Genomic DNA, 115,343 nt, shown 5'->3' on the forward strand with positions numbered 1-115,343 from the left:
AATTGGTAGAAAGAACTGGCTGTTTGCCAATACGCCTCGCGGCGCAAAAGCAAGTAGTATCATCTATAGCATGATGGAAACGGCGAAAGAAAATGGGCTGAATCCGTTCAAATATCTGATGTATTTGTTTGAGCAACTCCCGCAGCTCCCAGATCCGAAAAATCCGGAAACGCTAGACAAGCTGTTGCCTTGGTCAACATCGCTACCGCTGACTTGCCACGTGTTTAAATCTTAATCCAGCTTATCTTAGCTCTCATCTGATGACAAGGTGGGGGCTATTTGACGCTTACTCTTTTATCATATTTTTGGGGGAGAAATTATGAGCGTATTACAAAGTACACTTACTGGCTTGAAAAGTAGAATGGTCAACAATGAAATAACGGTTCAAAATTCCTCAGGTGATTCTGTTTACGTAAAGTTTTTGTTTAATCCTTCAGCCATTGAGGAGGACATTCAAAGCTTCATTGATTCTTATCATGTTATTTTACCGCCAGATTACAGGGAGTTTTTAATAATCCATAATGGAGCAACATTGTTTAGTATGTACGGTGGAGGATTTCTTCTTTTAAGCCTGACTGAAATAAAAGAAATAATGGACAGGCTAGAAGAGGCTTTACCACAAGGATGGTATCCAGTTGGTTATTTAGATGGAGAAATGCTTTTCATTAATTCTAAAGAGGCTGATGTGAATGACCGTAAGACTAATTATCTTTATTGGTCACTCAATGAAAAACAAAAATTGAATTTAAATTTTGAAATTTGGTTCTTACGGTTTATTCAAGCTTCAGGTGAACATTTTTGGGAATGGCACTATTACTCCGCTGAGAATTTTTATAGATTGTGTTTATGACTTACTCTTTATTACAGCTACACATTCTAATTTCTTACCAGTCCAGCCTATCCAACCCCTATAATTGTGGTACTATATTTCGTTCTATAACCCATTCATACTTCCTCTCCAGATGCTCTCCACAGCTCCACCAACTGACTGCCGTTAATCAAATCGATATTCAATCCCTGCGCATATACTTCCAACTTGTACGTGAAAAATGGCTGTTTAGTCCCATTCCACAGGTTTCGACAAGTCGGATAGAATAGGAATATGTTGAGGTAAAGGGAGAAGATTACGAATTGGAAAACAAAACTACACGAAGCAACAAACGTTCAAAGGGAAGCTTGGCATCATTTAAGAAAGCAACGTTATCACTTTATCTAGCAGTCGTCATCATTCTCGTAGCCATCTGCGGAATACTGTACAGCAAATATACGAATATAGTCGATACCAATCTTCAAACAGCGACTGCTGAGCAAACTGAAACCAATAATCAGTCTGGGAATAGCGATGCCCCTAGCTCTGATTCGTCAAATTACGGACAAAACGGAAATGAATCAATAGCCGATGAGCCAGTACCTGCCGGTACAGTCGACACTGAAGTAACGCAAGAGCCTAAAGAGGTTACTGAGGAGAACACGAAAATCCCAGAGCCTACAGCAACCGAAACACCGGTGAAAAACAAAGACGAAGCGGAAACAACCGTACCGAAGCAGTCGGATGAGCCGAGCCAAGGCCAGAAGGAGAGCAACAACGAGCCAAAAGATAGAAGCCAGGCCGTAAAACTGCCTACAACCTATGTGGTCCAAAAAGGCGATACCTTGAGATCGATATCAGAAAAATTTTATCAAACCAAGGACCAGTACGCGCTGCTTGCAGAGCATAACCACATTTTTTTTATTAACGATATGAAAGCTGGCGACACGCTTACGATTCCTGCGTTGACCTCAGGGACCGATTCATCAAGCGGCAAGCCTCAGAACACCAAAGACTATTCTAAGATTACACTGCCGGCAACCTATTTAATTCAAGCTGGTGATACCCTCTCCGGTATTTCCAGAATGTTTTATAAATCAGCAGAGTATGTGGATTACATTGCGAGTGAAAATAAACTGGACAAAAACGAAGGACTGAAGGCCGGCACTAACCTTGTCATCCCTTCTCTTAAAAACTACACGCCAAGCAAAAACATCGGCTCCGGGGACAACTCGACAGAATTTGAAGCTACGGAGCATACCGTGCAGAAAGGCGAGACGCTCTACAGCATCTCCAAAACCTACTACGGCACGACCAAACACGCCATGTTCATTGCGGACTACAATCATATCGTCGATATTGATCAGGTAAAAGCTGGTACCGTACTGAAAATTCCTAAGTCATAATCAATAGACTATGAGGTGGGGAATATTGCAAACGCTCAATCGATTCTCCCAGTGCATTTCGCCGCCTGAAAAACTCGGGTCAGCAGCAGTCATCGGAGATGTTTTCTTAGAATTTGACTTTGAGAAATGAAAATCGCCCATTCTCCGGTATAGCCGACGAATGGGCGATTTTTTTTTATTCGGAGCAAAATACAATATACGACGATTCATAGCAGTCCGCGAAAGACCGAAACTCATCGTTGTAGTTCGCTATAATTTGTGTCGCGCTTTGATCGCCTTGGCCCCAAGTACTATGACAGTCTTGGACCACTGTCACATGATAGCCTAATTCGCTGGCTCTTTGGCATGTTGCATCGATACACATATCGGTTTGAAGTCCCGCCATAACAACTTTACTAATTCCTTGCTTCACCAGCTCCGTATGGAGATTCGTTTCGTTGAACGAGTCTGGCGTATGCTTTTGAATAATAGTGTCACCCTTAGCAGGAGCTATCATGGGGTGTATGTTCCAGCCTGGACTATTGGTCTCCAAAGGCTCGCCTTCACCTTCATTATGTTGGACATAAATAATGGGAGTATCATATGCTCTAGCTTTTTTGATAAGTCCGCGTATGCGCTCAAGCAATCCATTACCGTCGTATACTGGGTCTGTTTCCTGAAACATGCCGTTTTGAACATCAATGATTAGCAAAGCAGTATCATTCATTATGTAGACCTCACCCCATGATTATAATAGAATCCTCTTCATTATATGCGAACACACGTTCTTTAACAACGTTTGATCAGCTTCTGGTGTTTTCATATACGATACTGTTTATCCACGCGTACACCCTCAATCTGAGCACATGTCATTCAAACTTACTGTAGACAAAAAGCATCAATCGTCTACCCATCCAATGAATCGAATAAAGTTATTTTCCAAAAAGAAGTGACCATAGTCGCTCCCAAAGACCAAGCGGTGATATTCAAGAGCATTATGAATGCTTTTGAAGGCAAGCTGTTTATCATACAAAGTAAGCTTAACGCAGCGACAACGCACAAAGAGCAAACGCAGCTGCTTCTGGACTTGATGAATGCGGGGAAAGAGTCGATCAAGCAAATAAATTCGTTAAACCTATCTGATGGAGTCAAAACGGATGCCTTTGACACCATCACAAACAAGATTGTACAAGCTGCGAGCAGTTTGCAGTTCGTCTACTAAGGTGCTGCGCCTGCTAATAGATAGATAGGTTTCCAATCTCGCCGGCTATCAAACCTAATATTTCTGTGATCTCGTTCTCAATTAGCTTATAAAAAGAAAAGGAGCAGCTGCCGCAGCAACTGCTCCTCACTCCACACTCCTCCTGCTTTTACGATTCTAAAATATGTTCGATCCGCTCGATTACATCCGCGCTCAGCACGATACCGGACGCCTTCGCGTTCTCCTCTATCTGCTCGGGGCGGCTCGCACCGACCAGTGCGCTCGACACATTCGGCTGCCGCAAAATCCAGGAAAGCGCCAATTGGCCAACCGTCAGCTCAAGCTCGGATGCCACTTTGCCCAGCTCGCGCACTTTATTAATTTTCTCCTCGGTCACATTTTTCCGCATGCCATCGAGCTTCGCGGCGCGGCTATCCGCAGGAACCTCGTTCACCGAGCTGTACTTCCCAGTCAGCAAACCTTGAGCAAGCGGCGAAAACACGACTTGTCCGATGCCGCCTCGCTCCCCGTACGGAATGACTTCCTTCTCGATATAACGGTTAAACATATTATAGATTGGTTGGTTTACTACGATGCGGTCCAATAAATAACGATCCGCGATCGCATGCGCCTCCACCATTTGGGCGGTTGTCCATTCGCTGACGCCTACATACAGCACCTTGCCTTGACGCACCAGATCATCGAGCGCCCGCAGCGTCTCTTCCATCGGCGTGCCCTTGTCATGACGGTGACAATAATACAGATCCACATAATCTGCGCCAAGCCGCTTCAGGCTGGCATGGCACTGCTCCATAATATGCTTGCGGGACAAGCCGCGGTCATTGGGACCGTCGCCCATCTGGCCGAACACCTTGGTCGCAAGCACGTAGGATTCACGCGGAAAGGCCCGAAGCGCCTCACCCATCAGCTTCTCAGCCTCGCCTCTCTCGTACACATTCGCCGTATCGTAAAAGTTAATGCCCAGCCCATAGGCTGTCTGTATCGCTTTCACCGCGTTTTCGCGTTCTACGTATCCTCCGTATGTCAACCAGCTTCCAAGACTGATCTCGCTAACCTTCAATCCGCTTTTTCCTAAATGACGAAATTGCATCTCAACTCATCTCCTTAAGAATAGTGTAATCGCAATGGAAAGTAACGCTTGCAATTCTATTCTAGAGAAGTTTGTTTGAACATGTAAGTAGTGAAAAAAAAGTCACTAAATTATATAACCTATACATACTATACATGAAGTAACTACTCTATTAGGCTATTTTTATCGTTGGCTTCGATAGACAATAAAGCATGCAGCGGCTGCTTAATAGCAACACTGCATGCTTCTCGTTACGTTTTAATATATTATCCCATATACATCGTCTTGCTCTCTATTGGATCCCTATTTTAGAATACTAGAAGAAAATGAAGCGATACAACAGCAACAGAAGCATGAAGAAAAACATTCATCCACATCTTTCGGGATACCTTTAAATCTTGAACCAACATGATGATCGACCATACAAAAATAATTAAAAAAGCGATTTGAACTAGAATACTAGGCATTTTATAGTACCTCCCAACGCTATTCTTAGTTCAATATATTATGAACATGCAGGATTTGTGCTTCTTTCTCTCTACTATTTTAGATAACTTATCATTTGGTCATCTCGTTTGTATCCCAAAAACATATATATTTAAGAAAAGCCACCTTTTGCATTCCGTCGAACTTCATTAAGGCGTCCAAACCCAGCGCACTAAAAAACGCCGAACATTTCTCCCGGCGTCTTAATCGTAATCGTATTTAATTCACGCGGATAAATCCTTATCCTCTTTCACCAGCAGCTTGTCATGCTCCCGCTTCTCGATCCAGCCGCCGACACGGATAAACAAAAAGGCCGTAATGATCGTGAATATGACAATGCCATAGAAGCCGGCTCCTATTCCGATGCCTACGCCTCCCGCGAATAATATCATCGCCGCTGAAGTCAATCCTTTTACTTCGAAGCCGGTTTTCATAATGAGCCCGGCTCCAAGAAAGCCTAGCCCGGACACAATCTGCGCAGCCAGACGCATCGGATCCATCATCGTTCTCTCATGCATATGCCCGTAGACCACAACGCTTTCAATGGAAACAATGGTAATCAGCGCTGATGCAACCGTAACGAATGTATAGGTTTTCACGCCTGCCGGTTTATTCTTATGGGTTCTGTCAAATCCGATAAGCAGCCCTAAGAATGCGCTAATAAAAATACGGAAATAAATTTCATATTCCGTGAAAAAAGAAGAAAAAAATGCAATTAGATCTGTCATAGCTTGCCTCACTTAGTTTTTTAATTATGGCATCTTGTTTCATATCAATGAACAAGAGCTTCTTTCTACGATCGTGCTGTTCACGATCCAATGATCGTCATACTCGCCGTCCAGTACGCCCAGCTTGTGCATCAGCAGCCTAAGGAATTGTACACCAAGCTCCGCAGGCTGCAAATCCATGCCCGTCAACGATGGCGTAACTTGATGCATCATCGAGAGATCTCCGCAGATTACGAACAATGAAATATCCTCCGGAACGCTATAGCCTAGATCCTTGATCGCATCATCGCGCTAAATGCGGTTCGATCATCATCTAATGAATCATATGCGGACGAAACGCAATTTGATGCTCATTTTATGCTTTTATATAAGCCTCCGTTCTTTCGATGGAGACGGTCATCTGCTGTCCTGCATTAAGAAACATGATGTCGCGACGGCCGAGACCAACTAAATAATTGCATATGTCGCGAATAATTTTGTCATTGTCGTTATTTACGGTTGAAACTTCATGAAGGTCCTCGTTTAAAATTGGGTTACTCCAGCAATCATTATTTTTCGAAGCAATTTTCAGCATATTTCGGTATCCCTCCATCCGATCTGCGGAAGCAAACCAACGTGGAATAGCGTAGGCCTAGCGGCAATTTCAGTTTCTGTTCTAATAATTCCCTAAAGCTTATCCCAGTTGCTCGAGTATAGTTGTAAGCCTCATTGCAGAATATAAACCAGTACTATAAAAAACAAATGAGGTGGGATAAGCAAATGAAGAAGTTTTTATTAATGATTGGATTTATCGGCTGTTTAATGATGTTCTCCGCAATTCCGGCTTCTGCTGAAACCATGAGTGCTAACAACAATACGCCTGGTACGGAGATGCGTCATGATGTCAACCGTGGCATTAACGATACCAATCGTGCATTAGGAACCGATTTTGACCGGATCGGACAAACCAATTATAACGGAACACCAATGAACGCAAACAACTATAGAACAAATGCTGCTACAGACGATGATGGCTTTGATTGGGGTTGGCTTGGTCTTCTAGGTTTATTGGGGCTGGCTGGCATGAGAAACCGCGCAAACGATCGTGAACGTGACCGCGCTTAAATACGGTAATTAAATTGCACCCCCTCCGCTTAATTGCAGAGGGGGTGCTAATGCATCTTAATGCGATGTATAGTTCGAAAAACCAGTTGATTGATTGTTCGTATTCATAAACGCCATTGGAGCTTGCTGGAACGAAGCATTTGCAATCTGTTTGCAAATGCTTGAAATTTGATTAAGCTGTTGGATAGCCGTTTGGTGACCTTGCAAAGCGGTTTGAATAATATGTGCGGCTTGCTGCTCGCGTTGAGCAATTTGCTCAAGCAGTACGGCATTGTTTTGCTCCTGCTTTAATAATTGCTGGTACTGAGCTGACGCCTGGTTAGTCTGCTGGATCAATTGTTGTATCATCTGTTCTGCATGCGCTAGCTGCTCGGAAATTTGATTGTTAGGTTGAAGCTGATTCATGGTATTTCCTCCTGTACGTTTATTTGGCAACTACCGTATTATGTTTAATTCTGGCGAATATTATGCGTTGCATATGCTTCATTTTCATTATTTTTTTCCGTGCACAGTCATACTTCAATAATAACCGGAAGAATCATTGGTCTTCTCTTCGTCTGAGCGTATACATACCTGCTAATGGACTCCTTCAAATTGTGCTTCAAGATGGACCACTTACCGTCATTTCCATTTTCCTGTAGATCTTTTACGGTCTTTATAACTAATTGGCTGACCTCCTTCAGCAATGCCTCGGACTCCCTTACATAAACAAAACCGCGTGAAATGATATCTGGCCCAGATAATAAGGAGCCCTCCATGCGGCTAAGGGTAATAACCACAACGAGAATGCCATCTTCTGCAAGGTGCTTGCGGTCACGCAGGACTACGTTTCCAACATCACCAATTCCCAATCCGTCAACAAGGGTGTTGCCTGCTGCAACTTTACGTGTTTGGCGAGCCGTTTGATCTTTAATATCGAGCACATCACCGATATTCATAATGAAAATATTTTCTCTCTCTACACCAACGGACTCCGCCAGAAGCCGGTGCTGGTACAGCATCCGATATTCCCCATGAATCGGAATAAAATATTTCGGCTTCATAAGGGTTAGCATAAGCTTCAGCTCTTCTTGGCTGCCGTGTCCTGAAACATGCATGCCGGTTGAAGTGCCCGATCCATGAATGACATGCGCGCCCAGCATATAGAGATGGTTCAATGTGCTTGATACGTTTCTTTCATTTCCGGGGATCGGCGAAGAGGCAAAAATAACCGTATCCCCCGCTAATATTTCGATATGCGGATAGGTTGAGCTTGCCAGCCTTGATAAAGCGGCCATAGGCTCCCCTTGGCTGCCCGTACATAACACAGCCAGCCTTTCTCTAGGCAGCTCATTCGCTTCTTTTGCTTCAATTAACATACCTTCCGGCACCCGTAAATAATCAAGCTCCAATGCAACCGATACGACGTTTACCATGCTTCGACCAAGCAATAGAAGCTTTCGATTTGTTTTTTTGGCAGCATCAACGACCTGCTGCACACGGTTCACATTGGAGGCAAAGGTAGATAAGAACACTCTGTTTTCTGCTTTCTGGAAAGCCTCTTCAATGCGTTCACCTACGACAAGCTCTGATGGCGTGAATCCAGGCCGTTCCGCATTTGTACTCTCGGATAGTAACGCCAAAACACCGCTTTCACCGATATGAGCCATTTTGTGAATATCCGGAAACTGTTGGTTGACCGGGGAAAGATCGAATTTAAAATCTCCGGTATGCACAACCTTGCCTTCGGGCGTTTCAATGACGACACCAAGACAGTCCGGTATGCTGTGATTGGTCCGAAAGAAAGACAGCTTCAGACTGCCTAGCTCGACTAAAGATTCAGAGTGGATTTCGTGCTGAACGATCCCTTTGAGCCGATTCTCCCTCAGCTTCCCTTTAATTAAACCAAGGGACAACGCTGTTCCATAAACAGGCATATTCATTTGTTTCAAAATGTACGGAATGCCGCCGATATGATCCTCATGCCCATGAGTGATCACCAAGGCTCGAACCTTGTCCTTATTCTCTAACAAATAAGAGATGTCAGGGATAATCAGATCGATACCCAATAAGCTCTCATCCGGAAATTTAGATCCGCAATCAATGACGACGATATCATCTGCATATTGTACGACATACATATTTTTCCCAATTTCGTACACGCCGCCGAGAGAGAAGATGGACAGCTTGCTCTCCGTTATTTCCTCATTTATCTCTTTCTGCTTCATAATCATTCCTCCCATCTACCGTTTGTTATTCTTTCCAACATTCAACAAGTATTATTGTAAAGACTAGTCCCATTTATTCATTTCACTGAAATCCACTAGCTCAAATCCATAGAAAAAAACCGGTCGAGACATAATCTCACCGGCTTTGTTATTTCCTTGATGACCAGGAACATGGCATGCATCATCAAAGAGCGCTATTCTTATACTCCGATGGCGAGAATCCCGTATACTTCTTGAAGCATTGGCTAAAATATTGCGGGTTGCTGTAGCCGACCTGCTCTGCGACTTCGTAGGATTTCAGACCATTTATTCGAAGCAATTCCGTTGCCGATCTCATCCTTGTTTGAAGCAGAAAGTCGCTGAACGTAATCAACTTCTCCTTCTTAAACAAAATACTGAGATAGGTAGGACTGATATGTACATATCGGGCGACCTCTTGCAGCGACAGCCCTTCCGTGGCATAGTTGCTCTCAATATACTCGATGGCCAAATGCACCATGCTTTTGGTTTGAATCTCGCGCTGACGATTCGCAATGTCCAGGAAGTTCCCCGTCAAAAGACGGATCGATTCAAAAATTTCCTGCACCGTCTGAAACCTTTCCAATACATTGTAATAGGAATAGACGCTTTCTACATTTTCTTTAAACTTCACATTTCGTATCGCTATTTCTTCCAGCTCCTTAAATAGAAGCAGGCTGATGCCAATGCCGATCAGACGGACTTGCGTAAGCGACACGAATTTCATTTCAAGCACCCTTTGCTCGATCGTGTCCAGTATCGCATATGCTTCTTTTTCCAGCCCCAGCTTTACTTTCATTACAAATTCGTTCTCTAATCCGTTTAAAATAATTTCTGTCGAGCTCGTTGGAGGAAGTCCGGTATCCCCGACGGTTAACACTCTGTTTGTTCCAATGATATGACGGAATTCAATAGCGGCCTTTGCGTCGCGATACGATAGGGAAACGTCGCCAAGATGGTTATAAATAAAGCCGATTCCAACGGTTACGGTCGTTTTCAAATATTTTTCAACGTTGACTCGAATCGTCTCCGCTATATGCAGTGTCGTCTGCTCAATCAAATCCTGCTCGCCATCCGCATTATAGATGATGACAATCTCATCATTTTCCGATTCGAAAACGACGCCCTCATAATTATTCAGCATCGTTTCCTCGGCAACGTTCAATATGCAGTATTTCAGCATTTCTTTGCCAAAGCGGTTCTGATAATCGGGGTAGCTGTAATCGTCTGCCGTTAAAATAATGACAACATACTTTGACCTCGACAGCTTGAAATGAAGAAACTCGCTGTGTGAACGAATCTCTTCCTCGGATAAGTTCTCCTTGATTAATCTCTCCAAAAACCGTTGTCTCAGGAGCGGCATGCCTTCCAAAACCTTGCGCTTCATTTCATTCTCATACGCTAGCTCCGCAAGCGCCCGCTTTGCCGTTTCCAAGAGTAGCTGCGTATCGACAGGCTTCAATAAATAATCAAAAACCTTCAATTTCAGCGCCCGATGCGCCAGCTCAAACTCATCAAAGCTCGTCAGCATAATAATTTTTATCTCCGGGAACTGCTCTTTCACAGCCTCCGTCAATTGAAAGCCATCCATAAAAGGCATTCGGATGTCTGTTAATATCAGATTTGGCCGCGTTTCTGCAATCAGGGTCAACGCTTCTTCACCATCTCTAGCCGAGCCTACCAGTGTAAACCCATTCTGTTCCCATGGTACGGTTCGCGATAACCCTTTGAGAATAATGCTGTCGTCATCTACAATGACAACCTTCATCATCAATCGTCCCCCTTCTCGTCATCCGTAAAATGGGATATTTATCGTTGCGATTATTCCGCCGCCACTCTTACATGCATATTGAAGACCATACATCGTCCCATAGTTTAGCTGCAGACGCTTATTTACGGTACGAATGCCAAACCCAATAGCAGCTCCTTGATCCTCGTCCTCCCGCAAGCTTTGGTTGATCGCCTCTACCGCTTCTGCCGGCATTCCAAGTCCGTTATCCTCTACATACAGCCGCACCTCTTGGTTCGTTAATTGTCCCCATATGCGGATCAAGCCTTGTCCGCGTTTTTGCTTCATGCCATGATAGATCGCATTTTCAACTAGAGGCTGTAAAGTCAGCTTTACGATATTGCATTGCAAAATATCCGGGTCAAGCTCGATTTCATAAATAAAATCCTCGCGATAGCGCATCTGCTGGATGTACAAATAATTTCGGATATGTTCGATCTCTTGAGAGAGGGGAATGATTTCGTTTCCTTTATTAATGCTAATTCGATAAAAGTTGGACAACGCCGTCACCATTTCTGCAGCTTCTTTGTTTTCTTCCATCTCGCAAAGCTGTTTAATCGAGAATAACGTGTTGTACAGAAAATGAGGTTTAATCTGCGAGTGCAAAACAGCCAGCTCCGCTGCTCTCTTTTTCTCCTGTTCTTCCTTCACTTCATTTAACAAATTAGCAATGCGGAGCATCATATCCTGGATTCCTCTGCTCAGAACGCCGATTTCATTGGTCGGGTTCGCCTTGTACCTCATTGACAGATTCCCATCCTCGATGCGATTTACCGTTTGGGTCAGCTTCATGAGAGGCTTCGTAATGATATGAGCTACGATATTGGAGAGAAGTATGGCAAAGACAATGACCAGAAGCATCACCGCAACGATCACAAGACCAATGGAATTCACTTTATTGAACAATTCGCCTTCCGGTACGATGGCAGCAACCTTCCATTTATTCAGGCTTAGCGTATCGTAAACGATCAGCATGTTCTCTCCGAATTTATTCGTCATATTGATTTGCCCGGAAGACTGATCCGTTGCCATCAGCACCCTCTGAAGATCCGCTTCATCCATTTCGTATCGATGCTCGACATTTTTAAATCGCATAACCCCGTCATCGCTTACGAGGCATAAATAACCATTGGTACTGATCTTTGCATTATTCAATAAATCGCTAAAAAAACGGCTTTTCAAATTCATCATGAAAATGCCCTTTGTATGCGATTTGTTTTTTCCGAACATGCGGTAAACACTGATCACCTGCGGTGCAGCTAAATTAACTTCATCATGGATATTCAGCCATTTAATGACGGAGAGGCGCTCGCTGTCTAATTTGCGACTATATTCCTCTAAGGAAACTTCAACGGTTGAGCTCATCGAGTCCTTTTTGTACATTGATGCTCGCCCTTCATTGTAATAAAACAACACGGAGTCCAGCATCGAATATCGTTCAAAATAAGTATCCAAAGCTTTATTGATAAAAATATAGTCCTCGGGCTCTAAAGCTACATTCGGATTATCGGTCCGGTTCATAATGGAAATCCATTCCGATTTATTTTCCAAGCCTATTAGCTCCGCAATAAACGCCGTTAATTTTTCGCTTAATAAGCTTTTGGTTTGAGCAATCGTATCGTTCAAATTGGTCGATGCATTCTCTTTCAGCTGTTGCGAGGCTAGATAAAAAGAGATCGTTCCTGTTGCCAGTACAAATACGATGATAATCGGGATAAACAACCAAATAATCGTTGATTTTAATGAACGAAATATCGGCACAGTACTCCCCCTACAAATAAAAACATTCAGGGGGAGCGAATGAACGCTCACCCCAAATGCGATGAATACTCTATTTTTTCATTGCCGCATCATAGTCCGCTTTCGCTTTCTCCATTGAATCAGCCCAGCCGTTAACAAAGTCTTCGACGCTCATTTTGCCGGTAAGCACCTTTTGGAAATCAGGCTCAAGCTGCTGCGTCGTAATCTTCGTGTAATCCGGCAGATGGAAAGGCAGCTTTAACGTAACCGTATTCTGATCCGCCAACACCTCTGCGCCTTGCAAAATATGCTGCGTGCTCTTTACGTAATCGCTCTCGAGTGCAACGGTGTTAGTCGGCATTTGGCCAATGCTTTCATTCCAGTACGTTTGGCTTTCGGCATTCATCAAGTAGCTTAGAAACGTCCATGCTTCCTTGGGGTGCTTGGTATTTTTGAAAATCACCAACCCGTTTGCAACCGGAACGACGACTCTTTTGCCATTTGCTGCTTTAGGCGGTATAACGCCTGCGAATTTGTCGTTGCCCAGGTTTTTAACATGGTCATTGTATGAACCGAAATTATGCTGAATCATGGCCGAAGTACCTGTATCGAACGTTGCATTCATTTCTTTGTTGCTGTTCGTAACGTCGCTTACGGGTGTATTTTTCTTATAGAGCACGACATACTTATTTAAAAATTCAGCGATTTTCGGATCTCTAACCGTCGCTTTGCCGTCAGGCGTGAAATATTCCGTTATGCCGGAATAGGCATACATCATCGAGGTAAGCTGATTAATGCTTCCCGAGCCTCCGCGAATGCTAAAGCCATAACGGTTGTTTGCGATGTCGGTTTGCTTGTCGATATTAGTGAAGAAATCATCCCAGGTTGTAGGCGCTTTCAATCCAGCGTCCTTTATCCAATCCGTCCGGTACCAAAGAATATCTAGAAACATCGTATGCGGAAGATAATAAAGCTTATTGTCTGCGGTTAACCCCCGGTCGAACTCCACCATATTTGAAGCAATTTTGTCCTTATCGCTCCAATCATTGAAGTAAGGATCAAGTTCGTGAACTGCTCCCTTCGCCACAAAATCAGATAACCAAACCATGTTGATGCCCGCTACATCAGGCGTGTCATTGGTCGCAATCGCAACGTCATACTTTTGCTTGGCGCCGCTTGCCGGGATACCCGTATATTCCACTTCGATGTTCGGGTGCTGTTTGTTAAATCGTACTATAAGCTCTTCATAAAAAGGAGTTCGATTGGGCCCAGGATTTTCGTCCCAGAAGGTAAGCTTCACTTTTTCCGACGGTTCGCTCGTTTGGGATGGCGGCTCAGAGGCTTGATTTGCCGCTGGCGTCTCCTTATTCGTCCCGTTTCCGCCATTGCTGCATCCTGATACCATTAACGCTAATGCTGTTCCTATTACCATCAACTGTGTGAGTCCCTTTTTGTACATATACACATCTCCTCTTATTCGATTCATTTATGCTAATTTCCTTTTCAGATAAGTACCAGAAAAGAATAAATTAGTAATAATCAATTAACCCTTCACAGCTCCCGCGCTCATGCCCTGTACCAAAAACTTTTGAACGTAAGCGAACAAGACTGCTGCCGGCAGCAAAGCAATAACGCTTCCAGCAGCCAATGCGCCGTATTGGATGTCGTATTCGCCCTGCATGTACCGCAGTCCGACAGGCAGCGTGAAGAGCGCTTTTTTGCTGATCAGCATGAGTGCGAACAAAAATTCATTCCATGATCCGATAAACGTATAGACCATTGTCGCCACGATACCTGGCACCAGGATAGGGAATATGACGAGGAAAACAGATTTCAACCGACTGCAGCCATCCACCATGGCCGCCTCTTCAAGCTGCTCGGGTATGTTCGTAATAAAACCGCTCATCAATATCGCGTTGAAAGGAAGCTGGAACGTGCTGTTAATGATGACTAATGCGAGCAAATTGCTTGTGAGATGCAGCGATCTAAAAATCTCAAACATCGGAATAAGGAGCATAGCCCCTGGAATGAACTGCGTGCATAACAGCAGCAGCATAAAGAGCTTTTTGCCGCGGAACCTGAATCGACTGATCGCGTACCCTACGAGAATCGAGCAAACCAGCACGATGAGTACGGTCAAGCTCGCAACGATTAAGCTGTTGACGAAATATTTGGAGAAGCCTACGTTAGTCCATGCAATCCGGAAATTCTCAAATGTCGCTGGCAGCGGCCAATATTTGATCGGAAGCTTAGTGATGTCGCTCTCCCTCTTAAACGCGGTGACAAGCGCCCAAAATAACGGGAGTAATGTGAACAACATCGCAAGCAGCATCGGTAGATACAACAGAAATGTTCTTTCCGCCAGCTTGGGAATAAATGAAGCAGCTTTCAAGGTTTGCGTGTTTCTCATGCTTACTCTTCCTTTCCGTAACCGCTTAGTTTCAAGTAGAAGATGGCAAACAGCAGCAGGATCGTAAAGCCAATTACGGTAAGTGCAGAGCCGTAACCAAATTCTTGCGCGATAATCGCTTGCTTAACGATGTACATCGGGAGTGTGGTCGTTAAATCAATCGGTCCGCCTGTCCCATTCGTCATTACAAATATGAGATCTACGTTGTTGAACTCCCAGACAGCCCGCAGCAGAGTCGTTAATATGATGGTCGTCTTCAAGAACGGGAGCGTAATATGGATGAAGGATTTCCATTTCCCCGCTCCATCTACATCTGCTGATTCATACAAATCAGTCGGGATGGTCTGCAAGCCAGCGAGCAGCGCGATGGTGAAGAAAGGGATTCCCCTCCATAATTCAGCGGTAACGATAGCTGGAAATGCGGTGTGTATTTCGGAAAGCCATGCGATCTTATGATCGATAAACCCTAATTTCAAAAACAGGTCATTGATCGGCCCTATTTGCTCATTAAATAAAATTTGCCATAAGGTGGATGTAACAACTCCTGAAATGGCCCATGGCAAAATCGCAGCCGATCTGAATACACCGCGAAATTTAAATGCTTGATTCAGCATAAGCGCAATTCCGAGTCCGCATACGAGCTGGAGAGCAACACCTATGAACACCCATTTAGCCGATACCCACAATGTGGATAGAAACAATTCGTCAGCTGTGAAGATCGTCTTGAAATTGTCGAACCCAACAAAGCCATTCTCGTATGCTTTCGCCGGATTGAACTGTTGCAAGCTGTAATAAAACACATTCCCGACCGGATAGAACAGGAAGACGATAATGAGAACAATCGCTGGGGCAATTAATAGGTAAGGCAGCCAGTGGATGCGCGGCTTCTGTTTTCTGGCGATCTTTCGGTTTACAACAGTTGAATGATTAGTATTCACTCGGTCTCCTCCACTCTAAGTCGTCTAAACGGCATCAACTGAATCCGCTTTCATGTCTTTATTGTAGAGGAAATATACAGGACGGAGAATCAAATATCTTTATCGGAATGTTTAAGATCTTTACTAGTTGCTTGCTGTAGAAAGTGCTTTTCACCTAAAAATAGCGGGACAGGAACGATTCCTGCCCCGCCATTTTGTGTTGTCAGTCTTCAATCTGCTTCGGTTCATCCCCTGTAATGATTGGCGGAGATAATTTGGCGGCTGTCGGAGCTGAAGCGATGCCAGCTGCCGGTGCGACATGGATCGTATACGTGACCTGAACAGCACCATCGGCTGCCGTTACTAGCAAATGATCGCCTGTGACAAGCTCGCCCGAAAGCTTTGCAGCATAGACAGAATCCGTGACGGAATACGTTTGTGTCGATCCGTCTGTAGAGCTTACTTGCACAAATAGCTGATCAGCGGTAGTGCCGCTCACTGCTCCAATTGTAAGCTCTGCAGGGTCGAGCGTCGTTAAATTCGGATGTCCCTCTGCTTTCAATTGAATATTCGCGTTGCTTGATAGCTTCAAAGAGGCTGCTTTCACAAACTTAATGTGGTCGATCACGATCGAGCCCGCGTTAACGGCAGCGAATCTCACCGGATAGCTGCCTGCTGCCGTGAATGTGGACGGACCTAGATCGACCGAAATAAACGAATTGGCTGTTGTATTATTTTGGTTGACCGGCAGACCCTTCATCTCCCCATTGACATAGGACTGAACAGTAGCCCTTCCCGCCGTATTGGTCTTATAACGATACGATACGTCATAGGTACCCGCCTCCGGAACGGCAATGCTGAATTCAATCCACTCTCCGACTGGAACAGCATTCGTTTGGAGATAAGCGATTCCATTGGTGGATGAGGTTGAAATCGTAATAGTAGGGATACTCTTCGTAACGGAACTTAGCTCACCTTCAACGACGATCTCTGCAGGAACAATGATGCTGTAGCTTTTCTTCGTCGTTCCATCCTGGGCGGTTACGACGAGTATGTCTCCTGTCACAACGATTCCCGAATTTTTCTCAGCGTTTAACGAATCGGTGACCGAGTACGTCTGTATCGTCCCATCCGTTGATTCTAATTGACTAATGACATCTGGCACAGTCGCTCCCATTACTGCTGTAATCGAGTTGGCAGCAAGGTCTACATTCGTTAGATTCAGGTGTCCGGCCCGTTTCAATTGAATGGACGTGTTCTGCAGATTCTGTACCCAGTTATTCGGATAAGTCTCTTTTCCAGTCACTGTTACATTGTTCAAGTCAGCGAGAGGAGTAAGCTCATTATTCCAAGTATTCTTGTAGTAAGATGAATTCGTAACGCTAATATTGCTCGCATTTAATAACTGTATGACATTAGGGTTGCCAGTCCCGCTGACCATTTTCATCTGATCAATGGTTGCATTTTTCACATCATCCAGCACGATTGCATAGCGGTCATCATTATTCTCGAATCTTGTTGTGACATTTTTAAACGTCAGTCCATCTACATGTCTTGCCCAGAAGCCGTAGGATGGTTGTTCGCCAATGTCATTTACGTTATATTTGCCTACGCCGAGCTCCGGGGGAGTTATTTCGGTATCAGCGAAGCTGTTCCCGCCCTTGACTAAAACATCCACATTTTCAAAATTTAAATTCTCGATATAGCCGACACTGCGTCCGTCAGGAAGCGTTGGTCCGCCCTCGCCAACCTTATAGCCAGCAATAATTGGTGTCGCTTTTTTCTGGTTGGTATACGGAACCCATCTCTTGGATGGATCACCGTATTGACTGCCTTGATAGACCTCTTCAATATTGACATCCTTGATGAAAATATTTTTTACACGCCCTATGTTTACATTTGTGCTTAACAGTTCATCTCTCTGTACACCATTTTCCATAAAAATCATTCGTTTTGCGTCACCGCCAATCACGCGTCCACGGTTTGAGATCGAAATAAAGAATGGCGCACGCGTCCGTCTCATTTCTGACTTATGGTGAATGGTACCCGTCTGACCGTCATTCAAATAAATATTTTCGATATGGCCGCCGTCATTGGTGGAAATCGAAAAGCCGGCTTTGTTTCCTGCGAGCACGTAAATATTATCGACATACGCATTTTTAATATCGTCTACCGTTTCACTGCCGATCTGGAATAAATTGCAGTTGGTATCTCCGATAATATTACGAACGTAAAAATCAGTAGCAGGTCTAGTGAAGCCTAGTGAGGAATCGCTTCCCAGCTTTACAATATCGTCAGAGGTGCCTTTGGCATAAATATTTTTGGCCGTAACATAACTGCTTTGCATATAGTCAAACACGTCTCTTGCTCCGCCGCCGCTGCCCTTGTCATAATAAAAGTCATGCGTATTAATATAATCTGTTCCGGTTGCCAGCATTGCAAAATGTCCGGCCCGATCCACTTTGAGCATATTGCTGATGTCCGTTTGCCTAACCTCATTACTGCCATCCGCGTTTATGCTTTTAATATAATACGGCTCATCAGTGGTAGGTGAATTCGTCTCTTCGTACCAGAGATCAAGCCCGTTATCCAAGCCGCCGAATTCAAAGTTTGTACTCAGCTTTACGGTAACCATCTTATCTGTACGATTGTTTGGAGCATTATTCATAACCCCGTCGCCGGTCACCAGATTGCCATTGCCAGTAATTCTGCCATTGCCGATAATTTTGATATTGTCTAGTCTTTCACCAAAGAACATGCTGTTTCTAAAATAATGATGGCCTACATCCTGCTTGGTCAAGTAATTTTCAGGATCATTATAAGGTCCTGTCGCCGTTGCGGATGTGCCTGAGCGATATCCCTTATCCGAGAAATACGTAGTCTCTGGAGCATCGCCGCCTTTTAATGCAGATAGGGTAGCATCCTTATGGATATAAAGGTATACATTGCTTTGAAGAAGAACGGTTCTTACATTAAATGTACCATTCTCAAACAGCAGCGTGCCTCCGCCTAAAGCGTTCAAATACAATATGGCATCATTGATCGCCTGCGTGTCGTCAGCCGTGCCATCACCTTTTGCGCCCATCAGCTTGGCACTCAGTTTACCCGAGTAAAATTTAGCGATATTAGAATCTCCTGCATGATCGCCGCCAGCAATAACAAGCTTAAAATAATACTCGGTGTCCGGGGTAAGGTTTGTCACCTCTACCTCTTCACTTCCTGCACCAACGACAGCAGCGCTTTCCGTCCATGATGCCCCTTTATTCGTTGATTGCATCAACTTGACGGAAGCGGCGTTCTTAGCAGCGCTCCAGCTGAACTTTGCCTTCGTATAGGTGTCGATGCTCTCCTTATAAGTAAGACTCTTATCCAGAACCCGATTGAAGTCGCTAATTGTACTTACAGCCTTTAACAGGACCGGACTCCATGGACTTGTCAGTACTTCCGGCTCAGAGGTCGTGTAGGAAGCCTCAAATAAATAGCCGCCTGCTTCGACGGTCACATCCTTAAACGTAATTTGAAGATCCGCTCCGTTTGCCGGTCTTAAATCAAGGCCCTTAAAGGTGATAAGCTGGCTTCCATCCTCCTTGTTATCAATCGCGACAGTACCAACCTGCTGGAATCGGTATCCCGCGCCTACTCTGCCTATCGATTGTGTCGCAAGCCCGGAAAGCTTAACTTCACCTCTGCCAATCACGTTTACCGTTGTGTTGTCCATGGTAGCGTTAATGCCCTTCGGAACCTTCAGGACAACCTCTGTTGATGGACTTCTCATTCCGGCAAAAAAATTCAACACGACATCAGCTTGCGTATTCGCCGTGATCTCGCTGTTTACTAGCTGCATTTTCCCTCTTAACGCGCCTTTGACGACATTTACGTTATAATCCTTTGAAGCTTGGTCTGCACTTACCGTTAAAATATCTCCCGGTGCTATCGAATCCGTTAATTGCTTGGCAAGCCCATTTGTATCCTTGACCGCATAGGTTTGGGGAACAGCCGTTTTTGCCGTAATTTGACTCAGCAGCTCATCCACCGTTTTGATTGTCATGGTGGTACGACCTGCACCTTCAGCCGTATCAACGGTATAAATATAGCTGTCGCCAGAAGTAACATGAATCCTATTTTCTGAAATATCGCTGATATAGTTAAAGCCAGCCTCTTTTAATTGGATATCTGTTGGAGCCGCGGGCTCATCATTCTTTGCTGGTACGACTACCGCAATGCTTCCTGTGCTTGCCTTGCTGTTATCGGATGTCCTCGTTACTTCCAATACGAGGTTCACGGTCGTTTGTACAGCTGGAGGCACAACCGTTCCATTTAGAGCAATAACGTTTGCATTGCTTGAAGTCTTGATCGCTACTGTAAATCCGGTCGGCACCGTTGGGAGCGTTAATGCTGTAGCATCCTTTGTTGGCGCCGTGATCGCGGCTATTGACGCAGCAACCTCTGCTGCTGTTTTGCTTACTGGCTGATTGCCGCCTGAAGTTCCGCCTCCAGATGGCTTAGATGCTGATACATCTGATTGCACGCCATCCGCTATCGTTACACGAGCCGGCTTCGGTTCCATCTTCACGCCATTTGCATTGATGACAGCGTTTTCAATTGTTCCATTGCCCTTTACCTCTACCAGCGCGTCCGCTACAAAGTTTGCCACGGATGCATCCGCACTCATTTGCACGGTCGAGCCTGCCGCTGATTTTTGAATGTTTGCATTTGTGACTTTTGCGCCCATTAGCTCAATTGCTGCCTTCGTGTGGACGTTTAATTGATTTACTTTTCCTCCTTTTAATTTCACGCTCGATCCGATTGCGTTCTCCAACACATCGATTTTATCGACGATGCCGTCTGTTACGGATACCGTAACGCCAGGAGCCTCTATGGATATGCTGGCAAACCTGCCTTCCAGCTTCGCGCCGGATTTCAGCTGAACATGCGGTACATTTGACTCGCCCTGTAGGACAATACGAATTTTTCCGTCCTGCTTGAGAACCATTAACTGTCCTTCCAGCGTCGAGCTGTTAATGATGATGCTGTTCTCGCCTCCGCCACGCACAATGGTCCGGCCTTTGACGATCACATTTTCGAGCGATATATTGCCGTCGCCCACACCCTGTGTTATATACAAGTTGCCTGAAATGACCATGTTTTTTATATTTACATCCTTTGTGTTAATCATGAGATTAGTTGAGATATTGCCGGTATACGTATCTGCTGTATTTTTCAACTCCCCAACCATATTGTCGATCATTTTGATAAATTCCGCTCTCGTAAGAGGAGCCTGAGGATCGAAGACATGGTTTCCGCGCCCCGATACATAGCCGCCTTCAAGCAGAGCATTAACGGCATCCTTGCTCCAGCTTGCGATACGGCTAGCATCGGTGAAGCGATCGGATGCGCTATGATCCTTCGCTTTCAAATCGAATGCCCGGGAAAGAATCAACGCTGCTTCTTGCCGACTGATCGGTGCTTCCGGTCTGAAATTCCCCTTATCATCGCCAGATACGATCCCAGCTGTTGAAGCCTTGGACACATCCTCCGCATACCAAGCGCTAGGTGCAACATCAGCATAGGCACGTTCCCCTTTATCCGTATACCCAAAAACTCGGCTCACCAGGGATACAAACTCCGATCGTGAAATAGAAGCATTGGGCTTGAATGTCTCATCCTTATATCCTTTGATGATGCCTTTTTGCGCCCAACGGTTAATCTCCTCAGAGGCCCAGTGATTGGCAACGTCAACGAACGTTGATGAAATACCATTAGACTCAGCTGCTGCTGTTGCTGCTCCTATGGATGCTGTAGTTAATAACATCGTTAGAATCTGTACTCTTGCAATCGCTTTCATTAATTTTTGAAGCATAGTACCTCCTCCTTTTCATGTATTAACTCCATTATAGAGTCATGAACATGTATAAGGAGTTTAATATCTTTATCGAATTGTTTAAAATCTTTTCGAACAGAAATAGAAGAGCCCTATCATTCGAAAGGCAAGCTCCGTCCGCGCTGCATTCGTTCCAATATTCACCTTGCAAGCTTTATTCTTGATCCTTATCGAAGCAGTCGAAGCATACTAATGTTTTGTCATCTAGTATGATTCCATCTATAAAACCATCATTGCAAAAAATTTGCTTCTTGCATTCCTTACAGCAGCCAACAAGCTCCTGCATTACGATTACCTCCCTAAGCTCTCGAGCTTGCTTTATTATTCATTCTCGACTCGGCCATAAGTACCAGAGGATACGCTGATCACTCGAAACACCATTATTAATACGACATACAACATAAGGCTGCATCCAACTGTTCTAAAAAAGGCTTCTGTAACTCTACGAAGCGCCAATACCAATTCAACCAATTGTTCATAGAATAGAGAGAGCAAGTGGCTAGCATGATCTTGCAGCCTCAAATAGTAGCAATGGAAAGGAATGCTGTGCGTATATGGGATGCCAGCTTGGACGGGTCATAATCCAGCGAAACGAAGGTACGATTATTTTTGGGAATGTCGGAACGATAAATATCAACACAACTTCAGTTTCCAACGAAGGAACGAATAGTTCATCCAGCGAACCAGCTTCCGCCAATAACGGCGCCAGTTACGGTGCCAATTACGGTGAATCGTCTCCGAATGGGGCGACCGGTATGGAATTCGGCATGGAATCAAGTATGGAACCCGAAATGGAATACCGTAAGGCATGGCCAAGACGCTTTGGAAAAAATCGATACAAGAGACGCTAGTTGTAGCAGCGGCAGCATAGGACGTGCAAAATAAAGTGCCCTATACCCACTGCCGTTCTTTATTTAATTTGTCCTGCACTAACATTGATATCCATGGAATGTCCATCTCTAGTCGTTGCATAGACCTTCCAGTCGCCAGACATTCCGCTTGCTACTAGGAATCACTGTTCCAGTTTCTTCTTCCCTATTACAAAGATTAAAGTTGCGACCGGACCGATGAACACCGAAATAAGAAACCAGCTGAGTCCGTTCCTATTTTTACTTTGTGCAAGTCCCGCATTGATTAGAGCCAACGTTCCGCATCCAACAACATATCCGTTATCCTGAATCTTTTTCAACTTCCCTACTCATATCAAAAAATTGGGATTATTATCCTATAGTAACAAAACTCGCTCCTTAAAATCTACGAATTCGTTCATTTTGTATCTTTTTCACTTCTGCCCTTTAGCGAAAATAAAAAGAGCAGACGCCGCGGCGCCTGCTCATCTTTGTTATTCTGCTATCAACTATATTGCTCTAGTACTGCACTTGCAAGGAATGCTTAGCCCGGGCAATCTCCGTCGCTTCAACCATGTTGCGCAGCGAGTCGATCGTTTCTTCGTAGCCGCGCGTTTTTAGTCCGCAGTCCGGATTGATCCAGAAGAGCTTCGGATCAAGTACGCGCAAGGCGCGTTCAATCATACTGGTCATTTCCTCTACGCGCGGAATTCGCGGACTGTGGATATCGTATACGCCTAATCCGATGCCCAGCTTGTAGGTGTTGAGCTCGAAGCTATGAATCAGCTCACCGTGACTGCGGGAAGTCTCGATCGAAATGACATCCGCATCCATAGCTTCAATCGAATCGATCATGTCATGGAACTCGCAATAACACATATGCGTGTGAATTTGCGTCGTGTCCTGAACCGTGCAAGTAGTCATGCGGAACGCTTTGACAGCCCATGCGAGGTATTCCGCTTGGTCTTCTTCCTTAAGCGGCAAGCCTTCGCGAACAGCAGGCTCATCCACTTGAATCATGCCAATGCCTGCTTGCTCAAGCGCTTCAACCTCTTGTCTAAGCGCATAAGCCAGCTGGTAAGCGATTTGTTCGCGTGTAATATCATCGCGGACGAACGACCAGTTCATTATTGTAATCGGACCTGTCAGCATTCCTTTAACCGGACGCTCGGTCTTGGTCTGAGCATATTTGGTTTCCTCGACCGTCATCGCTTCCTCGAACGCGACATCTCCAAAAATAATAGGAGGCTTCACGCAGCGAGAACCGTACGACTGCACCCAGCCGAACTGGGTGAACGCGAAGCCTGCAAGCTTCTCGCCGAAAAATTCAACCATATCCGTTCTTTCAAATTCGCCATGCACAAGAACGTCAAGCCCAATCTCTTCCTGCAGCTTAATCCAAATATCGATCTGCTCTCGGATAAAGTTAGCATACTGCTCATTGTTCCATTCACCCTTGCGCCACTGCTGACGTGCCTTGCGCACCTCTGCGGATTGCGGGAAGCTGCCAATGGTCGTTGTCGGGAAAATCGGCAGCTGCCATTTTTTCTGCTGTGCAATATGACGCTCTGCGAAAGGAAGGCTGCGTACTGGATTTTGAACGCTAATAGCTGCAACTGCCTGCTGAATGTCATTGCGATTACGCTCACCCGACTGCTTAAGCGCCTGTAGAGCCGTATCGCAGTTTTCCAGCTCAGCTGTAATTTCTGATCCGCCTGAAGAGATGGCTTTTGCAAGAAGGACAAGCTCGCCTAGCTTCTCATCAGCAAATGCAAGCGCATTTTTCAGCTCAGGCAACAGCTTCGTTTCATTTTGAACCGTAACCGGAACATGAAGCAAGCTGCATGACGATTGTACGATTAACCGATCTGCCGGAACGATTTCAGCAAGCTCCTCCAGCAAGGCCAGCTTCTCGCGAAGTGACGCCTTCCAGATGCCGCGGCCGTCAATAATGCCTGCCCCTAGTACCTTGTCCGCTGGAAAACCTAAAGCTTTAATCGAAGCGAGATTGCCGGACAATCCGTGCACGAAGTCTAGTCCCACTCCGTTAACAGGCAGCGAAACGATGTCACTATAGTTCTCTACCGATTCAAAATAAGTTTGCAGCATGATGTTCAGGCTTGGTACTGCTGCAGCAAAAGTCTCATAAATCGTCTTCAATCGCCCAAGATCAGCGTCGTTTAATTTCGTTACAACAATCGGCTCATCAATCTGTACCCATTGAACCCCTTCATTCGCAAGCTCTTGAAGGATCTGCACATAAAGCGGCAGCAAACGCGCAAGCCATGCATCCGTCTCCGAAGCGCTGTACCCTTTTGACAGCTTCAGGAACGTTAGCGGTCCTACGATAACCGGCTTACCCTCGATGCCTAGCTCTTGCTTAGCTTCACGATAAGCCTTTAAAGGTTTGTTTTCGGTAAGTGCAGGTGTCGCCCCATCCAGTTCAGGTACGATATAGTGATAGTTAGTGTTAAACCATTTCGTCATTTCGCTTGCTGTTGCTTCCTTCGTCCCACGGGCAATACCGTAATAGACAGACAACGGCACAGCGCCGCCATCATAGCTGAATCGTTTCGGAATAATGCCAAACATAGCAGCCGTATCAAGAATATGATCGTAATAGCTGAAATCATTGACCGAGATGAGGTCGATCCCCTTCTCCTGCTGCTTCTGCAAATGACTCAAACGGATTTCCTTAAGCATGCTATGAAACTCCGATTCTTCAAGCTTCCCGGACCAAAACGCTTCGAGCGCTTTCTTCCATTCACGATCTGCACCAATACGCGGATAACCCAATACGCTGCTCTTCACCATCTTGCAACACTCCCTAAACAAATTGTTACAAGAAAGATATCACGTATCCGTTGGTATAGTGTAACTGGATTAAACTATATCTAGTTATAGCCTAAGGCTATATCAGCACTTTTATTGGGCAGTCGCTTGTATAAGTGCTTCCACATATGCCGCTCCGAGCTTCGACAGCGACGTATTTTTATGGGAAATCCAGCCTACATTAATCGTTTCATCAATATCCAAAGGTACAGGGATAATTTCATTGCCATTTAGATCGGCACTTAACACCCCTGTCGAAATCGTATAGCCGTTTAACCCAATCAATAAATTGAATAGCGTAGCCCGGTCGTTTACACGGATGCTTTTCTTATGTGACATCGTACTGAGTATCTCTTCCGAAAAATAAAACGAATTGTATTCGCCCTGGTCAAACGACAAATACGGATAGTTCTGAAGCTGGTCAATGGTCACGATCGATTGATTCGCGAGCGGATTTTTAATACTGATAAAAATATGCGGCTTGGCTGTAAATAAGCTGACGAATTGCAAATTCGCTGTTTTGAGCAGCTTGTTGATGACATTGCCATTGAACTCGTTAAGATATAGAATCCCGATCTCGCTGCGCAAGCTTTTGACATCTTCTATAATTTCATAGGTTTTGGTTTCTCGCAAAGATAGCTCATATTCATCATGACCATGCTCTTGAACCAAGCTTACAAATGCATTAACCGCGAATGCATAATGCTGAGTAGAAACTGAAAAATGCTGCGGGGAGGGCTTCGCATTAAGGTACCGGCTTTCCAGCAACTCAGCCTGCTCAACTACCTGCCTGGCATAGCTTAAAAATTCAACGCCTTCCTTTGATAAGGAGATGCCTTTATTTGATCGATCAAAAATCGCAACCTGCATTTCTTCTTCCAGATCCTTAATCGCATTTGAAAGGCTTGGCTGCGAGATAAACAACCGCTTCGCCGCTTCATTAATGGAGCCCCGATTGGCGACCTCGATTACATATTTTAATTGTTGCAGCGTCAATTGAAATACTCCCTTCTAACCTTTCTCTTTCCTACATTATACAAAGTTTATTAAAGCTTGCTAATAACCCCTTTGCTCCATTTAGAACTAAAAAGGGTAAAAGAAATACCATTTTGCGGAACTTTTGAAAGTCAAGTAGACCTCATACCTATTCTATCGACATAATGGAGGATCATGGATATAATGGAATAACTCACTATTCGCCTATATTTATTAAAAATTAGGTCTAATCTACTAAAAATTATGCAGTTTAGACTCGATTTTTGATGAATGGTCTAGGGGAATTGTAATTATCACTAATTTAGTAGAGGAGAATTAACTTGTCATTGTTTAAAAAAATGAAAAAATCTGTAAGCCTCTTAGTAATACTTGCGATGTCCCTGTCGCTATCTAGTTCTGTATGGGCAGCCGAGAAAACTGCTTCGGATGATCTAAAGGGTCATTGGGCAGAAGCAAATATGCGCAAATGGGTTGAGCAAGAATGGGTACAGGGATACTCTGACGGCTCTTATCAACCTGACCGTGCAATTACCCGAGCTGAATTGATTGCACTGATTAATCGTTCGTTCAAACTTACTGAGCAGTCCAAAATTTCTTTTACCGATCTGACAAGCACGAACTGGGCTTACGCACAAGTAGCTGCTGCAGTAAATGCTGAATATGTTAAAGGTTATGAGGATGGCACGTTTCGTCCTAATAAACAGGTTACGCGCGAGGAAGCTTCTGGAATGGTTGCAAGCCTGCTCAAGCTGGAGCTTCGCGGCAATCAAGGTACAGAGCAATTTAAGGATGAGTCTAAAATTGCGGCATGGAGCAAACCTTCGGTAGCGGCTCTAGTGAATAAGAAGGTTATTAACGGCTATACAAACGGCAACTTCGGACCGAAGGATAAACTTACGAGAGCGCAAGCTGTAACATTGCTTGTAAATGCTCTTACGGTATACATGCCTGATACTAATTATGATAAAGCAGGGTTATACGGTCCTGAGAGCGGTACGAAAACGATAAAAGGAAACGTTGTGGTGTCCGCTGCCGGTGTTACCCTTCAAAATACTATTATTGAGGGTAATCTAACGATTGCGGCCAAGGTAGGAGAGGGCGATGCTTTCTTTAAGAAAGTAACCGTCAGAGGCACAACAACCATTCAAGGCGGCGGAGCGAATTCCATTCATTTCGAGGACTCTGTGTTAGTGCGAATTACTGTCGACAAGAAAGATGGATCAGTGCGCGTAGTCGTTGCTGGAGCCACTTCCGTACAACATGTTTTGGTGCAAACTCCTGTGAAATTGGAAGAGTCATTCGTAACGGATAGTGGTTTTAATCATGTCGAATTATCCAATGTGCTGCCTGCTAACTCACAAGTACAGCTTACTGGAGTATATGAAAATGTAAATGTTCTTGCTTCAAACATCAAAGTGAGCATACCGAGTGGATCCATTAATAAATTAAATGTCGATTCCGTTGGAACAAACGCGGAAGTGAATCTAGGCAAGGATGCTAAAGTCATTCAGCTCGTTCTGGATGCAGTGGCCAAGTTGATTGGACAAGGTAAAGTAGAGAGCGCGTTTGTCAATAATGGCGCGAAGGGATCCAGCTTCGAGACCAAGCCTACTCAAGTTGGTGGAGATGCTGCAGGTTCCATCACGAATCCTCCAAGCAGCGGTGGCGCGATTGGCGGCGGATCCAATGATGGTTCAAGTGGTGGTACTAATGGCGGTACTAATGGCGGTACTAATGGCGGTACTAATGGCGGTACTAATGGCGGTGGCAGCAACAATAGCTGTGAAGGAGCAAACCCGCCGATAGAATGTAAGGATGCTTCACTAATAGATTTATCTCTTAAAGGGTTCTCTCTTACACAGCTGGATAAGAACTATTATGAAAAGGAAATTGGCTTTAAGCCTGACGTTTTTTCTTACAGCGTCATTATTGATCGTAACACTCAAGCCATAACTGTACCTGTCACTGTAACAAAATCTGCTTATGAGAAAGTATCTTACTTTATAACTAGCGGTCAAAGAAACAGTTTTGAAAATAAAGAACTACCAACAGAAACGAGCACTTTCAATGTAAATATCGCTCCACTCAATGACATTGCAGTTGTGATCAGCGTAGTTAGCGGAGATAAATTACGAATAAAGGTATACACGATTAACATTCATTATCCAAGATCCATTCAAGAGGCTTCAATGATTAAACGGCAAAGTACTTATAAATCTACTCAAGGCAAAATATCACATGAATATGAATATTTATTTGACCTCGGTATGGTTGAAGGAAAAAGGCTACTCAAAACTGATTCTATTGAACTTTACAAATCAGGAGATTTAACGCCATTTAAAACCTGTGCCTCTGATCATTGCTTATTAGAAGCTAATTCTATAGCATCGTCAACTGGTTCGTTTGATGTTAAAGTAATACGTGATCAAAAACTTCTGTATAGCGGGACCTATCACTATGATTTGACTCCTGTAACGAGAATAATCGATAATTTCGGAGTTAGAGCCGTAACGCTGAACAAGCAAGAGCTCATTGATGCTTTCAAACAAGAAGAGTTATTTTTCCAAATTCCTTTTAGAAATGCTTTCAAGGTTTTTCTTGACCCGCAAAAAATCACAAAAGAACAACCTAACGCCAAGTATATTGGATACTCACAAGAATCCATATTCCTAAAGACGAGCAGCTATCCTGATGCTCCAGGAAAAGAAAACCTAAAGCTTAATACAGCTCCGCTGGAATTCACGCACCGAAATATCGGATTGACAGCTAGTGCGATCAATCTTGATGATGGTAAAGAATACTCAATTCTCGAATCTTACTACCATCAATCTACTGATCCGAAAATTGGGAAAAATGTAGAGGACGTTTTCTTCTACGTTTACTTATATGATAAAAATTATGAAGTTATCGGATATTACATTATTCCTATAACGTTTGATGAAGAGCATGTAGCGGATGGTTATACTCCGCTTCATACTTGGAACCCTTAAAGATCAATATCGAGCAGGAGGGGCATCCGCCCTTCCTCTCCCCATTTTTGAACAATGCTGTGACATACTGCTTAATACTTAGTTTATACTACGGCACCCTCCTTACACCCCCTTCTCAACCTGAACAATCACATTCCCGAACCACTGTTTGTTAATCATGACGATTAGCTTCCATTTGCCTGCATACGGCAGCGTCATCCCAGACGGCAGCACGGCATCTGCTCCATTATGTTTTCCTGGCCGAACCCTGCTCTCAAATACCGTCAATAAATCATCTGTCGACTCCCGAACCGCATAGATTTGCAAGTCTCCGGTGAGCTCCTCATTCGTCCCCCAAAAATGCCACATATACTTATTCCCTTTGCCTGCGATAAAACCTGGATCAATAAAGCCTAACTTCCCCTTAGTCCCAGTCATTGAATACGGACCAGACACAAATGAAGGGCTCAGCTCCCAGCCGCCGTCAGGAACATTCCACTCCTTATACCCATTCGATACATCGTCAATGAACATTTCAAAGCGCCATTTGCCGCCCAAAGGGATCGCCATACCTGAAACAATCCGCGTTTTAGTGACAGCATCTACTGTAGAAAATAAATCTTTACCATATTCTTGTGCATTCATTTCACTGATTGTGGTTTCTGTAAGCTCCTCTAAGGTCATTCCCGTCTCTTGATGGGTTGCGATGATTTGTAATTTGTGGCCAAGCAATTCCGAAAGTGGTTTATGAATCATGTACATCGCACCTGCCGGTTTACCTGCAATCATATCTCCGCCTGGGAACATCTCCCACTCAGCTTTAGCAATCGTTGCTGCATTCCTATTGCTCCTCCCATCAATAGAGGTTCTTTCATTAAATCCATCTGTCCAAATAAATGCCAGAGCAACAACGATCATTGCAAATATAGAAACCGACCAACCGAGCTTGAGGGAACGTTTGCTAAAACCCGCTTTCTTTCGCTTTAGCATGCTAATTTCCTTCAGCAGGCTTTCACTTTTCTCGACAGTCCATTTTTGACCTTCAAAGGGAGGCTTTATCAAAGTGTCATACCAGCCTGGTTTCGAATCTTGATCCGTTTTCATAGCTTCCCACCCTCCTCCTTCAGCATGCGCTCCATTCGAGCACGGGCTCGATGCAAGCGGGATTTGACCGTCCCTTCCGATATGGCCAGCAGCCCAGCCATGTCGGAGTACGAAAGCTGATAGTGGGCATCGAGAATCAGCACTTCCCTCTGCTTGGCAGGCAGCCTCATTACCGATTGCCAGATCTCATGCACGCCCATTTGATCCAAAACCTCCTGCTCTGCCGAACTCTGACTCTTCGAATGTGTAACGGAGCCCATTAACATAACACGCCTAATAAAGGAAGATTTGAGCCAATTGATCGACTTATTCCTCGTGATCGTAAGCAGCCAGGTTTTGGGTGAGCTTCTGCCTTCAAAGCGATGCAGCAAACGATACGCGTTTAAAAAAACATCCTGTGTGATGTCATCCGCTGCGTCCTTGCTCTTGACTAGTATGAAAGCGTAATGCCATACATCGTCCCCATAGGCTGCCATCAAATCACCTAAAATCGAATCAGCGTTATCACCCGTTATCGTGATACTTTTCAAGTACTCCAAGCCGACCACCTCATATCATTAGACAACAGCGATAACGAAATGTTCCATTTTCACACAACTAAATTTAGTTTCGTTATCTTGCGCTTACATTCAAGATGGTGCTGCGAAAATGGTCGTGCTTCTCATAGGTATCGATTATAGCTTTGCATTCTCTTTGACTTACCCGCTCCACCCCGCTCATATTGAAATATGAAGCCGGAGGCTACAACTGTTTGCATCAAGATTTGTATGGAAAAGTACGATTACATCGGGGATTAGGTACAGTCTGGGCATTATTTTTCATGATGCCAAGTAGAAATAACAAAGCAGCCAGTCATTTGTTTTAATTCAAATGCTCAGGCTGCTTTTCTTTCCGTTTCATACTGCGAATCATTATTTTCGTATCGTGGTCTACACGGTAGGACTCCGTTATTTTTTGCAGCGCTTTGTTGTAGGTGAATACATCGAGCGAATTGTTCTCCAAATAGCGCAGGGCAGGCTCGGGCAGCTTCACAAAACAAATGGATACTGCCCATGCCACCGCCATTTTGACATAGTAATCCTCACGCTCCACGCTGTCCAATAAGGATAACAAGCGACTGATATATTCCTCTTCTATGTAAAAATCAAGAAGCATCACGACACCAAATCGTATTTCATAAGGTTTATTGGACGCTAGATACGGCTGTAAAAAATCCCATACCCGCTTCCTATTCGTCTTCGTAAATTTAAGTCCGATGCAAAAGCTGTCGCATACCGACCAATTATCGATTTTAGGGACAAAATCAGCGACGTAACGTAGTATTTCTTCCACATCCGATTGCAAATAGCCGATGACCATGCCCTGCAGCATGACCTCTTCGAAGTATTCGCTCTCCGCATGCTTCAAGTAGCTCCGCCAATCACCTTTCGCCAGCTCTTTGGCGAGCTTGCGCAGCACAGGCAGCCGCACACCCAGCACGTTGTTAATAGTAGGGATAAGTGCAGAGGAAAATTGTTGATAAGCCGGTTCGGACAATGCTATTAACTGCTCCTTGATCGTTTTCTCCGTCATTTTCACCCCTTATACTCCCTTTATTCAAATGAAATTTCCCACAAGTAGATAGAAGCGACAGAACCCAGAGGCGAATAGCGGCTGCGGTATTGTTCAAACTCCTCTTTCGTAATGGAATCCAATTGATAGAGCTTCATCATACCGCGTCGAATGGCAATATCGCCCCAGCTAACAACATCAGGGCGCTCTATCGCGTTAATCAGCATCATTTCCGCCGTCCATTTGCCTATTCCATTTAAGGCTGACAGTCTCTTAATGACCTCTGCATCGGATAACGCATACAGATCATCGAGCTTCAAAGCGTCTTCCATAATCATATCGGCAATATGCTTGATGCAAACCGCTTTTTTCATCGTAATCCCGCAGCGCTGAATATCATCAGCTGACTGCTTAGCGATATGACTCGGCGTAATTTCACCAAATTGAAGCTGCATTCTTTCCCAAATCGTATGAACAGCCTTCAACGAGATGAGCTGGCCTACTATAGCATACACGAGTGCTGTGAACAGATCAGGAATGATGACACGCTCAACCTTGCCCAATCTCGTCATAGCAGCGCCAAGCGTTTCATCCACGCTTTTGAGATAATCGATTTCGGCTTGCCCGTATTCAAAAAACTTCGTTGTCACTATCATAGATTTATCACCTAGTAAGTAATATACCTCATTTTCATACAACTGTAAGATTAATTGAATATAAAAGCAAGATAACGAAGCCAATCTTCCCAACTTTGGAACGAGGGTTAAAAAGAAATGAGCAAGCTTCTATCGTAATCAGCTTCTACATGATTGGAATGCGCAACATGCCATTCATCAGCTCAGTTACGGTGACGAATTCAAAGCCTCTATTATCAAGCTCGCGCAATATGGTCTCCAACGCTTTAACGGTTTGCATGGAACCGGGGATATAATCATGCATGAGTACGATATCTCCATTGCGGGCATTGTCTAATACTTTATTGACGATCCAGTTCACGCCGGGGCTCTTCCAATCGTTCGTATCCTGATGCCAAGACCACATAATGGTCGTATAGCCAAGCGTTTTGGCAATTTGAATCGAATGCTCATTGTAATAGCCGCCTGGCGGACGGAATAATAAAGGTTTTTTTCCGGTCAACGTTTCCAAAGCCTTCTCGGTTTTAACTATTTCATCCCGAATCGTCTCGTCGCTTATGGAGCGCATGAAATAAACATGATTAAACGTATGATTAGCTACCTCATGTCCCTCTGCAATTTCACGTTTTATCGTTTCCGGGTAACGCTCCACCTTGTTGCCAAGCACAAAAAAAGTTGCTTTTGCATCGTACTTTTTGAGCAAATCAAGAATTTTATCGGTCGTATTCGGATAAGGACCATCATCGAAGGTCAAGGCGATCTTCTTGTCTTTCGTCGGAACCTCCCATACGATCTCTCCCCTTTTCTCATAAAAAAAACGATCCTTTTTCTCGGGGAAAGTGAAACCAAGCAAAAAAACAGTTACGAGCAGCAATAGTAGGCTGGGCTTGCGGTTTAACAACAGTATTCCTCCTAGCGGCAAATCGATATGTAACGCGAAAATATAATTCCGGCAGCTCGCAAAGTGAGCTGCCGTCGGACCAATTAGCGAAGCGGCGCCGTTGCCGCATTGCTTATATCTCGGATCATGATAGCCACGTCGTTACCCAACGTTTTTATAGGATGCCCATTTGTTGCATTTACGTTCATCGATTTTATTTTTTTATGGATATTTCCATCGGAGGTTACATGAATGTTGTAGGCAGGGTATTGCCCTTTTAATGCGGCGTAAACCTGTTTTTCAATGATCGCTTTTTTTCCGATGTTGTCGACATCAAGACCTACGATTGCTTCTTTATTATGCACAACGACTGTAGCCTCTTTTACTCCGCTAACCCTTTCGGCACGATCCTCCAATTGACCGGCGCCTCTTAACGGATCTATGCTGTACATCCGATTATCCATAGCATTTATTTTGCGATCGGTCGTTTTCATGCCATTAGGGACAATTCGTTCTCCCGCGCGATTCAAATCATTTTTGACTCTCATTGTATTTTCCTTTACGGTTCCGTTTTGACCGCATGCCGCTATCGAGAATCCCAATGCAAGCACCATAATGGATGTAAATATGGGTTTGAACTGTTTTTTCACTGCATGACACCTCCTGGTTGATGATTATAAGGTGTGCTATAAGCTTGCAATCATACATGGAAAAATCAATTTTTGACTGCTGCGGCATATTCTCTTTATATTTGCGCGAACAAAAAAACAATGATCCGCATGCTGCACAAGCGGTTCATTGTTTTTTATCGCTGCCTATTCATCTATTAATCCTCAACATTTCTTACATCGACCGATACATGAAGCACCTGCTCGCCAGTTCCTCTGTAAACGCCTTTAACCGGTACGATATCCTTGTAGTCGCGGCCATGCCCCAGCTTTACATATCGCTCGCCTACAGGATCGACGTTCGTCGGATCAAAGCTGCACCAGCCAAGGCCAGGTACGAACGCTTCAACCCAAGCATGCGAGGCCTGCTCGAAATCCGCGCTGCCTCCCTGCAAATCTCCAACAAAGTGATAGCCGCTCACATATCTGGCTGGTATGCCGTACCCTCTGCAGCTCGCGATCATCAAATGAGCAAAATCCTGACAAACGCCGCGTTTACTTAGAAACATATCCGAGGTTCTCGTTTTTACGTCAGTGGCTTCCGGATCATAAATAAACTCCGTGCGAATTTTGGTCGACAATGCGCTTAGCCAGTCCAGCACGCTAGCTTGGCCACTCTCATTTGAATCCGGAATTTCACTAGCAAACTGCTCTACTTCGCTCGTTATGGCTGTATATTCCGACGCCAGAAGAAACTCCGTGAAGCGATTTGCCGCATCCTCTGTCCTCAGCCAGCTCCACGCCTGCTCCGGCGGACGTCTGCTTAAGTATTGCGCACGCTCTTCGGAGGAAGGCGCCTGCTTCGTTACGACCGTCATAGAGGTGCGTATCGTAAGTCGTTTATGTGGGCCGTTCACCGAGAAGGCATGTACCCGATTGCCGAAGTAATCCTCGTAGGTGAATAATGAGGCGTTTGGTTCAATGGTTATCGCTTGCTGGTAACAGGATTGTCTCTCATTCGTGCTCGGAGTCAGACGAATTTCATTGACACTGTCCGTAACTGCCTCCGCGTACTCGTACCTCGTGACATGTGAAATACTCAGCTTCATGCGCTTGCCTCCCCCATGCGAAAAAAGGTTTTAGCAAATGCCATCCCAAGCTGCTGGCATGCATCAAGCAAATGAACAACGATCGTCCCGTTCCGATCAATGACCATATCCTCCCGCTCCAAGCATGCCAAATCCGCCTTTACTTTTCCTACTTGGCGAATGACGCGCTCATGGGCTGTCCGCAGCTGCTTATCCTGCAGCTCGATATGCCGCATATGGTCATCGAGAGTATGGAGCGCAAAATGAAGGGAGCGCGGAAAGGCGCTGTTAAGCACAACAAATTCAACGATGGACTCGACAGTGATTCCGTCAGCATAATAACGGCGGAATGCTTGATAGCCGCTGACAGAGCGCAGTACAGCCTGCAAATAGGGATAGGCGCTTGAGCTGTTCCAGCCCTCGCCGGTTGCCACATTGCCTACCGCTTTAATGATGCGCAGCGTATTTTCCGAGCGCTCCAAATACCTGCCGCATTCGATGAAATGCCATTCATTCTCCCTCGGCATGACGGATTGGCTGACGCCTTGGAACAGCGCCGTCCATTCCTTAATGCGACCGAAAAACAGATGCGGTGATTCGCGCAGCAAATCATCCGGCTGCTTCTCCCGCAGCCACAAATAGAATGCGTTTGTCACATCCCACATTTCGCTCGGCACCTTCTCGCGAAGCGTTCGCAGGTTGCCGCGAGCATGGCTGACACAGGAGACGAGCGAGTTTGAATGATCGCGATCGAGCGTCGTATAGAAGAGGACATCGCGTTCATTGTAGCTGCCATACTGCTGCTCATATGCTTCACGGCTGCCTAAGGCATCGACGATTCTTGCCCATTTCGAGCAAGGCTCGATTATCTCGCCCTGTTGCTGGCCTTCTTCGCTGCTCAATTCCTCATCAACCTGAAGATGATAGTGTACATCAATCAGCCTGGCATGATTCTCTGCGCGCTCCATGTAACGGCCAATCCAAAATAATGCCTCTGCATTCCGGTTCAGCACCCGCATTCCCTCCATTAAATTATCGATTAAGGACCCACGTATCCTTGACTCCGCCGCCCTGTGAAGAGTTGACTACCAGCGAACCCTCTGTCATTGCAACACGCGTTAAACCTCCCGGAATGACATGCGTCTCCTCTCCCATTAATGCAAAGGCTCGTAAATCAATATGACGAGGTGTCATGCCGCCATCAACCATAACCGGCGCACGCGAGAGCTTCATCGTCGTTTGAGCGATGTAGCGTCCTGGCTCGCGCTTGATTGCATCTGCAAACGCTTGAATCTCATTTGAGGTTGCGCTAGGCCCTATCAGCATGCCATAGCCGCCTGATAGCGACGTCTCCTTCACAACGAGCTGATCCAAGTGATCCAGCACATAATCGCGCTCGTCTTTGCGCGACAAGATATACGTAGGAACGTTGTGTAAAATAGGCTCTTCCCCCAAATAGTAACGGATCATGTCAGGCACATACGCATATACTGCCTTGTCGTCCGCCACGCCTGTTCCTGGCGCATTCGCAATCGCAACATTCCCAGCGCGATAAGCATTCATTAGTCCCGGCACCCCAAGGAAGGAATCCGGCTGGAATGCAAGAGGATCGAGAAAATCATCATCGATGCGCCGATAAATAACGTCGACCTGACGGAGTCCCCGCAAATCACGCAAATATATTTTATGGTCTTTGTACACAAGATCTCTGCCTTCAACGAGGTGAATGCCCATTTGCTGCGCTAAAAAAGTATGTTCGTAATAGGCGGAGTTGTAAGCGCCTGGCGTAAGCAATACGATTAAAGGATCACGCTTGCCGTTAGGAGAAAGAGCGCGGAGCGAGCTTAAGAAGCAATTTAAGCTGCGGTCAATGCTTTGTACCGAACTGGATAAATATAAATCATGGAACAGCTCGCTCATTAACGTTCTGCCCTTAAAGAGATAGGAGAAGCCGGAAGGAGATCGCAAATTATCTTCGAGCACATAATAACGGCCCTTCTCATCACGAATCAAATCAATGCCTGATGCTGTAATATATACACCGCCGGGAACATGTAGACCCGCCATTTCCGGACGAAAATAAGTATTCGAAACAATCATCCGCCGAGGTATGATGCCGTCTGCCACAATTCGTTGTCCATGATAAACATCATGGATAAAAGCGTTCAAAGCGCGAATCCGCTGCTTGACGCCGCGGTCAACGCCTTCCCATTCATGCTTCGGAATGACGCGGGGAATGTAATCGAAAGGAATTGTCCGCTCGAGCGGCTCATTTTGCGCGCCGCTATAAAGCGTAAATGTAATGCCCTCCTCCATCATTCTTTGATTAATCGCATTTTGACGGACAGCCAGCTCTGCCGGCTTCATTCTTCCAAATAAACGATGGACACTGTCATAGTGAGCGCGAACCGAAAGGTCCTTGTCGAACATTTCATCGTAAAAGGATTGAGAATCGTAAAATTGCGATTGCGACTGTTTGGCCGTCGACATGACAACCGCCTCCTCCATGATGGGCGCTGCACCAAATTGGTACTAGCTTCGTGAACATCGGAACAAATTCATTATATTTATGTCAAAAAACTTAACATTTATAACGGTATTTCCTCTTAATGTTAGGATTATCATACTAAAATCAGAATTTTGTGTCAACTTATATAACGCGAAAGCAGGAACCCTCGGGTTGAGAGAATTCCTGCTTTTTCTAGGCTGCGTTTTATTCTAGGATTGATTCAATTGCTGTAGATCTTTCGTTACCTTATCGACCATATGAACGAACGAAGCAAGCTCTTGCGAGCGGGCTGCTTGGTTACGCGCCTCGACCGATGTCGCCTCAGATTCATGGCGTACTGCGGACAGCTTCTTGTCAATCTCTTCAAGCTTCGACTGTATCCCTTCGAGCGCATTGCGTGACGAGGCGGCAAGCTTGCGCACTTCATTCGCGACTACCTCAAAGCCCCGGCCATGCTCTCCTGCTCTAGCCGCTTCGATCGCGGCATTAAGCCCGAGCAGATGAGTCTGATCGGATAATCCGCGAATTAATGTGCCCATTTCGTTAATGCCGTCAAGCTCCTCACGAAGCTCTCCTAATAATGTATGCGTCTTATCCTGAGATTGCGAGGTCGAAATTGCGGTAGCCGCAATGGATTGAGCACCCTCGTCCAATTCGAGCATAAGCGAAGCCAGCTCCTGCACCGCACTTGTAACAGTGGACAGCATCATGGAACGATTGTCCGCTAGCTGCTGAATTTTATGCTGCTCATGCTCATTGTACGCTTCCAGTACGAATTGCGAATCCAGATTAAACAATTTCGTCAGAGCATGTACAACTTCCTTCCAACTATCAGGAATAACTCGCTTAAGCACATCCATGGATATATCAAGGTAAGTCATATATGTACCCAAATACCAATCCGTCGTTAATCCAATTCGGGAGTGGACGGCGCCAATTTTTATGCGGTTTTCAATATACGATTGATCGATTACCCCTTCGGTAAGCGACATATAGTACCATCGCTGCGTTTCCTTAAGCCGCTCAATGTTGCTTACTTTTGTAATAATCGCAAGCAATTCCGGCTGGTGGCCAATACTGTCGTAAAACCGGTCTACTACTTCATCAACTATCTTCTCGAAGATAGGTTTGCATTCAGCCATAATCTTTAAATCCTGTTCCGTAATTCCTGTGTATTCAAGCTGCTTCCTGCGTTCTGCATTAACGTTAATCAATAAGTCCGACTCCTTCGGTATATAGTAGAACACTAACACCTATTATATCGGAAAACATACAAGAATCAGTATTAACATTTGAAATTCTTTTCAAACCTGGAAGCACTGCAGAGAAGCCGATAGACAGTTGTCTATCAGCTTCTCTTGATGCTCGCACCGCAATATTACCGGTTCAACAGGCTTCCGACATAACGCAGCAATTCATTTGAACAAACCGGGCAGTACCCATGCTCATCCATAAGCCGCTTGGTTACTTCGTTTATGCGCTTCAACTGATTCTCATCCGGCGTTTTCGTGGAGGTCGTAATTTTGACGATATCCTTCAAATCCGCGAACAGCTTCTTCTCTACCGCTTCGCGCAAACGTTCGTGACTTGTAAAATCGAACTTTTTCCCTTTTCGCGAATAAGACGATATGCGAATGAGTATCTCTTCGCGGAACGCTTTTTTCGCATTTTCGGAAACGCCGATTTGCTCCTCGATGGAACGCATAAGCCGCTCGTCTGGATCCATCTCTTCCCCGGTTAAAGGATCCTTGATTTTGGCCCAGTTGCAATAAGACTCAATGTTATCCAAGTAGTTTTCAAACAAGGTGCGGGCAGATTCCTCATAGGAATAAACAAATGCCTTTTGAATTTCCTTCTTCGCCAGCAGATCGTATTCCTTGCGCGCCACCGAAATGAAATTTAAGTATCGCTCGCGTTCTTCCTTCGTGATTGAAGGATGGTGGTCCAGTCCTTCTTTAAGCGCACGCAGCACGTCAAGCGCATTGATGCATTGTGTATCCTGCTTGATGAGCGCGCTGGAGATCCGGTTGATGACATAGCGAGGATCAATGCCCGTCATGCCCTCCTCCAGATACTCATTTTGCATCTCTTTCAAATCCGCTTCTTTAAAGCCTTCTACTTCCTCGCCGTCGTACATCCTCATCTTCTTCACCAAATCCATGCCTTGCTTCTTCGTTTCCTTAAGCCTTGTCAGGATAGAGAAGATAGCAGCGGCACGCAGCGCGTGAGGAGCTATATGGATATGGCGCATATCGCTTTGGGCGATAAGCTTCTTATATATCTTTTCTTCATCCGATACCCGCAAATTGTACGGAACCGGCATAACGATCATTCTGGAATGAAGCGCCTCATTTTTCTTATTGCTGATGAATGACTTATACTCAGATTCATTCGTATGCGCAATAATAAGCTCATCTGCACTAATTAAGGCAAATCGTCCTGCCTTGAAGTTCCCCTCCTGCGTCAGCGAGAGCAGATTCCATAGAAACTTCTCATCGCATTTCAGCATCTCTTGAAACTCCATCAATCCGCGATTAGCTTTGTTAAGCTCACCGTCAAACCGATATGCGCGCGGATCGGATTCGGATCCGTACTCCGTTATCGTAGAGAAATCGATGCTTCCCGTAAGGTCGGCAATATCCTGGGATTTCGGATCAGATGGACTGAATGTGCCTATGCCGACGCGGTTATCCTCGGAAATAAACACACGCTCAACGAGCACATTTTCAATGTCGGCGCTGTATTCCGTCTGAAGCCTCATTTGGCACGAAGGGCAAAGGTTGCCTTCAATTCGAACACCGAGCTCTTTCTCGATATCAGGACGAAGCTCATGGGGAATTAAGTGCAGCGGATCCTCATGCATCGGGCAGCCTTTAATCGCATAAACGGCTCCTCGCTCGGTTCTGGAGAAACGCTCAAGTCCCTTTTTGAGCATCGTAACAATAGTTGATTTTCCTCCGCTGACGGGTCCCATCAGTAACAAAATCCGTTTGCGCACCTCAAGCCTGCGAGCCGACGAATGGAAATACTCCTCAACCAGCTTTTCCACCGCACGATCCAGCCCAAAGATTTCTTGATCAAAAAACTTATACTGCTTGTTGCCGCCAACGTCTTCTACCCCATGTGATTCAATCATTTCATAAACGCGTGCATGTGCGGTCATGGCCGGGGACGGATCCTTCCCGAGCAATTCAATGTAATTCTTGAATGATCCTGTCCATGCAAGCTTCTCGCTCTCAGCCTGATACTCCGATATTCGCTTGAAAATGTCCATACCGTGCCTCCTCCCATCGCTTCCGCATTCCACTATTCGTTCTACGCCCGGGATTTGTCTCTAGACGCTCTATCGAGTGGTGCCAACTTTTATTGAGGTATTACATTTCTATGCTTATTCGGGGAGATAATTGCACACTATTTTTGTCCTTCATCCATCAAAATACGACAAGTTCGCAGAATCCTTTGCTATAATGGAGTCATATGCATCGTTTGGAACAAGCGGGGAGGAGAAACAAAACGTGGCTGTTGCACGCGAAGAAGAGCTCTACATTCCTATAAAAAAGTATTACGAGCGGCTTGGCTATATGGTAAAAAGCGAGGTGCTTCATTGCGATTTGGTCGCCATTCATCCAGACACCAAAAATACGATAATTGTCGAAATGAAAAAAACGTTCAACCTCGCCTTGCTGCTGCAAGGGGTTGAACGTCTACGTTTAAACAGTCATGTCGTGCTAGCCGTCGAACGGAACCGAAAGAAAAGCGGCGCCCATAATCAGCGCTTTGGTGATTTGACTGAGCTTTGCCGCATGCTCGGCATTGGTTTTATGACGGTTACCTTCTATAAAACAAAGCCGCCAGTCATCGAGTTTCTATGCCAGCCTGGCGATCCGCCTCAGCGCGGCGCAAGGCGCAGGAAGCAAGCGCAGCTCCTGAATGAATTCAGGGAGCGCAGCGGCGATTATAACGTCGGCGGCAGCACTGGACGCAAGCTTGTGACTGCTTACCGCGAGAAGGCGCTGCGCTGCGCCTACGCGCTTCATACCTCGGGCCCCTTAGCTCCGCGAGAGGTGGCAGCTATTACGGGCTATGGACGCAGCGGAGAGACGCTGCGCAGCAATTATTACGGCTGGTTCGACCGCATTGAGCGCGGCAAATACAGTCTGCGCCCGGAAGGCGCGGCTGCATTATCCGAATACAGCAATGTGATAGCGGAATGGACAGCCTCGCTCAGCTCCGCGCCGTAAACTCCCCAAGCGCCTCAACAAAGCGCTCAACACCTTGCATCGTGCGCGCTCCCGTATTGTACGTATAATTCAATCTGGCGGTGTTGCGCTGTGGATGGTCGGCATAGAACGAGCTGCCCGGCACGAACGCCACCCCCTTCTGAACCGCACAACGAAGGAGCGCTTCCGCGTCTAGACCGTCCGGCAGCTCAAGCCAAAGGAACATGCCGCCTTTCGGCTTTACCCACGAGACATCCTTTAGCGCTTGCCGCTTTAGAAGCTCATGCATTTCAAGCATCCGCTCGCCGTATGATTTGGAAATAAGCCTTATATGATCATCAAGCTTAATGCCTTTAAGCAGCTGACTCAAAATTTGCTGATCCATCGTGCTCGAATGAAGGTCTGCTGCTTGCTTTGCTTTAGCCACCATGCCAATTACACGGCTATCCCCGATAGCCCAACCTGTACGAAGCGCAGGCGCTACCGTTTTGGAAAATGTGCTCGTATAGAATACAGCTCCGCGCTCTACTTGCCCTTCAAGGGAAAGCAGCGTCGGAAACTGCTCGCTTTCATCGAATTTAATATCCCCATATGGGTCATCTTCGATAATCGGCATTTGATAATGTTTGCAAAGGGCGAGCAGCTTCATCCTTCTCTCCAAGCTCCAGACACGGCCTGTCGGATTGCCGAAGGTCGGAACTGCATACAGCAGCTTTGGACGATGCTCGCGAATTAAACGCTCTGCATCCTCGGGAATAATGCCATGCTCGTCGCTCTCCGCCGCTATTACCTTCAAGCCGTGCAGCGCAAACACTTGCAGGCTGGCAAGGTATGTGGGCTTCTCAACCAATATCGCATCCCCTGGCTCCGTCAGTACTCCGACTAATAAATCAATTGCTTGCTGCGAGCCCGTCGTCAAAATCATTTGTTCTGGGCTTGCGTTCATTTGCTTGGCCGCCATACGCTCGCAAAGCTGCTCACGCAGCGGCAAATACCCTTCCGTCAGTCCGTATTGCAAAGCGCTTGGCCCTGCCGCAAATACACGGTCAGCCGCTTCACGCACCGCTTGTACAGGGAATAACTCCTCCGCTGGAAGGCCTCCGGCAAACGAAATCATATCCTTGCCTTGCGTCAGCTTCAAAATATCTCGTACCGCTGACGATTTTAACTGCGACACTCTGGATGAAAATCGATAATTCATATGCTATGCTCCTCCTCGCAAGCTTAATGGCTTGCTATGCTCATACTCTCTATGTTAACAATGTGTTCACAACTTTTAAAGTTTTCTTTTTTGCTGACGTTGGTTATAATAAGGAAAGCATACTTGGAGGTGTCCCACAGATGAACTTTATTATTGTCATGACTGTGTTCGCATTGTTCATTACGGCGATGCTGACCAGCTCCTACAACGAAGACAAAACAAAGGGGCTATAAGCTGGCTTGTATCAGCTTATACCAAGCGTTTACGAACGGGCGCCAAGCTTTTTGCTGGCGCCCGTTCGTTTTGCGGTAAAGCATCACAAAAAAATGAAGCTTCCCAAAGAGCGCAGGCGCTCTATTCGGGAAGCTTCATTTCGTTAAAATAGCGGGATATAACGCCGATTAGTGTTGTATCTCTGCCATTTCCTCCATGCAAACGCCACATACGTAGCGTTCCTTGAAATCACGAACCTCAACCATAGATCCGCAAAATACACATTTAGGACGGTACCGCTCCAAAATGATATGGTCACCTTGGACAAAAATTTCAACGGGATCGCCCTCATTCATTAAATAACGTTTGCGCAATGATTTTGGAAGTACAATACGGCCGAGTTGATCCACTTTTCTAACTACACCTGCTGGTTTCATCACTTTCACCTCTTCTGTGTCTGGTTTCGCAAGCTATTTCTGAGAAACCTCTGCAGTTATAGTGTTTCGATGAACCAACAGCATTTCCTTCCTTATTTAATAATTCCTTAATATCCTGCAAATAATCTCATTTTATTAGTATATAAAAACCATATATTGATGAAAAAGACATCTATTCTACTCAAGTCCAAGGAAATGATTTTGTCTGAACGCCTCATATACAATAATTGCAACAGAATTGGACAAATTTAGTGAGCGCACCGTATTTGTCATCGGCATTTTAATGCAGGTGTCCATATTCGCATCAATCAGCTCCTGGGGCAACCCTTTCGTCTCTTTGCCGAATACGAAGAAATCGCCATCATGGTACTCGAATTGCGAATACAGCTTGCTTGCTTTCGTGCTCGCATAGAAAAAACGGCCTTGCGGATATTTCGCAAGCACCTCATCGAAGGAATCGTGGTACTCAATATGAACCGAATGCCAATAATCAAGCCCCGCCCGTTTTAAGGTTCGATCATCCGTATCAAAGCCAAGCGGTCTAACTAAATGCAAAATGGTGCCGGTAGCGGCACAAGTACGTGAAATGTTTCCCGTATTAGCCGGAATCTCCGGCTCTACCAAAACGATATGAAATGCCATGTTATCAATCTCTCCTCTCAATTTGCCAAAAATTCTCGAAATTGCACAATATTTTTACACCCACTTTACGTACCGTTAATCTCAAGCATAATTTCTACCTTCATAATAAGAAACATAATAGGCGGAACACATGAAGGAGAGCTGAACCATGCGAAAAAAGATTTTGGTCGTGGATGACGAGCCATCCATCTCGATGTTGATTGAATTTAATTTAAAGCTGGCAGGCTATGATGTACGTTGCGTAGGTGACGGTGAAGCTGTTTTCGAGATGTTAAAGCCATTTCGTCCCGACTTAATTGTACTTGACCTCATGCTGCCAAAAATGGACGGAATTCAAGTTTGCCGCGAGCTGCGCAAGCAAAGCAATGCAGTTCCAATCGTTATGCTCACCGCGCTTCAAGACGTAACAGATAAAATAGCCGGACTCGATAACGGCGCCGATGACTATATGACGAAACCATTTAGCCCGCAAGAGCTTGTATCCCGCATTCAAGCTATTTTCCGCCGTGTACAATCGCTGCCAGGCATAGCAGATGACACAGCCTTCGAGATCGGACGCTTGAACGTTCGGGTCGAGCAGCGCGAAGTATTCATCGATGGCAAGCCCGTTGAGCTAACGCCAAAGGAATTCGAGCTATTATTGTTCCTGTGCCGTCACAAAGGAAAAGTGCTCAGCCGCCAGCAGCTCCTGCACGGCGTTTGGGATTATCATTTCCTCGGCGATACGCGAATCGTCGATGTGCATATCAGCCATTTGCGCGACAAGATCGAGAAAAACGCACGCACACCTGAATACATTATGACCGTTCGCAATGTTGGCTATAAGCTGAATGGTCCACATGTCACTGAGAATTCAGTCGCGCAAGCGTAAGTAGCAGAATGCCTCAATTTCCGAATGGTTAAAACATAGCAACCGAAAAACCGCCCTGCACTTCTTTTCAGAAGGAGAGGGCGGTTTTTTTGTCCCCTAGCTATACCGTTATAAAAGACACAGCAGTTATTAACCGTTACGCTTTTGGAAATCAACCATAAATTGCTGAAGCGCCTGGCAGCTCTCCAAAGGCACGGCATTATAAGTTGAAGCTCTAAGTCCGCCAACATCACGGTGGCCCTTCAAGCCTACAAAGCCTTCCTTTTCCGACTCCTTAACGAACAGGCTCTCAAGCTCTTCGTTCTGAATACGGAAGGTAATATTCATAAGCGAACGGCTTTGCGGCTGCGCACAGCCAATGTAGAAGCCGCTGCTTTGATCGATTGTATCATAGATCAGATTCGTTTTATCACGGTTGTATTGCTCGAGCTGAGCAACGCCGCCTTTGTCTTTAATCCACTGAAGAACTAATTTCACCATGTACACCGAGAAAGACGGCGGCGTATTGTAAAGCGAGCCTGTCTTCGCATGCGTGCTGTAGCGGAACATGGATGGAATCGTTTTTGAGCCATTCTCAACAAGATCTTTACGGATGATGACAACAGTAACGCCCGATGGCCCTAGATTTTTCTGAGCGCCGGCATAAATGACGCCAAACTTGCTCACATCAATCGGTCTGCTCAAAATATCGCTGGACATATCCGCGATAAGCGGCACGTCACCTGTATCCGGGAACTCCTGGAACTGCGTTCCGCCGATCGTTTCATTCGAAGTGAGGTGAACATAAGAAGCATGGCTTGGTACCTGAATTTCCGACAATGTCGGCATGCGCATAAATTTGTCTGCTTCTGTCGACGCCGCAATGACGGTTTCACCGACAAGCTTCGCTTCCTTAAGCGCTTTGTCAGCCCATGCCCCTGTCATCACATAAGCCCCTGGCTTGCCAGGCTGCAATAGGTTAAGGGGAAGCAACGCAAATTGCGTACTAGCGCCGCCCTGCAGCAAAAGCACGTCATAATTTTCGGGAACACCGAACAATTCGCGAAGCAACGCTTGCGAGTCATTGTTCACTGCTTCATACAGCTTGCTGCGGTGAGACATTTCCATGATGGACATCCCTGCACCTTGATAATCAACAAATTGCTCCTGCGCTTGCTTCAGTACCTCGAGAGGTATTGCGGCTGGTCCTGCATTAAAATTAAATGCTCGTGTCATCTTCGGATACCCACCTCTGTTTCTTTATATATGATATGGCTATGATAGCAATTTTGAAGGTTCGCATCAAGTGCATTCCGCATATTAAAACAATAAAAAGTCGAACGTATGTCGAATTACTGACAATAAACATTCGGTTTTCGTTCACGATTTCTTAATAATACGTAAAAAAACGGGCCCTAGAAGGACCCGTTTCTTTTATTTCTTAAACCCAGGATTAGCAGTCGTAGTATAGGCTGAACTCATGCGGATGAATGCGGATTGCAACAGCTTTAGCTTCTTGACGTTTGATTGCTACGTAGTTCTCGATAAATTCTGGCGTGAATACGCCGCCTTCTGTCAAGAACTCGGAATCAGCTTCAAGAGCGTTAAGCGCTTCGTCAAGCGTTCCAGGAACGCTGCGAATTTCTTTTTTCTCTTCTTCCGGCAATTCGTAGATGTTTTTGTCGAAAGGACCGTAGCCAAGAGCTACTGGATCAAGCTTGCGCTTGATGCCGTCCAAACCAGCAAGCAGCATAGCTGCAAATGCAAGGTAAGGGTTAGCTGTGTTGTCAGGTGTACGGAATTCGATACGACAGCCTTTAGGCGTTACAGCTGCAATCGGAATACGGATCGCTGCAGAACGGTTGCCTTTGGAGAATACAAGGTTAACCGGCGCTTCGTAACCAGGCACAAGACGTTTGAACGAGTTCGTGCTTGGGTTAGTGATTGCGATCAATGCAGGCGCATGGTAGAGAACGCCTCCGATGTAGTGCATAGCCAATTCGCTAAGGTTTGCATATGCGCCTTTATCGTAGAACAAAGGAGCATCGCCGTCGAAGATAGAAGTATGAACGTGCATACCGCTTCCGTTGTCACCGAATAGCGGCTTCGGCATGAAAGTAGCCGTTTTGCCGTATTGGCGAGCTGTATTGTGAATGATATATTTGAATTTCATAAGGTTGTCAGCTGTTTTAGTAAGCGTGTCGAAACGGAAGTTAATTTCGGCTTGACCAGCTGTTGCAACTTCATGGTGATGACGTTCTACGCGAAGACCCGATTCTTGCAAAAGGCGAACCATTTCGCTGCGGATATCTTGTTGGGAGTCAACTGGAGCTACTGGAACGTAGCCGCCTTTAACTGGAATTTTGGAACCAAGGTTGCCGCCTTCTTCTTTACGGTTCGTGTTCCAGCCAGCTTCTTCGGATTCAACTACATAAGAAGAAGAATTCATTGTGCTTTCATAGCGAACTTCGTCGAAGATGAAGAATTCAGGCTCAGGCGCGAAAAATGCTGTCGTACCGATGCCTGTAGTTTGAAGATACTCTTCAGCCTTCTGAGCGATGCTGCGCGGATCGCGGTCATAGCGCTCGCCCTCAGGTGTATGGATATTACACATAATGTTTAGTGTTGGGTGATCAGTGAAAGGATCGATAAATACGGATTCTGTATCCGGGATCATAACCATATCGGAATTCTCAATACCACGGAAACCGTGAATGGAAGAACCGTCGAATGCTACCCCATTTACGAAAGTATCCGCGTCAACCTCAGCTGCTGGCAGTGTAATGTGGTGTGCATGACCTAGAAGATCCACGAAGCGGAAATCTACAAACTGAATGCTGTTTTCTTTAATATTGTCCAAAACATTTTGAACTGACATTAATAATTTCCTCCATTTCCGAACATTAGCGTAGTGTTGAACAGGTATTGTTCAATTATTGCTCCAAATCCATGTCGTTATTATAAAACTAGCCTTCAATCTCCGTCAATAGCTATGTAAGGTATTTTTTGTGGCTATGTTAGCTATACTTACAAGTTTGAACAGTTGTTCACAATTCCTCCTTAATAAACAATGAAAAAACCGCGCAGCCCTTGAATACAGTAGGCTTAACGGCTTTTCGCATATGTAAGCGTTTTATGGCCTGCAAGCATGAAAAAGGCAATGCCGTCATGGAACGGCAACGCCTTTTCGATAGCTAGATTAGATTTTCCATTCCCGGAACGCCTCTGCAGGCGCCTTAGGCGTATCGAACTGCTTGCCAACAATCGGAGCCAGCTGTTCTAGGTCCTTCAACAGATTCGCGAATTGATCCGGGAATAACGATTGTACGCCATCGCCTGTCATCGAGTTGTCTGGATCGGTATGCATTTCAACGATCAACCCGTTCGCGCCTGCCGCTACCGATGCTTTGGACATTGGCTCTACCAATTCGCGGCGGCCTGTACCGTGGCTTGGATCTGATATAACCGGCAGATGGCTGAGAGATTGCAGCACTGGAATAGCTGACAAATCAAGCGTGTTGCGCGTGTAAGTCTCGAACGTTCGGATTCCGCGCTCGCAGAGCATAACGTTTGGATTTCCGCCTGCCAAAATGTATTCAGCAGCATTCAAAAACTCGTCATAGGTTGAGCTGAACCCGCGCTTCAGCAGCACTGGCGTTTGAATTGTGCCCAGCTTGCGAAGCAAATCAAAGTTTTGCATGTTGCGCGTACCCACTTGAAGAATATCGGCGTATTCAGCGCAAACATCAACATACTCCGGCGTCATAACTTCAGTAATTGTTAGAAGACCATGCTTTTTGCCTGCATCCGCCATCATCACTAGACCTTCAACGCCTACGCCTTGGAAGCTGTAAGGCCCTGTACGCGGCTTGAAGGCGCCCCCTCTAAGTACTTGACCGCCAGCAGCCTTGACGAGGCGCGCGATCTCATCGATTTGCTCAGGCGTTTCAACCGCGCACGGTCCGCCCATAATAACGAGGTTGCTTCCGCCGATCTTTACGCCTTTAATATCAATAACCGTATCGTCCGGATGGAAGTCACGGCTTGCAAGCTTGTAGGATTTTGAAATTTTAATTACGTTCTCTACACCTTTCATTTGACGCAAATGCTCCGCTAGCGTTGGCTCGGCTTTCCCGATAATTCCGATGACCGTACGGTCCGTTCCTCTAGATACATGAGCCTGCACACCCGCTCTTTCGATATGGGCAACGATTTCTGAAATACGCTCTTCTGCAATGTTTGCATTTGTAATCACGATCATAGGGACCACTCCTCAAAGGTTTTGTAAAGCAAGCAACACAACGGTCAAAAGCATTCGCTTCGTTCTATGATGCAAAACTTAGTTCGTAAACATCTGCTTGGATTTTCATTCGCACATCAACGCTTATACGCTTTATAGCTTATACGCTTTATAGCTTTTATGCTTCGTAGCTTCTACGCTTTTAATCGCTAAAGTTAATATACAAGAGAAGGCGGCTCCCGTCAACCCATCTCTTTCGAAAAAAATGAGGAAAACGAATTTCCCATGCCTAAAATCTCACGGGAAGTTCATTTTTCCTCATCTTTTAATCTGTTATTTATTCGGATTTCTCAGCTGTTGACGTGGCGGAAGCCGTAGTTGTAGACTTGACGCGCAGGTTTGGAAGCAGCTTATTCATGTTGACCGTACGACGAATCTCCCACGTATCCGGATTGTTGTGATCATATTGCTCCAAATAGGTAATAACCTCTTTGGTCAACGGCGTAGGTGTAGAAGCGCCGGATGTAACCGCAACTCGGTCAACCCCTTTAAGCCATTCCTGCTCGATCTCAGATACGTCGGATACCCGATAAGCTTTGACACCGGCAATTTCCTCGGAAACCTGAGCAAGTCTGTTGGAGTTGTTGCTTCTCGGATCTCCAACGACGATACATAGCTGCGCTTCGCCTGCTTGCCCTGCAACTGCCTCTTGGCGCACCTGCGTAGCCAAGCAGATTTCGTTATGAACCTCTGCCGTAGGGTAGCGCTCGACAAGACGGCTAATAATATGGCGAATATCCCATTGCGACATCGTCGTTTGGTTCGTTATAATAATGCGACCTTCCGGTACTTTAAGAAAATCGATCTCCTCTTCACGCTCGATAAGGTGAACCTGCTCCGGCGCAACGCCAATCGCACCCTCCGGCTCGGGATGGCCATTCTTGCCAATATAAATAATATGATAGCCCTCAGCCGATTTCGCACGAATTAAATCATGTGTTCTCGTCACGTCCGGACATGTCGCATCAACGACGGACAGACCTTTGTCGCGAGCGCGCTGGCGAACCTCTGGAGAGACGCCATGAGCGGTGAAAATAACGGTGCCCTGCTCGATTTGATCCAAAATTTCGAGACGGTTAGCCCCATCCAGCGTAATAACGCCTTCCTGCTCGAACGCCTCGGTAACATGCGCATTATGGACGATCATGCCTAATATATATATAGGCCGCGGCAGCTCCAAATTTTTGGCCGTCTGCAAAGCCAGCACCATCGCATCGACGACGCCATAGCAATAGCCACGCGGTGATATTCTAACGATTTCCATTCCTTGCACCTGCTTTCTGACCGGATATGCGTCATAATCATAATTCCTATTTTTCATCCGTTGCTACTATTATAGACGAATGAGACGTGTCAGAAAAGGCTATAGGCAGCCAGATCGTAAACTTCGTTCCGCCGCCCTCTCTGGTCGTTACTTCTACAGAGCCTTGATGCTCGTCAATAATCCATTTTGCAATCGATAAGCCAAGCCCTGTTCCGACCGTAACACCCCTTGATTCATCCGCTCGATAGAATCGATCGAAGATGTGGGGAATTTCCTCAGGATTCATCCCTATGCCTGTATCTTGGACAATAAACCCGATTTGCTGGTCATTCCGTATCGCGCTAAGCAGAATGGTCCCCTCCGGTGTGTATTTGAACGCATTCTCGATGAAAATAAACAACAGCTGCTGCAAATAATTATGATTCGCATTAACGCGTACGCCGTTTAATGCGGACAGATCGCCCACTCTCCATTCAGCGGAACGCGGAAGCAGCTGCGCTCTCCGCACAACCTCCTCCGTAGGCGGCAGCAGAACGAGCGGCGTCTTCTCCATCGTATACCCTGCATCAGCTCTAGCTAGCGCCAGCAGATCATTAACGAGCGTGCTCATCCGTATTGCCTCAGCTGATATATCGCTCATTGCTTCCTTGGAAAGCTCCCAACGATCGGAATCAAGCGGCAGCCAGTCTCCCGTATCAGCATCACGGTTCGTCTCCTTCACCTTCGCCCACATCCGCTCGAGCAGCTCAATATTGCCGCGTATCGTCGTAAGCGGCGTTCGCAGCTCATGCGACGCATCCGATACGAATCTGCGCTGTGCCTTATATGCCTCATCAAGCTCATTATATGCCATCTCGAGGCGTGCGAGCATCACGTTCAGCGTGCTTACGAGCCTTCCGATCTCATCATTCGGGCCTAACGCTGGTATTCGGACGCTTAGATCGGAGCCGTTTTCAATTTGCTCCGTCGCTCGAATGACACGTTCTATCGGTCGCAGCGCTTGGCGAGCAATGAATAAACCTACTGTAAAGGCGATAAATACTACGACTAATGAAGAAAAGATCAGAATCGTGCGAAGACCGCCCAGAAACTTTTCCTCGTTATATGAGAATACGCCCACCTGAACCAATCCTACTATATCTTTATCCAAATAAAAGGGTCGTTGATAGGTGAGCATTGCATATCTGTTATTGTTGATTTCGACATGCGTTTTAACGAAACGCTCCTTTGGCTTCGTTTTTGCCTCAGGATAAGGAATGACAAATTCATAGGGAAAATTGTTGGATTGCTTAATTGCGCCTTCCTTATAGTTAACTAATTGGATGTACATATCTTTTTTATCTATACGAAACTGCGGACCTACAATCAAATCAAGAGTCTGGTCTAAAAAGTTAGTCGCGCCGATGATTTCAATTTTGCTGTCTTGAACTCTAATCTGCTGCTTGATTTCCGCATAGGTGTTCCAGTTTACAAAGAAATAAATGCAAATGCCGATTACGATCATCGATACCGCAAGCAAACCTGAAATCCATAGCGTCAGCCGGAGCCTGATGGACATATGCTTAACCTGCCTCTCCGCGAAGGACATAGCCGGTGCCGCGAACCGTCTGGATGAGTCGGTTTCTGCCTCCGTCCTCTACCTTCTGGCGCAGCATCGCGATGTACACCTCCAGCACATTCGATTCTCCGCTGAAGTCATAGCCCCATATTTTCTCCATAATCGCATCGCGCGTGAGCACGCGGCGCGGGTTCTGCATGAACAGCAGCAGCAAGTCGTATTCCTTGGATGTGAGCTCAATCCGGCGTCCAGAGCGTACCGCTTCCCTGGCATCCATATCCAAAATTAGATCCTCATAGAGCAGTTGATTGCTAGATTGCTCGATCTTATCGGATTTGCGGCGCAATAAAGCGCGGGCTCTGGCCAAAAGCTCCTCAAGCGCAAATGGCTTGACCAAATAGTCATCAGCGCCAAGATCAAGACCCTTCACTCGATCGATCACGTCATCCTTCGCCGTAAGCATCATAATCGGCACCGTGCTTCCGCTCTCGCGCACGCGTCGGCAAACCTCCCAGCCATCAACCTGCGGCATCATCACATCAAGAATAAGCAAATCCGGCTCCGTCTTAAGCAGCACCTTCAGCCCATCCATGCCATTAGCTGCCGTCGTAACCTCATAGCCTTCAAACGCAAGACTTCTGCGGAGCAAAGAAATAATTTTATCATCGTCATCTACAACTACAATATGCTGTCTCATCTGCTTGTTCCCCCTCTATTTGCAGCAAAAAGCACAGAGCATGCTGACTCTCTGCGCTTTTTGTTTCTGTCCATGGCTTAATCTTTATTGAGCGCCAAACGTATTTTTATCGCCAATCACAACTTGAAGATCCATTTTGCTGCCTTTGCGAACGATATTCAGCTCGATTTTGTCGCCGACTTTCTGCTTTTGGATCGCTGCAATAAGAGCCTGCGTATTCGAATAGGACTTGCCGTTAATGCCTACAATTACGTCAAACTGCTGCAGCTCTGCCAAATAAGCAGGAGAATTGTAGTATACATTGCGAACGATAGAGCCTTGGACTTTGTCCATGCCAAGCTGTTTGGCTATGTCGGCAGTTACATCCTGAAGCTCAGCTCCGATGTAAGGAACAGCCGGTTTAGGAATTTCTTTATTGTTTTTTAAATTTTCCAGCACTTCCTGAATGGTGCTTGTCGGAATCGCAAAGCCGATGCCTTGCGCTTGCGAGCTTACTGCCGTATTGATGCCCACTACCTCGCCGTTTACATTCAGAAGCGGACCGCCTGAGTTGCCGGGGTTGATGGAAGCATCCGTTTGCAGCAAATGCTTATATTTGCGCTCGCCCTGCGCATCTTGAATATCGATCGGACGCTCTTTTGCGCTCAGTACGCCTACCGTTACCGTATGGTCAAAGCCATAAGGATTACCGATCGCTACTACCCAGTCGCCAATATTGATATGGTCAGAGTTGCCTAGCGGAAGCGTTGGAAACGCTTTGCCGCCCGTAACCTTAAGCACCGCCAAGTCCAAATCATAACTGGATCCGAGCAGCTCAGCCGTGAACGGCTTATCATAGCCTTGAACGATGACCTTAATTTGATCCGATTCGCCAACCACATGCTGATTGGTCAGTATATAGCCGGTTGAATCGAAGAAAAATCCGGTTCCAATGCCTGATTGCTGCATTTGGCCGTCTTCATTTTGCTGCCCTGACTCAGGCTCTGTCGTACCTGGATAGTCATCGCCAAAAAATTGGCGGAAAAATGAATCGTCCAGCATGCTGCCGCTGTTGCTCCGTTTTGCTGGATTTACGAACGTTTCGATTTTTACGACAGCCGGGCTCGCCGTTTCAAACAATTGCGCGATGTTATCCGGTCTTGCGGCTACTGTTGCAGCGCCGCCGTTGCTGTTAGCACCAGCAGCAGCCGAGGAGCCCGAGCCGCTCGATTGAGCCGTTGATGCCAAAGCCGGCTCTTTCGTGAACCAGTTGTTAATATCCGATGTATACATTAAAGCCCCGACTAGAATAACGCCTGAAAGAAACGAGGCGAATACGGCTTTAAAGGAGGTGCGGCGCGGCTCCCGAACTTGCCAAGGTCCTTTGGAGGACTGAGGCGAAGGCGTAAAAGAACGAATTTGCGATTGCTGCGGCGCTCTTGGCGTTGATTGCTCAGGCTCCGCTAACGGCTCAAGCTGACGGTCAGTTTGCTTAGCATATGCGGATTCAGAGGCTGAACTGTCTGTATTTCCATATGGCTGATCTTGAATCAGCTTAGGCTTGTCAGCTTCGAAGCTTGAACGGGGCTCGCTGTTATCTTCCTGAGAATTTGCTTTAAACGGTCCATATGAATAGTAATAAGAGGGCTTAGCCGCTTGCTCCTGCGTCTCTCTCGAGATTTCGGGCTCAGCGTTTACCGCGCTATCGTCACTGCCTGCTGCGCCTTGCTCTCCATCGCTTTTGCGAAAAAAATCGTCAAAACCCTTTTTGTTGTTTTGATCGTCCATGTCCGTTCTCCTCCTTGAATCTTTATTCCATCATGCCCCAAAGCTTCATCGTTTGGATACATGTTCATTTGATATAGATCTATCATGCACATTCTACCTTAAAACAAACTTAAAAGGAATTTAAACAGAAATAAAAAAAACGCTCCAAAATGATTTTGGGAACGTTTTTTTTGTTGTACGTCGATTCAAATCATCAGCTTGGAAAAAGCTGCTCAACCTCATGGATCGTTTGCTTGGCACGGTCTATCCAATGCGATTCCACATCGGCATCGGGATTGGACGGCGATTGGAACTGATCAAACAGCGCACCTACTACGCGTACGGAAGCTTCAGGATCATTTCCTTCCCGGTACAGATGCTTAAGCACATAAGGAGTACCCAGCTTTATTGTCGCATCATTATCTTCTTCTACACTATCGATATTGCCGACCACTACCTCAAAAGGGATTCGAAGCCATACTTTATGGTCTTCATCAAGCGAGCGGTCAAAGGACCCGCCATCGTATTCCCAGTTGCCGCCAAGCGTGAATTGCTGCTTCTCCAGCAGATGCTTCGTCTCAATAAAATGCTGCTCCCGCGACTCTAGCACGGATGAAATGGGGATCATGAGGCTGCTCCTTTTCACTAGCTTTTTTCTATATTTGCTAGTAGGTAGTATACCCGGCCCTTAGTTCCTTTATGTGCGATTAGCCCAGCCTTTGCGATGAGCAAGAACCGCAAGCTGCGTCCGATCATCAAGCTCGCATTTCATTAGCAAGTTGCTGACATGCGTTTTTACCGTTTTTACGCTAATGTGCAGCTCTTCTGCAATCTCTTTGTTGGATTGGCCATCGGCAATAAGCAGCAGCACCTCTTTCTCCCGCTCCGTCAAGCCCTCATCGCCAGATTGAGCCGTCCGCTGCCGCAAGCCTCTCGTCAAGGCTTGGGATACATCGGCGGTCATGACCGGCATGCCCTTGAAAGCTCCGCTTATCGCATAAATAAGCTCCTCTGCCGAGACCGTCTTAAGCACATAACTTACCGCTCCTGCTTCAATCGCCCCGTAAACCTTGTCATCCTCAAGGAAGCTGGTCAGCATTACGATTTTCATTTCCGGAAATTTAGAAATAATGGCTCTTGTCGCTTCGATCCCGTCCATGCCCGGCATCATAAGATCCATTAATATAATTTGAGGCCGCTTCTCTTCCGTGCTTCCCGTCAGCAAGTCAATTGCAGCCTGTCCGTTGCTCGCTTCTGCAATAACATGAAATTTCGGCTCCAGCATCAAATACGTACGAAGGCCCGTTCTCACCATATCGTGGTCATCCACAATCATAATTTTTATAAGCTCAGATCCGCTCATGATTCCTGCTCTCCCCGCAACATTTTAGGTATCGTAACCTTTACTCTCGTACCGCCTCCGGGCTTGCTCCAAATCTCCGCTGCACCGCCAAGCTTTTGCGCCCGCTCCTGCATCGTCGATAGCCCATAGGAGCCTCTTTTCACTTCATCCGCCTTGAATCCTACCCCGTCATCCTGCAAAATCATAACAACCTGCCGTTCGTTATCCGCAAGTGTAAGCGTGCAGCCTGTTGCTCCGGCATGCTTCACAATATTAGCCATCGCTTCCTGGGCGATAAGAAACAATTGATGCTCCTTCGCCTCGGACAAATGCTCCTTCAGCCGCCATTCCAGCTCGCCCTGCAAATTATTTTGCCTGCAATAATCCGGGAACCATTTATCAAGCGCTTCATATAAGGTACGTCCCTCAAGCTCCATCGGCCGCAGCTGCGCGATAAAGTTGCGCATTTGCTTTTGAGCTGAATTAGACATATTAACAAGCTGCTCCAGCACCGAATCGGCGCGCTCCCGATCCACCTGCTGCAGCTTCGGCAGCGAAGAGGCGCACATATGAATCGCAAACAGCTGCTGGCTTACCGTATCATGCAAATCACGAGCCATCCGCTTGCGCTCTTCAAGAACCGCCGCTTCATTTGAAGCCGATTCAGTCATCACATACTCTTCTCCGCGCATTTGCAGCCATTTCATCTTCTCTTCCATTTGCTCAGCAAGCTCATTGAATTCACGGTACACTTCAATGAAGGAGTTATGTCCGCCTTCCGTTATGCGCACGCCAAAGTTGCCGTTGGAGGCTTGCTTCAACGACAAATGAAGCGTATCGATTCGTCGTCCGATGCGCTGTGCGGCCCAATAGCCGAAGGCTGCGCTCACAAGCAGGAAGACGGCCGCTGCACCAAGGCGCGCTTCCGTCTTTCCCGTTTCATCCACTAAGCCAATCCAAGTCACCGCTCCAAGCACCAGCGATACGACAGCTGCAATGACGAACATTCCGATGAGCTCCCACTTTCCGCTCCTCAAAAACCGAACCATCATAACAGGCTACCCCACCTTCGTGACGCGGACATCGCCGATAAATGTGCTGACGATCAGCTTTATTTTTTTGTCTGACTCTTTGTAGGAAGGCGATTGGATGTTGATGTTCGTAAACAAGCCGCCTTCTTTCTGACCCAAAATCTTCACGTCGCCGATAAAGGCGCTTGATACGACCTGCACGCCTACCTCATAGTCGTTCGGCACGTAAACCTTCACATCGCCTATAAAGGAAGAGATATGAATTTTCGTTTCGCCATTTGATACTTGGGCCTTCGTTAAATCAAGCACCGTATCGCCAATGAAATGCGAGATGTTAAGCGGCTTTAAATCCCAATAATCATGGCCGATGTGAATGTCGCCGATAAATCCGGAACGAGTCTGTACATTCGAGTCGCCGTGATTCCACCACTCCACATGCTCTTTATGATTTCGTTTCCACTCCTGCGCATTCCTTTTGAGCTCCGATTTATGATGATGCTTCCATTCCTTGTACTCCTTCTTGCTTGTGGAATAGCTTTCAAATGGAATGTCGCCAGAATCCGCTTGCTTCTCTTCCTGAGCATGAATATCATGCGTGTCAAGGTGCGTCTTCGTTGGATCTGGATGCAGAGGCGGCGCCGGAGGCACAGATGCTTGATCCTGATAGGGCCGATACGATTTCCAGTCATCCTCTGGCGGCTCATTTCGTTTTGACTTTGGTTTCCATATTAAATTGATGCCGACTAAAATGACTACAACTGGCCAAATATAAGGAACGATGTCGCCAATCGACCAAGAGAACCATTCCAGATTGCGTCCCAAAAATATAAATCCAATCAGCAGCACCAAAGCTCCCCACCAGCTTGATCCGGAACCATGCGCCCGGCTGGATAGCAAGCCCCTAATGCCGACTATAATGAGAATAACTGGCCAATAGGTAGAAAATAAATCACCAAAATCAAAGGTCACATGACCCGTTTGCCTGAGCAAAAACAATACGCCAATTACAATAATGACTAATCCGGTAAATAACCGGTTTGCGAAATTTCCGTTCAACAGTACCAGCTCCTTACGATTCCATCGTCGTTTGATATTTCTAGTATAACGGACAGCATCCAATAGAAAAAGGGACGGCCGATTGAAATCGCTATCCGTCTCTAGACCGAGCTTTTGTTGATTCTATCCAGTTTAAACCTGACATGCGTTATGAAACATCACGTACAGCGTTGACATTGCTCACTTCTACTAATGATAATGAAGAACGGTTAGGATGATAGAGATATCAAACATGACTATAAGGAACGGGAAATGAAGCAATTGACGTTATCGAACTGTCAAAAGGACTGGATATGATCTGGGTCGTTTTGACAGCAGCCATGATTTTGCTCATGGAGGGCGGATACGCAAAAAGAAAAGAGGAACCACATGGGTTCCTCTTTTCTTCCTCGTTATTGCATAGCAAAAAATATTACTTCTCAGCTTTTTGTTGAGCTGTGTTGTTTGCCGCTTGTTTGCCAGCAGCATTGTTTTGGTTTAACTCTTCAGCGAACTCTGCATTGTATTGATTATTTTGGGCTTTGTTGTTTTTGTTTTTAGCCATTGTAGTCACCTCCCCGTTTCATTGATAGTATGGCATTTCGGCTCCTTATTATACGGGGTTTTACGATTCCAAATACGTCTGCGGTATTGGTTTTCCGGCTTCGATCGCCAGGTTGATTTTGTTCAGCCAAGCCTGTGAAAGCTTGCCTGTTCCTCTCCGCAGCACCTCTACGTGTACCGTTCGCTTGCCCCATTGCTCGTATACCTGCTTGATCGTTTCAAAATATAAGTCGATGCGCTTTCCCTTTATGGCCGAGCCTGTATCAGCCACCACGCCATAGCCATAACCGGGAATATAGAGCAAGGTTCCGATTGGAAAAAGCCTCGTATCAGCCGCTATTGTAGACACTTGATCCCTACGCACCTTTACGCCCGAATACGTAATGCCATATTGCGGATGTCCTGGACGTTTGCCCGTTGATTCGACACCAGCTGTATAACCAGTGGCCACAACTTCGACCGTGTTCGGTTTCATCTTCTTTGATGGGCTGGCTGCAGCAGCTTGCTGTGGCGATGACGCCTCAGCCGAAGCTGAGCATCTAGCTGTATTTAAACCGATTACGATAACTGACAGAAACAGCAATAAGGTTAATCCTTTTTTCATATAAAAAAAGCTTGTTACCATCTGGGCTACTTCCTCCTCAGAAGAATAATGCCCCGATGGCACAAGCTTTATGCACCATTTATTATTGTTCTTTATTTGCGATTTGCTTTTGCAGCTGTGCAATCAGCTCTGCAACAGGCATAGAACCTAGATCACCTTCACCGCGTTTGCGCACGGAAACCGCCTCAGCTTGCATTTCATTCTCGCCAACGACGAGCATGTATGGCGCTTTTTCAAGCTGCGCCTCGCGGATCTTGTAACCAAGCTTCTCATTTCGCAGGTCGCTTTCTACACGAATGCCGCTTGCTTGCAGCTGCTCAGCCACCTTGCGCGCATAGCCCTCATAAGCAGTCGATACCGGAATGACCTTCGCTTGAACCGGCGACAGCCATAGCGGCAGGGCACCTGCAAAGTTTTCAAGCAAGAACGCAGTCATTCTCTCCATCGTGCTAATGATCCCGCGGTGAATAACGACCGGACGATGCTTTTTGCCATCCTCGCCGACATATTCAAGCTCGAAGCGCTCAGGAAGCAGGAAATCAAGCTGTGCAGTAGACAGCGTCTCTTCTTTGCCTAGCGCTGTTTTGATTTGCACGTCAAGCTTAGGACCGTAGAAAGCAGCCTCGCCTTCAGCCTCGAAGAACGGAAGCTCAAGCTCCTCAACTACCTCACGAAGCATACGCTGCGACATTTCCCACATTTCATCGTTTTGGAAATATTTCTCTGTGTCCTTAGGGTCGCGGTACGACAAACGGAAACGGTAATCCTTGATGCCAAAATCCTCATATACCTTGCGAATCAAATTAACGACGCGTGCGAATTCTTCTTTAATTTGATCTGGGCGACAGAAGATGTGAGCATCATTCAGCGTCATCGCGCGTACGCGGTGCAAACCAGTGAGCGCGCCAGACATCTCATAGCGGTGCATCGTGCCAAGCTCGGCAATCCGAACCGGAAGGTCGCGATAGCTGCGCATATCGCTCTTGAACACCATCATATGATGCGGACAGTTCATTGGGCGCAGAACAAGCTCCTCGTTGTCCATAATCATTTTCGGGAACATGTCCTCGCTATAGTGCTCCCAGTGGCCAGAGGTTTTGTAAAGCTCTACATTGGCAAGCACCGGCGTGTATACATGCTCGTAGCCCAGTCTTTCCTCAAGATCGACGATATAACGCTCCATCGTTCTGCGAAGCTTCGCGCCATTTGGAAGCCACAGCGGCAAGCCTTGGCCAACCTCACGCGAGAATGTGAACATTTTCAGCTCGCGGCCGAGCTTGCGGTGATCGCGCTTCTTCGCTTCCTCCAAGAAATGAAGATGCTCATCCAGCTGCGCTTTTTTCGGGAATGCTGTTCCGTAAATCCGCTGCAGCATTTTGTTTTTAGAATCGCCGCGCCAGTATGCGCCAGCTACGCTAAGCAGCTTAAAGGCTTTAATACGGCCTGTTGACGGAAGATGCGGTCCGCGGCATAGATCAAAAAACTCACCTTGGTCGTACATCGTAATGACGGAATCAGCAGGCAAATCACGAATAAGCTCAAGCTTCAGATTGTCATCCAGCTCAGTGAAAATTGCCAATGCATCGTCTCTGCTTACGATGCGGCGACGAATATCCAGGTTTTGCTGAACGATCTTCTCCATTTCCTTCTCGATCTTCACAAGATCCTCAGGCGTCAAGGACTGCTCCATATCGATATCGTAGTAGAAGCCGTCCTCGATCACAGGACCGATTCCAAGCTTCACATCTTTATTTCCGTATATGCGTTTGATTGCTTGTGCGAGCAAGTGAGCTGTACTGTGACGATATACCTCAAGGCCGTCCGCCGATTCAACCGTAACGATCTCAACTGCCGCATCCGCCTCGATCGGCGTGTAGACATCGACAACCTTGCCGTCGATTTTACCAGCAATCGCATTTTTTCTTAGTCCCGAGCTAATCGAGCCCGCTACTTCTTCAATAGTAGTGCCAGCAGCATATTCTCTTACCGCGCCGTCCGGCAAAGTAACTTGAATGGCCATTTCGTTCATCCTCCAGTTTGTCTGTAAGCAATCGCTTCATTTTGTTAAATTCCAAGCAAAAAAGAGCACAAAAAAAGCACGCATCCCTAAAAAAGGGACGAGTGCTTGTGTGCTCGTGGTTCCACCCTACTTCGACTGCCAGCACAACCAACGTACGGCTTGCAGTCCTCGTATCATCTGATAACGGAGATTTCCGGTACGACTTACTGCTATAGCATAGCTCCATGATGAGCAGCAATAGGTTAGGCCATACAGCTAAAAAGGGGTACATCTGCCGACATTATGGAAGGAAATTGCAGCCAAGTTTCCTCTCTCTGAGCCAAACACCGTGAGCAGATACATGTCTTTATCATTGCCGATTAGAACGTATATGACTGTCATTATAGCTTGACTTTCACGATTGGTCAAGGCTATAGCATCAATTGAAATATTTCCTACGGCTGAATGAGCTCATCAAGGCTGCTGCTGCACGATGCACATTGCACGCATACCGTGACCCGTTGTTCAAATATCGTTTCGATCGTTCGAATGACCTGCATATCAGGCTGCCTCGTATGAATCGTAATATGCTTTGGCGATACAGAAATCAACGAGCTGATAACCATATCCTCGATGTTCATTTCGGTTTCAAGCATTTCCGCTACGATCCGATCAGTTGGCGGATTCGGGTCAAGCGGTTGAAAGCTGTCGTCATAGAGAATGAAGTCATGCCCGCCCTTATGCAGCAAATGAACCATCGGCAGCTTCGTATCCTGAAGAAAAACAAAATATTTTAACAGGGATATAAACTCCTGATATTGTTTGTCGAGTACATATTCGTCTAATGCATATTCAACTACCTCAGCTAATTCCTTTCGATAGGGCTTTAACCGAAAGGTTGTAAAGCCAGCCACGTTAAGCTGCGTATTCTCCTGCAAAAATTGCTCTATCTCAGTCGTTACTTTGCCTTTGCGCCTTAACCGATCTGCATCCAGAAATTTAGTACCAAGGCTATCCCATTCTTTGCCGTGCAGAAGATCATGACAATATCGCTCAAGCGCAGCAGCATCGGCCAAATGGCTATTTCGATACTTTCTGCGAATAATAGTTGACAGCATGCTTGGCTCGAGCTCGCTTACCACAAATTCTGCAATAGCTTTCGCCGCAGCATTATAGACAACAGAGCCATGCTCCTTAAGTTGAAAATGCGGCATTCTCGCTAGGCAGCAGACATCCTGCTCAGATATCGGCAGAAATTCAACGATGGCTTGCCGCCCTTCTTTTGAGCCAATATGTAAATCGTCGAGCACTTGTTCCTTCAACAAATTCGTCAGTTTATTCATCGACTTCTGGAGGCTTGTTGGCAAAGAAATCGTAAATAGCTCCATAGGCTCACCCCTTTCCTTCCTTATCAGTATATGGTGCCGTGTTCGGGGATATACGATGAAGACATTGGAATGTAAGGGAATCAAGTCTCGATGCAGTAAGGAATAGCATACAAAAAAACGTCTGCCGAAAGCTCCTCTCTGCTGAGAAGAACGATCTGCAGACGCCTTTTATCAAACTTAATTGGAGCTAAAATTAATTTTGCATTACAAAATCAAGATCAGCTTTGTCTGTTTCATTGTACATTTTCAAAATATTATATTTGGTATCCCGCTGAGCTGGGATTTTGCCGCATTCGCGAATGAGCTGAAGAATGAGTTCAATGTTTACTTTATGTGTCGTGCCTGCTGCTGAAACGACGTTTTCTTCAATCATCGTGCTGCCGAAGTCATTGCAGCCATAAGAAAGCGAAAGTTTGCCCATCTCTGGCCCCATCGTCACCCAAGACGATTGGAAATTAGGAATGTTATCTAGCATAATGCGGCTAGCTGCAACGATGCGTAGATATTCCTCCGGCTTTGCCTTCTCCAGCTTAAGATTCGTATTATCAGGCTGGAACGGCCAAGAAATGAACGCCAAGAAGCCCGTTGAATCATATTTGTTCGCAATGCATTCATCCTGAGCGTCGCGGATGCGAAGCATGTGCAGCGCCCGCTCTTCGACCGTCTCGCCAAGTCCATACACCATCGTCGCAGTTGTGTTCATGCCATGACGGTGAGCAGACTTCATTACGTCCATCCAATCCGTCCATGAGCCCTTCATGCGGCTGATCTTGCGACGCGTACGGTCATCCAAAATTTCGGCGCCGCCGCCAGGCAAAGAATCGAGCCCCGCTTCGTGAAGCTGTCTGATGACTTCATCGAGTGAAAGACCATCCGAGACAACCTTCATCTTCTGAATTTCAGCAGGCGAGAAGGAGTGCATCGTAATGCCCGGAAATTGCTGTTTGATTTTGCGAAGCAGGTCCAAATAATACGTAAACGGCAAATCCGGATTCGTACCGCCCTGCATTAATATTTCGGTACCGCCAACGTTAATAGTCTCTTGAATTTTTCTCAAAATCGTCTCATCGGGCAGTACATAGCCTTCCTTTGAGCCTGGTGCGCGATAAAACGCACAAAAACGACAATATACATCACATACATTCGTATAGTTAACATTTCGACCCACAACAAAAGTTGTTATCGGTTCTGGATGATGCTTCAGCATGATCTGATTTGCCACATGTCCCATTTTCTCAATCTGATCTGAAGCAAGCAGCTCCATGCTTTCTTCGAGCGCAATTCGCTCGCCGCGCAATGCTTTATCCAATATATGGTCTAACGTTCCCATTCCGCAAGACCTCCTTAGTTCCGTTCTAGTAGTCAACCAATCACTTAATCCTAACATAAATCGATATGCCAAGTCACATGCCGTATGATGCCTTCACAGACTGAAATGCGGAAAAACACGGCGTGTCCGTAAGAACAACCGTGTTTTTCTTCCATTTGGTCCTATTTAGGCGCGAAGCGCCTGGTCCAAATCCTCTAATAAATCCTCGATATCCTCTAGTCCGACCGAGTAACGAACCAAGCCGTCCGTTATCCCGCGAGCATGGCGCACATCCCTTGGCATAGCCGCATGCGACATCATCGCAGGGTAGGATAGAATGCTCTCTACCGCGCCCAAGCTTACGGCTACCAAAGGAATTTGTACCTTGCTCAGCAGCGATTTGGCGCGTTCTCCACTGCCGACATCGAACGATACGACGGCACCGTAGCCAAGCGATTGCTTCTCATGTATTTCTCTGCCCGGATGATTATCTAGGCCAGGATAGTAAACAGCCGTTACTTCCTTATGTTCAGACAGCCATTCAGCAAGTCTCCGCGTGCTCCGCTCGCTATGCTCCATCCGAGCCTTCAGCGTCTTCATGCCGCGCATCAGGAGCCACGATTCCTGCGGGCTCAATACGGTACCCATGCCGTTTTGAAGCTGCTTCAAGCGTTTGCCCAGGCCTTCATCTGCCGTAACCGCAAGACCAGCCAGCACGTCGCTATGGCCGCTCAAAAACTTCGTTGCGCTGTGCAATACGATATCGACGCCCAGCTCGATTGGACGCTGATGATAAGGCGTCATAAACGTATTGTCCAGCATCGTGAGCAGGCCATGCTCTTTCGCCCAAGCAGTCGTCTCTGCTATGTTCGTAATTTTGAGCGTAGGATTCGATGGCGTCTCCATAAATACCGCTTTCGTATTAGGCTTGAGCGCAGCCTTTACCGCTTCGAAATCGGTCATATCTACGAACGTGGATTCAATGCCGAGTCGATCCAAGATCGTCGTAAGCAAGCGATACGTTCCGCCGTAAACATCCTCCGTAACGATGACATGGTCGCCTGCAGATAATAGCAGAAATGTCGTCGAGATCGCAGCCATGCCTGATGCGAATGCGAAGCCGCGTGATCCGCCTTCAAGCAAAGCGATATAATCCTCCAACGCTTGGCGTGTAGGGTTGCCGGAGCGGCTGTAATCGTAATCCGGCGGGTTGAAAATATCATGATGATGGAACGTTGATGCTTGGAAAATCGGAACGCTTGACGCTCCTGTATGCTCATCTATTTCTGCGCCGAAATGAAGCAGCTTAGTTGCAAAACGGCGATCTTGAGGCTTCACCCTGTTGTTGTCGTTGCTCATCGATTATTGAACCTCCTCGATTTCGCGTTTTGCTGCGGCCAGCGCTTGCTCCAAATCGCCGATCAAATCGTCCGCATGCTCGATGCCGACGGAGAAACGAAGAAGACGGTCGTCGACGCCGATCGCTTGACGAATTTCGAGCGGAATATCCGCGTGGGTCTGAACCGCTGGATAGGTCATTAAGGACTCAACGCCGCCAAGGCTCTCGGCAAAAGCAATAAGCTTAATATGGCGCAAAATCGGCTCTACATAACGGGCATCCTTCAAGCGGAAGGAGAATATACCGGTATTGCCTGATGATTGCTTATTCTGAATTTCATGGCCTGGATGATGCGGCAGCGCCGGATAATAAACATCTTCAACTGCCGGGTGCTCGAGCAAATAATTCGCAATCGTTGTGGCGTTGTACTGATGGCGCTCCATCCGAAGTGCCAGCGTTTTCATGCCTCTCATTAGAAGCCATGAATCCTGCGGTCCAAGCACCGCTCCGATGGAGTTGTGCAAGAATGCCATTTCATCAGAGAGCTCCTTGCCTTTCGTTACGATTAGACCAGCCAGCACGTCATTGTGGCCGCCCAAATATTTGGTCGCGCTATGAATGATAATATCAGCGCCCAGCTCGATCGGACGTTGGAAGAATGGCGTAAGAAGCGTATTATCGACGATGGTGAGCAAGCCTTTGGACTTCGCCCATGCCGCTACTCGCTCGATGTCCGTGATCATCATGAGCGGATTTGTAGGCGTTTCGATCAGAACCGCTTTCGTATTCGGCGTCCATAATATCGACATCGCATCGATATCATTCGTATCCACATACGAAGCCGTTACGCCGAATCTGGACATAATCCGCTCCAAGAGACGGTATGTGCCTCCGTACAGATCAAGCGAAACGATCAAATGATCGCCTTGGCTGAACAAGGAAAAGATTGTTTGCAGCGCTGCCATGCCGGAGCTGCAGGCAAAAGCCGCATCTCCCGCCTCCAATTGCGCAGCCGCTTCCTCTAGCACAGCTCTTGTCGGGCTTTTGGTGCGCGCATAATCAAATCCTGTGCTCTCGCCGAGCTTAGGGTGGCGGAATGCGGTCGCTTGGTATACTGGAAAGCTTACCGCTCCTGTTACAGGCTCTTTAATCGATCCGATCTGAGCCAAATGACTTTCAATTTTCATCGTATTGTAGCACTCCCTCGTCTATTGTTAAATGCCTGCACCCAAGTCAAAAGGTGTTTGCTGGTATACATAATAGTTAAGCCAATTTGAAAATAACAGATTGGCATGCGCGCGCCAAGTGGAAAGCGGCAAATTAGCCGGATTATCGCCCGGGAAATAGTTTTTAGGTACATCTATCGCAAACCCTTTGGCTTTGTCGCGGTCATATTCATACTTGAGTGATGTCGGGTCGTATTCGGAATGACCCGTAACGAAAATTTGCCTGCCGTCCTTGGATGCGACAAGATATACACCCGAATCCGGCGATTCAGATAATATATCGAGTGACTCAAGCAGCTCAATATCCTCGCGGCGAACTTCCGTATGACGCGATTGTGGCACAAAGAACATTTCATCAAAGCCGCGGAGAAGATTAACATTGCGTTTCTCTACCGTGTGCGGGTATACGCCGAAAATTTTATTATCCAAGTTGTATTTCGGAACGTTGTAATGGTGATAGAGTCCCGCCTGCGCCGCCCAACAAATATGGAAGGTTGATGTGACCCGCGAAGCGCTCCAATCCATAATTTCCTTAAGCTCTTCCCAGTAGTTGACTTCCTCAAACGGCAATTGTTCAACCGGCGCGCCCGTAATGATAAGACCGTCATAATATTCATGCGAAATCTCATCGAACGTTTTATAAAAGGATTCCAGATGCTCGGCTGACGTATTTTTGGAAGTATGGGTTCTAGGGTAGAGCAATACGACTTCGACCTGAAGCGGCGTGTTGCCGATAAGCCTTAGCAGCTGCGTTTCTGTCGTTTCCTTGGTTGGCATTAAGTTAAGAATAGCGATACGCAGCGGCCTAATATCTTGTTGAAAGGCGATGCTCTCATCCATAACGAAGATGTTCTCGTTGTTTAAAATTTCTTTTGCCGGTAAGTTGTCTGGTACTTTAATAGGCATGTTTTTCACTCCTCTTTAGGCAGTATGACCGCTTGAACAAGAAAAAGACCCTTTCTGCTGTTGAGAAAAGGTCGTATGCTCAGTAAATAAGCCATCCGCCTCTCTCATCTCTCAGAAAAAAATTCCGCAAGAATTAGCACCGTGCGTATTTAAACGCCGGTTGCCGGGCTTCATCGGGCTAGTCCCTCCGCCTGCTCTTGATAAGAAAGTAGTCTATTCAATTTTTCACGGTATCATTTCAATTTCACTTTAATGCATAATGTCAATCGCGTCAAGAAGCAGCTGGGCATATTCAAAAAATTTAGCTAGAATCTGTCGATTTAATGCTTGAATGTAAAGGTAATGCGGGAGTATACTAGACAAGAATTATTTCATTTATTCCATTAAAAAAGGGGTGCATACGGACATGGAAGGCGATAGACCAAAGCCTGAAAACGATCGAATACGTTTACTGCCGGCCAAGTCCATTTCAGCCGGCAGTTTCCTCTAAGAGAACTAAAAGGAGTGACGCCGGATGAAAATACGTCTCGTTAGCAATGGCATTTTTACGACTATTGATGATATTAATGAAACCCTTACCCCCTCGAAAGAAGGATTTTACTGGATCGATGCTGACGTGGAGGACCTTGCCATTTTGCAGCCGCTATTCAGCATGCATGATCTGGCTGTTGAGGATTGCCTCAGTGAAGAGGAGCAGCGTCCAAAGATCGAGATATACGAGAGCCATTATTTTATCGTGATCAACAGCATTCGATTCGATGATGAAGAGATTTTTCTTAGGGCGCTGAACATTTTTCTTGGCCGCCACTTTATTATAACGGTAACGAAGCAGAAAATTAACGAGCTGCGCTCTTTGAAGCCGGTGTTATGGGAACAAGAAGTTAGCAGTCCCGATTATTTCCTGTACCACCTAGTCGATATGGTTGTCGACAACTACTTCCTCGTCGGCGATCGCATCGATACACGTATCGAAGCGCTGGAAGAGGATATTCTAATGCACACCAAAAAATCGCATCTGAACGAAATCATCGGCTTGCGCGGGGAAATATTGTGGCTCAAGAAGGTGCTTGGACCGCAGCGCGACGTAATCGCTACGCTTAATAAGAAGGATCTTAAGCTTATCGACGACCAGCTGCAAAAATATTTTAGCGACATTTACGAAAATGCGTTAAAAATCGCCGAGTCCTTCGATACGTACCGCGATCTAATGGGCAACTTACGAGAAGCTTATCAGTCCAGCGTCTCGAACCGCGCCAATGAAATCATGCGCGTGTTCACCGCGATAACGACGATATTCATGCCACTTACTTTTATAACTGGCATTTATGGAATGAACTTTGATTTTATTCCTGGCCTCCATCTTCAAATGGGCTCGTATATTTTGCTTGGCATCATGCTGCTGCTTGGCATAAGCATGTTTCTCATTTTCCGCAAAAAGGAATGGCTATAAAGAAAGCCTAATTGACAAAAGTTATAAAGGCTGCAACCCGCGTTTGGCGTACTTTGCCTTTTGCGAGCGCAGCCTTTTTTTGCTGTTACTTCTTCTTTCCATTATAATAGTTGGATACGCTCTAAAGCATATATGTATCTTTGAAAGGGGGGATTGACGTGAACATCAACCAGCTTGAAACACTCCTTACGATATCCAAAACGATGAGCTTCCGAAAAGCTGGCGAGCTGCTGAATCTGACACAGCCTGCCGTATCGGCGCAAGTCAAAAGTTTGGAGGATGAGTTCAAGACGGTCCTTATCGATCGTAATCAACCAGTTACTCTAACCGATCATGGACAAGTTTTTTTGGAGCATGCGGAAAAAATCCTTGCGATTGTGGAAGAATTAAAACAGAAGCTGTCCGATTTGAATTTAACGCCTCAAGGCCATATTTTGCTCGGAACAACTTCTTCGATTGCGATTCAAATTTTACCGCGCGTAATGTCATATTTTCAAAACCAATTTCCGTTAATTAAAACAACCATACATTCCATGCCCTCCTCGCAAGTTATGACCAGCGTCGAGAATGGCTCAGTCGATATCGGAATTACATACCTGACCGAAAAAAACCCTAACGTTACTTCCTCCGTTCTTTATTACGATACGTTTGAGCTTGTCGTGTCCCCCGCGCATCCAATGAGCCGGCTTACACATACTACGGTTGACACATTAAAGGACATCCCGATTATCATGCTTGCACCCGATACGCTTGGCCGCAGATTCCTCGATCAAATTTTCCGAAAATACAACATTCAACCGAATATTGTTATGGAGGTCTCAAGCAGCGAGGAAGTTAAGCGAATGGTTGAGATTAATTTGGGCGTAGCCGTCGTATCGAAGCTTTCGATTTCCAACGAACTGCGGCTCGGAACGCTCAAGATGATTAAGGTGAACGAGCTCGAAACGAGTCATCCTGTCGGGGTCGTCTACAAATCAGGAAGGTATATTAATACGGCGCTGCATCAATTTCTTAGCGATTTAAAGGGCATGCCCGAGCATCAATTCATCAGCAGCGAATAATAGCATGCAACCACAGATGACGAGGAGAGATTACGATGAAATTCGATTTGCACACCCATCATGTCAGATGCGGACACGCTAATGGTACGATTGAAGATTATATCCTTGCAGGCATAGATGCTGGACTTCAGGTGATCGGCATCTCCGACCATTCGCCTTACTTTTATCACGCGGAGGATCAGCCCTCGCCCGGCATCGCAATGGCTAGAAGCGATTTCGCCAGCTATGTCGAGGAAGTACTGCGTTTGAAGGACAAATATGCAGGCAAAATCGAAGTGCTGCTTGGCATGGAATCGGACTTTTTCTCCGAATATGCAGACAGCTACCGGAAAGCCTACGAAGGCGTGCCTTTCGATTATCTTATCGGTTCTGTGCATCAAGTAGGCGGAGTCAGCATTTTTAATCGAAATCGTTGGAAGCACTTAAATGAGGAGCAGCATATTGCAACAAAAAGAGATTATTATGACTTGATCCAGCAATCAGCCCGCAGCGGGATGTTTGACATATTGGGACATATCGATGCTATGAAGGGGTATTATCCTGCGTTCTCCGACATTCCAGCGCATGCAGAGATCGATGATGCACTGAAGACGATTGCTGAATGCGGCGTATCCATCGAAATCAATACGTCTGGCGGCACCAAGGATGTTGGCGGCTGGTATCCGTCGGATGCGATTTTGGAACGCGCGCTTTACTTTGGCGTGAACGTAACTTTTGGATCGGATGCCCATGTGCCGAGCAGAGTCGGCGATGAATGGGAGCTTGTGCAAAAGAGGCTGAAGGAAATTGGGTTCTCGCAGTGGGTTTTTTATCGCAAGCGTCAGCAGGTTATCGTACCGTTATAAATACATCCATAGACAAAAAAAGTGGACCTGCACGCTGCAGGTCCGAAAGGATATATTAAAAAGGGGGTCTTGTTTATTATAATAGCCCATTAATGTGATGAGACGATAACAGAACTATTTCATTTGTGTAACAAATTTGAGGGGTTGAACATCGATGTGGCTTATTACAGCCATAAGCAGCGCAATCTTGTTTGGACTAGCAGGCTGGTGGATGAAAGTATCGCAAATGCGCGGAGGTTCAACGAGAGCGCTGCTGCTTGGGCTATATGCGTCGGGAACGGTCGGCTTTGGCGTACATTCGGCGGTTGAGGGTACGTTTGCTTTCCTTGCCGAGCCGAAGGTATGGATTGCAGGCATCATTATCGGTGCAGGCTCAGCATGGGGCAACGCCTTATTTATGAAAGCCTTGTTTTACGGCCCAGCAAGCTTAACCTCCCCGCTTACGAATATGAACATCATCTTGGTCATTTCTTTGGGGACATGGTGGTATAAGGAGCCGCTAAGCGCCTCAGAGGCGATCGGCATTACACTGCTTCTGCTCGCCGTACTGTTTATTGCCCACAAACGGAAGGAACCGCTCACCATAACGGAAAAAAGATGGTTCATACTCGTCGGGACGGCTATCGTGATGTTCGCGCTGCGAAACGGCGGCTTGAAGGTAACGGACGAGCTGGGACTGCCTAGTGCCCCCATCCTGTTTATCGCCTATTTCCTCTCGCTTTGCTGGTTTCTTATTCCGGCCAAAGCAGACGCTGTCCGCTCGGCTAAGCGTACCGGACTATATTACGGGATCATTGCCGGACTATTCTCATACGGCGGCCTACAGCTGTATGCGACGGCTCTTGCCACAGGTCAGGCGAATTTGGCCGCACCAATCTTTGCAACGAACAGTCTCGTCGTAGCAGCTGGCGCAATTCTAGTTTACAAAGAGAAGCTTACTATCGTGCAGTGGACGGCCTTTGCCTGTATGATTCTAGGGTTGATCATTATTCGGGTATAAGGGCATAAAAGCTTGTGTTTCCAATACCTAACTTTTGTATAGTAAATATAAAATTCTCTAAAATACACGTATTCCCACTGAAATGAACTTACTTTTAGTTTGTTCATATGCTACAATAGTATTACAAAAAGCGGGGTGATACGGTTGGATTATTCGACAATGTGCCCAAAGTATGAAGCCGCAGCCGACATTTTAGGTAAGAAATGGACGGGCAGAATTATTCGGGTATTGCTCGGAGGACCAAAAAGGTTCAAAGAGATTAAAGAACAAATTCCCGAAATGAGCGACAAAATGCTAACGGACCGGATGAAAGAGCTTGAAACAATAACCATTATTAAACGCCAAGTCTACCCTGAAATGCCCGTACGCATCGAGTACGAGCTAACCGGCAAAGGACGGGAGCTTGAACCAGTCATTGAGTCCATTCAAAAATGGGGCGAACAATGGATGTAAGACGAGAAACCGCTGAGGCGGTTTTTTTTATTTTTATGCAGTGTTTTCTTTGCTAATCCTCGTTCCGCAAGCTGGGAGCTAAGCACCGTATAAAATCGTATAAAATCCTCTCAATCCCTAATTGACAACGGAATCTCAATCCACTATCATTGATAATAATAATCAATATCACACAAAAAGAAGAACCCCCCGATATGATCGAGGGCTTCCTTCCGATATTTAAACGGCTCTACAAGCCAAGCCATTTTTTGAACAGATGCTTTGTTGTATCCTTGTTCATTGCTGCAATCGAAGTCGTGAGCGGAATGCCCTTCGGACATGCGCGTACACAGTTTTGCGAGTTGCCGCAGCCTTCGATGCCGCCATCGGTCATCAGCTCATCCAGACGCTCTTCCTTGTTCATCTCACCCGTTGGATGAGCATTAAACAGGCGAACCTGAGAAATGGCTGCAGGACCGATAAAGCTGTTCCTATCGTTAACGTTCGGGCAAGCCTCAAGGCAAACGCCGCAAGTCATGCATTTGGAAAGCTCATATGCCCATTGGCGCTTCGTTTCTGCCATGCGCGGTCCTGGACCAAGATCATAGGTTCCGTCAATCGGAATCCATGCTTTCACTTTCTTCAAGGCGCCGAACATGCGCTCGCGGTTGATGACAAGATCGCGAACAACCGGGAATGTTCTCATTGGCTCAAGGCGAACCGGCTGCTCCAGCTTATCGATCAGGGCGCTGCACGCTTGACGCGGCTTGCCGTTGATGACCATCGAGCATGCTCCGCATACTTCTTCCAAGCAGTTGGAATCCCAGCATACAGGTGCTGTGCTCGCGCCGTCGGACTTCTTCGGATTACGCTGAATTTCCATCAATCCGCTAATGACGTTCATATTAGCGCGATAAGGGATTTCGAACTCTTCCGTGTAAGGCTTTGAATCAGGAGTATCTTGACGTGTGATGATAAACTTAACCGTTTTTGTTGCTACAGTCGTTCCAGCCATCGTTATTCTCCTTTCTTCTTGTCGCTCGAGTAATCGCGTTTACGAGGTTTGATCAAGCTTACGTCGATGTCCTCGTAAGAAATTTGCGGACCTTCCTTCGTCCATTTCGCAATCGTCGATTTCATGAAATGGTCGTCGTCACGATCCGGGAAATCTGGCTTATAGTGAGCGCCGCGGCTCTCGTTGCGAAGCAATCCGCCCAGCGTCATCGCTTCAGAAAGCTCAAGCATGTTCCAAAGCTGACGAGTAAAGGCAACGCCCGCATTGTTCCATTGCGCCGTATCGTTGATGTTGATTTTCGCATAACGCTGCTTCAGCTCTTTGATCTTGTGGATCGTTTGCTCAAGCTTATCGTTAAAGCGTACAACGGTCATGTTATTCGTCATCCATTCGCCAAGCTCTTTGTGAATGACATACGCGTTCTCATTGCCGTTCATGTTAACGATGCTGTTGTACTTATCCGTTTGACGCTTGTTCTCGCGATCGAATACGGAGGAAGCAACATCTTCAGACGATTTCTTCAAGCCTTTGATATACTCGACCGCTTTTGGTCCAGCAACCATACCGCCATAAATAGCGGATAGCAAGGAGTTCGCGCCTAGACGGTTCGCACCATGGTATTGATACTCGCACTCGCCGGCTGCGAACAGACCAGGAATGTTCGTCATTTGATTGTAATCGACCCACATGCCGCCCATTGAGTAGTGAACCGCAGGGAAAATTTTCATCGGAATTTTGCGCGGGTCGTCGCCCATGAATTTCTCATAAATTTCAATGATACCGCCAAGCTTAACGTCAAGCTCCTTCGGATCTTTATGAGACAGATCAAGGTAAACCATGTTTTCTTGATTGATGCCAAGCTTCTGATCGACGCAAACGCTGAAAATTTCACGCGTCGCAATATCACGTGGCACGAGATTTCCATAAGCCGGATATTTATCCTCTAGGAAGTACCAAGGCTTGCCGTCTTTGTACGTCCAGATCCGTCCGCCTTCACCGCGTGCTGATTCAGACATCAAGCGAAGCTTGTCATCGCCCGGAATCGCCGTTGGGTGAATTTGAATGAATTCGCCATTGGCATAGTTAACGCCCTGCTGATACACTGCGCTTGCAGCCGTACCGGTGTTGATAACAGAGTTCGTTGTTTTACCGAAAATAATGCCGGGACCGCCTGATGCAAGAATAACCGCATCCGCACGAACCGTGTGCACTTCCATTGAGCGCAAGTCCTGCGCTGATACGCCGCGGCAAATGCCGTCATCATCAACGACTGCGCCAAGAAATTCCCAGTGCTCGTATTTGTTGACTAGTCCTGCTGCTTCCCACCGGCGAACTTGCTCGTCCAATGCATATAGAAGCTGTTGTCCTGTTGTAGCGCCCGCGAATGCTGTGCGGGAATGCTTTGTGCCGCCAAAGCGACGGAAGTCGAGCAAGCCCTCAGACGTACGGCTGAACATAACGCCCATCCGGTCCATAAGGTGAATAATGCCAGGTGCAGCGTCGCACATTGCTTTAACTGGCGGCTGGTTCGCTAGGAAATCTCCACCGTAAACGGTGTCGTCGAAATGCTCCCACGGAGAATCGCCTTCCCCTTTCGTATTTACAGCGCCGTTGATACCGCCCTGTGCGCATACTGAGTGGGAACGTTTGACCGGTACAAGTGAAAACAGATCAACGTGTACGCCAGCCTCTGCAGCTTTAATGGTAGCCATCAAGCCAGCCAGACCGCCGCCAACGATGATAATTTTATTTTTAGCCATAACGCTTCGCTCCTTGTCTACAAACTATCCGATATTTGTAAGTGCAATTGCAGCACTCGCAGCTTCCTTAAATTCATCGCCGCTAAACGCGATAAGCGAAAGAATAAACAACGCCGAAACGACTACAAACACGCCCATGCAAATGTAAGACGAGATGCGTTGCGCTTTCGGGCCGATCGTAATGCCCCAGCTGACCAGAAACGCCCATAGGCCATTGCTGAAGTGGAAGACAGCTGCAAGTACGCCAATTACGTAAAGTACGAAATAAGCAGGACTGCTTGCGATTTGATTCATCGTAGACCCCAGCTCTTCATGCGTGATGTTGCCGAGATAAACTTGCAGCCGAGTTTGGAATACGTGCCAGAATACGAATACAAAGGTAATTACCCCTGTAACCCGTTGTGCAGTAAACGCCCAGTTCCGACCATACTTAAAGCGTCCCGTGTTTGTGTTCGATTGGTATGCCACGTACAAGCCGTAAATACCGTGAAACAAAAGCGGGAGGTAAATACCGAAAATCTCGAGCAGCGGCAGCACTGGCAAGCTGTTAATCAAATGTACGCCTTTGTCGAAGCCCTCTGGTCCGCGTTCAAACGCCTGATAGTTGGTCAGACCATGCACGACGATAAAACCGCCGAGCGGAATGATCCCGAGAAGCGAGTGAAGCTTGCGCGAGAAATACGAGTTTCCTTCCATGTCATTCCTTCTCCTTTCAATACTGTGAGTGCTAGCATGCTTTTTGTTAAAAATATAAGAATGTATCGGCTTCACACCTATACATTGCTTATATTTCAGCGCAAACAAAAGCGCTGAGCTGCCTATAGGCAGTCTTCAGCTATTTACGCATGGCAAATCATTCTACATTGTAACCCCAGCATGTTTCTCCGTCAACAAAAGTCGACACATATTAGCCACACTTCCCATCCTACTCCTTTTAAGCTTATAATGGAATTGCTTATTTTTTATAATTTCTTATAACAAAATGACATAAGGGGTTTTTTCATGAATGAAGAGATGCATGTCTTTACCGTAATCGTCGAGCAATCCAGTATGAATAAAGCTTCCGCTTTGCTCAATCTGTCGCAGCCTGCCATCTCTCGCAAGATCGCTAAGCTTGAGCAAGAATTAGGCTCTCCCTTATTTCGACGGATCGGCAAACGGCTTGAGCTTACCCGGATCGGGCAAATGACGTACGAATATGCCTTAGAATTGCGCCAGCTTCACCGCAAATATTTGCAAACCGTCTCCGAGTTTACTTCAGCGGGACATACTACGCTGACGATTGGCGCAAGTCTGACGACACTGCAAACGACGCTTCCCGATTTAATTCAAAGGCTAACGTCAACCCACCCGGAAATCGACATTAAAGCGATTACGGGCAAGACGCATGAAATCGTGTCGCTCGTTCGCGATCAAAAAGCCGATATCGGGATCGTAGCGTCAAGCATCGAGGATTCGACATTAAGATGTATCCCTCTGTTTGAGGATCATCTGTCGCTTGTGCTTCCGCGCAATCAAGTCATTCTCGATAAAAGCCCGTTAGGCATTCAAGATTTGACCGGCATGCCGATGATCTTGTTCTCCAAAGGAACCTGGTACAGAATTCTTACCGACGAGCTCTTCGACAAATACCATCTTCAGCCGGATGTGCGCATGGAGATTGATTCTTTTGAAGCGATATTGCGTTTGCTCCATACTTGCAGAGCGGCTACGCTGCTGCCCCAATCGTACATGCGCAAACAACTGCTCGAAGACAATGAGCTTGTCATTATCCCTATTCGCGAGCTTGAGGATACGAAGCGCACCACCTCGCTTATTCATGCAGACTCAGCAGCGCTGAGCCCCTCCGTCCGACTATGGATTAACGAGCTGGCGGCGCGTTTTCCAACCAAAAAGGACAGCAGCCTCTAAAAGAGGCCACTGTCCTTCAGCATTTCCAATATTACGCTTCCGAATCCATCCCCAGCCGTTTTGCGACAAAAGCGGTGGTGCTGGCTTGGAGCAGAACCGTAATGAGAATGGTCATTAATTAATAGAAGCAATCTATTCCGCATGCTGGATGCCTGCGCTTGTGATCATTCCCGATTAAACAGCAGGAATAACCCCCGTTTCTCTTACCCACATCATAAATACGAGCTCATTTTTGTTCCATCCCGCCTTGCGGTCAGGCAAACTATAGAAGCACGGCCCGCCAGCATCCCAGCTATAACGATAAGTATGAGCAATATTAGCAAGTGATGTATGATTGGCGTCGCAGCGGTTTCCACCTGCATGTCAATTCCATTCCTAATAACAACTTAACGAATAACAGTTGCCTCAAAATCTTCGATTTGCGCGTTTGTTCCGATAACAACCATCACATCGCGCTCAGCAAGCACATCTGTTGCCGTTGGCGCAATAATGATGCCGGATGGCTTGTTGATCGCAACGATGCTGCAGCCGAACCTTGCTCGCGGGTTCAGGTCATGCAGCGACTTGCCGTTCAAGCAATGAGGTACAGCAAGCTCGGCAATCGTATATTCCTTGGAGAGCTCAATATAATCGAGCAGGTTGGGTGAAACGAGCTGATGCGCAACACGAATGCCCATGTCCCGCTCCGGATAAACGACGCGGTCGACGCCGATTTTCTCAAGCACGCGGCCATGCAATTCCGTCATTGCTTTCGCAACAACCTGCTTGACACCTAGATCCTTAAGCAAGATGGTCGTTAAAATACTCGCTTGAATGTCATCGCCAATTGCAACGACGCCGCAGTCAAAGTTGCGTACACCGAGCGAACGAAGCGTTTCTTCATCCGTACAATCGGCAGTTACGGCATAAGTGAGGACACCGCTCATTTCCTGAACGGCCTCCTCGTCCTTATCAATGCCAAGCACCTCATTGCCGAGCTCGATTAGCTCGCGGCCTAAGCTTGATCCAAATCTACCTAACCCTATTATGACAAATTGCTTTTTCTTCGTCCCCACTTGCAGCTTCCCCTATCCAATCGTAATTTTGCCTTCAGGATACCGGTACAATTCTTTTTCTGTGCGTGGCCCCAGCGCATAAGCTAGCGTCAAAGGTCCAAGCCGTCCGGCAAACATCGTTAATGCAATGACTATTTTTCCTACTGTGCTGAGCTCCGGAGTAACGCCAATCGACAACCCCACCGTACCGAACGCAGAGGTGGCTTCAAACAATAATTTAATGAACGCATGATCCTCCGTCATCGACAAGATCATCGTTACAATAATAACTAAACCTAATGAGATTAATGTAATCGTTAGCGCCTTAAAAATCCTGTCCTTGCCAAGCCGATGCCGGAACATCACAATATCCTCGCGTCCGCGAATCATCGCAATAACAGCTCCGATCAGTGTAGTAAAGGTCGTGGTCTTGATACCGCCGCCTGTCGAGCCCGGCGATGCCCCGATAAACATCAGAATGATGGTGAAAAACATAGTTGCTTGTCGCAAAGCTGTATAATCAAGCGTATTGGCTCCCGCCGTCCGCGGCGTCACCGACTGGAAGAAGGAGGATAAAATCTTACCGCCCCAGTCCAACGAGCCAAGCGTCTTCGTATTGGAAAACTCGAAAACAAAAATGACGATTGTTCCTACTGCTATTAATGTCCCCGTCATGGACAGGACAACCTTGCTGTGCAGCGACAGCCTGCGGTTTTTGCGATACTCCATCAAATCCGACATGACGACAAAGCCTAAACCGCCGGTTATGATGAGCATCATTGCCGCGATATTGACGATGGGATCAGATACGTACAGCGTTAAGCTTCTGTAGTCGCCAAAAATATCAAATCCCGCATTGTTGAATAAGGAAACGGCATGAAACGCTCCGAAAAACAACGCTTTGCCAAGCGGCATATCGAATGCAAACCTTAAGGTAAACAAGATGAATCCGACGAATTCGATCGCCAGTGAATAAACGATGACCCTCCTAATGAGCCGAACGATACCTTCCATGCTCGACTGATTCATAGCCTCTTGCAGCAAAAGACGCTCTCGAAGTGAAATCTTCTTGCGCAGTACAAGCGCAACCAGCGTTGCCATCGTCATAAAACCCAGTCCGCCTAGCTGGAATAAGCACATCAATACGACCTGGCCAGGAACGGAGAAATATGTACCCGTATCCACGACGACAAGCCCCGTAACGCATGTCGCCGAGGTCGCGGTAAACAGCGCATCGATGAAAGGCAGCCGCTCACCGCTTGCCGATGCGAATGGCATGGATAATAATACGGCACCCAGCAATATAATAAGCGCGAAGCCGCAAACCAATATGCGCGGAGGCGACCACTTGAGAACATTCCAATCCCTCTTCATCCGTTGTCCTTCTTCTGTGTATGTCTTATCATAATTACTTGTTTTTGAGCATAAAAAAAAGCACTGGAAACTCAAGTGCTCTGTGCGATGAGTCCTGTTCCAAGACGCCTACGAGGTTAGCTGACGGATTCGGGCCTGGACAGGCAGCCCTATTCGGCGGCAAGAGCCCAAGCTCCACCGCTAAAATTCACCCCATGCCGCCAAATGAGAACCGCCTATGCAAACAGCTAGTTCATCTATTTTGACAGCTTTATGGTTCCCCCGTTTTCCTAAGGAAATTCGGCTGTGCTATTCAATTTGTATGACGTTAACGATTATAATCCTAAAGCAGTCCATATATAAAGGTGATATTTTTGACAAAAGGGACGATATTAGTCCAAATACGGGCATTGGGATTAAGAAGCAAGCTTCAAGCTTGCTGGACATCGTTATTTCGCAGTTTCTTGTGTGCAAACCTTTATTTTCATTGGATAAATCAGGGATTAATGTGTTAATGTATGGACATATGCTACTCATTTTAAAGACAGTTGAGGTGAATCCATGATTGATTCTATCAAGCCTAATGAATGGAGACGTTTTCTATGGGCGGCGATTGCATGCTTTATTATTTATGCAGCCGTTGACATCGTTCCCATGTTTGCCTCCATTGCATCCGGCGAACTAAACACAAAAGTTATTGAGAAATCGACCGCTGAGAGCCGCGCCACCGCTTTCGCAGAGAAACAGACGGGTCTAAAGGTCAAATCGGCTAAAGCTGTTCATCAAACCGATAAAATAATGAACGGCTATCTTTCCAAAAATAAGCTGTCCAAAACGTATGCTGACAAATATGACCCCAGCTTCCCGACCGATACGTTTCAGGTTGATTTGAAATTTAGCGGCGGCGGCGGCTTCGTTTACTTACATATGCAAAGCGAAAAAATTGTAGCATGGAATTTGCAAATCGACGGTGAAGAACTCTCTGATGCAGATAAAACGAAGGAAGCGAAAGCTTTCCTGACGAATCAAAGCTTCAGCGGGGTTGAATTTCAAAGTAATCGAATATTGGAAAACGGTGATTGGGAGGGCATGCCTAAAGCCGACTACGCCATACAGGATGCGAAGTTAACGATTCATGTTGATGCGCGAATCGTTGATGGTCGAACCGTCATAACCAAATATAAGCCTGCATTTATCGCCCCGGATGATTACATCAATTATGTGAAGAATCAAGACAGGATTGCTGGTTTCCTTACTGGCTTCGGTTACTTCTTCATGAGCTTTGTCTTGTTCGTCTTGGCTATTATTTATGCCGTGCTATACCGAAAGTTTACCTCTTTCAAATTTGGTATTATATTGACCATCGTTTACTTTATCACCTATATCATCATGAATCTGAATGTGCTGGACGGCATTCGAGCCTCGATGGGTGAAAATGACCTAGCTGGTGCGACAACGGCCGTTACAGCAGTCGTGACTGTGCTTCTGACCATCCCAATGGCCGGAGCCATTTATATTTCATTGATCGCTGGCGATGGCCTATGGAAGGCGCAGGGCCGCGACTTATGGCCGCGCTTCGGACAGAAAGGCTACGGCGACCATGTATGGCGCAGCGTAGGCCTCGCCTATTTATTCGCGATTATCCTATTCGCGCTGCAATCCGTCATCTTTATCGCCTTAAGGCTGACAATCGGCACATGGGACACATCGGATGCCACCCAGTCTCCTTATAATATGGGCATATTATGGCTCATGCCGGTGCTTGCTTGGGCGGCTGCCATTTCAGAGGAAGCTGTCTTCCGTTTCTTCGGCATTGGATTATTCCGCAGATGGTTCAAAAACACGTTTGCCGCTGCGCTGCTTCCAACCTTCTTCTGGGCGCTTGGACATGTGATGTATCCGTTCTATCCATCCTCGACAAGATTGATCGAGCTGATGATTATTGGGCTCGTTTTCAGCTTTATTTTCGTCAGATACGGCTTGATTACATCCATGTTCACCCACGCGATCTTCAACAGCGTAGCGGTCGGCTTATCGCTGCTTACGATTGGAACGGCGCCAAATATTGTCTCGGCTATCTTCTTCTCGGTGCTGCCGGTGCTGATCGCCTTTGTGATCAAATACTTTAGCCATAAAAAAGAGAAGAAGCCGTCAGTTACGACGACTCCTCCCCTAGAGCAGCTATAATTTGCGAAGCTAATTTATCACCAATAGATAGAGGCCGAAAGTCTTCGACTGAGGCCTCTTTTATTTTTTTGATCGAGCCAAAATGTTTCAGCAGAAGCTTGCGGCGCTTCTCGCCGATTCCCGGAATCGAATCGAGCCTCGATTCAACCATAGACTTGCCGCGCTGCTCGCGGTGGAACGTAATCGCGTATCGATGCACCTCGTCTTGAATGCGCTGCAGCAAATAAAATTCTTGGCTGTCTCGCGGCAAAGGTACAATCTCGGCAGGATCTCCTGTCATGAGCTGCGCCGTTTTGTGCTTCGCATCTTTCACGAGGCCGCATACGGGAATAAACAAGCCAAGCTCATTCTCCAGCACATCAAGCGCAGCCGATATTTGCCCCTTGCCGCCATCGACTACGATCAGGTCGGGAGCGGTAAGCCCTTCCTTCAATACGCGCTTATAGCGGCGCCTGATGACCTCACGCATCGTTTCATAATCATCGGGTCCCTTTACTGTTTCCACCTTGTATTTGCGGTATTCCTTGCGATCCGGCTTGCCTTCGGTGAAGACGACCATAGCCGAGACTGGATTCGTTCCTTGAATGTTCGAGTTATCGAAAGCTTCAATCCGGCGCACTTCCTCAAGGCCAAGCCAGCCGGCCAAAGATTCGGACGCTTTGACGCTTCGCTCCTCATCACGCTCAATGAGACGGAATTTCTCGTCGAGCATCACCTTGGCGTTGTCCGTAGCCATCGTCACGACCTCGCTCTTGCGGCCGCGCTGCGGCATGAGCACTTTAACCTTCAACCAGTTATGGAGCGCCGCAATGACGTCGTCAGCATGCGTAGAAGCAGCGGCATCAGCTTCCCCATCTGCAGCTTCACCTTCGATATGCAGCTGCTCTTGCGGCAGCGGCAGCAAAATTTGCTTCGGCAGCGCTGGATTATCGCTGTAGTACTGCGTTACGAACGTTATGAAGTCATCATAAGCTTCCCCGTAATAAGGGAACGTCGTCCCATGCCGCTCGATAAGCTTGCCTTGGCGCATATACAAAATTTGCACGCACATCCAGCCCTTATCTACCGCAAAGCCGAAGATATCGCGGTCAAGCGCATCCTGCATCGTAATCTTCTGCTTCTCCATGACCGCATCGATCGCAACCAGTTGATCCCGGAACTCCTTCGCACGCTCGAATTCGAGCTTCTCCGCAGCCTCTTCCATCTTGCGCTGCAGCTCAATCTTTACGACGTCTTGGCCGCCGTTCAGAAACCGCGAAATTTCTTGGATCATCCTGTCGTACTCTGTCTGCTGCACGTCAAATTCACATGGCGCAATACATTGTCCGAGATGATAGTATAAGCACACCTTATCCGGCAGCGCATTGCACTTTCTAAGCGGATAAAGCCGATCCAGGAGCTTCTTTGTCTGCTGGGCGGCGTATGCGTTCGGATATGGGCCAAAATATTTGCCTTTGTCTTTAATGATTCGTCTAGTGACCTCAAGCTTCGGATGCTTTTCGTTCGTAATTTTGATATACGGAAACGTTTTATCATCCTTCAGCAGTACGTTATATCTTGGATGGTATTGTTTGATCAAGTTGCATTCGAGAATGAGTGCTTCCATGTTGCTCGAGGTTACAATAAATTCGAAATCGCGAATTTCCGATACCAATCGCTGAGTTTTCCCGTTGTGGCTGCCGTTAAAATAGGAACGCACCCTATTTTTGAGCACCTTCGCTTTGCCTACATAAATAATGACGCCTTCGCTGTTCTTCATAAGGTAACAGCCTGATTGATCGGGGAGCAAAGCTAGTTTGTTCCGTATCGTCTCTTTAGACTCCGCAAGCTGCTGCTCTGCCTGCTTCCGATCCGTTTGCTGATGATCCATGCTCTCGCCTCCGACTGCCTAATGATTCTGTACACATTTTAGCATAAGTATCGTCGATTTTGTTTTACAATTGTCACCGGGATTAGCTTTACAACTGTTTGGCTGTTTGAGTATACTAATATAAGTTGAATAAACCGATACTACATAAAGACGACCGCATATGGTTGTGATTGAAGCAATCGGTCTTTTTCAAGGAGGACGTCAACGATGGAAAACGTAAGAGACCCGCGCGAGCATTTTAACGAAGAGCCTCGCCATGACTTGATGGACGTCGTGTTCGGCTTTGGCGGCATGCTCGGTCTTATGACCGTCATTTTCGCTGTAGCAGTAATCGTGAAATTCATCATTTCATAACAGAAAGGAGCAGCCTGCTGCTCCTTTTTTGTTTCTTAATAATGAGATGCAAAAAACGCCGGCAAGGTAAATGCCAGCGTTCTTATCAAGCCGTCTTGACTGTTTATGACGGTCTTCTCATCAAATAAGGGTACAATAAAATGAGTCCGATTATATAAAGTATCAATGCAAACAATGCCGGAGAGAGATGCCAAAAATCAATATAACCAATAGACAAATGTACGCTTAAGCCAGCATAAAAGCCCGGTGCGCCGCCCAGCAGCAGCGTCCACCATAACCAGCGTGCTCCTTGCTGAATCCCCCATAACGCAATGATCAGGATCGCAATCGCATCACAGAGAAGCGCACCTCCAAACCCAGCTCTGTCATGCGCGATAAGCGGAATAAGCTTCGCATTCGTTTCATTTAGCTGCGTATGCGAGGTGTCCAAATAAATGAGATCCGTTTGAACGAACACCTGCGTAATCCCAACCCCCGAAATCGTTAGCCCGCCGATTGCAAGAGCAAAGCCCAGTATGACAAAGCAAAGCTGCCCCCACATAGCTCGGCGCCATATGCGGTCATTACGGACGTTGACAGTCAAACGGTAAGGCTGATCCGGATTGCTGCGCATGGCAAGCAAGAACATCGGCAATAGGATAGCGGCCGCAAGCGCATGCAGCGGGTCAAAATATCCATAGCCAAGATACAGGAAGAAGCTCGCAAACCCTACAATCCCCGAAGCCAGCAGAGCCGTTCTTGTCCAGTGGAGACTGTTTTTGAGTCCATGCCTAGCCAGTTGAAAGTATAGGATGCCGATTGAAAGCATCGTTCCTGAGAGCGTAATTCGGTCATGTGACATAAAGTGCAGCAGATTATGATTGGTATGCTTCAGCTCCTCCAAAGTCATGCCGATAAATTTCAAATCATAGGGCAGCAGCACCGTCGTTGCAGCAACGATCCATGACAGGATACCGCCGATTATCATCCCGATCCCAAGCAAGCACATCCAGCCCCAATGCTTCCAGAAGGACGGAGCCGCAGGCTTAGGCAGGCTTTGAACCTGCTCATAGATGATCGCTTCGTTGATACGTTTCGGCAGCCCAGGACCTGCATAGACAAATCCGCTATGGAGCATAATGGCGTTCGCACCAGCATTAAGCAGATCAAGCGCATCCTGCGGCTCATGTACGCCCCCACCTGCTTTGATGATCAGATTCGGAGAACATTTGCTTCGGATACTTACTATTTTGGACAAGGTCGCAGCCTTCGCCGCTTTGCCTACGCAGTATTCACCCTTTTCTGTAAAGCTTCCTTCTCCGATGATTATTCCGCTCCACCTTGTCTCATCAATGAACGCATGGAGAAAAGAAATAAGCGGGTCGTCTGGAAGGGTGAGCGGGACAAATAGAAATAATGGTTTCATCGTATGCGAATGAGTGGAAGCAAGCATTGATATTCCTCTTAAAATAGATCGGGCATCCTCCAAACTTCTTCGGGGATGAAGCACATCGATATAAAACCCAGCTGCTCCAGCTGCGCTTAACTGTTCAATCATGCTGCCAAGCTCATGAATCGCCTGCTCGGGCGAGGCCTGCGGCATTGGCGCAATGCGCGCCAGCTGCGGCAAACGATGACCCGGCTTTGCCATACGCTCTGCGAAACGTTCGACTCCTTCATTTTCATAACCATTCGGATATCGAATAGATTCTATTAAACAATCATTAATAATTGGTTCATCACAGCGAATCGGCTTGACCGTGATCGGTCCATGCTCAATAAAGCCGATTCCGAATTGTGCAAAAGCCCGCTGAGCTCTCCCATTCGGATCGACCCCGCCGGACAATCCGATGGGCGAATCCATAAAAATACCTGCTATCTCCCGCTCCAGCTGCGGCGATGGCTCCATATGGCCTAAGGTTCGAATAATAAATGAGCCGCTTGGTATTTTACTTAGCGTACCTATTGCTCGCAGCGTTAGAGCTCTGCTCAGCCTCGACGGAAGAGTGAATAATAGGGGACGAAACAAGGTCTGATACGACCAATCCGGCATAGTGACTCTCCTCATTTGTCTCTAATCGTCTTTCCTTACTTTATATTAGAGAACTATCGTTCAGCATGCAATGTATCGCTTCGTGCACGGAAGCAATCTGCCAAAATAAAATAAGGGGCTGTCCAATGAAATTTTTTACCAGCTAGTTTAGAGCACTGGAGCTCCAGTCATTCGTTCCTTAACCTTACTTTCCTCTGGCTTTTTCGCTTATTCCAGCGCTCATTGTTCTAACCTGTAAGTTTGAAATAAAAGGCTATCTCAAATTATTTCAGTTTTGTGGAATGAACAGGAAAAGCTCCATCTATTTTCCTGATAACATGCCAGTTCGTTCATTTAGCTGGAAAAACTCCCGTTAGTCGGAGCACTTTCACCGAAAAAGGGTCAAAAGCGAGATATTAACGGGAGAAAACCCGAGACTACAGAAGAACCGGGGATTCCGCCGATTCCTGCTTCATTGCTTGCCATAGGTAAGCCTGGAGGTGGGGAGACTTTCGCTTGCCCACAATCTCATGAAGTCAAGCAACCATTGACCTGAATAGAAAAATAGCGGTACAGGAATAGCCCCCTGTACCGCTATTTTTCAAGACTTCAAAGCTATTGTACGATACGAAGCGCTTCGCTGCTCGGCTGGCTGCCTTGCTGCTTTGATTGCTGCTGCGATTCGGATGGCGACTGCTGCTTCTGGGTGGAACCGTCATAACGCGTTCTTTCCGTCCGGTCGATTTGTACGATTCTTCCGTCATGCACGGTAATCGTCACATGTCCATAACTTAGGCCACTAACTTGATCTGCAATTCGCTCCAACCACTGTTGATCCACTTCTAACGGTTTTGCCATTCAAAATCCCTCCATTTAAACTGATTTACTCGGTTTTTTCTGCAGGCTTTTGCTGAGCGGACTTCCATTCCACGATGCTTTTTACGATCAAGGTAATGACAGCAAGCATAACAAGCAAGGATGCTACCGCAAACGATGCCGAGAATTGATATTCATTGTATAAAATTTCGATATGGAGCGGCAGTGTATTCGTTTCTCCGCGAATGTGGCCGGAGACGACGGACACCGCACCGAACTCGCCCATTGCTCGTGCATTGCAAAGGATGATTCCGTATAATAGTCCCCATTTGATGTTAGGCAGCGTTACCTTCCAAAAAATTTGCCAGCCCTTTGCTCCAAGGCTAGCTGCTGCCTCCTCCTCTTGAACGCCCTGCGCCTGCATAAGCGGGATTAGCTCACGGGCTACAAAAGGAACGGTCACGAATACGGTCGCCAGCACGATGCCTGGCACAGCAAATATAATTTGGATGCCCCGTTCATCAAGCCATGGTCCAAGAAAGCCCTGCGCGCCAAACAGCAGCACGTAGATTAATCCGGATATGACAGGCGATACGGCAAACGGCAAATCGATTAATGTAATTAAAATATTTTTACCGCGAAAACGGAACTTGCTGATCGCCCACGCCGCCGCAATGCCGAACACTGTATTAACGGGGACAGCAATTAAAGCAACGATCAACGTAAGCTTGAGCGCGGATAGCGCATCCGGCTCCGTTATGGAATCAAAGTATACGCCTACGCCTTTCTTGAAGGCTTCAACGAACACCGATACCAGCGGCAGCAAAACAATCAATCCGAGAAACAGCATGGCGATTCCGATTAGAAGCCATTTTACGGGGCCCGACTCTGTTATATGTCGCGGGCGCTTCGCCGCTTCTTCATTCGTGTGTACGGTAATTGCTCCAGCCATATGTGTATGCCCCCTTCTTAGTCTGACACTGTGCGGCGATTCATTCGCCACTGCAGTAAATTAATGACTAGCAGCATCAGGAAGGACACAACAAGCATAACGAGTGCAATCGCGGTAGCGCCAGCGTAATCGTACTGCTCCAGCTTCGTCATAATTAGCAGCGGGGTGATCTCGGTCTTCAGAGGCATATTGCCGGATATAAAGACGACCGAGCCATACTCGCCAATACCTCTTGCAAATGCGAGCGCGAACCCTGTTAACAGCGCCGGCAATAGCTCAGGTAAAATGACCTTCCAAAACGTTCGCAGACGATAGGCGCCAAGCATAACTGCCGCTTCCTCCGTCTCTTTCTCCATATCCTGCAGCACCGGCTGCACCGTGCGGACGACAAAAGGAAGACCAATAAATATAAGTGCGATTGTAATGCCGATCGGGGAATAGGCGACTTTAACGCCTAATGGCTCCAAGAGGGAACCGATCCAACCGTTTGGTGCGTAGATGGCCGTTAATGCAATGCCCGCAACTGCCGTTGGAAGGGCAAAGGGCAAATCAACTAAGCTATCGATCAGCTTTTTGCCTGGAAACCGATATCTTACTAGCACCCAGGCGATCAACAGTCCGAACACCGCATTGACAAGTCCCGCGAAAAAAGCGGTTAGAAAGCTGACACGATAGGAGGCGACGACACGCGCATTCGTGACCGTGCTCCAAAATTCAGGCCAGCTGAGCTCTGCCGTTTTGAAGAAAACGGCAGCCAGCGGAATCAGGACAATGATGCTGAGGTAAAACAATGTGAATCCAAGCGATAAACCAAAACCCGGCAGAACGTTACGGGGCTTGGAACCTTTCATGTGAAGTCAGCTCCAGTCTTGTTCAAATCGAGCATTATGATCCTGGCGTGTAAATTTTGTCGAAAACTCCGCCATCAGCAAAGTGTTTCGTTTGTGCTTCTTTCCAACCGCCAAAGTCTTTGTCGATTGAAAGCAGCTCAAGATCTTTGAACTGATCTTTATACTTTGCAGCTACAGCTTCGGAAATCGGACGGTAGTAGTTTTTAGCGGCAATTTCTTGCCCTTCTTCCGTGTACAGATATTTCAGGTAAGCTTCTGCTACTTCACGAGTACCGTGTTCGTCAACCACCTTGTCGACAACAGCTACCGGAGGCTCAGCCAAAATGCTCAACGAAGGATATACGATTTCGAATTTGTCTGGACCTAGTTCATTGATTGATAGGAATGCTTCATTCTCCCAAGCTAGCAGCACATCGCCGATTCCGCGTTCTACGAAAGTTGTCGTTGATCCGCGTGCGCCGGAATCCAGTACAGGAACATGCTTGAACAATTCTGCAACAAACTCTTGTGCTTTTGCTTCGTCATTGCCGTTTTGCTTCAGTGCATAACCCCATGCTGCGAGGTAGTTCCAACGAGCGCCGCCCGATGTTTTCGGGTTTGGTGTGATGACTTCAACTTTATCTTTGACAAGATCGTTCCAATCTTTAATGCCCTTTGGGTTACCTTTACGAACAAGGAATACGATTGTGGATGTATATGGAGCGCTGTTGTGCTCGAATTTAGTTTGCCAGTCTGCGTTGATCAAGCCAGGTTCTACGGCAGCTTCGATATCGTAACCAAGCGCAAGCGTTACAACATCAGCTTTAAGACCGTCGATAACGGCGCGAGCCTGCTTGCCTGAACCGCCATGAGATTGTTTAATCGTTACATCTTGGCCCGTTTCAGCCTTCCAGTGCTTCGAAAATGCTTCGTTAAAATCAACATAAAGCTCACGAGTTGGGTCATAGGATACATTTAGCAGCTCAACCGGAGGCTTAGGCTCTTCCTTTGCCGGTTCTTCCGTTGCAGCCGCGTTTGTTGCCGCAGCCTCGTTGGACGGCTTATTCGTTTCTTTGTTTGCTGCGTTGTTGCCTCCTTGACCGCAAGCGGCAAGTACCAGCACCAAGGCCAATAGGATCACAACTGAACGAACATGAGTAATTTTCTTCATCATTTCTTACACCCCTTTTTTAAATTAACAAGCTTACGGAAACACGACTAAGTCATACATATAGGACATTGGCGTTTCTCCGAGAAAAGGTTGATTACTCCGGTTCGTCCGGTCGGGAACCATTATTCCTACCTGTTTAGTTGGTTATGTGAGAATATTACCAGTGACCCCCTCATACTGTCAATACTTAATTTCAAAAAAATGATAAGTCCTATAAGAATGCTTTATAAGAGAGGTCGATGAACGAAACAAAACCTGCTCTTGTCCGATATTGCTCAAGTCAGCCATTAATCTGTATACGCTTTCAACCATCATGGGATAAAGAAGGTTTATTTTCCCAATATTGAAAACATAAAAAAAAGCTTTAGCTAGCCGTTCCCTCGTGTGAAGGCATCCGCTAACCAAAGCTCTGTTCTCCTATTTCCGTCCGCGCTTGTTTTCTCCTGTTACCATTACAACCTCGACATAGGGCCGTATGCGGTCCATAATCCGCTGCCCCTTGTGCAGCTCATCGCCGTCCTTGCTGGTGAAGCTGAAATGCCGCTCCAGCGCCTCCAGCTCATAGTTGGACGTATAAAAAGTCGGCTTCCGCTGCATCCGGTAATTCAAAATCGCACCAAGCACATGATCGCGAACCCAAGGGTTTAAATTTTCCGCACCCATATCGTCAAAGATCAGCAGATCGGTTTCCTTCATCATCTCGACCGTTTCCTTCAGCTTGCCCGGCTCATGCATCAGCGACTTTAAATCCTCAACGAAATCGGGCATATAGACGATAACGCCGGAATATCCCGCCTTCGCCAGCTCATGCAGCAGGTAGCACATGAGGAACGTCTTGCCGGTTCCGAAGCGGCCTGCCAAATACAAGCCTTCCTCCTGCAAGCCCTGCTCCTTCGTACGATCGATATAACGAAGCACCTGGCCAACTGCCTTCGCCCGCTCCATATCATTGGTCAAAATTTCATCGGATGAATATCCGCGCTGCAGCGCCTTCTCATCAATATAGAAGCTGCGGACGCGGCTGCGGATTTGATCCTCCGTTTGCCTCGCGATAAATTTTTTGCATGCCACCTTGCGATCATACAGCTGTGTAAGGCCATTAATCGTATCAGAGCTGAGCAGCGTATAGTGCCCTTCAAAATCATTCGGACATTTATCTAAACCAGGACAATTGCTGCAATTGCGATACTCAGTAACATATTGATAAACGCGGTTCAAGTTAAGCCTGATCGTCCGCTCGTCCAAATCCGGATATTTAGCCCGCAGCTTCTCAACCAGCGGCTCTGCGAGCAGCTCGGTCAGCTTTTGCTCCGCCTGATCCGTAAGGGCTTTACCTGTCGGCCATGCCTTTAGCAATTCGCCCATTGACTCCATCATCTGCTCACCCCGCTTCTATGATTTGCCGTCCAGCTTCCGCGCCAGCTTGCGCAGCTCTTCCAGCTCGTCTGCCGATACCGCCGAAGCGGACTGTCCCTCCTGCACGATAGGAATCGAAGGCTTGCGCGAAGTTCCGCGGCTGTTGCCTGTACTGCGCGCGCCGCCTTTAGAGCCGCTGTAGCCCCCTCCAGCAAAGCTGGCTGACGCTTCCTTGCGGCGCACCTTATCCTCCTCCACTTGCGCTTGCTCCCGTACATATAATACAGCCTTCTCGAACGTATCGATTTGCTTAACGAGCATATTCGACGCTACTGCATCCAAAAACGTCTTCGTTACGCGCTGGGCGTCGTTCGCCCCTATAACATAATGAATGAGTACATTTATAACCGGTCCTGCCAGCTTATAATTAAGGTCAATTCTCTCAAATACCCGCTCAATCCAATCCGGTACGGCGCCCGGGAAAAAGCGCTGCAAAAACCGCGTATGCGGTTCATTTCTCATCAGCATATTGTATTGCTGAACGTCGCAGCGGCCAAGCAGCTGGTTCGGCACCTGCAAATAATGCTGCTCCTGTACTTCGTATTCCTCCGTCAATTCGTCCGAATCCGCGGATTCCTCGCTCGCGATCACTTGCGTGCGTGACAACGTGCGCTGGCGTTCGCCCTCCCGTTTCTTGTCCTGACGGTACAGCTGATTGGCTCGCAGCTGAAGCTCATCGACCTGCAGCTCGCCGCTCTCTCCAAAGATGCCGTCCTCATCAAGCAAGCGGCATATATCTACTACCTCTAAGCTATATTTGTACGCGACATAATTAACCTGCGACAGCTGTTCCTCATCGCTCCGCAAACGTTCAACAAACCTTCGGTTAGCGGAATTGCGGGGGAATCGCAATATAATTTCCCCGTAGGGAATGCCTGCTGAAGCCTGCGAGGTTCTCGCAGCGGCTTGGCGCGACGGCGCAACCTCCGTCAGCGCTTGCTCAAGCTCATTGTCTACCGATTGCATATTGAGCTTAAACAGCTCGTAGAATGGCACCGATATATTTTCCTTCGTTAATTGTGCGCCAGCCAGCTCGTCCGGCTCGTTTGCGCCAAACGATTCGCGGAGCGAGATAACGGCATATTTGCCAATCTTGTCGCGAAGCAGCATCGTTAAATGCATATTGCGAAAGAACTCTACCGGCGATAGCGGTTGTGCAAGCTCGTATTCATAGATAACATCCGCATTATCGGGTACGCCAAGCCGCGATGTCTGCAGGAGGCCTACCGCTTCCAGCTTAGATGCCTGCTCGATCAGATGCTTGCGGCTGTGCTCGTTCATCTCCAGCCCTTGCCCAAGAAATAGCTTTCGCTGCGGTTCTATAGAAGAATATCCAGAGGTACCTTCCGCAATTCCGTGATAAAGCTGCTGGTAAAAGGCAATCGCAAACGCGCCGATCATCGGCTGATAGATGAGCGACAGCATTTTATAATCCAAGCTGCTTAACGAAAAATCGCGAAATATGTAATACCGATGATGTTCCGTGTACTGCAATATATTATTGATGCGCATAGCATCAGCTCCATCCCTTGCTTTCATTCTATCATTTTAGCATAAAAACAGCTGTTCATGACGGGTCGAAAAATAGAAAAATCCCCCGAATGAGGGATTCTTCGATTAAAACATTTTGTAGCCGCCCTTGCGCAGCGCTTGAATCGCCCATCCGCTCACATAAGCGCCTATCAGTGCTCCGATAACCGGTATGTAGTCGATAATCGTATAATGAGCAAAGTTCTCTATCGTCGCTGTAGCCGACTTGTCCCATGGCGCCCAAATGCCAAGCGGGATCAAAACGAGAATAAATAAATATATCGGAAACCACGTTGTTTTTAACAACATATTCAGAATAAATCCAATACCGAACATCATGACTAAAAACAGCACTGTCGCTATAATCAATTGAAGCATCGAAACTTCCCCCTTCAGACTCTCGTTTATTAGTTTAATTAATGGCTAGGTGGAAGTCAATTAGATGAGGCCAAATGTCACAAGACCGCCATTTGCTCAGCCTGCCCTCCTTACGATACAATGATTGCAGCATCATTATGAAGCTTGAAAGGGGCAATATTCAATGAGTGAAGCAGCACAAACATTAGAAGGCTGGTACGCGCTGCATGATTTCCGCAGCATCGATTGGACCGCATGGCGCTTAGCCGATGAAAGCGAGCGCAGCCGCGCGCTGGACGAGCTGCAATCCTTTTTGCAGCAATGGGCAGCGGTTGAGGAAAATAAGCAAGGCAGCACCGCCGTATATTCAATCATTGGCCAAAAGGCTGATTTCGTATTCATGCATTTGCGCGAGACGCTAGAGGACCTGAGCGCAATCGAGACGGCATTCAACAAAACGACGTTCGCAAGCTTCACCTACCCGGTGCATTCCTATGTAAGCGTAGTGGAGCTGAGCAACTACATGGCACAGCCGGGCTCGGATCCGATGCAAAACCCGGATATTATCGCTAGACTGAAGCCAACGCTTCCGAAAGCGAACCACATTTGCTTCTATCCGATGAACAAACGCCGCGATGGCCAAGATAATTGGTATATGCTCAGCATGGACGAGCGCAAAACACTCATGCGCAGCCACGGCATGATCGGTCGCCAGTATGCAGGCAAAGTGAAACAAATCATTACCGGCTCCGTTGGCTTCGACAACTGGGAGTGGGGCGTTACGCTGTTCGCCGACGATGCGCTTCAATTTAAAAAGCTGATTTATGAAATGCGCTTTGATGAAGTGAGCGCTCGCTACGCGGATTTCGGCGAGTTTTATGTCGGCAACCTGCTAAGCAGCGACAAATTCGCAGCCTTGCTTCAGCTATAATCAAAGACAGTCCAAGCCTCCTTGTTCAACCGGCTCGGACTGTCTTTTCTCTTTTTTCAGGTCGCCTTCTCCTAATTCAATACATTTAAACGCGCTATTATAATTATGCTCGACGATCATTTCAGCCAGCCCCCGATTAGGGAAACCCCGATCAAGCAGCTTCAATCCGCCGGAGGTACATGAGATATGGTGATACAACTTATAAAATAACATTCTGCTGCGGTCGAGATGAGCGTTATTCAAATAGGAATAGTCATCGCAAATCGAAATGCCAGAAAGCTATGCCCATACTCCAAGTCATAGTACATGCTTCCTTCAATATCGATCAAATAAGGCTCCTGCTTATCTTTCACAATGACATGGTCTGGACCCAGTTCGCCATGAATAAAGCTTGGTTTAATCTACATTTTCTCCTCATTTCCTTTACATGAGGATAACCAACCGTTTGATAGCCTTTCCAATATCAATTGGGATATCGAGCAAGGATTGTTTGCAACAAAAAGACTTCCGCCCTGTGATCAGCATACGATGCTGTTTCATTAGCGAAAGCCTTTATTATTAGTTATCTTCCTCTTCGTCCTCATCACCATTGGAGCCGAGGCGCTTTGCTTCCAAATACTCTTGCGTCGCGCGATCGCGCTCTCTGCCTTTGTCCTTCAACCGCTCAATTGCCGGCTGAATGAGCAGGTCCACTTCCTTTTGCACCGTGTAGGACAAGTCGTACCGCGTTTGTGATTCCAGGTAGGAACCGACCTCCATCAATGCGTTATAACGGTCTAGTTCATCTCTCGTCAACAAGCCGCGAACTTGAACGCTGCAGTGACGCATTATAGAAATTTCCCTTTACGCAAAACGAGCGGTATGCCGCCGATGATGAACAGGTAACGCAGATCGATCGCTTTCTTCAACCACGCTGCAATGCGGCCTTTATATTTTTTGCCGAAGGCGATGCCGATTGCTTCGCCTTTGCCAAGGGATGCTACCGTACCTTTGTTGCTGAACGTGAAGCTCTTCGGCGGCTGATTGCGAATTGATGCAACCAGGTTATGCGCGCAAACGACGCCTTGCTGCATCGCGATTTGAGCAGTCGGCGGGTAGGGACGCCCTTCCGGGTTGAACATGAGCGAGTTGTCGCCTACGATGTAGATGTTGTCATTGCCAGGAACGCGAAGGAATTCATCGACTTTTACGCGTCCGCGCATCGTTTCAAAGCCAGCCTCTTCAATGAGGCGGTTACCGCGAATACCACCGGTCCAAATGACAGTAGCCGATTTGATTTCTTCGCCTTCGCCGACAACTACGCCCTCGGGCGAGCATTCTTTTATGGCTGTGCCAATGCGGAACGTAACACCCTTCTTCGTCAATACGTCCATGCCGTATTCAACAAGCTCGGGATCGAAGCCAGGAAGCGCCGTAGGAGCCGCTTCGATATTGTAGATTTTCACAAGCCCTGGATCGACGTCAAATTGCTTGCACAGCTCAGGGATACGGTCGGATAGCTCGCCGACGAACTCGATGCCAGTGAAGCCTGCGCCGCCTACTACAAACGTCAAATAATCCGTACGGTGAGGCTCACGCTTGTAACGGGCAAATTGATATTCTATATGTTCGCGGATCAAGCGAACCGAGTTAATGCTGCGGATGTTCATGGCATGCTCGCCGAGGCCGGGAATACCGAATGTCTCAGGCTCGCCGCCGAGGCCGATGACCAAATAATCGTAAGACAGCGTGCCGTCCTCGAGAATCACTTTTTTATCCTGCGGACGAATTTGAACGACTGTCGATTTCACGAAATCGATTTTAAATTCGTCAATCAATTTGGAGATGCTTACACGGGCATTTTCCGGATTGTCCGTGCCTGCAGCCGGCATATGAAGATGTGTCGTAATATAGTGGTAGTCATGTTTATTGACTAAAGTAACGTCAGCTTCATTGTAATTTAATTCTTTTTGCAAACGAAGCGCAGTCAAAACGCCGCCGTACCCTGCGCCAAGAATAACGATTTTTGGTATGTTGCTCATCGTTTAATCCCATCCATTCCTAATTTATCTTTGTAGTTGTACATTGTGAAAAATTACACAAGCTAAACCGAAGTATGATAATTATAAGTTCAGTTTGTTCTATTTAAAGCGTTTTTATCAATGAATCTCTTGCGAGTAAGCAACAGTTTCGTTACCTTTTGCAACCAGTCCCGTGCATACATACATCAGAAATTCTACATAGTTTTAAGTAAAAGTTCAAGGGCAAAATATACGAAATTGTTTAGAACTCTATACAAATTAATCATTTCCTTCTTCATCTGTGAAAGTTTATAATAAAAATCGTATAGCTTAGCTTATAAAGTGGAGGTGGCTTCAATTGTCTAATGCCTTAACAGCCGAAAACCCCGTCGATATCATTATCATCGGTGGTGGCCCTGCTGGGTTGTTCGCAGCTTTCTATGGCGGTATGCGCCAAGCGTCAGTCAAACTTATTGAGAGCATGCCCCAGCTTGGCGGACAGCTCGCAGCGCTTTACCCTGAAAAATATATTTACGACGTTGCTGGTTTTCCGAAGGTTACTGCTCAAGAGCTGGTTGACCGTCTCAAGGAGCAGCTCGATCATTTCAAACCGGAGATTTGTCTGGAGGAGAAGGTGACGAACGTCATCAAGCACGATGAGCGCCTCTTTGAAATTATAACAGACAAAACCAAACATTTTGCTAAAGCGGTTATCATTACTGCAGGAGTTGGCGCATTTGAGCCGCGGCGCTTAGAACTGCCGGAGGCCGCTCGATTCGAGAAAAAAAACCTTCATTATTTTGTCGGCGATTTGCAGCGTTTTAAGGGGCAAAAGGTGCTTGTTAGCGGCGGAGGCGATTCAGCTGTGGATTGGTCGCTTATGCTTGAGCCTATTGCAGAGAGCGTGACGCTGATCCATCGCCGAGATAAATTCCGCGCGCATGAGCATAGCGTGGAGAACCTTATGAACTCGAGCGTAAACGTGCTTACACCAAAGGAAATTACGGCGCTTCATGGCGAAGAGTACATTAATAGGGTTACCTTAACGGATATTAAAACTGCAGAAGCTATCGAACTGGATGTTGATGCCGTCATCGTTAACTTTGGCTTCATTTCATCTCTGGGGCCGATAGCAGAATGGGGAATCGATATTCAAGGCGGCTCCATTATCGTGGATACTCGGATGGAAACGAATATTTCGGGTATTTTCGCGGCAGGCGATGTAACGACCTATCCGGGCAAGCTCAAGCTTATCGCTGTAGGCTTCGGAGAGGCTCCAACCGCCATAAACAATGCGAAGGTGTATGTAGATCCTAGCGCAAAGCTGTCGCCTGGCCATAGCAGCAATATGAAGCTTTAATTCACTCCATTTATATTCCTTTTAAAAAAAATAACATAAGGGTATCCTAATCTTGGCCCATTCAATTCATTGCACCTACTGCATACATATGCAAGGTGTGCCAAGGAGGATACCCTTATGTTTTGTCCCGTTTGCAACGGAATTCAATCTCTGCATATACGCTGCTCCTCTTGCGATGGCGCAATTGTAGATTGCGGTCGTTCATCTGATCTAACAGGTCCTTATGCTCCCTACGAGCAGATCGAAGTCGAGCCGTTGCTAAGTGATGTGCATGTACAGGATTTTTCATCCTGCAAGCATCTTCTATATTGCTCGACCTGCAAGCAAACAACCGAAGTTTCGGTTACGGAATGGTAATCATGTTGTCGGAGCAAAGGTTATGACTTGCGTTAAGCGGTAATTTTGGCGGTCTCCGGATTCATGCGCCTGCGCTTCAATTCGATAGCTAGCATTCGAATAAATTCTTGCTCTAATTCAAATTGAATAGCTGCATAATAAGTGTCTACTAACATTTCGTCAGACAGTAGCTCCATACTACACACCCTTTCTTCCATCCTTTGGTTAATTCTTAATTATAGTAGCATGGCACTATTGGAAGGACAACAGTCCTAGTTATTCACAAGATGTTGTGGATACGATGTGCATAGTGTGTGTATACCCTTCGAACAATGAGTAAAATCAGGGTGGATAATGTGGATATAGTTATCCACAGGACATTTTTACATCATCTCAATAAAAAACTTTAATCACAATCTATGAATCTATTAATGGAATATATTGACGCCAATCCCTTTTTTCATCACTAGATTGCATGCAACTGCGTAAAAAAAGCCCCAAAGGGGCTAATTGTTAAGTTATCCTTGTAGTATCACTTCGTATTGCTCTTTATCGATCCAAGAGGAAGCCGCAAAATCTCTGCCGCGCACGACAACCTTATCCTCGTAAACGTCAACATAATAGCCTTGGCTGCCCTCTTTGTAGACATCCTCATTCGTCCATAAATACGCAACTGATGCCGCATTAAATATGGTAGCGGTTTTGCCGTTTCCTGCAAAGCAAGCATGACCTGCTTCCAGCTCCCAATGCGTATGGCCGTTAAACATTATCGTTTGAGGATGTTTAGCTAGAATCGCCTTCAGCTCTTCATCTTGTATGACGCCATGCCAGCCTTGCCCTTCGAGCGAGCCGGCAACCGTATCCTTCAGCGGCTGATGCAAAAATAAAAACACAGGCTTTGCTTGGGATGCTTCCTCGCCAAGCTTTTGATCAAGCCATGAGAGCTGCTCCTCCGTCAAATAAGCAAAGTCCTTCAAGCCGCCTTGCTCGGAGCCAAGGAATATAAAATGATAGCCATGCAGCCATTTATCATAATAAGCTCCGCTCATACCCGTATACGATTCATAGAGCTTAAGCTGGCTGCTCCATTCGCCAAGAAATAGATCATGATTGCCAAGTATGAACTGTATATCCGGCAGTCCGGCCTTGCAAGCCTCCCAAATGCGAACGAATTCCTCGTACTCGGTGCGGAGTCCATGATCCGTTACGTCCCCGACATGCATAATGCCTATGCTATTTGTCGAATGGGCGGCAATATCGTTCAGCGCTTGCTCCAAATGCCTGTTATAAATATGATCCCGCTCAGGCGTGACATGGGTGTCTGTTATTACCTGAAAGCTAATGATGGGGGACTGCATCCTCTTCCTCTCCCATTCTTCCTATAATTAATGGCTTTTTACACTCATATTCAAGCCCACGACTCCAACTACGATAACAAAGATCCACAGCAGCGAAGAGAGGGGAAGTTTCTCATGAAAAATGATAAAGCTAACCATCGTAATTAGGATGATGCCAATACCTGACCAAATCGCATAGGCAACACTCACATTCATATAAGAAAGCGCGAAGTTAAGCATCGTAAAGCTGGCTCCATAAAATAAAAACATAAGTACAGACGGCCAAAATCGCGAGAAGCCCGCCGAATATTTCATCGAAACGGTTCCCGACAGTTCAAGCACGATTGCAAGCAGCAGAAATGTCCAGCCCCAACCCATTTCAGTCTTCATGAGCTTGACTCCTCAAACTTAGCTGCGTGTATGATCCAATTACTTCTTTGGCGTTTGAAAGCAGTGGATGGGTGCTGCAGTTCTCCCCTACGTCAGCGATGCCGACCGTTACAGCGGCTCCCGCCGCTAGTCCCATCCGCATATCTCCATTGGTATCGCCAATAATAGCAGCCTCAGAGCAGTCAATAGCCAGCTTCCGGCATGCAAGCTGAAGCATATCAGGGAAAGGCTTGCCCCTCTCTACCAGATCATTGCCGATCACAACATCAAAATAGGTTCGAATGCCAAGCCATTCCAAATGCTTGTTTGCAGCCTCTGTTTCATCTGCGGTGACAACACCAAGCTTAATCCCATGGTTCTTGCAGCTCTTCAGAAAATCAATGCTGCCGGGAAGCGGACGAGCTGGGCGCAAGCGCTCCAGCTCAATATCCGCGTGCTTCTTGCATTGCTGAACAATCTCCATCGCTTCGGCCCAAGACAAGCCTTCGCTGTATAACTGCCAAGCAATTACGGCGTACAAGTCCTGCATCGTCCCCATGGCAAGCGGGCCATTCCGATCATAATCGATGATCCTGTTGTCAATTCCATGCTTTGTTCCCCAAAGGGTTGGTATTCGATCTGGTTGAATGGTCATTCCTCGACGCTTTAGCTGTTGCTTCAATTCACTAAAAACAGACTCGCTCCAGCAGCCCCACATCGCGATAAAGTCGAGCAGCGTTCCATCCTTATCGAACAAGATGCCTGCCACCTTATATGCTCGATTGTTTATCATTAAGTTAGGCATATTTCATCTCTCCTATTTTAACCTGTCAAGCTCCTTCTGCGCCGTTTCCTTTGCTTCTTTGAGCGCTTTCTCGGCAGAAATATTTCCGATTTGCACTTTATCTGCCGCAATTTTGAGCGCATCATTGATTTTACCGCCTGTTGGATCCTGGAATGGCGCGGATGCATGGGCAGCCTGCATGAGCGGCACTTTAATTTGAGGATTTTTCTCGCCGAATGCTTTATATTCCGCATCCTCCAGCGCGGATGACCGAACTGCGATATAGCCTGTGCTGATGGACCATGAAGCTGTGTTTTTTGTTTCCGAGAAGAACGTCAGCCATTTGTATGCAGCAGCCTTTTGCTCTTCACTCACACCAGCCGGTATGCCTGCCATAATTGCGCTTGCTACCGGTTTCCCAGCGCCAATTCCGTCCCAGCCCGGTTGTTCCATTGCTGCCACGATATTGAAATCCAGATCGCCTTGGTCGCCGCTTGAGCCGATGTAGCCTGCAGCTTGTCCCTTCATTACATCATCGATCGTTTTGTACCAATACTCCCAGCCTTGTCCGCCGGAGTGGATCGTCATAATTTGATCTTCATGAATCCATTTGCGGAACAGCTCCCACGTCTCGATCCATTCCGGAGAGTCGATCACAACCGTTTTGCCGTCTTCGCTAAGAACAGTGCCTCCCTTACTAAATACGGCGTCCATCATATTTTCCCTGCCCCACATCGGTTCCCATCCGTAAAAGCTTGTTTTGCCGTCAGCTTTAACCGTCATCTTCGTTGCGGCAGCCGCCAAGCCTTCCCAAGTCTTGAAATCGTCTGGCGTCAATCCGCTCTTCTCAAGCGCGTCCTTACGGTAATACATGACTTGCGTCGTGCCATACATTGGAAGGAAAAATTGCTTGCCGTCCAGTTGGCCCTGCTCAAGAAACGTTTGTACAAAATCCTCTTTATTAAATGCAGCATCAGCAGCAATCAAATCGCTCATATCGGCGAATAGCCCTTTTTGAGCCCAGTTCATATTGGAGGAAAGAACGGCAGCCGGAGGCTGCTTAGCCGCAATCGCAGCCTGAAGCTTCTGCTCCGTTTCGGTGTAATCCGCTTGGGCGATCCCATTAACGATTACCTCGTTCTGCGAGCTGTTGAATAATTCGATTTTTTCTTTCATCGTATCGCCAAGCTTGCCGCCAAGCCCGTACCAGAACTCAATTGTCACAGGCTCCTTTGGAGCAGGTGCAACGGTCGCATCATCGGTTGCGTTTGCAGTTGCGTTAGCGCCGCTATTCGCATTTGAATTTGTGTTGCCCGAGTTTTGCCCGCAAGCTGCCAGTACCGCAAAGCATAATACCATCATAAGAGCCAAGCCTTGTTTCATTTTCAACATTGTCATTGATTCCTCCACTCAATTTGTGTAAAGCCAAAAGCCATTTTCTTGATTGAATTACCCTTTGTTAACGCCAACCGACATATTGAAGCTTTTCATAATCGTCTTCTGCGCAAATAGAAACAATACGAGCAGAGGTATAATCGTAAATGAGCTCGCCGCCATAATTAGCGGCCATTTCAACCCATATGCCCCTCCTTCCACGAAGAAGCTTCTTAGGCCGGCCGATACAAGCTGCAGGTTGGGATTTTTGGTAATCAGCATTGGCCAGAAATAGTTATTATAATGATCAATGAACGTAATAAGAGCGAGCACGATGAAGGAGGAACGCGTAACGGGAACAAGAATCGCCCACATAATCCGCATATGCGACGCACCATCGATTTGCCCTGCTTCTACCAGCTCATGTGATACCTGCAAAAAGGCTTGCCTGATCAAAAAAATGGAAAACACGCTGACACAATTGGATAAAATCAGTCCTGCATACGAATCCAAAAGCTGCAGCTTTGCCAAAATCATATAGCTCGGCAAGTAAACCGCTGTGTTCGGAATCATGTAGCCAAGCATGATGATGGCCGTAATGGCCTTCTTTAGTCGAAACCTCATATGCGTCAAGGCATAGGCCATCATCGCTGAATTTAAAGCTTGAAGCAGAACGATGACGGAAGCTACTACGATGCTGTTCGTTAAATAGAGCCAGAACGGAGCCTCTAGCCACGCTGCGAGAAAATTGCCCCACTGCGGAGAGCTCGGCCAAAACGTTGGCGGAAATTGCCAAATTTCATCATTTGTTTTGAGCGCGCTTGTTATCATCCAATAGAATGGAAATGCCATAACGGCACTGCACAGCAGCAGAAACAAATGCCTGATCGTTCGCCGAAAAACATGATTAGCTGACATTGCAATAATTCTCCTCTCCATGCGGCTGACAATTATGAGCTGTAATGAACCGTTTTACGGCCTATGGCAAAGGAAACGATCGAAAGCAGCATACAGGCAATCACGAGCACGACCGCCACAGAGGATGCTTCACCGATGTCAAACGACTCAAAGGCCGATTGATAATACATATAAAGAAGCGTTCTCGTCGAGCCGGCAGGTCCTCCCTGCGTAAGCACATTAATTTGATCGTAGGCTTGCAATGCCGATATGGTTTGTACAATAAATAGAAAGAAGGTAGTTGGCGATATAAGCGGTATCGTAATATGCATAAGCTTGCTCCAGCTTCCCGCACCATCCAGCTCGCCTGCCTGAAGCAGCTCGCGCGGGACATTTTGCAAGGCGACCAAATAAAACACCATCGTCCAGCCCATCAGCTTCCATACGGTAACGATCAGCACGCCTGCAAGCGCCCAGCTCGTATCCTGAAGCCAACCTACTCCATCAAAGCCGAACCAGCGCAGCACCGTATTAGCCATGCCGACTTTAGGCTCGAATATCCACGACCAGACGATAGATACGGCAACCGTTGGCGTAACCCATGGGGAGAACATGAGGGTGCGGTATACGGCGGAGCCCTTCATCGACCGGTTAAGCAGCAGCGCAAGCACGAGTCCCAGAGCCATAACCGGAAGCACGCTTCCGATACAGAAGAGCAGCGTTACGCCAAGCGATTGGTAGAAGGCCGGGTTGTCGAACAGATAAATGTAATTCTCAAAACCAACAAATGTTTTGACCGGACTCATAAAGTCCCAATCGGTAAAGCTCAAATAAAAAATAGTTCCGAGCGGGATCATCCAAAATACGATCAATGGAATCAAAGCTGGCAGCGTAAATAATAGAGCCTTCCATTCCTTAGCCATATCGCGTTTAATCATCTCCTATTTATCGTTCAATTTTTTCTTAACATTTGCTATAAATATCGTTAATATTGGATACACACCTCGACTGTTCAAAAATTATTGTACACTCAGTTTAAAACAGCTGCGTTATCTGAACGTCAACGCCTGTTAAAGATCTTGTAAAAGTTTCGTCTTTCTTTAAGGCTTTCTAATCATCCATTCATGATGCTGATGCTGTATAATGAATCATAAAATATAGTCTTGCAGGTGATGATGTGAAAAGAGCTTCAACCAGTGATCAGGACGGTTCCCCAGTGACTCAAGAGCAAATAAGAGGAAAAATAATAGATGCCATTGCCAAGACAATGGATTTATACGGGGCTAACTATTCATTCGGACAGCTTTACGGCATTATGTTTTTTGAGGATAAACCGATGACGCTCGAGGAAATGAAGCAGCAAATGAATATGAGCAAAAGCAATATGAGCTATGCGGTTCGTTCCTTAATGGATTCAAAAATGATTATGAAATTGGATGAGAAGCTCGATCGCAAAGATTTATATGTAGCGGAGACTGACTTTTTTCAAGCGTTTCAGAACTTTTTTGCTTCCAAGCTGCAGCGCGAGATCGATGTAATGCTAGAAGCTATTAACGAGGTTATCCCTTCCTTGTCTGAAATCATTTTGGATATCGAAACCGGAGAAGAGGAACGCCAGCTCTGCCTAAAGGATTTGCATAAGCTGCGGCACGGCGTCGAATATTACAGCTGGCTTCAGCAGTTTGTCGACGGGCTGAGGGACGGTCAATTTTTTCGGCAAAATGAGCCTAATTCCGATCAATAGCCAATCACAAACAAAAAGGGTGCCGCAGAAGTGTATTTGACTTCTGGGCACCCTTTTGTAGTGGCTTGTTTATTGAGGCTTCGTATTTACCTCGAATATCCAAATCCTCCCCTGCTTATCAAGACCGTAATCGAAGCCAAGCTGGGCAAAGCCCGGATATTTGGATTCGAGAACATCCGTTGATAACGCAGTGAGCTCACGCATCTTCTGCTTCTTCTCTTCAACCAGCGCGGATGACAACGATCTGCTAATGCCGTTGGCAGCCGTTACGAGCGAGCCTCCTCGGCATAAATTCGTTACGAACAGCCCTTTTCTGGCGATTCGTCCGACCATTGCGCGAATGACCCAGCCATTCTCCGTCTTCACGTATTTCACCCGATAATCGATCGGCCTGCCGTCTACCGTTGCCAAATAGATCCCTTTTTGAATGAGATAGGCACGGCCCTTGCGTTGTTTGTTAAGCGCACCTATTAACGCTGAGAAACTAGCAAATCGCTTCGTCTGCGAATAATAAGTATAGGCATAACCATCGCCGCTGCGCGTAACCTTCATTACACCATGTCCGCCTGCTCCGACCACCGGCTTCACGACCACCATTTGATACGTATCCAGCATGCTTCTAAGATTGTTTGCCGTAAATGTTCTTGTAGGCGGAATGTGCGGTGCGATGCTGGGATGGGTAAGCAATGCCGCAGTCTTGGTCCACTTGTTAGCTAGCAATCTACCATTATGTCCACCCAATGCATTCTCTCTCCTTTCCTATCGCTTCATTTATAGCATATGACAGTGTACTACCTGTCTCTTGGATGAATGGCGGAGGTTAGGAGCCTTTATTCGTGAGCTTTGCTATATTAAGAAGCTAGAATCGCAAGCTTCATCTCGATTTGTACCAATTGACTTTTCCGGCCTTACGATCATCAAAAATAAGATGATAACCGGAATTACCGTATTCACCGTTCCCAAAACGTTCCACCGCTTTAAATAGCTCTTATTCTCTTCATAACAAAAAACCGGCAAACAGCCCGTTTAGCTTGGACGCTGCTTGCCGGTATACATATTGCTACTTGTCTGATTGCTTCTCAAGCGCCGCCTTAAGCTTGTCCGCCAAGCTGTTCGACATCGACGTATTATCGCTATATTGCTCGATAAGCTTTTGATTTTGCTTCCGATTGGCTTTGCCGCCGCCCTGCTTGTCGCCGAGCATTTCGATCACATTGCAAGGTTTGCATTGTGCGTATTTGCCTGCTTTCCCGTCTTTAATTTCCATCTTCTTATGGCATTGCGGGCAGCGCTTATTGGAGAGCATAGGCTCCGCCGCACGCCGATAGCCGCATTCACGATCGGAGCAGACGAGCGACTTGCCGCGCTTTCCGTTAATTTCAAGCAGAGGCTTCTCACATTCGGGACAGCGGGAGTGCGTCAGGTTATGCGGCTTGTACTCCTTCGTCTCCGCAATAACCTCGGACACCCATTTCGCAGCCTGCTGACGAACATTTTTCATAAAGGCTGCCGGATCGCCTTTGCCCTTTGCAATACGTTCGAGCTCTTGCTCCCACTTGGCAGTCAGATCCGGGCTTCTCAGCTCGGTAACGACAAGCTCGATTAGCTGCTTGCCTTTGCCGGTTGGCATCAGCTTATTTTGCGTGCGCGTAATGGTATCTGTGCCGAGCAGCTTCTCAATAATATCGGCGCGCGTTGCAGGCGTGCCGAGGCTATGCTTCTCCATCCGTGTCAGCAGCGTCGCCTCCGTATATCTAGCAGGCGGCAGCGTGCGCAGCTCCCGCACCTTCTCTTGCTTGATCGACAGCGACTGGCCTAGCTTAAGAGGAGGAAGAAGCTGTGCGGGCTGGCGGTCGGCTTTGCTTTGTCCCGAATCACTGTCATCGTCTTCATCATCATCTTGGGTGGAAGCATAGGTGGCTGACTGATAAATTTCCTTCCAGCCCTTTTCCTTCTCGATTTTTCCCTTTGCGTAGAGGAGGTCTTTGCCTGCTGTGAGCACGACGCTTGTCTCGTCATAACGGTAAGGACCATAAAATAAAGCGATAAACCGCCGCACGATAAGATCGTACAGCTTGCGCTCATCATTGCTTAATGCCGCCAAGTTGACGAATTGCTCTGTAGGAATAATAGCATGATGATCTGTAACTTTGCTGTCATCCACAATTCTCTTTGTAACGGGAAGCTGCATTCTAATCAGCTTGCGGGCCAGCTGCGCATAAGGGCCGACAGCGATGCTCTCCAATCGCCCCTTCAAGGTGGGCACCATGTCGCTCGACAAATATCTGGAATCGGTACGCGGATAGGTGACAAGCTTATGCTGCTCATACAGCTTCTGAAGCACGTTGGACGTTTGCTTAGCCGAGAAGCCGAGCCGCTTGTTCGCATCCCGCTGCAGCTCGGTCAGATCATACGCCTGTGGATGCGGCTCCGATTTCTCAACCGTGCGAAGCTTGTCTACCTTAGCCGAGCCTTTCTGCAGCCTTGCGGCAATCGCGTCCGCCCCCGCTTTGTCCCATACTCGTCCATCATGCGAATCCTGCTCGCGCCATTGCGCGGAAAACGTGCCAAAATCAGCCGATACATTCCAGTAAGGCTGTGATTGGAACGACTGGATTTCCTGCTCCCGCTCCATCAGCATCGCCAGCGTAGGCGTTTGCACTCGGCCTGCGGCCAGCTGGGCATTATATTTTGTCGTCAGCGCTCTCGTAACATTAAGGCCAATCAGCCAATCTGCCTCCGCTCGGCAAACGGCCGACGCATACAAATTGTTGTAGTCCTTGCCGGGCTTCAGGCTGCTGAAGCCGTCTTTAATCGCCTTGTCCGTCTGCGACGAAATCCAAAGGCGCTTGAAGGGCTTGCGCCAATGGACAAGCTCCATAATCCAGCGCGCGACAAGCTCGCCTTCCCGTCCTGCATCGGTCGCGATAATAAGCTCGCTGATGTCCTGCCGCTTGCACAGCTGTGCCACCGTGCGGAATTGCTGCGACGTTTCCTTCATAACCTTCAGATTCATTTTCGGAGGCAGCAGCGGCAAGTCTTCCAAATTCCATGTCTTATATTTCGGATCGTATTCCTCCGGCTCTGCCAGTGTCACCAAATGACCCAGCGCCCAGGTTACGACATATTTAGAGCCTTCCATATACCCTTTTTGCTTCTGTCCACAGCCGAGCACGCGGGCAATTTCTTTGGCCACGCTCGGCTTTTCTGCTAATACAAGCGATTTCATTTGCGTTATTCGCTCCATTTCATTTAGATGCGCAAACTATTGTTTCTTATTAGAAAAACGCATCATTCACTATGACGAAACGATACCATAGGCTCGCTGCCTGCGCAACGCCTCAAGCTTCGGTCCCCCTTCCGTCGTTGCTTGGCCTGCTCTTGCTATTCCTCTAATTCTTGTGAATTTTGCTGCTAGAATGCGGGTGTGATATAGTAAATTCAGCTTATAAGTAAGCAGATTAAGAGCTAGGGAGCGTTGATGAATGAAGCTGCGTTTTGTTGCTATTGTTGTTGGCATCTTACTCGTATACAGCGGTATATCCTTCTATATCGGTTGGAATGGTTGGCTGTTTTTCTCTACTCTATTTAATTGGGAAAAAACGGGCTTCTACTCGCTCGTTGTCGGTTTAATCGCTTATTCGTACATAATCGGCAGGCTCGCATACCGCGCTCCGTTCAAACCCGTTGCGGAGGCTTTCAAGCTGGTCGGCTCCTACTGGTTCGCCGTTCTCGAATTCGCCGTGCTCATTTTGCCGCCTGCCAATATCATTTCCCTTCTCTTAAAAGCAGCCGGAGCCGACAAATCGGTTTATGTCGTTGGTGTAGGCAGCATCGCCTTGCTCCTGATGGTCGTTCTGATCGTTCGCGGGACATGGAATGCGTGGAGTCCGATCATCCGCACCTACCACGTTCAAGTGCCGAAGCCTGCCGGGAAGCTGAAAAAGCTGCGCATTGCGATGGCATCCGACCTTCATTTGGGAACGATTGTCGGCAATCGGCACCTGAAGCGCTTAATTTCCAAGGTGAAGCAGATCAAGCCGGATCTTATCCTGCTTCCCGGAGACATTTTGGATGATGATATCGAACCCTTTCTTCGTAAAAACATGTCAGCGGTGCTAGGCGAGCTGAACGCTCCTCTCGGCGTGTATGCAGTAACCGGCAATCATGAATACATCGGCAGGAAGGTGCCTGAATTTATAAAGGCAATGGATGCGATCGGCATTCGCGTTCTTATGGACGAGGCTGCGCTTATTGCAGACAGCTTCTACGTCATCGGCCGCAAGGATAAAGCGTCCGCAGGGTTCGGATCGGGCGGAAGGCTCCCTATTCAAGATCTAATTGCGCCGCTCGATCAATCGAGGCCGCTCATTATGCTCGATCATCAGCCGTCCGATATCGCAAAAGCGTCCGAGAACGGCATCGACATATCCGTGTCCGGCCATACCCATCGCGGCCAAATGATGCCCAACCATCTCATAACGAGAAAAATGTTCGAGCTGGATTGGGGTTATTTAAAGAAAGGCGGGCTGCATGCGATCGTCTCGTCAGGCTTCGGCACATGGGGGCCACCCGTACGGATCGGCAGCCGCTCTGAGGTTATTCATATCGAAGTAGAGTTCGGTTAATAGCAGTTAATAGCAGCATTAAAAATAGCGGCATCACATGGGAAAAACTCCTGCTAATTTGCCGCAATACGCTGATACACCCCCTTTGGTCGCTTGAGATCATTCAGCAGGTCATCAAGGAGGTTGACGTTAACAATGTGGAAAATGCGATCAGAATTGCGCGTGAATCGCTGCAATTGCTAGATCAGATCAATAGAAGCCAGTTGCGGGGCGCTCATTATTTTTACCAACTGCTGCTCTTGAACGAACAGATCCATTAATTATCGCGTACACTTACCCTTGCTCATGTACACTGATATAATCTGCTACGCTGGACTGAAGCAAGCCGATCAAGTCTTCATTCATATATTCAAATTCATCCGGTATATGGAGGCAGATGACCTTTTTACCGGCAAGGGCACTGCTAAATTTCTCCTGCAGCCTTCGCACATGCTTCTTTTCCATGGCAAAAATCAGTTCAGCCCAGCCAATATGCCCTTCCGTTACTTTAATGCGAGCATTTTCTTCTGTACCCGCCGACCTAACTGCATGCCCATCCACACCTTGAAAAATCGTCTCGGCCGTCAAGCTCCTCCACTTGTTTCTGCTGCAAATAAATAATAGCCTTATTGGAACCACTCTCCTATTATCGCTCTAATGAATGAAGTAATTTAAACTTTGTTTGGTGAAAAAAGCTGTTCCATCAAGTCTTTGCTGACCGATGTGACAGCTTTTCATTGTTGCGTTAATCGGCGCATTCAAGCAAATTTTGCAGCTCATGGTAAAGCTCCAGCTCGGATAAAATGGTCTTGCAGCGCCTAAGCATCCTTGTATCATCATATATCCGATTCTCGTGCTGCGCGTCGCGAATGAATGCCAGCTTCGTCTCCGGGCTCGCTGTTTCAAGCAGAGCTCTTATCTCCTGCTCATCGTCCCAATTGATGGACAGCGGCTGCGCTGCTGACTGATCTGTCCGACCTGTCAGCGGTACGATGCCGATCGTATCAAGCGTTTGCACACAAATAAGCTGATCCCTATCCTTGCGTAAGCTTTCGATATATCCAGCCAAATCGGGGATATTGGTCAGATTAAATATCTCCTTCAGCCTCTGCAGTGCCGGCGTCAGCTCCTCCCCGCCCGATTGCCCAGCTTTGTTAGCATCAAATGGCGCTATGCAGTTATATAAAACGCTTTTATCGGTACATAAGATACGAAGGAAGTCCTTTATGCTGCGCGCTACAACCCAAATTTCCGAACTAAAATCCATCGGCGCTACGACAGCTATATAGGCATCCTCCAGGTCTGAAACGGTACCAAAATCAGTAACGAAGCAGTAGTGAATGCCGTCTACGCCGGAACTGGCGAAAGGAATGAAGTCAGGCGGTGTGCACGGGTAACGCATATCGTACTTCTGCATAATCAGTCCGATCACCAGATCCATCGCGCTTCCAAGCTCTTCCTCCAGCTCATATAGGCGCTGGCCACTCCCTCTTCCTATAGCTCAGTTATTTTATCCCAATTATACCAAATGGATAAAATAAATTACTAGCTTTGAATACGGCTTATCGAGCAAGCAAAAAAGAGGCTGCGCAATTACTCACAGCCTCTCTTCCGCTCATCCTTGATTACTCAGTTGGTTGAACTGCACTCGGGTCCATATAGAAAATTTCCCAAAGGTGCCCGTCAAGGTCCTGGAAGCCCCATTGATACATGAAACCATGGTCAACAGCATCTTTGGAATGCGTAGCGCCGGCAGCGTGCGCTTGATTGACAAACTCAATCACTTGCTCTTTATTTTCAGCAGATATGGCTAAAATGACTTCCGATGTCGTTGATGTATCGGCAATGTCTTTTAAGATAAACGATTTGAAGTAGTCTTCAACCAGCAGCATCGCAAAAATATTTTCGCCGATTACCATACATGTTGCATTCTCATCCGTAAATTGGGCGTTAAACTCAAATCCTAGCTTCGTAAAAAACTCGACCGATTTATTCAAATCTTTAACCGGCAAATTCACAAAAATATTAGCTGACTTAAATCCCATTACCTATCACCTCTTCATTAGAATGTCATGCCTATAAACCTTTTGGTTTGTCTTTATAGCTCAATTCTAGCATGTAAATGCTGCAAGCATTTCTTCTCGATTGCTATATTTATGTAAACCTTTGGCACGGCAGAAATACGCCTTTGAAGCAACAGAATCTACTCTTATTTTTCAAAAAAAGAAGGCCGGCCGCTTTCATACATCCGCTCCAGCTTATCGATTTCGGCAGATATCTCATGCAGCCAATCCCAATCATTTGTCATGCTCGCCATTAACCCAAGGTTATATTGCTCGGCCAGCCTTTGCGCATATTTGGCATTCAGCTTCAGGCATGCATTCATTTCTGAGCATTCCTGCTCCGTCAGCTTCCGGCTCTGCTGCAGCAGCCACAGCTCTGCAAGTCGCCAGTGAATATTCATCATAGCGATCATTCCAATCGGTCTATAAGTACAATCCTTATTAGTATTGCCCTATTTATTGGAAATTAGTCTTGTTTGGAGCAGATTGCCTACCATCACCTACCTCCACCTGCCAACTATTGTTTCATCTCTCTCACATTTGTTTTATAACTTATAAACGAAGGGAGTGAGCGGCATGACGGACAAGAAAACCTATTACGTGTCCATCTCCGGCAAGCGGGTCGAGTCTGAGCCTTCCATCAATGACCAGCTAACGGTCACCGCGACGCAGAAGGAGATCGATGAGCTGCAGCTGCTGCTGGACCAAATTCAGAGGGATGACGAGAAAACACAATTTCGTGCGCCTATCCCCTATAAATCCGCTGACCATGATGAAGCGACGGACAAATTCAATAAGGACATCATCAAGGTTTATGACACCGTTTATGCGATAGGCACGAAAGAGACGAGGGACCATATTCGTCAGATGAATATTTTGCCAAAGCTGCAGGATCCTGATTATAATTATCCCGGCTATGAGCGCTGAAGCGTCAATGAAGAAGAGGCTGTCACAGAAGGCGCTATGCCTATTGCGACTGCCTCTTGTGTTGTGCTTGGTTGGATTTAACGTCGAAATAGTGATACGGCTGCACTCGTCAGCTTCTTTGTTCTGCGCCAGGTTAGATTAAGCAGCCTCCAACACATAAATTACAATTTAGTGGTAAAAGCAAAGCTACCGTTAATTGTGGTGGAGCATATCGATTACGCTTCCCTACTCCTCACAGCTGAAGATACCAGCAAATGCATATAGCTGTTAGCATTTGCTGGTTGCATTTGCTGGTTGCATTTGCTGGTTGCATTTGCTGGTTGCATTTGCTGGTTGCATTTGCTGGTTGCATTTGCAATTTGCTATTCGTTATTAACTACCTCCAGGGGAAATGCCCCTCCACTCCCCCCTGCAAGACACAAAAAAACCGCTCGCATTAAGCGACCGGCTCTCACCCAACGTTTATTCAAACAAGCTAACCGCCTTGCCTTTTACTTCCTGGAGCATTTCTTGACGGGCGGCATCATCAATTTGCGGCACGCTGCCAAAGAATAGATGACCGACCGGCTCGATGCCGCAAAATTCATAAATTCCCGTATCTGAAGTGATAGTAAGACCTTCATACATGCCGGTCTTGCTGTAAATTTCCGCAGGGGTCCCATGCGTGTTAATAATAAGACCCTTCTTGCCAGCCAGCAGCTTTCTAATATTTCCGTCCTCCCCATATGCATAGGCGAAGCCATATGAGAATACACGATCGACATAGCCTTTAATGAGAGCGGGCAAGCCCGTCCACCAAATCGGATAGATCATCGTGAACGCATCCGCCCATTTCACATGCTCTTGCTCCGTCTTAATGTCCGTTGGCGTATTGCCCTCACGCATCGCTTCAAAATCGGCGGCCTTAAGCACAGGATCAAATGCCATCGCATACAAGTCTCTGACAACAACCTCGTGGCCTTTCGCCTTCAACGATCCGATAAACGCATCAACAATCGCATTGTTGAAACTGTCCGGATTAGGATGACAATAGACGATTAAGTGCTTCATGAACAGGCTTCACCTCCGCAGATATAGAAATCTGCTTAGTGTAGCCTAATTGCCCCGTATTATGTAAGCTCGACCTGCTTCTCGCTCCATGCCCATAGTCTAGCTGCAACCTCAGCATTGTTGCCCTTGCTCGCCGTCTGCACGATCTTGCTGTCGATATAATATTGTCCGGTTTGGCCTTCAGCCTCGTCGCTTGAAGCCAAATAAATAGCAGTCTTGGCCCCTTCAAGCGGCGTACGGAAAAATGGCCTTAGCAGCTTGTGCACCGTTTTGCCGAAGCCTGTCTTCCGATCCACACCGATATTGGTTGCCACCGCTCCCGGATGGACGCTGTTAACCGTTACTCTCGTACCCGCTAGACGACTTGCCAGCTCCTTCGTAAACAAAATATTAGCCAGCTTGGACTGTGCGTAACCTTTGACAACATTGTAGCCCTTCGTAAGATTGGGATCGTCAAAATGGATCCTTCCAGCCTTATGCGCATCAGAGGATAGATTGACAATTCGTCCTTGCGGGGCAGCCTTAATAAGATCAAGAAGTTCGTTTGTCAGCAAAAAATGACCCAAATGGTTAATGCCGATTTGCGACTCAAATCCGTCCGACGTCAGCTCCCGCTTCAAGGAGGCGACGCCAGCGTTGTTAATCAGCACATCCAGCCGATTATACTTTTGCTTAAAAGCCGATGTGAAGCTGCGAATACTCGCTAGCGAGCCCAAATCACAGGTCATCAGAACCAGCTCCTTGCTGTCGCTCTGTGAACACGCCTGCTCCAGTGCATGCTCACCGCGCTCCCTGCTGCGGCAAACCATCACCACATGCGCGCCCTGCTTCGCAAGCTCTACCGTTGTCGCTAGCCCCATGCCTGAATTAGCGCCGGTAACCAGTACAACTTTACCCGACATATCTCCCATCTTAGCCACCTCCGCATTTTTGTTATTTACAGCTTATCATGTACCTGAAATGTATGCCGCACAAATTCAATAAACGATCTGACATGCGGTGATAGCTGATCCTCATTGCGGTAAGCCAGACAAATATGCCTGCTGTTTACATATTGGGGCAGGTCGCGCATAACCAGCTCGCCAGCGTCGATTTCACGGATGACGCTTCGGCGAGGCAAAATGCCGACTCCCATGTTGCATTTGAGCGCCTCTTTGATCGTCTCGATCGCGCCAAGCTCCATGACGCTTCCCCATTTCAATCCGGCACCGCGTGCCCACTCGTCGGAAAGCGTTCGTGAGGTTGAACCTATCTCATGCAATAAAAAAGTTTCTTGCCTTAGCTGCTCCACTTCTATCTGTGCTATTCCGGCTAACGGATGCTCCGGCGCCAGCAGCAGCTTCAGCTCATCGGCAATCAGCGGCTGTACGATAAGCCCTTCCTGCGGCGATTCTCCAAGCGAAACGATGCCTATATCGATCTCATAGCTGCGCAGCATCGCAAGCACGGAAGCTGCTTGCTTCACGGTCAGCATCAGGCTCACTCTCGGGTACAATCTGCGATAAGCGGCAAAATGCGGAGGCATCACGTAGGTTGCCGGCGTGTAGCTTGCACCGAGCCTAAGACGCCCTTCGCCCTGCTCGCGCCGCTCCAGCATGGCGAGTCTAGCCTCTTCCATCAGAAAAACGATACGTTTCGCATAGGGCAGCAGCTCAACCGCCGCATCGCTTGGCTGCAGGCTGCGCGAGTGCTTGCGAAACAGCTCCACGCCGAGCTCCTCCTCCAGCCTTTTGAGATGAAAGCTGATCGTCGGCTGTTTAAGCCCCAGCTTTTCCGCGGCTTCCGCGAGTGTCCGCCCGCCGCATACCTCCATAAATACATGCAGCTGCTGCACGTTCATCCCGTTCATCCTCCCACGCTTTTTGCCTATTAATATAGATTAAATCTATATTTATATCAATATCTATCGATTACATTTAATAATATCTCGACAATCTGTTAACAATCATCTGACAAACCATTGCTAAAGTTAGGAGGTAAGCAAAACAGATAGTGGAGGGAAAACGAAACGATGAAAACGAATGGGAAACGCTGGCTTGGAACCATTTTGCTGGCCGGGTTGATGACACTGACCGCTGCTTGCGGCAGCGGAAATGCAGGCAGCACGAATAACGATACAGCTGCAAATGCCGGAAATACAGAAACGACGGCGCCTACTGAGGCAGCGCAAGCGACAGAGCAAGCAGCAACGAAGGATGAAGGAACGCTTACCGTTTACTTAAATGATTTTGACAGCATTATTGCCCCAATGTTCGAGGAAGCGACTGGTTACAAGCTTGAGGTCGTTGCAGGCAACGGAGCCGAAATAATGTCACGCGTTGAAGCAGAGAAAGGCAATCCGCACTGGGATGTCATCTGGCTCGATGCTATGCCTTCCATTTATGGATTAGGTGCAAGCGGACAGCTGCTTGAAGACTGGGCTCCGGACAATCTCGCTAATTTAACCGATTTTGCCAAACCTTTTGTGCCTGAGAAAAAGTGGTTTGTACCGACTGGCGCGCATGCTGCAGGCGTTATCGTATACAACAAGGATAAAGTGAAAGCAGAGGATGCT

At 46.9% G+C, this 115,343-nt stretch carries 105 protein-coding genes, 1 pseudogene and 2 riboswitches (1 of these 108 running past the window's edge); of the genes and pseudogenes, 24 read left to right on the forward strand and 82 right to left on the reverse strand.

The window, feature by feature from the left end:
• The 3 genes from AC1TPC_RS00005 to AC1TPC_RS00015 form a co-directional block, all read left to right on the forward strand.
• The coding region (locus tag AC1TPC_RS00005; RefSeq protein ID WP_482064833.1) for a transposase domain-containing protein at window positions 1–235 on the forward strand (235 nt) is incomplete at its 5' end.
• Between the two features lie 84 nt (window positions 236–319).
• On the forward strand, window positions 320–850 hold the full coding sequence (locus tag AC1TPC_RS00010) for an SMI1/KNR4 family protein (protein ID WP_482064834.1): 531 nt from the start codon (window positions 320–322) through the stop codon (window positions 848–850).
• 281 nt (window positions 851–1,131) lie between these two features.
• Window positions 1,132–2,214, forward strand: a complete 1,083-nt coding sequence (locus tag AC1TPC_RS00015) for a LysM peptidoglycan-binding domain-containing protein (protein ID WP_482064835.1) — start codon at window positions 1,132–1,134, stop codon at window positions 2,212–2,214.
• Window positions 2,215–2,389: 175 nt separating this feature from the next.
• On the opposite strand, the gene AC1TPC_RS00020 is transcribed toward AC1TPC_RS00015, so the two are convergent.
• Window positions 2,390–2,920, reverse strand: coding sequence for a cysteine hydrolase family protein (locus AC1TPC_RS00020; protein WP_482064836.1), 531 nt, complete (start codon window positions 2,918–2,920; stop codon window positions 2,390–2,392).
• Between the two features lie 270 nt (window positions 2,921–3,190).
• Between AC1TPC_RS00020 and AC1TPC_RS00025 the strand changes: the two genes are divergently transcribed.
• Window positions 3,191–3,415 (forward strand): hypothetical protein, encoded by a 225-nt coding sequence (locus AC1TPC_RS00025; RefSeq protein ID WP_482064837.1) that lies wholly within the window; start codon window positions 3,191–3,193, stop codon window positions 3,413–3,415.
• A 148-nt stretch (window positions 3,416–3,563) separates the two neighbouring features.
• On the opposite strand, the gene AC1TPC_RS00030 is transcribed toward AC1TPC_RS00025, so the two are convergent.
• The 5 genes from AC1TPC_RS00030 to AC1TPC_RS00050 all read right to left on the reverse strand — a co-directional run bounded on the left by AC1TPC_RS00030 (window position 3,564) and on the right by AC1TPC_RS00050 (window position 6,272).
• Window positions 3,564–4,505, reverse strand: coding sequence for an aldo/keto reductase family protein (locus AC1TPC_RS00030; protein ID WP_482064838.1), 942 nt, complete (start codon window positions 4,503–4,505; stop codon window positions 3,564–3,566).
• A gap of 287 nt (window positions 4,506–4,792) precedes the next feature.
• Complete coding sequence (locus AC1TPC_RS00035) at window positions 4,793–4,951, reverse strand: hypothetical protein (RefSeq protein WP_482064839.1); 159 nt, start codon at window positions 4,949–4,951, stop codon at window positions 4,793–4,795.
• 243 nt (window positions 4,952–5,194) lie between these two features.
• Window positions 5,195–5,698, reverse strand: coding sequence for an MgtC/SapB family protein (locus AC1TPC_RS00040; protein WP_482064840.1), 504 nt, complete (start codon window positions 5,696–5,698; stop codon window positions 5,195–5,197).
• A gap of 39 nt (window positions 5,699–5,737) precedes the next feature.
• Window positions 5,738–5,977 (reverse strand): substrate-binding domain-containing protein, encoded by a 240-nt coding sequence (locus AC1TPC_RS00045; protein WP_482065308.1) that lies wholly within the window; start codon window positions 5,975–5,977, stop codon window positions 5,738–5,740.
• A 76-nt stretch (window positions 5,978–6,053) separates the two neighbouring features.
• Window positions 6,054–6,272, reverse strand: a complete 219-nt coding sequence (locus AC1TPC_RS00050; protein ID WP_482064841.1) for a hypothetical protein — start codon at window positions 6,270–6,272, stop codon at window positions 6,054–6,056.
• A gap of 185 nt (window positions 6,273–6,457) precedes the next feature.
• On the opposite strand from AC1TPC_RS00050, the gene AC1TPC_RS00055 reads away from it, so the two are divergent.
• Window positions 6,458–6,802, forward strand: coding sequence for a WGxxGxxG family protein (locus tag AC1TPC_RS00055; protein ID WP_482064842.1), 345 nt, complete (start codon window positions 6,458–6,460; stop codon window positions 6,800–6,802).
• Between the two features lie 57 nt (window positions 6,803–6,859).
• Here the strand turns inward: AC1TPC_RS00055 and AC1TPC_RS00060 are convergent, their stop codons facing one another.
• From AC1TPC_RS00060 to AC1TPC_RS00110, 11 genes are all read right to left on the reverse strand, one after another.
• Window positions 6,860–7,207, reverse strand: a complete 348-nt coding sequence (locus AC1TPC_RS00060) for an AMP-dependent synthetase and ligase (RefSeq protein ID WP_482064843.1) — start codon at window positions 7,205–7,207, stop codon at window positions 6,860–6,862.
• Between the two features lie 107 nt (window positions 7,208–7,314).
• Window positions 7,315–9,009, reverse strand: a complete 1,695-nt coding sequence (locus tag AC1TPC_RS00065) for a ribonuclease J (RefSeq protein ID WP_482064844.1) — start codon at window positions 9,007–9,009, stop codon at window positions 7,315–7,317.
• A 184-nt stretch (window positions 9,010–9,193) separates the two neighbouring features.
• Window positions 9,194–10,798 (reverse strand): response regulator, encoded by a 1,605-nt coding sequence (locus AC1TPC_RS00070; RefSeq protein ID WP_482064845.1) that lies wholly within the window; start codon window positions 10,796–10,798, stop codon window positions 9,194–9,196.
• 18 nt (window positions 10,799–10,816) lie between these two features.
• Complete coding sequence (locus AC1TPC_RS00075; protein ID WP_482064846.1) at window positions 10,817–12,577, reverse strand: sensor histidine kinase; 1,761 nt, start codon at window positions 12,575–12,577, stop codon at window positions 10,817–10,819.
• Window positions 12,578–12,647: 70 nt separating this feature from the next.
• The gene (locus AC1TPC_RS00080) at window positions 12,648–14,015 is read right to left on the reverse strand and encodes an ABC transporter substrate-binding protein (RefSeq protein WP_482064847.1); all 1,368 of its coding nucleotides are present in this window, start codon (window positions 14,013–14,015) and stop codon (window positions 12,648–12,650) included.
• Between the two features lie 84 nt (window positions 14,016–14,099).
• Window positions 14,100–14,966, reverse strand: a complete 867-nt coding sequence (locus AC1TPC_RS00085; protein WP_482064848.1) for a carbohydrate ABC transporter permease — start codon at window positions 14,964–14,966, stop codon at window positions 14,100–14,102.
• Window positions 14,967–14,968: 2 nt separating this feature from the next.
• Window positions 14,969–15,904 (reverse strand): carbohydrate ABC transporter permease, encoded by a 936-nt coding sequence (locus AC1TPC_RS00090; RefSeq protein ID WP_482064849.1) that lies wholly within the window; start codon window positions 15,902–15,904, stop codon window positions 14,969–14,971.
• 202 nt (window positions 15,905–16,106) lie between these two features.
• Window positions 16,107–21,743, reverse strand: coding sequence for an S-layer homology domain-containing protein (locus AC1TPC_RS00095; protein WP_482064850.1), 5,637 nt, complete (start codon window positions 21,741–21,743; stop codon window positions 16,107–16,109).
• Window positions 21,744–21,918: 175 nt separating this feature from the next.
• Window positions 21,919–22,050, reverse strand: coding sequence for a hypothetical protein (locus AC1TPC_RS00100; RefSeq protein WP_482064851.1), 132 nt, complete (start codon window positions 22,048–22,050; stop codon window positions 21,919–21,921).
• 1,081 nt (window positions 22,051–23,131) lie between these two features.
• Complete coding sequence (metE, locus tag AC1TPC_RS00105) at window positions 23,132–25,426, reverse strand: 5-methyltetrahydropteroyltriglutamate--homocysteine S-methyltransferase (RefSeq protein WP_482064852.1); 2,295 nt, start codon at window positions 25,424–25,426, stop codon at window positions 23,132–23,134.
• Window positions 25,427–25,537: 111 nt separating this feature from the next.
• A complete protein-coding gene (locus AC1TPC_RS00110; protein ID WP_482064853.1) occupies window positions 25,538–26,440 on the reverse strand; it encodes a LysR family transcriptional regulator in 903 nt (300 codons plus the stop codon).
• Window positions 26,441–26,760: 320 nt separating this feature from the next.
• Here AC1TPC_RS00110 and AC1TPC_RS00115 point away from each other — a divergent pair, with 320 nt between their 5' ends.
• A complete protein-coding gene (locus tag AC1TPC_RS00115; RefSeq protein ID WP_482064854.1) occupies window positions 26,761–29,430 on the forward strand; it encodes an S-layer homology domain-containing protein in 2,670 nt (889 codons plus the stop codon).
• 102 nt (window positions 29,431–29,532) lie between these two features.
• On the opposite strand, the gene AC1TPC_RS00120 is transcribed toward AC1TPC_RS00115, so the two are convergent.
• Together AC1TPC_RS00120 and AC1TPC_RS00125 are read right to left on the reverse strand one after the other, a co-directional pair.
• Window positions 29,533–30,513 carry a DUF4871 domain-containing protein gene (locus AC1TPC_RS00120; protein ID WP_482064855.1) on the reverse strand — a complete coding sequence of 327 codons (981 nt, stop codon included), beginning with the start codon at window positions 30,511–30,513 and terminating at the stop codon, window positions 29,533–29,535.
• Complete coding sequence (locus tag AC1TPC_RS00125) at window positions 30,510–31,061, reverse strand: RNA polymerase sigma factor (protein WP_482064856.1); 552 nt, start codon at window positions 31,059–31,061, stop codon at window positions 30,510–30,512. Before AC1TPC_RS00125 ends, AC1TPC_RS00120 begins: the two co-directional genes overlap by 4 nt.
• A 155-nt stretch (window positions 31,062–31,216) precedes the next feature.
• Between AC1TPC_RS00125 and AC1TPC_RS00130 the strand changes: the two are divergent.
• A pseudogene (locus AC1TPC_RS00130) lies at window positions 31,217–31,291 on the forward strand (2OG-Fe(II) oxygenase); the annotation flags it as partial.
• 83 nt (window positions 31,292–31,374) lie between these two features.
• Here the strand turns inward: AC1TPC_RS00130 and AC1TPC_RS00135 are convergent.
• From AC1TPC_RS00135 to AC1TPC_RS00175, 9 genes are all read right to left on the reverse strand, one after another.
• Window positions 31,375–32,085, reverse strand: a complete 711-nt coding sequence (locus AC1TPC_RS00135) for a DNA alkylation repair protein (RefSeq protein ID WP_482065309.1) — start codon at window positions 32,083–32,085, stop codon at window positions 31,375–31,377.
• A gap of 20 nt (window positions 32,086–32,105) precedes the next feature.
• Window positions 32,106–32,720, reverse strand: coding sequence for a DNA-3-methyladenine glycosylase family protein (locus tag AC1TPC_RS00140; protein WP_482064857.1), 615 nt, complete (start codon window positions 32,718–32,720; stop codon window positions 32,106–32,108).
• Between the two features lie 145 nt (window positions 32,721–32,865).
• The gene (locus AC1TPC_RS00145) at window positions 32,866–33,600 is read right to left on the reverse strand and encodes a polysaccharide deacetylase family protein (protein WP_482064858.1); all 735 of its coding nucleotides are present in this window, start codon (window positions 33,598–33,600) and stop codon (window positions 32,866–32,868) included.
• 83 nt (window positions 33,601–33,683) lie between these two features.
• On the reverse strand, window positions 33,684–34,229 hold the full coding sequence (locus AC1TPC_RS00150; RefSeq protein WP_482064859.1) for a YhcN/YlaJ family sporulation lipoprotein: 546 nt from the start codon (window positions 34,227–34,229) through the stop codon (window positions 33,684–33,686).
• Window positions 34,230–34,405: 176 nt separating this feature from the next.
• Window positions 34,406–35,296 (reverse strand): transglutaminase family protein, encoded by an 891-nt coding sequence (locus AC1TPC_RS00155; RefSeq protein WP_482064860.1) that lies wholly within the window; start codon window positions 35,294–35,296, stop codon window positions 34,406–34,408.
• A complete protein-coding gene (locus AC1TPC_RS00160; RefSeq protein ID WP_482064861.1) occupies window positions 35,293–36,288 on the reverse strand; it encodes an alpha-E domain-containing protein in 996 nt (331 codons plus the stop codon). Before AC1TPC_RS00160 ends, AC1TPC_RS00155 begins: the two co-directional genes overlap by 4 nt.
• A 19-nt stretch (window positions 36,289–36,307) precedes the next feature.
• Entirely contained in the window at window positions 36,308–37,765 is a 1,458-nt protein-coding gene (locus AC1TPC_RS00165) for a circularly permuted type 2 ATP-grasp protein (RefSeq protein WP_482064862.1), read from the reverse strand.
• A 228-nt stretch (window positions 37,766–37,993) separates the two neighbouring features.
• The gene (locus AC1TPC_RS00170) at window positions 37,994–38,998 is read right to left on the reverse strand and encodes a protoglobin domain-containing protein (RefSeq protein WP_482064863.1); all 1,005 of its coding nucleotides are present in this window, start codon (window positions 38,996–38,998) and stop codon (window positions 37,994–37,996) included.
• Between the two features lie 164 nt (window positions 38,999–39,162).
• A complete protein-coding gene (locus AC1TPC_RS00175) occupies window positions 39,163–41,058 on the reverse strand; it encodes a PrkA family serine protein kinase (RefSeq protein ID WP_482064864.1) in 1,896 nt (631 codons plus the stop codon).
• A 241-nt stretch (window positions 41,059–41,299) separates the two neighbouring features.
• On the opposite strand from AC1TPC_RS00175, the gene AC1TPC_RS00180 reads away from it, so the two are divergent.
• Window positions 41,300–42,025, forward strand: a complete 726-nt coding sequence (locus tag AC1TPC_RS00180) for a DUF2161 family putative PD-(D/E)XK-type phosphodiesterase (protein WP_482064865.1) — start codon at window positions 41,300–41,302, stop codon at window positions 42,023–42,025.
• Here the strand turns inward: AC1TPC_RS00180 and AC1TPC_RS00185 are convergent.
• From AC1TPC_RS00185 to trmL, 3 genes are all read right to left on the reverse strand, one after another.
• The gene (locus AC1TPC_RS00185; RefSeq protein WP_482064866.1) at window positions 42,009–43,205 is read right to left on the reverse strand and encodes an aminotransferase-like domain-containing protein; all 1,197 of its coding nucleotides are present in this window, start codon (window positions 43,203–43,205) and stop codon (window positions 42,009–42,011) included. The genes AC1TPC_RS00180 and AC1TPC_RS00185 overlap by 17 nt on opposite strands.
• Before the next feature lie 401 nt (window positions 43,206–43,606).
• Window positions 43,607–43,855, reverse strand: coding sequence for an AbrB/MazE/SpoVT family DNA-binding domain-containing protein (locus tag AC1TPC_RS00190; RefSeq protein WP_482064867.1), 249 nt, complete (start codon window positions 43,853–43,855; stop codon window positions 43,607–43,609).
• A 177-nt stretch (window positions 43,856–44,032) separates the two neighbouring features.
• Window positions 44,033–44,497, reverse strand: a complete 465-nt coding sequence (gene trmL, locus AC1TPC_RS00195; RefSeq protein WP_482064868.1) for a tRNA (uridine(34)/cytosine(34)/5-carboxymethylaminomethyluridine(34)-2'-O)-methyltransferase TrmL — start codon at window positions 44,495–44,497, stop codon at window positions 44,033–44,035.
• A 148-nt stretch (window positions 44,498–44,645) separates the two neighbouring features.
• On the opposite strand from trmL, the gene AC1TPC_RS00200 reads away from it, so the two are divergent.
• On the forward strand, window positions 44,646–45,368 hold the full coding sequence (locus AC1TPC_RS00200) for a response regulator (RefSeq protein ID WP_482064869.1): 723 nt from the start codon (window positions 44,646–44,648) through the stop codon (window positions 45,366–45,368).
• A 129-nt stretch (window positions 45,369–45,497) separates the two neighbouring features.
• Here AC1TPC_RS00200 and serC read toward each other — a convergent pair whose 3' ends face one another.
• The 19 genes from serC to metA all read right to left on the reverse strand — a co-directional run bounded on the left by serC (window position 45,498) and on the right by metA (window position 67,655).
• The gene (serC, locus tag AC1TPC_RS00205) at window positions 45,498–46,583 is read right to left on the reverse strand and encodes a 3-phosphoserine/phosphohydroxythreonine transaminase (RefSeq protein WP_482064870.1); all 1,086 of its coding nucleotides are present in this window, start codon (window positions 46,581–46,583) and stop codon (window positions 45,498–45,500) included.
• Between the two features lie 217 nt (window positions 46,584–46,800).
• Complete coding sequence (gene glnA, locus AC1TPC_RS00210; protein WP_482064871.1) at window positions 46,801–48,225, reverse strand: type I glutamate--ammonia ligase; 1,425 nt, start codon at window positions 48,223–48,225, stop codon at window positions 46,801–46,803.
• Between the two features lie 321 nt (window positions 48,226–48,546).
• A complete protein-coding gene (gene aroF, locus AC1TPC_RS00215; protein ID WP_482064872.1) occupies window positions 48,547–49,608 on the reverse strand; it encodes a 3-deoxy-7-phosphoheptulonate synthase in 1,062 nt (353 codons plus the stop codon).
• A 316-nt stretch (window positions 49,609–49,924) separates the two neighbouring features.
• Window positions 49,925–50,911 carry a 4-hydroxy-3-methylbut-2-enyl diphosphate reductase gene (locus AC1TPC_RS00220; RefSeq protein WP_482064873.1) on the reverse strand — a complete coding sequence of 329 codons (987 nt, stop codon included), beginning with the start codon at window positions 50,909–50,911 and terminating at the stop codon, window positions 49,925–49,927.
• Window positions 50,912–50,957: 46 nt separating this feature from the next.
• Window positions 50,958–52,469 carry a sensor histidine kinase gene (locus tag AC1TPC_RS00225; protein ID WP_482064874.1) on the reverse strand — a complete coding sequence of 504 codons (1,512 nt, stop codon included), beginning with the start codon at window positions 52,467–52,469 and terminating at the stop codon, window positions 50,958–50,960.
• A 4-nt stretch (window positions 52,470–52,473) separates the two neighbouring features.
• On the reverse strand, window positions 52,474–53,166 hold the full coding sequence (locus AC1TPC_RS00230; RefSeq protein ID WP_482064875.1) for a response regulator transcription factor: 693 nt from the start codon (window positions 53,164–53,166) through the stop codon (window positions 52,474–52,476).
• 84 nt (window positions 53,167–53,250) lie between these two features.
• The gene (locus AC1TPC_RS00235; RefSeq protein WP_482064876.1) at window positions 53,251–54,933 is read right to left on the reverse strand and encodes a S1C family serine protease; all 1,683 of its coding nucleotides are present in this window, start codon (window positions 54,931–54,933) and stop codon (window positions 53,251–53,253) included.
• A 193-nt stretch (window positions 54,934–55,126) separates the two neighbouring features.
• Complete coding sequence (locus AC1TPC_RS00240) at window positions 55,127–55,540, reverse strand: YugN family protein (protein WP_482064877.1); 414 nt, start codon at window positions 55,538–55,540, stop codon at window positions 55,127–55,129.
• A gap of 69 nt (window positions 55,541–55,609) precedes the next feature.
• A complete protein-coding gene (locus tag AC1TPC_RS00245; protein WP_482064878.1) occupies window positions 55,610–56,275 on the reverse strand; it encodes a response regulator in 666 nt (221 codons plus the stop codon).
• The gene (locus tag AC1TPC_RS00250) at window positions 56,272–57,306 is read right to left on the reverse strand and encodes a sensor histidine kinase (protein ID WP_482064879.1); all 1,035 of its coding nucleotides are present in this window, start codon (window positions 57,304–57,306) and stop codon (window positions 56,272–56,274) included. Before AC1TPC_RS00250 ends, AC1TPC_RS00245 begins: the two co-directional genes overlap by 4 nt.
• Window positions 57,307–57,312: 6 nt before the next feature.
• Window positions 57,313–58,341, reverse strand: coding sequence for a cell wall-active antibiotics response protein LiaF (gene liaF, locus AC1TPC_RS00255; RefSeq protein ID WP_482064880.1), 1,029 nt, complete (start codon window positions 58,339–58,341; stop codon window positions 57,313–57,315).
• Window positions 58,342–58,753: 412 nt separating this feature from the next.
• Window positions 58,754–58,885 (reverse strand): hypothetical protein, encoded by a 132-nt coding sequence (locus AC1TPC_RS00260; RefSeq protein ID WP_482064881.1) that lies wholly within the window; start codon window positions 58,883–58,885, stop codon window positions 58,754–58,756.
• A gap of 60 nt (window positions 58,886–58,945) precedes the next feature.
• Window positions 58,946–59,509, reverse strand: a complete 564-nt coding sequence (locus AC1TPC_RS00265; RefSeq protein WP_482064882.1) for a 3D domain-containing protein — start codon at window positions 59,507–59,509, stop codon at window positions 58,946–58,948.
• Window positions 59,510–59,570: 61 nt separating this feature from the next.
• Entirely contained in the window at window positions 59,571–61,508 is a 1,938-nt protein-coding gene (gene thrS / locus AC1TPC_RS00270) for a threonine--tRNA ligase (RefSeq protein WP_482064883.1), read from the reverse strand.
• A 434-nt stretch (window positions 61,509–61,942) separates the two neighbouring features.
• The gene (locus AC1TPC_RS00275) at window positions 61,943–62,875 is read right to left on the reverse strand and encodes a putative sporulation protein YtxC (RefSeq protein ID WP_482064884.1); all 933 of its coding nucleotides are present in this window, start codon (window positions 62,873–62,875) and stop codon (window positions 61,943–61,945) included.
• 193 nt (window positions 62,876–63,068) lie between these two features.
• Entirely contained in the window at window positions 63,069–64,205 is a 1,137-nt protein-coding gene (gene mqnC, locus AC1TPC_RS00280; RefSeq protein ID WP_482064885.1) for a cyclic dehypoxanthinyl futalosine synthase, read from the reverse strand.
• Window positions 64,206–64,370: 165 nt separating this feature from the next.
• A complete protein-coding gene (locus tag AC1TPC_RS00285) occupies window positions 64,371–65,543 on the reverse strand; it encodes a trans-sulfuration enzyme family protein (protein ID WP_482064886.1) in 1,173 nt (390 codons plus the stop codon).
• Between the two features lie 3 nt (window positions 65,544–65,546).
• Window positions 65,547–66,710, reverse strand: coding sequence for a PLP-dependent transferase (locus tag AC1TPC_RS00290; RefSeq protein ID WP_482064887.1), 1,164 nt, complete (start codon window positions 66,708–66,710; stop codon window positions 65,547–65,549).
• A 27-nt stretch (window positions 66,711–66,737) separates the two neighbouring features.
• The gene (metA, locus tag AC1TPC_RS00295) at window positions 66,738–67,655 is read right to left on the reverse strand and encodes a homoserine O-acetyltransferase MetA (RefSeq protein ID WP_482064888.1); all 918 of its coding nucleotides are present in this window, start codon (window positions 67,653–67,655) and stop codon (window positions 66,738–66,740) included.
• A 101-nt stretch (window positions 67,656–67,756) separates the two neighbouring features.
• A riboswitch (SAM riboswitch) is annotated at window positions 67,757–67,862 on the reverse strand.
• Between the two features lie 307 nt (window positions 67,863–68,169).
• Here metA and corA point away from each other — a divergent pair.
• The 5 genes from corA to AC1TPC_RS00320 all read left to right on the forward strand — a co-directional run bounded on the left by corA (window position 68,170) and on the right by AC1TPC_RS00320 (window position 72,464).
• A complete protein-coding gene (gene corA / locus AC1TPC_RS00300) occupies window positions 68,170–69,105 on the forward strand; it encodes a magnesium/cobalt transporter CorA (RefSeq protein WP_482064889.1) in 936 nt (311 codons plus the stop codon).
• Window positions 69,106–69,263: 158 nt separating this feature from the next.
• Window positions 69,264–70,166 carry a LysR family transcriptional regulator gene (locus tag AC1TPC_RS00305; protein ID WP_482064890.1) on the forward strand — a complete coding sequence of 301 codons (903 nt, stop codon included), beginning with the start codon at window positions 69,264–69,266 and terminating at the stop codon, window positions 70,164–70,166.
• A 35-nt stretch (window positions 70,167–70,201) separates the two neighbouring features.
• Entirely contained in the window at window positions 70,202–71,011 is an 810-nt protein-coding gene (locus tag AC1TPC_RS00310) for a histidinol-phosphatase (RefSeq protein ID WP_482064891.1), read from the forward strand.
• A 154-nt stretch (window positions 71,012–71,165) separates the two neighbouring features.
• Window positions 71,166–72,011, forward strand: coding sequence for an EamA family transporter (locus AC1TPC_RS00315; protein ID WP_482064892.1), 846 nt, complete (start codon window positions 71,166–71,168; stop codon window positions 72,009–72,011).
• Between the two features lie 144 nt (window positions 72,012–72,155).
• A complete protein-coding gene (locus AC1TPC_RS00320; RefSeq protein ID WP_053371996.1) occupies window positions 72,156–72,464 on the forward strand; it encodes a winged helix-turn-helix transcriptional regulator in 309 nt (102 codons plus the stop codon).
• 229 nt (window positions 72,465–72,693) lie between these two features.
• On the opposite strand, the gene sdhB is transcribed toward AC1TPC_RS00320, so the two are convergent.
• The 3 genes from sdhB to AC1TPC_RS00335 are packed head-to-tail and all read right to left on the reverse strand — an operon-like array spanning window position 72,694 to window position 75,914.
• The gene (gene sdhB, locus AC1TPC_RS00325; RefSeq protein ID WP_482064893.1) at window positions 72,694–73,458 is read right to left on the reverse strand and encodes a succinate dehydrogenase iron-sulfur subunit; all 765 of its coding nucleotides are present in this window, start codon (window positions 73,456–73,458) and stop codon (window positions 72,694–72,696) included.
• Window positions 73,459–73,460: 2 nt separating this feature from the next.
• The gene (gene sdhA / locus AC1TPC_RS00330; protein WP_482064894.1) at window positions 73,461–75,218 is read right to left on the reverse strand and encodes a succinate dehydrogenase flavoprotein subunit; all 1,758 of its coding nucleotides are present in this window, start codon (window positions 75,216–75,218) and stop codon (window positions 73,461–73,463) included.
• Window positions 75,219–75,242: 24 nt separating this feature from the next.
• Entirely contained in the window at window positions 75,243–75,914 is a 672-nt protein-coding gene (locus tag AC1TPC_RS00335; protein ID WP_482064895.1) for a succinate dehydrogenase cytochrome b558 subunit, read from the reverse strand.
• Window positions 75,915–76,220: 306 nt separating this feature from the next.
• Between AC1TPC_RS00335 and AC1TPC_RS00340 the strand changes: the two genes are divergently transcribed.
• Entirely contained in the window at window positions 76,221–77,129 is a 909-nt protein-coding gene (locus AC1TPC_RS00340; protein ID WP_482064896.1) for a LysR family transcriptional regulator, read from the forward strand.
• Between the two features lie 386 nt (window positions 77,130–77,515).
• Here the strand turns inward: AC1TPC_RS00340 and AC1TPC_RS00345 are convergent, their stop codons facing one another.
• Window positions 77,516–78,184 carry a potassium channel family protein gene (locus AC1TPC_RS00345; protein WP_482064897.1) on the reverse strand — a complete coding sequence of 223 codons (669 nt, stop codon included), beginning with the start codon at window positions 78,182–78,184 and terminating at the stop codon, window positions 77,516–77,518.
• A 12-nt stretch (window positions 78,185–78,196) separates the two neighbouring features.
• On the reverse strand, window positions 78,197–79,537 hold the full coding sequence (locus tag AC1TPC_RS00350) for a TrkH family potassium uptake protein (RefSeq protein ID WP_482064898.1): 1,341 nt from the start codon (window positions 79,535–79,537) through the stop codon (window positions 78,197–78,199).
• A 90-nt stretch (window positions 79,538–79,627) separates the two neighbouring features.
• A riboswitch (cyclic di-AMP (ydaO/yuaA leader) is annotated at window positions 79,628–79,832 on the reverse strand.
• A 245-nt stretch (window positions 79,833–80,077) separates the two neighbouring features.
• Between AC1TPC_RS00350 and AC1TPC_RS00355 the strand changes: the two genes are divergently transcribed.
• A complete protein-coding gene (locus tag AC1TPC_RS00355; protein WP_482064899.1) occupies window positions 80,078–81,703 on the forward strand; it encodes a CPBP family intramembrane glutamic endopeptidase in 1,626 nt (541 codons plus the stop codon).
• Here the strand turns inward: AC1TPC_RS00355 and uvrC are convergent.
• On the reverse strand, window positions 81,672–83,573 hold the full coding sequence (uvrC, locus tag AC1TPC_RS00360) for an excinuclease ABC subunit UvrC (protein WP_482064900.1): 1,902 nt from the start codon (window positions 83,571–83,573) through the stop codon (window positions 81,672–81,674). The genes AC1TPC_RS00355 and uvrC overlap by 32 nt on opposite strands.
• Before the next feature lie 207 nt (window positions 83,574–83,780).
• Here uvrC and AC1TPC_RS00365 point away from each other — a divergent pair, with 207 nt between their 5' ends.
• Window positions 83,781–83,927 (forward strand): YqzM family protein, encoded by a 147-nt coding sequence (locus AC1TPC_RS00365; RefSeq protein ID WP_144376731.1) that lies wholly within the window; start codon window positions 83,781–83,783, stop codon window positions 83,925–83,927.
• Between the two features lie 103 nt (window positions 83,928–84,030).
• Here the strand turns inward: AC1TPC_RS00365 and AC1TPC_RS00370 are convergent, their stop codons facing one another.
• The 8 genes from AC1TPC_RS00370 to AC1TPC_RS00405 form a co-directional block, all read right to left on the reverse strand.
• The gene (locus AC1TPC_RS00370; RefSeq protein WP_482064901.1) at window positions 84,031–85,959 is read right to left on the reverse strand and encodes a dihydroorotate dehydrogenase; all 1,929 of its coding nucleotides are present in this window, start codon (window positions 85,957–85,959) and stop codon (window positions 84,031–84,033) included.
• Window positions 85,960–86,553: 594 nt separating this feature from the next.
• Entirely contained in the window at window positions 86,554–86,796 is a 243-nt protein-coding gene (locus AC1TPC_RS00375; RefSeq protein WP_482064902.1) for a YezD family protein, read from the reverse strand.
• 25 nt (window positions 86,797–86,821) lie between these two features.
• Window positions 86,822–87,706: a sulfate ABC transporter permease subunit CysW gene (gene cysW, locus AC1TPC_RS00380; protein WP_482064903.1), complete on the reverse strand. Its 885-nt coding sequence runs from the start codon at window positions 87,704–87,706 to the stop codon at window positions 86,822–86,824.
• A gap of 17 nt (window positions 87,707–87,723) precedes the next feature.
• Window positions 87,724–88,557: a sulfate ABC transporter permease subunit CysT gene (gene cysT / locus AC1TPC_RS00385; protein WP_482064904.1), complete on the reverse strand. Its 834-nt coding sequence runs from the start codon at window positions 88,555–88,557 to the stop codon at window positions 87,724–87,726.
• Between the two features lie 34 nt (window positions 88,558–88,591).
• The gene (locus AC1TPC_RS00390) at window positions 88,592–89,707 is read right to left on the reverse strand and encodes a sulfate ABC transporter substrate-binding protein (protein ID WP_482065310.1); all 1,116 of its coding nucleotides are present in this window, start codon (window positions 89,705–89,707) and stop codon (window positions 88,592–88,594) included.
• Window positions 89,708–90,124: 417 nt separating this feature from the next.
• Window positions 90,125–91,081 carry a primosomal protein DnaI gene (gene dnaI, locus AC1TPC_RS00395; RefSeq protein WP_482065311.1) on the reverse strand — a complete coding sequence of 319 codons (957 nt, stop codon included), beginning with the start codon at window positions 91,079–91,081 and terminating at the stop codon, window positions 90,125–90,127.
• An 18-nt stretch (window positions 91,082–91,099) separates the two neighbouring features.
• On the reverse strand, window positions 91,100–92,635 hold the full coding sequence (locus AC1TPC_RS00400; RefSeq protein ID WP_482064905.1) for a replication initiation and membrane attachment family protein: 1,536 nt from the start codon (window positions 92,633–92,635) through the stop codon (window positions 91,100–91,102).
• Between the two features lie 105 nt (window positions 92,636–92,740).
• The gene (locus AC1TPC_RS00405; RefSeq protein WP_482064906.1) at window positions 92,741–93,031 is read right to left on the reverse strand and encodes a YuiB family protein; all 291 of its coding nucleotides are present in this window, start codon (window positions 93,029–93,031) and stop codon (window positions 92,741–92,743) included.
• Between the two features lie 163 nt (window positions 93,032–93,194).
• Here AC1TPC_RS00405 and hemQ point away from each other — a divergent pair, with 163 nt between their 5' ends.
• A complete protein-coding gene (gene hemQ / locus AC1TPC_RS00410; RefSeq protein WP_482064907.1) occupies window positions 93,195–93,941 on the forward strand; it encodes a hydrogen peroxide-dependent heme synthase in 747 nt (248 codons plus the stop codon).
• Between the two features lie 558 nt (window positions 93,942–94,499).
• Here the strand turns inward: hemQ and AC1TPC_RS00415 are convergent.
• Window positions 94,500–94,769, reverse strand: a complete 270-nt coding sequence (locus AC1TPC_RS00415) for a hypothetical protein (RefSeq protein WP_482064908.1) — start codon at window positions 94,767–94,769, stop codon at window positions 94,500–94,502.
• A complete protein-coding gene (locus tag AC1TPC_RS00420; protein WP_482064909.1) occupies window positions 94,769–95,962 on the reverse strand; it encodes an NAD(P)/FAD-dependent oxidoreductase in 1,194 nt (397 codons plus the stop codon). Before AC1TPC_RS00420 ends, AC1TPC_RS00415 begins: the two co-directional genes overlap by 1 nt.
• 337 nt (window positions 95,963–96,299) lie before the next feature.
• Here AC1TPC_RS00420 and AC1TPC_RS00425 point away from each other — a divergent pair, with 337 nt between their 5' ends.
• Both AC1TPC_RS00425 and AC1TPC_RS00430 read left to right on the forward strand, forming a co-directional pair.
• Entirely contained in the window at window positions 96,300–97,301 is a 1,002-nt protein-coding gene (locus AC1TPC_RS00425; RefSeq protein ID WP_482064910.1) for an NAD(P)/FAD-dependent oxidoreductase, read from the forward strand.
• A 117-nt stretch (window positions 97,302–97,418) separates the two neighbouring features.
• Window positions 97,419–97,658, forward strand: a complete 240-nt coding sequence (locus AC1TPC_RS00430) for a hypothetical protein (protein WP_482064911.1) — start codon at window positions 97,419–97,421, stop codon at window positions 97,656–97,658.
• Window positions 97,659–97,690: 32 nt separating this feature from the next.
• Here AC1TPC_RS00430 and sda read toward each other — a convergent pair whose 3' ends face one another.
• From sda to AC1TPC_RS00465, 7 genes are all read right to left on the reverse strand, one after another.
• On the reverse strand, window positions 97,691–97,834 hold the full coding sequence (gene sda, locus AC1TPC_RS00435) for a sporulation histidine kinase inhibitor Sda (RefSeq protein WP_482064912.1): 144 nt from the start codon (window positions 97,832–97,834) through the stop codon (window positions 97,691–97,693).
• A 321-nt stretch (window positions 97,835–98,155) separates the two neighbouring features.
• Window positions 98,156–98,995, reverse strand: a complete 840-nt coding sequence (locus tag AC1TPC_RS00440) for a metallophosphoesterase family protein (RefSeq protein ID WP_482064913.1) — start codon at window positions 98,993–98,995, stop codon at window positions 98,156–98,158.
• 27 nt (window positions 98,996–99,022) lie between these two features.
• Window positions 99,023–99,364: a DMT family transporter gene (locus AC1TPC_RS00445; protein WP_482064914.1), complete on the reverse strand. Its 342-nt coding sequence runs from the start codon at window positions 99,362–99,364 to the stop codon at window positions 99,023–99,025.
• Window positions 99,354–100,148, reverse strand: a complete 795-nt coding sequence (locus AC1TPC_RS00450) for an HAD family hydrolase (RefSeq protein WP_482064915.1) — start codon at window positions 100,146–100,148, stop codon at window positions 99,354–99,356. The genes AC1TPC_RS00445 and AC1TPC_RS00450 overlap by 11 nt, the downstream gene beginning before the upstream one ends.
• A gap of 12 nt (window positions 100,149–100,160) precedes the next feature.
• Window positions 100,161–101,519: an ABC transporter substrate-binding protein gene (locus AC1TPC_RS00455; protein ID WP_482064916.1), complete on the reverse strand. Its 1,359-nt coding sequence runs from the start codon at window positions 101,517–101,519 to the stop codon at window positions 100,161–100,163.
• Window positions 101,520–101,576: 57 nt separating this feature from the next.
• Window positions 101,577–102,419, reverse strand: a complete 843-nt coding sequence (locus tag AC1TPC_RS00460) for a carbohydrate ABC transporter permease (protein WP_482064917.1) — start codon at window positions 102,417–102,419, stop codon at window positions 101,577–101,579.
• Window positions 102,420–102,451: 32 nt separating this feature from the next.
• On the reverse strand, window positions 102,452–103,321 hold the full coding sequence (locus AC1TPC_RS00465; protein ID WP_482064918.1) for a carbohydrate ABC transporter permease: 870 nt from the start codon (window positions 103,319–103,321) through the stop codon (window positions 102,452–102,454).
• A gap of 293 nt (window positions 103,322–103,614) precedes the next feature.
• Between AC1TPC_RS00465 and AC1TPC_RS00470 the strand changes: the two genes are divergently transcribed.
• On the forward strand, window positions 103,615–104,142 hold the full coding sequence (locus AC1TPC_RS00470) for a GbsR/MarR family transcriptional regulator (RefSeq protein WP_482064919.1): 528 nt from the start codon (window positions 103,615–103,617) through the stop codon (window positions 104,140–104,142).
• Window positions 104,143–104,211: 69 nt separating this feature from the next.
• Here AC1TPC_RS00470 and AC1TPC_RS00475 read toward each other — a convergent pair whose 3' ends face one another.
• On the reverse strand, window positions 104,212–104,883 hold the full coding sequence (locus AC1TPC_RS00475; protein ID WP_482064920.1) for a YheC/YheD family protein: 672 nt from the start codon (window positions 104,881–104,883) through the stop codon (window positions 104,212–104,214).
• Window positions 104,884–105,202: 319 nt separating this feature from the next.
• Window positions 105,203–107,371 (reverse strand): DNA topoisomerase III, encoded by a 2,169-nt coding sequence (locus tag AC1TPC_RS00480; protein ID WP_482064921.1) that lies wholly within the window; start codon window positions 107,369–107,371, stop codon window positions 105,203–105,205.
• A gap of 256 nt (window positions 107,372–107,627) precedes the next feature.
• On the opposite strand from AC1TPC_RS00480, the gene AC1TPC_RS00485 reads away from it, so the two are divergent.
• Window positions 107,628–108,770 (forward strand): metallophosphoesterase, encoded by a 1,143-nt coding sequence (locus tag AC1TPC_RS00485; protein ID WP_482064922.1) that lies wholly within the window; start codon window positions 107,628–107,630, stop codon window positions 108,768–108,770.
• A gap of 273 nt (window positions 108,771–109,043) precedes the next feature.
• On the opposite strand, the gene AC1TPC_RS00490 is transcribed toward AC1TPC_RS00485, so the two are convergent.
• The 4 genes from AC1TPC_RS00490 to AC1TPC_RS00505 all read right to left on the reverse strand — a co-directional run bounded on the left by AC1TPC_RS00490 (window position 109,044) and on the right by AC1TPC_RS00505 (window position 111,216).
• Window positions 109,044–109,379 carry a low molecular weight protein tyrosine phosphatase family protein gene (locus AC1TPC_RS00490; protein ID WP_482065312.1) on the reverse strand — a complete coding sequence of 112 codons (336 nt, stop codon included), beginning with the start codon at window positions 109,377–109,379 and terminating at the stop codon, window positions 109,044–109,046.
• Between the two features lie 115 nt (window positions 109,380–109,494).
• Window positions 109,495–110,190: a hypothetical protein gene (locus AC1TPC_RS00495; RefSeq protein ID WP_482064923.1), complete on the reverse strand. Its 696-nt coding sequence runs from the start codon at window positions 110,188–110,190 to the stop codon at window positions 109,495–109,497.
• 184 nt (window positions 110,191–110,374) lie between these two features.
• Window positions 110,375–110,794 carry a VOC family protein gene (locus AC1TPC_RS00500; RefSeq protein ID WP_482064924.1) on the reverse strand — a complete coding sequence of 140 codons (420 nt, stop codon included), beginning with the start codon at window positions 110,792–110,794 and terminating at the stop codon, window positions 110,375–110,377.
• A 164-nt stretch (window positions 110,795–110,958) separates the two neighbouring features.
• Window positions 110,959–111,216, reverse strand: coding sequence for a DUF7667 family protein (locus AC1TPC_RS00505; protein ID WP_482064925.1), 258 nt, complete (start codon window positions 111,214–111,216; stop codon window positions 110,959–110,961).
• Between the two features lie 172 nt (window positions 111,217–111,388).
• Here AC1TPC_RS00505 and AC1TPC_RS00510 point away from each other — a divergent pair, with 172 nt between their 5' ends.
• Entirely contained in the window at window positions 111,389–111,739 is a 351-nt protein-coding gene (locus tag AC1TPC_RS00510; protein ID WP_482064926.1) for a hypothetical protein, read from the forward strand.
• A 462-nt stretch (window positions 111,740–112,201) separates the two neighbouring features.
• On the opposite strand, the gene AC1TPC_RS00515 is transcribed toward AC1TPC_RS00510, so the two are convergent.
• From AC1TPC_RS00515 to AC1TPC_RS00525, 3 genes are read right to left on the reverse strand one after another with little or no spacing between them, the layout of a single operon-like run.
• Window positions 112,202–112,789 carry an NAD(P)H-dependent oxidoreductase gene (locus tag AC1TPC_RS00515; RefSeq protein ID WP_482064927.1) on the reverse strand — a complete coding sequence of 196 codons (588 nt, stop codon included), beginning with the start codon at window positions 112,787–112,789 and terminating at the stop codon, window positions 112,202–112,204.
• 59 nt (window positions 112,790–112,848) lie between these two features.
• Entirely contained in the window at window positions 112,849–113,691 is an 843-nt protein-coding gene (locus AC1TPC_RS00520; RefSeq protein WP_482065313.1) for an SDR family oxidoreductase, read from the reverse strand.
• Between the two features lie 35 nt (window positions 113,692–113,726).
• A complete protein-coding gene (locus AC1TPC_RS00525; RefSeq protein ID WP_482064928.1) occupies window positions 113,727–114,629 on the reverse strand; it encodes a LysR family transcriptional regulator in 903 nt (300 codons plus the stop codon).
• Between the two features lie 171 nt (window positions 114,630–114,800).
• On the opposite strand from AC1TPC_RS00525, the gene AC1TPC_RS00530 reads away from it, so the two are divergent.
• On the forward strand, window positions 114,801–115,343 hold the start of the coding sequence (locus tag AC1TPC_RS00530) for an extracellular solute-binding protein (RefSeq protein WP_482064929.1). 573 nt of this gene lie beyond the right edge of the window; the window shows 543 of its 1,116 coding nt (coding positions 1–543); it begins with the start codon at window positions 114,801–114,803; its stop codon lies beyond the right edge, outside the window.

It is taken from the genome of Paenibacillus sp. Y280, assembly GCF_056786335.1.

Coding starts and splice junctions, on each gene's coding strand:
- AC1TPC_RS00010 (WP_482064834.1), top strand. CDS start 320: ATGAGCGTATTACAAAGTACACTTACTGGCTTGAAAAGTAGAATGGTC.
- AC1TPC_RS00020 (WP_482064836.1), bottom strand. CDS start 2,920: ATGAATGATACTGCTTTGCTAATCATTGATGTTCAAAACGGCATGTTT.
- AC1TPC_RS00025 (WP_482064837.1), top strand. CDS start 3,191: ATGAATGCTTTTGAAGGCAAGCTGTTTATCATACAAAGTAAGCTTAAC.
- AC1TPC_RS00030 (WP_482064838.1), bottom strand. CDS start 4,505: ATGCAATTTCGTCATTTAGGAAAAAGCGGATTGAAGGTTAGCGAGATC.
- AC1TPC_RS00035 (WP_482064839.1), bottom strand. CDS start 4,951: ATGCCTAGTATTCTAGTTCAAATCGCTTTTTTAATTATTTTTGTATGG.
- AC1TPC_RS00040 (WP_482064840.1), bottom strand. CDS start 5,698: ATGACAGATCTAATTGCATTTTTTTCTTCTTTTTTCACGGAATATGAA.
- AC1TPC_RS00050 (WP_482064841.1), bottom strand. CDS start 6,272: ATGCTGAAAATTGCTTCGAAAAATAATGATTGCTGGAGTAACCCAATT.
- AC1TPC_RS00055 (WP_482064842.1), top strand. CDS start 6,458: ATGAAGAAGTTTTTATTAATGATTGGATTTATCGGCTGTTTAATGATG.
- AC1TPC_RS00060 (WP_482064843.1), bottom strand. CDS start 7,207: ATGAATCAGCTTCAACCTAACAATCAAATTTCCGAGCAGCTAGCGCAT.
- AC1TPC_RS00065 (WP_482064844.1), bottom strand. CDS start 9,009: ATGAAGCAGAAAGAGATAAATGAGGAAATAACGGAGAGCAAGCTGTCC.
- AC1TPC_RS00070 (WP_482064845.1), bottom strand. CDS start 10,798: ATGATGAAGGTTGTCATTGTAGATGACGACAGCATTATTCTCAAAGGG.
- AC1TPC_RS00080 (WP_482064847.1), bottom strand. CDS start 14,015: ATGTACAAAAAGGGACTCACACAGTTGATGGTAATAGGAACAGCATTA.
- AC1TPC_RS00085 (WP_482064848.1), bottom strand. CDS start 14,966: ATGAGAAACACGCAAACCTTGAAAGCTGCTTCATTTATTCCCAAGCTG.
- AC1TPC_RS00095 (WP_482064850.1), bottom strand. CDS start 21,743: ATGCTTCAAAAATTAATGAAAGCGATTGCAAGAGTACAGATTCTAACG.
- AC1TPC_RS00100 (WP_482064851.1), bottom strand. CDS start 22,050: ATGCAGGAGCTTGTTGGCTGCTGTAAGGAATGCAAGAAGCAAATTTTT.
- metE (WP_482064852.1), bottom strand. CDS start 25,426: ATGGTGAAGAGCAGCGTATTGGGTTATCCGCGTATTGGTGCAGATCGT.
- AC1TPC_RS00120 (WP_482064855.1), bottom strand. CDS start 30,513: ATGAAAACGGATCAAGATTCGAAACCAGGCTGGTATGACACTTTGATA.
- AC1TPC_RS00135 (WP_482065309.1), bottom strand. CDS start 32,085: ATGACGGAGAAAACGATCAAGGAGCAGTTAATAGCATTGTCCGAACCG.
- AC1TPC_RS00140 (WP_482064857.1), bottom strand. CDS start 32,720: ATGATAGTGACAACGAAGTTTTTTGAATACGGGCAAGCCGAAATCGAT.
- AC1TPC_RS00155 (WP_482064860.1), bottom strand. CDS start 35,296: ATGAAGCTGAGTATTTCACATGTCACGAGGTACGAGTACGCGGAGGCA.
- AC1TPC_RS00165 (WP_482064862.1), bottom strand. CDS start 37,765: ATGTCGACGGCCAAACAGTCGCAATCGCAATTTTACGATTCTCAATCC.
- AC1TPC_RS00175 (WP_482064864.1), bottom strand. CDS start 41,058: ATGGACATTTTCAAGCGAATATCGGAGTATCAGGCTGAGAGCGAGAAG.
- AC1TPC_RS00185 (WP_482064866.1), bottom strand. CDS start 43,205: ATGAATTATCGATTTTCATCCAGAGTGTCGCAGTTAAAATCGTCAGCG.
- AC1TPC_RS00190 (WP_482064867.1), bottom strand. CDS start 43,855: ATGAAACCAGCAGGTGTAGTTAGAAAAGTGGATCAACTCGGCCGTATT.
- trmL (WP_482064868.1), bottom strand. CDS start 44,497: ATGGCATTTCATATCGTTTTGGTAGAGCCGGAGATTCCGGCTAATACG.
- AC1TPC_RS00200 (WP_482064869.1), top strand. CDS start 44,646: ATGCGAAAAAAGATTTTGGTCGTGGATGACGAGCCATCCATCTCGATG.
- serC (WP_482064870.1), bottom strand. CDS start 46,583: ATGACACGAGCATTTAATTTTAATGCAGGACCAGCCGCAATACCTCTC.
- glnA (WP_482064871.1), bottom strand. CDS start 48,225: ATGTCAGTTCAAAATGTTTTGGACAATATTAAAGAAAACAGCATTCAG.
- aroF (WP_482064872.1), bottom strand. CDS start 49,608: ATGATCGTGATTACAAATGCAAACATTGCAGAAGAGCGTATTTCAGAA.
- AC1TPC_RS00220 (WP_482064873.1), bottom strand. CDS start 50,911: ATGGAAATCGTTAGAATATCACCGCGTGGCTATTGCTATGGCGTCGTC.
- AC1TPC_RS00225 (WP_482064874.1), bottom strand. CDS start 52,469: ATGTCCATCAGGCTCCGGCTGACGCTATGGATTTCAGGTTTGCTTGCG.
- AC1TPC_RS00230 (WP_482064875.1), bottom strand. CDS start 53,166: ATGAGACAGCATATTGTAGTTGTAGATGACGATGATAAAATTATTTCT.
- AC1TPC_RS00235 (WP_482064876.1), bottom strand. CDS start 54,933: ATGGACGATCAAAACAACAAAAAGGGTTTTGACGATTTTTTTCGCAAA.
- AC1TPC_RS00240 (WP_482064877.1), bottom strand. CDS start 55,540: ATGATCCCCATTTCATCCGTGCTAGAGTCGCGGGAGCAGCATTTTATT.
- AC1TPC_RS00245 (WP_482064878.1), bottom strand. CDS start 56,275: ATGAGCGGATCTGAGCTTATAAAAATTATGATTGTGGATGACCACGAT.
- AC1TPC_RS00250 (WP_482064879.1), bottom strand. CDS start 57,306: ATGATGGTTCGGTTTTTGAGGAGCGGAAAGTGGGAGCTCATCGGAATG.
- AC1TPC_RS00260 (WP_482064881.1), bottom strand. CDS start 58,885: ATGGCTAAAAACAAAAACAACAAAGCCCAAAATAATCAATACAATGCA.
- AC1TPC_RS00265 (WP_482064882.1), bottom strand. CDS start 59,509: ATGGTAACAAGCTTTTTTTATATGAAAAAAGGATTAACCTTATTGCTG.
- thrS (WP_482064883.1), bottom strand. CDS start 61,508: ATGGCCATTCAAGTTACTTTGCCGGACGGCGCGGTAAGAGAATATGCT.
- AC1TPC_RS00275 (WP_482064884.1), bottom strand. CDS start 62,875: ATGGAGCTATTTACGATTTCTTTGCCAACAAGCCTCCAGAAGTCGATG.
- mqnC (WP_482064885.1), bottom strand. CDS start 64,205: ATGGGAACGTTAGACCATATATTGGATAAAGCATTGCGCGGCGAGCGA.
- AC1TPC_RS00285 (WP_482064886.1), bottom strand. CDS start 65,543: ATGAGCAACGACAACAACAGGGTGAAGCCTCAAGATCGCCGTTTTGCA.
- AC1TPC_RS00290 (WP_482064887.1), bottom strand. CDS start 66,710: ATGAAAATTGAAAGTCATTTGGCTCAGATCGGATCGATTAAAGAGCCT.
- metA (WP_482064888.1), bottom strand. CDS start 67,655: ATGCCTATTAAAGTACCAGACAACTTACCGGCAAAAGAAATTTTAAAC.
- corA (WP_482064889.1), top strand. CDS start 68,170: ATGAAAATACGTCTCGTTAGCAATGGCATTTTTACGACTATTGATGAT.
- AC1TPC_RS00310 (WP_482064891.1), top strand. CDS start 70,202: ATGAAATTCGATTTGCACACCCATCATGTCAGATGCGGACACGCTAAT.
- AC1TPC_RS00315 (WP_482064892.1), top strand. CDS start 71,166: ATGTGGCTTATTACAGCCATAAGCAGCGCAATCTTGTTTGGACTAGCA.
- sdhB (WP_482064893.1), bottom strand. CDS start 73,458: ATGGCTGGAACGACTGTAGCAACAAAAACGGTTAAGTTTATCATCACA.
- sdhA (WP_482064894.1), bottom strand. CDS start 75,218: ATGGCTAAAAATAAAATTATCATCGTTGGCGGCGGTCTGGCTGGCTTG.
- AC1TPC_RS00335 (WP_482064895.1), bottom strand. CDS start 75,914: ATGGAAGGAAACTCGTATTTCTCGCGCAAGCTTCACTCGCTTCTCGGG.
- AC1TPC_RS00340 (WP_482064896.1), top strand. CDS start 76,221: ATGAATGAAGAGATGCATGTCTTTACCGTAATCGTCGAGCAATCCAGT.
- AC1TPC_RS00350 (WP_482064898.1), bottom strand. CDS start 79,537: ATGAAGAGGGATTGGAATGTTCTCAAGTGGTCGCCTCCGCGCATATTG.
- AC1TPC_RS00355 (WP_482064899.1), top strand. CDS start 80,078: ATGATTGATTCTATCAAGCCTAATGAATGGAGACGTTTTCTATGGGCG.
- uvrC (WP_482064900.1), bottom strand. CDS start 83,573: ATGGATCATCAGCAAACGGATCGGAAGCAGGCAGAGCAGCAGCTTGCG.
- AC1TPC_RS00365 (WP_144376731.1), top strand. CDS start 83,781: ATGGAAAACGTAAGAGACCCGCGCGAGCATTTTAACGAAGAGCCTCGC.
- AC1TPC_RS00370 (WP_482064901.1), bottom strand. CDS start 85,959: ATGCCGGATTGGTCGTATCAGACCTTGTTTCGTCCCCTATTATTCACT.
- AC1TPC_RS00375 (WP_482064902.1), bottom strand. CDS start 86,796: ATGGCAAAACCGTTAGAAGTGGATCAACAGTGGTTGGAGCGAATTGCA.
- cysW (WP_482064903.1), bottom strand. CDS start 87,706: ATGGCTGGAGCAATTACCGTACACACGAATGAAGAAGCGGCGAAGCGC.
- cysT (WP_482064904.1), bottom strand. CDS start 88,557: ATGAAAGGTTCCAAGCCCCGTAACGTTCTGCCGGGTTTTGGTTTATCG.
- AC1TPC_RS00390 (WP_482065310.1), bottom strand. CDS start 89,707: ATGAAGAAAATTACTCATGTTCGTTCAGTTGTGATCCTATTGGCCTTG.
- dnaI (WP_482065311.1), bottom strand. CDS start 91,081: ATGGAGTCAATGGGCGAATTGCTAAAGGCATGGCCGACAGGTAAAGCC.
- AC1TPC_RS00400 (WP_482064905.1), bottom strand. CDS start 92,635: ATGCGCATCAATAATATATTGCAGTACACGGAACATCATCGGTATTAC.
- AC1TPC_RS00405 (WP_482064906.1), bottom strand. CDS start 93,031: ATGCTTCAATTGATTATAGCGACAGTGCTGTTTTTAGTCATGATGTTC.
- hemQ (WP_482064907.1), top strand. CDS start 93,195: ATGAGTGAAGCAGCACAAACATTAGAAGGCTGGTACGCGCTGCATGAT.
- AC1TPC_RS00415 (WP_482064908.1), bottom strand. CDS start 94,769: ATGCGTCACTGCAGCGTTCAAGTTCGCGGCTTGTTGACGAGAGATGAA.
- AC1TPC_RS00420 (WP_482064909.1), bottom strand. CDS start 95,962: ATGAGCAACATACCAAAAATCGTTATTCTTGGCGCAGGGTACGGCGGC.
- AC1TPC_RS00430 (WP_482064911.1), top strand. CDS start 97,419: ATGTTTTGTCCCGTTTGCAACGGAATTCAATCTCTGCATATACGCTGC.
- sda (WP_482064912.1), bottom strand. CDS start 97,834: ATGGAGCTACTGTCTGACGAAATGTTAGTAGACACTTATTATGCAGCT.
- AC1TPC_RS00440 (WP_482064913.1), bottom strand. CDS start 98,995: ATGCAGTCCCCCATCATTAGCTTTCAGGTAATAACAGACACCCATGTC.
- AC1TPC_RS00445 (WP_482064914.1), bottom strand. CDS start 99,364: ATGAAGACTGAAATGGGTTGGGGCTGGACATTTCTGCTGCTTGCAATC.
- AC1TPC_RS00450 (WP_482064915.1), bottom strand. CDS start 100,148: ATGCCTAACTTAATGATAAACAATCGAGCATATAAGGTGGCAGGCATC.
- AC1TPC_RS00455 (WP_482064916.1), bottom strand. CDS start 101,519: ATGTTGAAAATGAAACAAGGCTTGGCTCTTATGATGGTATTATGCTTT.
- AC1TPC_RS00460 (WP_482064917.1), bottom strand. CDS start 102,419: ATGTCAGCTAATCATGTTTTTCGGCGAACGATCAGGCATTTGTTTCTG.
- AC1TPC_RS00465 (WP_482064918.1), bottom strand. CDS start 103,321: ATGGCTAAGGAATGGAAGGCTCTATTATTTACGCTGCCAGCTTTGATT.
- AC1TPC_RS00480 (WP_482064921.1), bottom strand. CDS start 107,371: ATGAAATCGCTTGTATTAGCAGAAAAGCCGAGCGTGGCCAAAGAAATT.
- AC1TPC_RS00485 (WP_482064922.1), top strand. CDS start 107,628: ATGAAGCTGCGTTTTGTTGCTATTGTTGTTGGCATCTTACTCGTATAC.
- AC1TPC_RS00495 (WP_482064923.1), bottom strand. CDS start 110,190: ATGGATCTGGTGATCGGACTGATTATGCAGAAGTACGATATGCGTTAC.
- AC1TPC_RS00500 (WP_482064924.1), bottom strand. CDS start 110,794: ATGGGATTTAAGTCAGCTAATATTTTTGTGAATTTGCCGGTTAAAGAT.
- AC1TPC_RS00505 (WP_482064925.1), bottom strand. CDS start 111,216: ATGATGAATATTCACTGGCGACTTGCAGAGCTGTGGCTGCTGCAGCAG.
- AC1TPC_RS00510 (WP_482064926.1), top strand. CDS start 111,389: ATGACGGACAAGAAAACCTATTACGTGTCCATCTCCGGCAAGCGGGTC.
- AC1TPC_RS00515 (WP_482064927.1), bottom strand. CDS start 112,789: ATGAAGCACTTAATCGTCTATTGTCATCCTAATCCGGACAGTTTCAAC.
- AC1TPC_RS00520 (WP_482065313.1), bottom strand. CDS start 113,691: ATGTCGGGTAAAGTTGTACTGGTTACCGGCGCTAATTCAGGCATGGGG.
- AC1TPC_RS00525 (WP_482064928.1), bottom strand. CDS start 114,629: ATGAACGTGCAGCAGCTGCATGTATTTATGGAGGTATGCGGCGGGCGG.